105 protein-coding genes, 2 tRNA genes, 1 other RNA gene and 1 pseudogene (2 of these 109 only partly in view) are annotated in these 113,051 nt (G+C 67.8%); 44 read left to right on the top strand and 65 right to left on the bottom strand.

The features are described from left to right. Positions 1-4, top strand: partial view of a glutamine synthetase family protein gene (locus tag ACJASC_RS04095; protein ID WP_415143770.1) — the 3' portion only. Its footprint begins 1,349 nt before the window's first position; 4 of the gene's 1,353 nt are visible here — the last part of the coding sequence; the start codon falls outside the window, past its left edge; its stop codon occupies positions 2-4. Continuing rightward, on the top strand, positions 1-1,305 hold the full coding sequence (locus ACJASC_RS04090) for an NAD(P)/FAD-dependent oxidoreductase (RefSeq protein WP_415143768.1): 1,305 nt from the start codon (positions 1-3) through the stop codon (positions 1,303-1,305). The genes ACJASC_RS04095 and ACJASC_RS04090 overlap by 4 nt, the downstream gene beginning before the upstream one ends. On the opposite strand, the gene ACJASC_RS04085 is transcribed toward ACJASC_RS04090, so the two are convergent. Beyond that, complete coding sequence (locus tag ACJASC_RS04085) at positions 1,302-1,556, bottom strand: DUF6552 family protein (RefSeq protein WP_415143766.1); 255 nt, start codon at positions 1,554-1,556, stop codon at positions 1,302-1,304. The two genes, ACJASC_RS04090 and ACJASC_RS04085, sit on opposite strands and share 4 nt — an antisense overlap. A 146-nt stretch (positions 1,557-1,702) precedes the next feature. Here ACJASC_RS04085 and ACJASC_RS04080 point away from each other — a divergent pair, with 146 nt between their 5' ends. Further along, positions 1,703-2,587 (top strand): LysR substrate-binding domain-containing protein, encoded by an 885-nt coding sequence (locus tag ACJASC_RS04080; RefSeq protein ID WP_415143764.1) that lies wholly within the window; start codon positions 1,703-1,705, stop codon positions 2,585-2,587. Positions 2,588-2,644: 57 nt separating this feature from the next. On the opposite strand, the gene rpmG is transcribed toward ACJASC_RS04080, so the two are convergent. The 10 genes from rpmG to ACJASC_RS04030 all read right to left on the bottom strand — a co-directional run bounded on the left by rpmG (position 2,645) and on the right by ACJASC_RS04030 (position 10,545). After that, on the bottom strand, positions 2,645-2,812 hold the full coding sequence (rpmG, locus tag ACJASC_RS04075) for a 50S ribosomal protein L33 (protein ID WP_017928995.1): 168 nt from the start codon (positions 2,810-2,812) through the stop codon (positions 2,645-2,647). Positions 2,813-2,939: 127 nt separating this feature from the next. Next, positions 2,940-3,362: RNase P RNA component class A (rnpB, locus tag ACJASC_RS04070), an RNA gene on the bottom strand. 11 nt (positions 3,363-3,373) lie between these two features. After that, positions 3,374-4,051, bottom strand: coding sequence for an N-acetylmuramoyl-L-alanine amidase (locus ACJASC_RS04065; protein ID WP_415143761.1), 678 nt, complete (start codon positions 4,049-4,051; stop codon positions 3,374-3,376). 7 nt (positions 4,052-4,058) lie between these two features. Next, complete coding sequence (locus ACJASC_RS04060) at positions 4,059-4,739, bottom strand: hypothetical protein (protein WP_021693877.1); 681 nt, start codon at positions 4,737-4,739, stop codon at positions 4,059-4,061. Between the two features lie 37 nt (positions 4,740-4,776). Next, the gene (gatA, locus tag ACJASC_RS04055) at positions 4,777-6,261 is read right to left on the bottom strand and encodes an Asp-tRNA(Asn)/Glu-tRNA(Gln) amidotransferase subunit GatA (RefSeq protein ID WP_415143759.1); all 1,485 of its coding nucleotides are present in this window, start codon (positions 6,259-6,261) and stop codon (positions 4,777-4,779) included. A gap of 11 nt (positions 6,262-6,272) precedes the next feature. Then, a complete protein-coding gene (gene gatC / locus ACJASC_RS04050; protein WP_021693879.1) occupies positions 6,273-6,560 on the bottom strand; it encodes an Asp-tRNA(Asn)/Glu-tRNA(Gln) amidotransferase subunit GatC in 288 nt (95 codons plus the stop codon). 29 nt (positions 6,561-6,589) lie between these two features. Then, positions 6,590-7,246 (bottom strand): hypothetical protein, encoded by a 657-nt coding sequence (locus ACJASC_RS04045; RefSeq protein WP_415143757.1) that lies wholly within the window; start codon positions 7,244-7,246, stop codon positions 6,590-6,592. A 9-nt stretch (positions 7,247-7,255) separates the two neighbouring features. Beyond that, positions 7,256-8,578 (bottom strand): pilus assembly protein TadG-related protein, encoded by a 1,323-nt coding sequence (locus tag ACJASC_RS04040; RefSeq protein WP_415143755.1) that lies wholly within the window; start codon positions 8,576-8,578, stop codon positions 7,256-7,258. Between the two features lie 2 nt (positions 8,579-8,580). Further along, positions 8,581-8,928 (bottom strand): hypothetical protein, encoded by a 348-nt coding sequence (locus tag ACJASC_RS04035; protein ID WP_415143753.1) that lies wholly within the window; start codon positions 8,926-8,928, stop codon positions 8,581-8,583. A 174-nt stretch (positions 8,929-9,102) separates the two neighbouring features. Next, complete coding sequence (locus ACJASC_RS04030) at positions 9,103-10,545, bottom strand: Glu/Leu/Phe/Val family dehydrogenase (protein ID WP_415143751.1); 1,443 nt, start codon at positions 10,543-10,545, stop codon at positions 9,103-9,105. A 333-nt stretch (positions 10,546-10,878) separates the two neighbouring features. Here ACJASC_RS04030 and ACJASC_RS04025 point away from each other — a divergent pair, with 333 nt between their 5' ends. The 3 genes from ACJASC_RS04025 to ACJASC_RS04015 are packed head-to-tail and all read left to right on the top strand — an operon-like array spanning position 10,879 to position 13,552. Then, complete coding sequence (locus ACJASC_RS04025; RefSeq protein ID WP_415143749.1) at positions 10,879-12,435, top strand: pilus assembly protein TadG-related protein; 1,557 nt, start codon at positions 10,879-10,881, stop codon at positions 12,433-12,435. Further along, on the top strand, positions 12,432-12,962 hold the full coding sequence (locus tag ACJASC_RS04020) for a TadE/TadG family type IV pilus assembly protein (protein ID WP_415143747.1): 531 nt from the start codon (positions 12,432-12,434) through the stop codon (positions 12,960-12,962). Before ACJASC_RS04025 ends, ACJASC_RS04020 begins: the two co-directional genes overlap by 4 nt. Further along, positions 12,959-13,552, top strand: coding sequence for a TadE/TadG family type IV pilus assembly protein (locus tag ACJASC_RS04015; protein WP_415143745.1), 594 nt, complete (start codon positions 12,959-12,961; stop codon positions 13,550-13,552). The genes ACJASC_RS04020 and ACJASC_RS04015 overlap by 4 nt, the downstream gene beginning before the upstream one ends. Here the strand turns inward: ACJASC_RS04015 and ACJASC_RS04010 are convergent. Then, positions 13,549-14,019 carry a hypothetical protein gene (locus ACJASC_RS04010; RefSeq protein ID WP_415143743.1) on the bottom strand — a complete coding sequence of 157 codons (471 nt, stop codon included), beginning with the start codon at positions 14,017-14,019 and terminating at the stop codon, positions 13,549-13,551. The two genes, ACJASC_RS04015 and ACJASC_RS04010, sit on opposite strands and share 4 nt — an antisense overlap. Positions 14,020-14,183: 164 nt before the next feature. Between ACJASC_RS04010 and ACJASC_RS04005 the strand changes: the two genes are divergently transcribed. From ACJASC_RS04005 to gndA, 7 genes are all read left to right on the top strand, one after another. Next, a complete protein-coding gene (locus ACJASC_RS04005; RefSeq protein ID WP_415143741.1) occupies positions 14,184-14,567 on the top strand; it encodes a hypothetical protein in 384 nt (127 codons plus the stop codon). A 63-nt stretch (positions 14,568-14,630) separates the two neighbouring features. Then, complete coding sequence (locus ACJASC_RS04000; RefSeq protein WP_415143739.1) at positions 14,631-15,917, top strand: homoserine dehydrogenase; 1,287 nt, start codon at positions 14,631-14,633, stop codon at positions 15,915-15,917. Positions 15,918-16,086: 169 nt separating this feature from the next. Continuing rightward, complete coding sequence (glpX, locus tag ACJASC_RS03995) at positions 16,087-17,070, top strand: class II fructose-bisphosphatase (RefSeq protein WP_415143737.1); 984 nt, start codon at positions 16,087-16,089, stop codon at positions 17,068-17,070. Between the two features lie 154 nt (positions 17,071-17,224). Further along, positions 17,225-18,970, top strand: coding sequence for a single-stranded-DNA-specific exonuclease RecJ (gene recJ / locus ACJASC_RS03990; RefSeq protein WP_415143735.1), 1,746 nt, complete (start codon positions 17,225-17,227; stop codon positions 18,968-18,970). A 99-nt stretch (positions 18,971-19,069) separates the two neighbouring features. Continuing rightward, a tRNA-Glu gene (locus ACJASC_RS03985) sits at positions 19,070-19,144 on the top strand. A gap of 50 nt (positions 19,145-19,194) precedes the next feature. Beyond that, a tRNA-Glu gene (locus tag ACJASC_RS03980) sits at positions 19,195-19,269 on the top strand. Positions 19,270-19,401: 132 nt separating this feature from the next. Beyond that, complete coding sequence (gene gndA, locus ACJASC_RS03975) at positions 19,402-20,820, top strand: NADP-dependent phosphogluconate dehydrogenase (RefSeq protein WP_415143733.1); 1,419 nt, start codon at positions 19,402-19,404, stop codon at positions 20,818-20,820. Between the two features lie 99 nt (positions 20,821-20,919). Here the strand turns inward: gndA and ACJASC_RS03970 are convergent, their stop codons facing one another. The 5 genes from ACJASC_RS03970 to ACJASC_RS03950 form a co-directional block, all read right to left on the bottom strand. Continuing rightward, complete coding sequence (locus tag ACJASC_RS03970) at positions 20,920-21,078, bottom strand: hypothetical protein (protein WP_415143731.1); 159 nt, start codon at positions 21,076-21,078, stop codon at positions 20,920-20,922. Continuing rightward, a complete protein-coding gene (locus ACJASC_RS03965) occupies positions 21,075-22,454 on the bottom strand; it encodes an amidase (protein WP_415143729.1) in 1,380 nt (459 codons plus the stop codon). Before ACJASC_RS03965 ends, ACJASC_RS03970 begins: the two co-directional genes overlap by 4 nt. Further along, positions 22,444-23,865 carry a TRAP transporter large permease gene (locus ACJASC_RS03960; protein WP_021695112.1) on the bottom strand — a complete coding sequence of 474 codons (1,422 nt, stop codon included), beginning with the start codon at positions 23,863-23,865 and terminating at the stop codon, positions 22,444-22,446. Before ACJASC_RS03960 ends, ACJASC_RS03965 begins: the two co-directional genes overlap by 11 nt. 40 nt (positions 23,866-23,905) lie before the next feature. Beyond that, entirely contained in the window at positions 23,906-24,493 is a 588-nt protein-coding gene (locus ACJASC_RS03955) for a TRAP transporter small permease subunit (RefSeq protein ID WP_415143726.1), read from the bottom strand. A gap of 62 nt (positions 24,494-24,555) precedes the next feature. Then, on the bottom strand, positions 24,556-25,692 hold the full coding sequence (locus tag ACJASC_RS03950; protein ID WP_415143724.1) for a TRAP transporter substrate-binding protein: 1,137 nt from the start codon (positions 25,690-25,692) through the stop codon (positions 24,556-24,558). 184 nt (positions 25,693-25,876) lie between these two features. On the opposite strand from ACJASC_RS03950, the gene ACJASC_RS03945 reads away from it, so the two are divergent. Next, positions 25,877-28,822: a PAS domain-containing protein gene (locus tag ACJASC_RS03945; protein WP_415143722.1), complete on the top strand. Its 2,946-nt coding sequence runs from the start codon at positions 25,877-25,879 to the stop codon at positions 28,820-28,822. 54 nt (positions 28,823-28,876) lie between these two features. Here the strand turns inward: ACJASC_RS03945 and ACJASC_RS03940 are convergent, their stop codons facing one another. The 3 genes from ACJASC_RS03940 to ACJASC_RS03930 all read right to left on the bottom strand — a co-directional run bounded on the left by ACJASC_RS03940 (position 28,877) and on the right by ACJASC_RS03930 (position 31,916). Continuing rightward, positions 28,877-30,418, bottom strand: coding sequence for a tripartite tricarboxylate transporter permease (locus tag ACJASC_RS03940; RefSeq protein WP_415143720.1), 1,542 nt, complete (start codon positions 30,416-30,418; stop codon positions 28,877-28,879). 10 nt (positions 30,419-30,428) lie between these two features. Further along, the gene (locus ACJASC_RS03935; RefSeq protein ID WP_021695107.1) at positions 30,429-30,860 is read right to left on the bottom strand and encodes a tripartite tricarboxylate transporter TctB family protein; all 432 of its coding nucleotides are present in this window, start codon (positions 30,858-30,860) and stop codon (positions 30,429-30,431) included. Positions 30,861-30,926: 66 nt separating this feature from the next. Next, positions 30,927-31,916 (bottom strand): Bug family tripartite tricarboxylate transporter substrate binding protein, encoded by a 990-nt coding sequence (locus tag ACJASC_RS03930; RefSeq protein WP_415143718.1) that lies wholly within the window; start codon positions 31,914-31,916, stop codon positions 30,927-30,929. A 153-nt stretch (positions 31,917-32,069) separates the two neighbouring features. On the opposite strand from ACJASC_RS03930, the gene ACJASC_RS03925 reads away from it, so the two are divergent. The 3 genes from ACJASC_RS03925 to ACJASC_RS03915 are packed head-to-tail and all read left to right on the top strand — an operon-like array spanning position 32,070 to position 35,156. Next, positions 32,070-32,741 (top strand): response regulator, encoded by a 672-nt coding sequence (locus tag ACJASC_RS03925; protein WP_021695105.1) that lies wholly within the window; start codon positions 32,070-32,072, stop codon positions 32,739-32,741. Next, positions 32,734-34,092 (top strand): sensor histidine kinase, encoded by a 1,359-nt coding sequence (locus ACJASC_RS03920; RefSeq protein WP_415143715.1) that lies wholly within the window; start codon positions 32,734-32,736, stop codon positions 34,090-34,092. Before ACJASC_RS03925 ends, ACJASC_RS03920 begins: the two co-directional genes overlap by 8 nt. After that, on the top strand, positions 34,089-35,156 hold the full coding sequence (locus tag ACJASC_RS03915; RefSeq protein WP_415143713.1) for an ABC transporter substrate-binding protein: 1,068 nt from the start codon (positions 34,089-34,091) through the stop codon (positions 35,154-35,156). The genes ACJASC_RS03920 and ACJASC_RS03915 overlap by 4 nt, the downstream gene beginning before the upstream one ends. 3 nt (positions 35,157-35,159) lie before the next feature. Here ACJASC_RS03915 and ACJASC_RS03910 read toward each other — a convergent pair whose 3' ends face one another. The 9 genes from ACJASC_RS03910 to ACJASC_RS03870 form a co-directional block, all read right to left on the bottom strand. After that, positions 35,160-35,495: a c-type cytochrome gene (locus ACJASC_RS03910; protein WP_415143711.1), complete on the bottom strand. Its 336-nt coding sequence runs from the start codon at positions 35,493-35,495 to the stop codon at positions 35,160-35,162. A gap of 58 nt (positions 35,496-35,553) precedes the next feature. Next, positions 35,554-36,987: a PQQ-dependent sugar dehydrogenase gene (locus tag ACJASC_RS03905; protein ID WP_415143709.1), complete on the bottom strand. Its 1,434-nt coding sequence runs from the start codon at positions 36,985-36,987 to the stop codon at positions 35,554-35,556. A gap of 67 nt (positions 36,988-37,054) precedes the next feature. Further along, positions 37,055-38,047, bottom strand: a complete 993-nt coding sequence (locus ACJASC_RS03900; RefSeq protein WP_021695164.1) for a YeiH family protein — start codon at positions 38,045-38,047, stop codon at positions 37,055-37,057. Positions 38,048-38,198: 151 nt separating this feature from the next. After that, a complete protein-coding gene (locus ACJASC_RS03895) occupies positions 38,199-39,257 on the bottom strand; it encodes a TRAP transporter substrate-binding protein (RefSeq protein ID WP_415143909.1) in 1,059 nt (352 codons plus the stop codon). A 32-nt stretch (positions 39,258-39,289) separates the two neighbouring features. Further along, positions 39,290-40,579 (bottom strand): TRAP transporter large permease, encoded by a 1,290-nt coding sequence (locus ACJASC_RS03890; protein ID WP_415143707.1) that lies wholly within the window; start codon positions 40,577-40,579, stop codon positions 39,290-39,292. Further along, positions 40,579-41,169 carry a TRAP transporter small permease gene (locus tag ACJASC_RS03885; protein WP_045320293.1) on the bottom strand — a complete coding sequence of 197 codons (591 nt, stop codon included), beginning with the start codon at positions 41,167-41,169 and terminating at the stop codon, positions 40,579-40,581. The genes ACJASC_RS03890 and ACJASC_RS03885 overlap by 1 nt, the downstream gene beginning before the upstream one ends. Positions 41,170-41,222: 53 nt before the next feature. After that, positions 41,223-41,732, bottom strand: a complete 510-nt coding sequence (locus ACJASC_RS03880) for a flavin reductase family protein (protein ID WP_415143704.1) — start codon at positions 41,730-41,732, stop codon at positions 41,223-41,225. Further along, entirely contained in the window at positions 41,729-42,619 is an 891-nt protein-coding gene (locus ACJASC_RS03875; protein WP_415143702.1) for an aldo/keto reductase, read from the bottom strand. The genes ACJASC_RS03880 and ACJASC_RS03875 overlap by 4 nt, the downstream gene beginning before the upstream one ends. After that, complete coding sequence (locus ACJASC_RS03870) at positions 42,619-43,773, bottom strand: LLM class flavin-dependent oxidoreductase (protein ID WP_415143700.1); 1,155 nt, start codon at positions 43,771-43,773, stop codon at positions 42,619-42,621. Before ACJASC_RS03870 ends, ACJASC_RS03875 begins: the two co-directional genes overlap by 1 nt. A 95-nt stretch (positions 43,774-43,868) precedes the next feature. Between ACJASC_RS03870 and ACJASC_RS03865 the strand changes: the two genes are divergently transcribed. Continuing rightward, entirely contained in the window at positions 43,869-44,570 is a 702-nt protein-coding gene (locus ACJASC_RS03865; RefSeq protein ID WP_415143698.1) for a GntR family transcriptional regulator, read from the top strand. A gap of 10 nt (positions 44,571-44,580) precedes the next feature. Beyond that, positions 44,581-45,714 (top strand): Gfo/Idh/MocA family protein, encoded by a 1,134-nt coding sequence (locus tag ACJASC_RS03860; RefSeq protein WP_415143696.1) that lies wholly within the window; start codon positions 44,581-44,583, stop codon positions 45,712-45,714. A gap of 34 nt (positions 45,715-45,748) precedes the next feature. On the opposite strand, the gene ACJASC_RS03855 is transcribed toward ACJASC_RS03860, so the two are convergent. From ACJASC_RS03855 to ACJASC_RS03810, 10 genes are all read right to left on the bottom strand, one after another. Beyond that, on the bottom strand, positions 45,749-48,394 hold the full coding sequence (locus ACJASC_RS03855; protein WP_415143694.1) for a molybdopterin-dependent oxidoreductase: 2,646 nt from the start codon (positions 48,392-48,394) through the stop codon (positions 45,749-45,751). Further along, a complete protein-coding gene (gene nirD, locus ACJASC_RS03850; protein WP_415143692.1) occupies positions 48,391-48,723 on the bottom strand; it encodes a nitrite reductase small subunit NirD in 333 nt (110 codons plus the stop codon). The genes ACJASC_RS03855 and nirD overlap by 4 nt, the downstream gene beginning before the upstream one ends. Continuing rightward, positions 48,720-51,161, bottom strand: a complete 2,442-nt coding sequence (gene nirB / locus ACJASC_RS03845) for a nitrite reductase large subunit NirB (RefSeq protein ID WP_415143690.1) — start codon at positions 51,159-51,161, stop codon at positions 48,720-48,722. Before nirB ends, nirD begins: the two co-directional genes overlap by 4 nt. A gap of 5 nt (positions 51,162-51,166) precedes the next feature. Continuing rightward, positions 51,167-52,864, bottom strand: a complete 1,698-nt coding sequence (locus ACJASC_RS03840; RefSeq protein ID WP_415143688.1) for an ABC transporter ATP-binding protein — start codon at positions 52,862-52,864, stop codon at positions 51,167-51,169. 5 nt (positions 52,865-52,869) lie between these two features. Next, on the bottom strand, positions 52,870-53,952 hold the full coding sequence (locus tag ACJASC_RS03835) for an ABC transporter permease (RefSeq protein WP_021695177.1): 1,083 nt from the start codon (positions 53,950-53,952) through the stop codon (positions 52,870-52,872). Positions 53,953-54,024: 72 nt separating this feature from the next. Further along, positions 54,025-55,392 carry a CmpA/NrtA family ABC transporter substrate-binding protein gene (locus ACJASC_RS03830; protein WP_415143685.1) on the bottom strand — a complete coding sequence of 456 codons (1,368 nt, stop codon included), beginning with the start codon at positions 55,390-55,392 and terminating at the stop codon, positions 54,025-54,027. A 271-nt stretch (positions 55,393-55,663) separates the two neighbouring features. Then, entirely contained in the window at positions 55,664-56,830 is a 1,167-nt protein-coding gene (locus ACJASC_RS03825; protein ID WP_415143683.1) for an ABC transporter substrate-binding protein, read from the bottom strand. Next, a complete protein-coding gene (locus tag ACJASC_RS03820) occupies positions 56,827-57,387 on the bottom strand; it encodes an ANTAR domain-containing response regulator (RefSeq protein WP_021693361.1) in 561 nt (186 codons plus the stop codon). The genes ACJASC_RS03825 and ACJASC_RS03820 overlap by 4 nt, the downstream gene beginning before the upstream one ends. Positions 57,388-57,586: 199 nt before the next feature. Beyond that, positions 57,587-57,814 carry a WGR domain-containing protein gene (locus tag ACJASC_RS03815; protein WP_415143681.1) on the bottom strand — a complete coding sequence of 76 codons (228 nt, stop codon included), beginning with the start codon at positions 57,812-57,814 and terminating at the stop codon, positions 57,587-57,589. Between the two features lie 188 nt (positions 57,815-58,002). Then, positions 58,003-58,749, bottom strand: coding sequence for an esterase/lipase family protein (locus ACJASC_RS03810; RefSeq protein ID WP_415143679.1), 747 nt, complete (start codon positions 58,747-58,749; stop codon positions 58,003-58,005). 78 nt (positions 58,750-58,827) lie between these two features. On the opposite strand from ACJASC_RS03810, the gene ACJASC_RS03805 reads away from it, so the two are divergent. Continuing rightward, positions 58,828-59,274: an NUDIX domain-containing protein gene (locus ACJASC_RS03805; protein ID WP_415143677.1), complete on the top strand. Its 447-nt coding sequence runs from the start codon at positions 58,828-58,830 to the stop codon at positions 59,272-59,274. Here the strand turns inward: ACJASC_RS03805 and ACJASC_RS03800 are convergent. The 3 genes from ACJASC_RS03800 to groES form a co-directional block, all read right to left on the bottom strand. Continuing rightward, complete coding sequence (locus tag ACJASC_RS03800) at positions 59,271-60,017, bottom strand: sulfite exporter TauE/SafE family protein (protein WP_415143675.1); 747 nt, start codon at positions 60,015-60,017, stop codon at positions 59,271-59,273. The genes ACJASC_RS03805 and ACJASC_RS03800 overlap by 4 nt on opposite strands. A 156-nt stretch (positions 60,018-60,173) precedes the next feature. Further along, a complete protein-coding gene (gene groL / locus ACJASC_RS03795; protein WP_415143673.1) occupies positions 60,174-61,823 on the bottom strand; it encodes a chaperonin GroEL in 1,650 nt (549 codons plus the stop codon). A 48-nt stretch (positions 61,824-61,871) separates the two neighbouring features. Then, positions 61,872-62,159, bottom strand: a complete 288-nt coding sequence (gene groES, locus ACJASC_RS03790; protein ID WP_021693367.1) for a co-chaperone GroES — start codon at positions 62,157-62,159, stop codon at positions 61,872-61,874. 664 nt (positions 62,160-62,823) lie between these two features. On the opposite strand from groES, the gene ACJASC_RS03785 reads away from it, so the two are divergent. From ACJASC_RS03785 to ACJASC_RS03760, 6 genes are all read left to right on the top strand, one after another. Further along, a complete protein-coding gene (locus ACJASC_RS03785) occupies positions 62,824-63,075 on the top strand; it encodes a hypothetical protein (RefSeq protein WP_415143671.1) in 252 nt (83 codons plus the stop codon). Positions 63,076-63,212: 137 nt separating this feature from the next. Beyond that, entirely contained in the window at positions 63,213-64,130 is a 918-nt protein-coding gene (locus tag ACJASC_RS03780) for a manganese-dependent inorganic pyrophosphatase (protein WP_415143669.1), read from the top strand. Between the two features lie 5 nt (positions 64,131-64,135). Continuing rightward, positions 64,136-65,014 carry a TIGR01459 family HAD-type hydrolase gene (locus ACJASC_RS03775; RefSeq protein ID WP_415143667.1) on the top strand — a complete coding sequence of 293 codons (879 nt, stop codon included), beginning with the start codon at positions 64,136-64,138 and terminating at the stop codon, positions 65,012-65,014. A gap of 58 nt (positions 65,015-65,072) precedes the next feature. Continuing rightward, positions 65,073-66,011 carry a bifunctional riboflavin kinase/FAD synthetase gene (locus ACJASC_RS03770; protein ID WP_415143665.1) on the top strand — a complete coding sequence of 313 codons (939 nt, stop codon included), beginning with the start codon at positions 65,073-65,075 and terminating at the stop codon, positions 66,009-66,011. After that, positions 66,004-66,444, top strand: coding sequence for a YcgN family cysteine cluster protein (locus tag ACJASC_RS03765; protein ID WP_021693371.1), 441 nt, complete (start codon positions 66,004-66,006; stop codon positions 66,442-66,444). Before ACJASC_RS03770 ends, ACJASC_RS03765 begins: the two co-directional genes overlap by 8 nt. Beyond that, the gene (locus tag ACJASC_RS03760; RefSeq protein WP_415143663.1) at positions 66,444-67,490 is read left to right on the top strand and encodes a threonine aldolase family protein; all 1,047 of its coding nucleotides are present in this window, start codon (positions 66,444-66,446) and stop codon (positions 67,488-67,490) included. The genes ACJASC_RS03765 and ACJASC_RS03760 overlap by 1 nt, the downstream gene beginning before the upstream one ends. Positions 67,491-67,499: 9 nt before the next feature. Here ACJASC_RS03760 and ACJASC_RS03755 read toward each other — a convergent pair whose 3' ends face one another. Further along, positions 67,500-68,099 carry a 2-hydroxychromene-2-carboxylate isomerase gene (locus tag ACJASC_RS03755; RefSeq protein WP_415143661.1) on the bottom strand — a complete coding sequence of 200 codons (600 nt, stop codon included), beginning with the start codon at positions 68,097-68,099 and terminating at the stop codon, positions 67,500-67,502. Between the two features lie 124 nt (positions 68,100-68,223). On the opposite strand from ACJASC_RS03755, the gene ACJASC_RS03750 reads away from it, so the two are divergent. Continuing rightward, a complete protein-coding gene (locus tag ACJASC_RS03750; protein ID WP_415143659.1) occupies positions 68,224-69,243 on the top strand; it encodes a ribose-phosphate pyrophosphokinase in 1,020 nt (339 codons plus the stop codon). A 22-nt stretch (positions 69,244-69,265) separates the two neighbouring features. On the opposite strand, the gene ACJASC_RS03745 is transcribed toward ACJASC_RS03750, so the two are convergent. From ACJASC_RS03745 to ACJASC_RS03725, 5 genes and pseudogenes are all read right to left on the bottom strand, one after another. After that, positions 69,266-69,619, bottom strand: coding sequence for a hypothetical protein (locus ACJASC_RS03745; RefSeq protein WP_415143657.1), 354 nt, complete (start codon positions 69,617-69,619; stop codon positions 69,266-69,268). A gap of 139 nt (positions 69,620-69,758) precedes the next feature. Next, positions 69,759-70,631 (bottom strand): 50S ribosomal protein L11 methyltransferase, encoded by an 873-nt coding sequence (locus tag ACJASC_RS03740; protein ID WP_415143655.1) that lies wholly within the window; start codon positions 70,629-70,631, stop codon positions 69,759-69,761. A 99-nt stretch (positions 70,632-70,730) separates the two neighbouring features. Then, entirely contained in the window at positions 70,731-71,381 is a 651-nt protein-coding gene (msrA, locus tag ACJASC_RS03735) for a peptide-methionine (S)-S-oxide reductase MsrA (protein WP_415143653.1), read from the bottom strand. Positions 71,382-71,437: 56 nt separating this feature from the next. After that, positions 71,438-71,806, bottom strand: a pseudogene (locus ACJASC_RS03730) (MFS transporter); the annotation flags it as partial. Between the two features lie 179 nt (positions 71,807-71,985). Beyond that, on the bottom strand, positions 71,986-74,178 hold the full coding sequence (locus ACJASC_RS03725; protein WP_415143651.1) for a primosomal protein N': 2,193 nt from the start codon (positions 74,176-74,178) through the stop codon (positions 71,986-71,988). A gap of 306 nt (positions 74,179-74,484) precedes the next feature. Between ACJASC_RS03725 and fsa the strand changes: the two genes are divergently transcribed. The 4 genes from fsa (at position 74,485) to ACJASC_RS03705 (ending at position 77,637) form a co-directional block, all read left to right on the top strand. Continuing rightward, positions 74,485-75,138 (top strand): fructose-6-phosphate aldolase, encoded by a 654-nt coding sequence (gene fsa, locus ACJASC_RS03720; RefSeq protein ID WP_021693380.1) that lies wholly within the window; start codon positions 74,485-74,487, stop codon positions 75,136-75,138. Between the two features lie 121 nt (positions 75,139-75,259). Further along, entirely contained in the window at positions 75,260-75,973 is a 714-nt protein-coding gene (locus tag ACJASC_RS03715) for a DUF484 family protein (protein WP_415143649.1), read from the top strand. Beyond that, positions 75,970-76,884: a tyrosine recombinase XerC gene (locus tag ACJASC_RS03710; RefSeq protein WP_415143647.1), complete on the top strand. Its 915-nt coding sequence runs from the start codon at positions 75,970-75,972 to the stop codon at positions 76,882-76,884. Before ACJASC_RS03715 ends, ACJASC_RS03710 begins: the two co-directional genes overlap by 4 nt. 57 nt (positions 76,885-76,941) lie before the next feature. Beyond that, entirely contained in the window at positions 76,942-77,637 is a 696-nt protein-coding gene (locus ACJASC_RS03705; protein WP_415143645.1) for a CDP-alcohol phosphatidyltransferase family protein, read from the top strand. Here the strand turns inward: ACJASC_RS03705 and ACJASC_RS03700 are convergent. Both ACJASC_RS03700 and ileS read right to left on the bottom strand, forming a co-directional pair. Then, positions 77,634-78,470: an EamA family transporter gene (locus ACJASC_RS03700; protein ID WP_415143643.1), complete on the bottom strand. Its 837-nt coding sequence runs from the start codon at positions 78,468-78,470 to the stop codon at positions 77,634-77,636. The two genes, ACJASC_RS03705 and ACJASC_RS03700, sit on opposite strands and share 4 nt — an antisense overlap. 118 nt (positions 78,471-78,588) lie before the next feature. Further along, complete coding sequence (gene ileS / locus ACJASC_RS03695) at positions 78,589-81,498, bottom strand: isoleucine--tRNA ligase (protein WP_415143641.1); 2,910 nt, start codon at positions 81,496-81,498, stop codon at positions 78,589-78,591. Positions 81,499-81,742: 244 nt separating this feature from the next. Here ileS and ACJASC_RS03690 point away from each other — a divergent pair, with 244 nt between their 5' ends. Beyond that, the gene (locus ACJASC_RS03690; protein WP_415143639.1) at positions 81,743-82,144 is read left to right on the top strand and encodes a group III truncated hemoglobin; all 402 of its coding nucleotides are present in this window, start codon (positions 81,743-81,745) and stop codon (positions 82,142-82,144) included. Here the strand turns inward: ACJASC_RS03690 and ACJASC_RS03685 are convergent. Together ACJASC_RS03685 and ACJASC_RS03680 are read right to left on the bottom strand one after the other, a co-directional pair. Continuing rightward, complete coding sequence (locus tag ACJASC_RS03685) at positions 82,141-83,148, bottom strand: YcjF family protein (protein ID WP_415143637.1); 1,008 nt, start codon at positions 83,146-83,148, stop codon at positions 82,141-82,143. The two genes, ACJASC_RS03690 and ACJASC_RS03685, sit on opposite strands and share 4 nt — an antisense overlap. A gap of 10 nt (positions 83,149-83,158) precedes the next feature. Next, on the bottom strand, positions 83,159-84,577 hold the full coding sequence (locus tag ACJASC_RS03680; protein ID WP_415143635.1) for a YcjX family GTP-binding protein: 1,419 nt from the start codon (positions 84,575-84,577) through the stop codon (positions 83,159-83,161). A gap of 155 nt (positions 84,578-84,732) precedes the next feature. Here ACJASC_RS03680 and truA point away from each other — a divergent pair, with 155 nt between their 5' ends. The 5 genes from truA to ACJASC_RS03655 all read left to right on the top strand — a co-directional run bounded on the left by truA (position 84,733) and on the right by ACJASC_RS03655 (position 95,996). Continuing rightward, positions 84,733-85,506 (top strand): tRNA pseudouridine(38-40) synthase TruA, encoded by a 774-nt coding sequence (gene truA / locus ACJASC_RS03675; protein WP_415143633.1) that lies wholly within the window; start codon positions 84,733-84,735, stop codon positions 85,504-85,506. A gap of 114 nt (positions 85,507-85,620) precedes the next feature. Further along, the gene (locus ACJASC_RS03670) at positions 85,621-87,450 is read left to right on the top strand and encodes an autotransporter assembly complex protein TamA (protein ID WP_415143631.1); all 1,830 of its coding nucleotides are present in this window, start codon (positions 85,621-85,623) and stop codon (positions 87,448-87,450) included. Then, complete coding sequence (locus tag ACJASC_RS03665) at positions 87,447-93,335, top strand: translocation/assembly module TamB domain-containing protein (protein ID WP_415143629.1); 5,889 nt, start codon at positions 87,447-87,449, stop codon at positions 93,333-93,335. The genes ACJASC_RS03670 and ACJASC_RS03665 overlap by 4 nt, the downstream gene beginning before the upstream one ends. 86 nt (positions 93,336-93,421) lie before the next feature. Further along, positions 93,422-94,801: a DUF1800 domain-containing protein gene (locus ACJASC_RS03660; RefSeq protein ID WP_415143627.1), complete on the top strand. Its 1,380-nt coding sequence runs from the start codon at positions 93,422-93,424 to the stop codon at positions 94,799-94,801. A gap of 4 nt (positions 94,802-94,805) precedes the next feature. Next, complete coding sequence (locus ACJASC_RS03655; protein WP_415143625.1) at positions 94,806-95,996, top strand: DUF1501 domain-containing protein; 1,191 nt, start codon at positions 94,806-94,808, stop codon at positions 95,994-95,996. Here ACJASC_RS03655 and ACJASC_RS03650 read toward each other — a convergent pair. Then, positions 95,993-96,709, bottom strand: a complete 717-nt coding sequence (locus ACJASC_RS03650) for a response regulator (RefSeq protein ID WP_021693394.1) — start codon at positions 96,707-96,709, stop codon at positions 95,993-95,995. The two genes, ACJASC_RS03655 and ACJASC_RS03650, sit on opposite strands and share 4 nt — an antisense overlap. Positions 96,710-96,859: 150 nt before the next feature. On the opposite strand from ACJASC_RS03650, the gene mce reads away from it, so the two are divergent. Then, complete coding sequence (gene mce / locus ACJASC_RS03645) at positions 96,860-97,264, top strand: methylmalonyl-CoA epimerase (protein WP_021693395.1); 405 nt, start codon at positions 96,860-96,862, stop codon at positions 97,262-97,264. A 10-nt stretch (positions 97,265-97,274) separates the two neighbouring features. Then, the gene (locus ACJASC_RS03640) at positions 97,275-97,571 is read left to right on the top strand and encodes a DUF1467 family protein (RefSeq protein ID WP_021693396.1); all 297 of its coding nucleotides are present in this window, start codon (positions 97,275-97,277) and stop codon (positions 97,569-97,571) included. Here ACJASC_RS03640 and ACJASC_RS03635 read toward each other — a convergent pair. The 5 genes from ACJASC_RS03635 to ACJASC_RS03615 form a co-directional block, all read right to left on the bottom strand. Beyond that, positions 97,558-98,262, bottom strand: a complete 705-nt coding sequence (locus ACJASC_RS03635; protein WP_415143622.1) for an EI24 domain-containing protein — start codon at positions 98,260-98,262, stop codon at positions 97,558-97,560. The two genes, ACJASC_RS03640 and ACJASC_RS03635, sit on opposite strands and share 14 nt — an antisense overlap. Next, positions 98,259-98,837, bottom strand: coding sequence for a nitroreductase family protein (locus ACJASC_RS03630; RefSeq protein WP_415143620.1), 579 nt, complete (start codon positions 98,835-98,837; stop codon positions 98,259-98,261). Before ACJASC_RS03630 ends, ACJASC_RS03635 begins: the two co-directional genes overlap by 4 nt. Before the next feature lie 172 nt (positions 98,838-99,009). Beyond that, on the bottom strand, positions 99,010-99,465 hold the full coding sequence (locus tag ACJASC_RS03625) for an A24 family peptidase (RefSeq protein WP_415143618.1): 456 nt from the start codon (positions 99,463-99,465) through the stop codon (positions 99,010-99,012). 105 nt (positions 99,466-99,570) lie between these two features. Further along, positions 99,571-100,605, bottom strand: a complete 1,035-nt coding sequence (mgrA, locus tag ACJASC_RS03620) for an L-glyceraldehyde 3-phosphate reductase (RefSeq protein ID WP_415143616.1) — start codon at positions 100,603-100,605, stop codon at positions 99,571-99,573. Positions 100,606-100,730: 125 nt separating this feature from the next. Further along, positions 100,731-101,930 (bottom strand): AI-2E family transporter, encoded by a 1,200-nt coding sequence (locus ACJASC_RS03615; protein ID WP_415143614.1) that lies wholly within the window; start codon positions 101,928-101,930, stop codon positions 100,731-100,733. 127 nt (positions 101,931-102,057) lie between these two features. Here ACJASC_RS03615 and ettA point away from each other — a divergent pair, with 127 nt between their 5' ends. The 3 genes from ettA to ACJASC_RS03600 all read left to right on the top strand — a co-directional run bounded on the left by ettA (position 102,058) and on the right by ACJASC_RS03600 (position 104,669). Then, on the top strand, positions 102,058-103,713 hold the full coding sequence (gene ettA, locus ACJASC_RS03610) for an energy-dependent translational throttle protein EttA (RefSeq protein WP_415143612.1): 1,656 nt from the start codon (positions 102,058-102,060) through the stop codon (positions 103,711-103,713). A gap of 340 nt (positions 103,714-104,053) precedes the next feature. Continuing rightward, entirely contained in the window at positions 104,054-104,260 is a 207-nt protein-coding gene (locus tag ACJASC_RS03605; protein WP_021693403.1) for a cold-shock protein, read from the top strand. 208 nt (positions 104,261-104,468) lie between these two features. Beyond that, positions 104,469-104,669, top strand: a complete 201-nt coding sequence (locus tag ACJASC_RS03600; protein WP_021693404.1) for a hypothetical protein — start codon at positions 104,469-104,471, stop codon at positions 104,667-104,669. Between the two features lie 24 nt (positions 104,670-104,693). Here the strand turns inward: ACJASC_RS03600 and ACJASC_RS03595 are convergent, their stop codons facing one another. The 7 genes from ACJASC_RS03595 to ACJASC_RS03565 all read right to left on the bottom strand — a co-directional run bounded on the left by ACJASC_RS03595 (position 104,694) and on the right by ACJASC_RS03565 (position 111,019). Then, a complete protein-coding gene (locus ACJASC_RS03595) occupies positions 104,694-105,041 on the bottom strand; it encodes an H-type lectin domain-containing protein (RefSeq protein ID WP_415143609.1) in 348 nt (115 codons plus the stop codon). Positions 105,042-105,113: 72 nt separating this feature from the next. After that, positions 105,114-105,551: a F0F1 ATP synthase subunit epsilon gene (locus tag ACJASC_RS03590; RefSeq protein WP_021693406.1), complete on the bottom strand. Its 438-nt coding sequence runs from the start codon at positions 105,549-105,551 to the stop codon at positions 105,114-105,116. Between the two features lie 12 nt (positions 105,552-105,563). Next, entirely contained in the window at positions 105,564-106,988 is a 1,425-nt protein-coding gene (gene atpD / locus ACJASC_RS03585) for a F0F1 ATP synthase subunit beta (protein WP_021693407.1), read from the bottom strand. 22 nt (positions 106,989-107,010) lie between these two features. Continuing rightward, positions 107,011-107,883, bottom strand: a complete 873-nt coding sequence (locus tag ACJASC_RS03580) for a F0F1 ATP synthase subunit gamma (protein WP_021693408.1) — start codon at positions 107,881-107,883, stop codon at positions 107,011-107,013. Positions 107,884-107,913: 30 nt separating this feature from the next. Then, positions 107,914-109,452 carry a F0F1 ATP synthase subunit alpha gene (gene atpA / locus ACJASC_RS03575; RefSeq protein ID WP_021693409.1) on the bottom strand — a complete coding sequence of 513 codons (1,539 nt, stop codon included), beginning with the start codon at positions 109,450-109,452 and terminating at the stop codon, positions 107,914-107,916. After that, positions 109,452-110,018: a F0F1 ATP synthase subunit delta gene (locus ACJASC_RS03570; RefSeq protein ID WP_021693410.1), complete on the bottom strand. Its 567-nt coding sequence runs from the start codon at positions 110,016-110,018 to the stop codon at positions 109,452-109,454. Before ACJASC_RS03570 ends, atpA begins: the two co-directional genes overlap by 1 nt. A gap of 239 nt (positions 110,019-110,257) precedes the next feature. Beyond that, on the bottom strand, positions 110,258-111,019 hold the full coding sequence (locus ACJASC_RS03565; RefSeq protein WP_415143606.1) for a methyltransferase domain-containing protein: 762 nt from the start codon (positions 111,017-111,019) through the stop codon (positions 110,258-110,260). Positions 111,020-111,114: 95 nt separating this feature from the next. Between ACJASC_RS03565 and gloB the strand changes: the two genes are divergently transcribed. Both gloB and clpA read left to right on the top strand, forming a co-directional pair. Then, positions 111,115-111,876: a hydroxyacylglutathione hydrolase gene (gene gloB / locus ACJASC_RS03560; protein WP_415143604.1), complete on the top strand. Its 762-nt coding sequence runs from the start codon at positions 111,115-111,117 to the stop codon at positions 111,874-111,876. Between the two features lie 202 nt (positions 111,877-112,078). Then, on the top strand, positions 112,079-113,051 hold the start of the coding sequence (gene clpA / locus ACJASC_RS03555; RefSeq protein ID WP_415143602.1) for an ATP-dependent Clp protease ATP-binding subunit ClpA. 1,358 nt of this gene lie beyond the right edge of the window; only the first 973 of its 2,331 coding nucleotides appear in the window; the start codon lies at positions 112,079-112,081; its stop codon lies beyond the right edge, outside the window.

The following is a 113,051-nucleotide window of genomic DNA, read 5'->3' as shown; positions in this document are numbered from 1 at the left end:
ATGAACCCGCTTTATCGCAACGACCGCCCCGGCCAGATGCCGCGCAGCTGGTATGCCGCCACGGCCGAGCCGGTGGCCGACCGCGCGCCACTCAACCACGACCGCCGCTGCGACGTGGCCATTGTCGGCGCGGGCTTCACCGGTCTCTGGGCCGCGCTGACGGCGGCGCGCGCCGGGCTCGATGTCGTCGTGCTCGACGCGCATCGCGCGGGCTTCGGCGCCTCGGGGCGCAATGGCGGTCAGGTCGGGTCGGGCTTCAACAAGGGGCAGCTCTGGCTGGAGCAACGATTGGGCGAAAGCCCCGCCCGGCAGCTTTGGGACCTCGCCGAGGAGGCCAAACGCCAGCTGCGCGAGTTCTGCGAGACCCACGCGCCCGAGGCTCGCTACCTGCCCGGCGTGGTGCATGGGGCCTATTCCACGAAGGAGGCCGAGGCCGACCGAGCCGAGGCCGAGCACCTCTCGCACGCCTATGGCTATGACGCGATCCAACCATTGGGCCGAGACAAGATCCGCGGGATCGTGAAGACCGAGGCCTATCACGGCGGCCTCATAGACGAGGGCGCGGGGCATCTGCACCCGCTGCGCTATGCCCGCGCGCTGGCGCGCGAGGCCGAGGCCGCCGGGGCCACGATCCACGAGCTGACCGAGGTCACCCGCGTCGAGCGCGGCGAACCGGCAGTGCTGCACACGCCCCATGGCCGCGTGACGGCAGACCACGTGATCCTTGCCGGCAACGGCTACCTCCCCGGCATCATGCCCGAGGTCGCGGCGAAAGTGATGCCGATCAACAGCTTCATCGCCGCGACCGAACCGCTCGGGGATCGCTGGCGCGAGGTGCTGTCGCGCGACATCGCGGTGGCCGATTCGCGTTTCGTGGTGAACTACTACCGCATGACCGAGGATCGCCGTTTTCTCTTTGGCGGACGCGAAAGCTATTCTATCGGCTTTCCGACCGACATCACCACCAAGCTGCGCGCGCGGATGCAGAGCCTGTTCCCGCAACTCTCGGACATGCGCATCGACAATGTCTGGGGCGGCACGCTGGGCATCACCATGTCGCGCCTGCCCTCGTTGCAACGCATCAGTCCCAACATCCTTTCGGGCGCGGGGTTTTCGGGGCACGGCGTGGCGCTGTCGGGCATGGCGGGCCGCGTCATGGCCGAGGCGGTCGCGGGGCAAGCCGGGCAGTTCGACACCTTTTCGCGCCTGCCGGTGCCCGAGTTTCCGGGCGGCGCAGACTGGCGCGCGCCGCTGCTGACGCTGGCGATGACATGGTTTTCGCTGCGTGACAGGCTCGGGGTCTAGCCGCTCGCCATCCCGGCCAGCATCGCGCCGAGTGCTACGAAGTGGATCAGCATGATCGCCCGGTCGTTCCAGATGAACCCCATGGCGAGCCAGCCCACCACACCGCCAAGAAACAGGTAGAGATTAAGCGGTGTGACGTCGAAGGCGGTCGCGGCATAACCCGCGATCTGGATCACGCTGGCGATCCATTTCACCATGAAGGCGACCCGGGGATCGCGCCAGAAGGCACGCCGCGAAGGCCTGTCGGGCATGGTGCATTCGATATTTTCTACCGTCACGAAGCTCTCCCGAGTGGCGTGTCGAGGCCGCCCCGAGCGGCCCGTTGTCATATCAGGTAATCGCGTTAGGCTGTCGTGACGATTCAGAAGCACTACAGCCTGTCAGTAGAAAACCTATCATGTCGCGCCGCACCGCCCTGCCCCCGCTCAATGCCCTGCGCGCCTTCGAGGCGGCGGGCCGGCACTTGACCTTCCGCGCCGCTGCCGATGAACTGGGCGTCACCCAAGGGGCGGTGGCGCAGCATGTGCGCGGGCTCGAGGCGCAGATGGGACTGCGGATGTTCCTGCGCGAGGCGCGCGGGCTGTCGCTGACCGAAGAGGGCCGCGCCTACCATGCCGCCGTTTCGCAGGCCTTTGCACAACTGTCGGAGGCGACGGCGCGGCTCAGGCCCGCACCGGGGCATGTCACCATCTCGGTGACGCCGACTTTCGCTTCCAAATGGCTCATCCCTCGCCTGCCCGGTTTCGGTACCGCCCATCCCGAGATCGATCTCAGGGTCATGGCGACCGAGCGGGTGACCAGCTTTCATTCCGACGGGATCGACCTTGCCGTTCGGCAGGGCGAGCCGCCCTTCGGCGCCAGCATCCGCGCCGACCCGCTGTTCCGCCAGGAGATCCTTGCAGTCTGCGCGCCCGACATGACCCCCGGCATCGCCCCGCCCTTCGGTCCCGAGACCCTGTCCGCCCTTACGCTCCTGCATGATACGCACGACCTTTGGCCGCGCTACCTGCGCGAGGCTTTTCCCGGCATGCGCGCTGCCCACCCCCGCGGCATCCGCTTCAGCCAGACCACGCTCGGGCTCGACGCGGCGCTGGCGGGACAGGGCGTGGCGCTGGCGAGCCGGTTCCTCGTGGACCGCGACCTCACTGCCGGTCGGCTGGTACAGGCGATGGGTCATGTGCTCCGGGGGCGGCGCGATTTCTACCTGCTGGCCTCGCGAAGCCGTATGTTGCCTGCCACGGCGGCGGCGCGCGACTGGCTGTTGGTACAGGCCGATCCATAACGAAAAGGCCGCGCTCCTTGCGGAACGCGGCCCTGAATTCCGTCGGAACGGCTCAGATCATTTGATCTTGCCTTCCTTGTATTCGACATGCTCGCGCTTGACGGGGTCGTACTTCCGCACGACCATCTTCTCGGTCATGGTGCGGGCGTTCTTCTTGGTCACGTAGAAGTGGCCGGTCCCCGCGGTCGAGTTCAGGCGGATCTTGATCGTCGTCGGCTTCGCCATGGTCGTCTCTCCTGCTCGCGGGGCGTGCGCGTTGACGGCGCCCGCGTGAATACGTCTGAGACCCGGCTTTTAACCGCGCGCGAGGCGCTGTCAACCGGGAAACGGGCCGGGATGACCCATGGTCGATTTGCGCGGATGGCCTGTAAGCCGGATTCTGTCCCGGGGTCGCCCCCGGCGATGACCATTCATCTCGACACCCTGTTACCAGAGCGCCTGAAGCTGCCAACCCGGACCTCTCGGGGTCAGGCGTCCCTGCGGCGATATCCGGCATACCCGGATCAGCACCCGCGCGAGGTCCCTATTTGGCATTGCTCCCGGTGGGGCTTGCCGTGCCGGTCCGGTTGCCCGTCCCGCGGTGGGCTCTTACCCCACCGTTTCACCCTTACCCCGGTTCCGACGAAGGCGAACCTTCGACGCATTGACCGGGGCGGTCTGTTCTCTGTGGCGCTTTCCCTCGGGTTGCCCCGGCCGGGCGTTACCCGGCACCGTGCCTTGTGGAGTCCGGACTTTCCTCGAACCTGTGAAGGCCCGCGGCCATCCAGCCATCCGCGCCCTCGTGGCCTATGCCGCGGGCGCGTCCCGGTCAACGGGAAAGCGCGCGGCGAGATCGGCGATCAGCGCCATGTCGGCGGCCTCGACCGGCCCGTGGGCACGTGGGCGAAACCGCAGGCGAAAGGCCCTGAGCCGCAGCTCGTGAGACGCCTCGGCGGTATAGCCGAACCGCCGCGCCAGATCGTCGAAGCCGGAGGACGAGACGGGCGGCGCCTGCCCCCTCTCGGGCCAGACCGACAGCCCGTGCTGCGCGAGGCGGCGCCAGTCGAAGCGCGGTCCGGGATCGTCCTTGCGGCCCGGCGCCATGTCGGAATGGCCGATCACCCGTTCGGGACGGATCGACCAGCGCGCCATGATCTCTCCGAGCAACTCCTCGAGCGCCGCCATCTGCGGTCCGGCGAAGGGATGGTCGCCCCGGTTGTAGAGCTCGATGCCGATGGAGCGGGAGTTCACGTCGCTCACGCCGCCCCAGCGCCCCTCCCCGGCATGCCAGGCGCGCAGATCTTCGGGCACCAGCCCAGTGACCGCGCCGCTGCCGGAGATCAGCCAATGCGCCGAAACCTCGGCCTCGGGATCGCACAGCCGCGCCAGCGCCTCGTCATGGCTGGTCATGGCAGTATAGTGGATCACCACGAGATCGGGCCGCGCGCCAAGGCGTCGCGGCCCGTGATTCGGCGACAGCGGCATCTGTGCCCTAGCGGCCGACCGCCGCGAGGAACGGCGCCGGGTCCCAGCCACAGGCAAAGCCGTCGCCATCGGGGTCGATGCCCTTGGGATCGCGCTCGGGGCCGCCACGCGCCAGGAAGTCGCGCTGCGCCTCGTCGGGTGAGCGGTAGGCGGCGCAGTTGCGCTCGAACCGGTTGCCCATGGTCCCGAGCACGAAGCGCGAATACCACTCCTGCCCGCGCTTGTTGGGGGCGTTCAGCGCGTATTCGACGATGTTCGGCCCGGTGTCGCCCGCACGCTGCGGCAGCGCGGTGGGCTGGATCACCTGATAGGCGGCAGCCTGCTGGGCGCGGCGCTCGGCATCGGATTGGATCGTCTCGCGGCCCGCCACGGCGTCGAAGCTCTGCTCGTCGGAGATCGCGGCGCCGTTGGCGGTCGGCATCGCGTTGGTCGGGCTGGCCTGCACGCCGCCGCGCCGCTCGAGGTCCTGCCCCGAAGCCGCGCCGATGCCCGCCGCCGACAGCTCGGTGCTGGCGATGGCACCACCCGCCGGCGCGCCGAAGCTGGCGGGCTGATCGCCGAAGGTGCCGGTCAGCTGCGCCTCGCGCATCGCGGCGCCGCTGTCGGGCACGCGCGGCGCGCAGGCCGCCAAGGTCAGCCCGGCGCAGGCCAGAGCCAGGATTTTCGTTCGAGAGGCAAGCGGTTTCACGGCGACACTCCGGGCCCTGATCTGATCAACTGCGCCGTTACCACCATTTCGCGGGCTTGGAAACGAAACCTGCGGCCTGCTCGAGCGCATAGGCGGTGTTCAGGAGATCGCCCTCCTCCCACGGCCGCCCGATCAGCTGCAGGCCTAGCGGCAGGCCCTTGTGATCGAGACCTGCGGGCACCGAGATCCCCGGCAGACCGGCGAGGTTCACCGTCACGGTGAACACGTCGTTGAGATACATCTGCACCGGGTCGGCGTCCTTCATCGCGCCGATTCCGAAGGCCGAAGACGGCGTCGCGGGCGTCAGGATCGCGTCGACCCCTTCGGCGAAAACCTGATCGAAGTCGCGCTTGATCAGCGCGCGCACCTTGCGGGCCTGGTTGTAGTAGGCGTCGTAGAAGCCTGCAGACAGCACGTAGGTGCCGACCATGATGCGGCGCTGCACCTCCGGGCCAAAGCCCTCGGCCCGGGTTTTCTCGTACATTTCGGTGATGCCGTCGCCCTGCGCGAGCTTGGCGCGGTGGCCAAAGCGCACGCCGTCATAGCGCGCGAGGTTCGAGGATGCCTCAGCGGGGGCGATCACGTAATAGGCTGGCAGCGCGTATTTCGTGTGCGGCAGCGAGATGTCACGGATCAGGGCACCGGCATCTCGCAGCATCTCGGTGCCGCGGGTCCAGAGCGTCTCGATCTCGCCCGGCATTCCGTCGACATGATATTCGCGCGGGATGCCGATCACCTTGCCGCGGATGTCGCTGGTCAGCATCGCCTCGAAATCGGGCACAGGCAGATCGGCGGAGGTCGAATCGCGGGGGTCGTGACCCGACATGGCGCGCAGCATGATCGCCGCATCACGCACGTCGCGGGTCATCGGCCCGGCCTGATCGAGCGATGAGGCGAAGGCGATGATGCCGAAGCGCGAGCAGCGCCCATAGGTCGGCTTGATGCCGGTGATGCCGGTGAAGGCCGCCGGTTGCCGGATCGAACCGCCGGTGTCGGTGCCGGTGGCCCCGAGGCAGAGATCGGCGGCCACGGCGGCGGCTGAGCCGCCCGAGGAGCCGCCAGGCGTCAGATCGACGCCATCATCGGCCTTCCACGGGTTCACGGCGGCGCCATAGGCCGAGGTCTCGTTCGACGAGCCCATGGCGAACTCATCCATGTTGAGCTTGCCCAGCATCACCGCGCCGTCGCGGAACAGCTGACCGGTGACGGTCGATTCGTATTGCGGGCGAAAGCCTTCGAGGATGCGGCTCGCGGCCTGGCTTGCCACGCCTTCGGTGCAGAACAGATCCTTGATCCCGAGCGGGATGCCGCACAGGTCGGGTGCGTCTCCGGATTTCAGCCGCGCATCGGCGGCCTCGGCCTGCGCGCCCGCGAGCTCGGGCGTCTTGTGGGCATAGGCGTTGAGCTTGTCTCCGCCGTCGACGGCGGCGTTGAACGCGCCGGTCAGTTCGACTGAGGAAATCTCGCCCTTGCGGAGCGCGTCACGCGCCGAGGCGATGGTGAGCTTGGTCAGTTCGGTCATCAATCCGCCTCCTATTCCACGACCTTCGGCACCGCGAAGAAGCCTTCGCGCGCGTCGGGCGCGTTGGCGAGGACCTTATCTTGCTGGCTGCCGTCGGTGACCACGTCGTCGCGGCGCTTGAGATGCATCGGCGTGACGCCGGTCATCGGCTCGACGCCCGTCACATCGACCTCCTGCAGCTGTTCGATGAAGCCGAGGATGGTGTTGAACTCGGAAGCGAGCGCGGGCAGCGCCTCCTCCTCGACCCGGATGCGGGCCAGCTTGGCCACCCGCCGGGCGGTGTCGGTGTCGATCGACATGGGGCTCTCCTGTCTGGTCGATCCCGGCTTTAGCGGGCGCGGGGCGGTCCCGCAAGCAGCGCCCGGCGGATCAGCTCGATCATCCAGCCCAGCAGCACCCCGTTGAGCGTGTGCCATGCGAAATGCGTGCCGATGGGCCAGCCCGCGCAGAGCATTTCGTCGAGCGAGCGGAAGACCAGCGACAGGCATAACAGCGCCGCGCCCAGGGCCATCCCCCGCCCCACCATCGGCCAGCGCCGCCAGAGCCACGCGGCATAGACCGCGATCAGCAGCGGCACCGGCCAGTAGAAGGCAGAGACGGAGAGGAAGGGCAGCGCCGTGAAGACCGGCGTCAGCAACAGCGCCCAAGGCACGAAGCCCGCCGCCCCCAGCGCCGAGGCCCAGACCGGCCAGCCCAGATAGGCGCGGTTCGCGGCATAAACATAGGCGAGGATGAAGACCGCGATCGGGATGACGTCGGCCGCAGAGGCCCAGATCGTGGCGAAGGAATGGAACAGCGCGCTGCCGATGCCGATGACGAAAAGCAGCGCCGCCAGAGCTCGCGGCAGTACCAACCCGTCCGCGCGGCGCCAGCACCAGGTCGCGGCGATCAGGAATGCGGCGTTGGAGACAAGGTTCAGCGGCTCGGCCCACAGGCCGGGCGTCAGCCGTTCGCAATAGCCGTCGATGGCGGCGGTCCAGTCCATGCCCGCAGGCTAGAGCGCGAGGCGGTAGTGATCCACCCGGAAGTTGTCGTTCATGCCGCCCGAGCAGCGATACATCAGCATGTTGGAGGTACCGTCGATCTTGCCGCCAGCGATCAGCGACAGTCCGACCCCCATCGCTCCCGCGCTGAAGGTGATGTCTTTCTTCGCGATGATCTGACTGCCATGCAGATGCATGTTGGAGGGCAGGCTCGTCCCGCCCATGGTCAGCAGTTGCGCGCTGCCGCCCGGCAGGCAGGCATCCACACGTCCAAGCCGCACGCCGGAGCTGCCGGAGATCGATTTATCGCTGGTGCTGGTGGTAGCCAGCACCGCGTCCTCAAAGGCGAGACCCGAGCCGAGGCTGACCTCGCAATCGGTGACGATGACGGCCTCGCGGATCGTCGTGTAGAGGCCGCGTGTCCTGAGCTGGACCTTGCCGCCATTGCAGGAGATCCGATGGATTCGGCCGCGCTGGAAATCGGACGGGTCGAACTTTGCCCCTGAGAGTTGGATCACGCTGCCCGAGGTGACGTAATCCGGTGTGTGCCAGGCCCCGATGGTCTGGATCTGCGAAATGATGTCCGACAGGTCGCGAAGCTCGCGGATCTCGACCGTGGCGGTCCGCAGCGCCGCCTGCAGCCCGTCATTCTGCTTGAAGCCCGAGGACGGCATCGAGAACTGTGACAGGTCCGGCATCGACAGGACGGTGCCGGGGGCGAAGGTGTTGTTGTTGTTGATCGACACGGAAGTGTTCGAATGCATGCAAAAGCCGTTGAGATAGGCATTGTTCGACTGCACGTCGATCAGCCCCTCAGACAGGAACCCCTCCTCGGAGCAGCCCGGATTATAGGCCACGAAGACCGCTTCGCGCGAAATATCCCAGCTGTCGAACCCGATAAGTTGCGTCAGAAAGCTGATCACCGCGTTGTCGCGCGCGGCGAGACGGGCGGTCGACACCCGCACCGCCATGCCTTTGGAGGGGTCGGCGACGAATCCGCCCGTGGCATAGTCGAAGACCCCGAAGGAGATGTCGGAGGCCAGCAACTGGTCGCCGCGCTCGGCCGCGGGGTCCGAGGCGCGCACCATCGCCACCGCCTCCGCCTTGGCTGCCGAGGCCGACATCTTGCGACGGCTGACCAGCGCGGCATGGGCCGCCGCATCGGCCATCACCTGCAGGCGCACCCTCTCGGCATGGACGTGGCTCACGTCGATGGCGAGACCGCCGATCACGGCCATCGTCAAAAACACGAAAAGACCGAACAGCGTCATCGCCCCGGTGGCATCCTTCGCGAGCCGGAAGCAGAGGTCGTGAAGACGGCGGGGCGACCACATGATCAGTATTCCACCATGTGCCGCGCGTTCACCGTCATCACCGCGCCGCCCAGAAACGGCAGGCTGCTGCTCATTGTCATCGATCTGAGGGGCAGGCTCGCGGTGGTGATGATGGTATTTCCGGTGATCCCGGTGGTGACCGTCGCTCCGGGAACAGCGAGCGCCAGCTTCTGCGCGATGGCGGTTTGCGCCGCCAAGGGCGAGGTGAGGCGATTGATCGACAGCGCGCGATTGCCGTCCTGAATGATCCGCATCGCCTCACTCTGCTTGAGATAGACGTTGGACACATCCGCAACCAGCAGGATGAAAAAGGTGAACAGCGGGATCCACATCACGGCTTTGATCGACATGGAGCCGCGCGCGTCCTTCGCGAAGCTCTTGCGATGCGACCGGCACGATGTGGTCCCGCGCCGGTCCTTTTTCCTTGCTCGGTCCATGTTCCCCGTCTTTCGGCCTTCACGTCTCCTTCAGACTAGGGGCGGATTGCGGCCTTTTTTCGTTGACGAGGGGGAACCTATCGGGCGTCAGAGGCCCTTGGAGCGGTAGCTCATCGCCACCCGGCCGATCGCCACGAGATAGGCCGCGGTGCGCAGGTCGGGCACGTCGTCGCGCGAATGCCAGATCTCGCGCATCGACTGGTAGGCGGTACGCATCGTGTCATCGAGCCCCGAGCGGACCAGCTCCAGCTCGTCGTCGCCCTTGAGATAGCGCGCCTTGAAGTCCTTCGACAGGTTCCAGCCCAGCCCCTCATCGTCCGACAGGCGCTCCAGCTCGTCGACGATCGCCTGCGCGCGGGCCTCGTCGGCGCGCCGCTCCATCCGGCCAAAGCGGATATGGCTGAGGTTCTTGACCCATTCGAAATAGGACACGGTCACGCCGCCCGCATTGGCATACATGTCGGGGATGATGACGGTGCCCTTGCCGCGCAGGATGTCGTCGGCGCCCGCCGTGATCGGCCCGTTCGCGGCCTCGATGATCAAGGGCGCCTGAATCCGGTCGGCGTTGCCGAGGTTGATCGTGCTTTCCAAAGCGGCGGGGATGAGGATGTCGCACTCCGCCTCCAAAAGCCGCGCCCCGTCCTCGTGATGCGTGGCCCCCGCGAAGCCCGCGACGCCGCCATGCTTGCCGATCCACTGGTGCACCGCCTCCACGTCGAGGCCGTCCTCGTCGGCGATCGCGCCGTCGCGCTCGATGATCGCGGTGATCCTGGCCCCGTCCTCCTCCGAAAGGAACTTGGCGGCGTGGTAGCCCACATTGCCGAGACCCTGCACGATGACCCGCTTGCCGGCGAGCGTGCCCGACAGGTTGGCCTTGGCCACGTCCTCGGGATGGCGGAAGAACTCGCGCAGCGCGTATTGCACGCCGCGCCCCGTCGCCTCGACCCGGCCATGAATGCCGCCCGCGTTGAGAGGCTTGCCGGTGACGCAGGCGCGCGAGTTGATGTCGGTGGTGTTCATCCGCGCGTATTGGTCGGCGATCCAGGCCATCTCGCGCTCACCGGTGCCCATGTCGGGCGCGGGCACGTTCTGGCTCGGGCTGATCAGGTCGCGCTTGGCCAGCTCATAGGCGAATCGCCGGGTGATCTGTTCGAGCTCGTGCTCGTCCCAGTCGCGCGGATCGATCCTGAGGCCGCCCTTGGAGCCGCCATAGGGCACTTCCACCAGAGCACATTTATAGGTCATCAGCGCCGCCAGCGCCTCGACCTCTTCCTGATGCACCGACGATGCGTAGCGGATACCGCCCTTGACCGGCTCCATGTGCTCGGAATGCACCGAGCGGTAGCCGGTGAAGGTGTGGATCTGGCCGCGCAGCCGCACGCCGAAGCGCACGGTATAGGTGGCGTTGCAGACGCGGATCTTCTCCTCGAGCCCCGGCGACAGGTCCATCAGCGCCACGGCGCGGTTGAACATCATGTCGACGGAGTCGCGGAATCCGGGTTCTGCCATCTCAGGCTGGTGCTCGGTCATCTCGGGTCTTCTCCCTGTGCTGCCGGTGTCGGACCGGCGGTCCCTGACCGATCCTAGGCCCTTGCGCGCGAGAATCGACCTCCGTGTCGACCGATGGCGCGACGGAAGGCGCAATGGGTCCGAATCCGGTCCAAGTTTGGTCATCGTGTCATGGTTGCCTGTGTCTGAATTTCAGGAAACCCCGCCATGACCCCGCTCCGTCCTTTCAGTCGAGATAGCCAGCGTAGGACCGGCCTGCGCGCCTTTTGGCAAGTTCAGGTCCCGCGCGCCTTCCGGCAAGTGCATGCTCTGCGGGCCTTCCGGCAAGTGCATGCTCTGCGGGCCTTCCGGCGAGTGCATGTTCTGCGCGCCTTCCGGCGCGACGAAAACGGCTCGATCATCATCTTCTCGCTCTTCGTCTTCGTGATCATGATGGCTTTGGGCGGGCTCGGGGTCGACACGATGCGCACCGAAACGGCGCGGACGGAGCTGCAATCCACCCTCGACCGCGCCGTGCTCGCCGCCGCGGACCTGCAACAGACCCGCGACCCCGAGGCCGTGGTGCGCGACTATTTCGTCAAGGCGGGCTTTTCGGCGGACCTGCCGAACGTGCAGGTGGTGCAGGGCCTGAACTCCCGCACCGTGCGCGCCAGCGCCGCCCTGCCCGTCTCGACCACCTTCCTGCGGATCATCGGCATCGACAGCTTCAATGCCCCTGCCGTCGGCTCCGCCACGGAATCGGCATCGGATGTGGAGATCAGCCTTGTGCTGGACGTCTCCGGCTCGATGAACTCCAACAACCGCCTGCCCCGCCTCAAGACCGCGGGGCATGAATTCATCGACACGATGTTCGACAGCATCGCCACCGAAAATCTCGCGATCTCGCTAGTCCCCTATTCCACGCAGGTCAATATCGGCGCCGATCTCGCTTCGGCGGCCAATGTGGCGATCACGCATGGCTACAGCTACTGCGTCGACCTGCCGCCCACCGCCTATGACACGACCTGGCCCTCGCCTGTGGCGATGGTGCAGGCGGGGCATTTCGATATGTCCGGCTATAGCCCCCAAGCCTCGACCTCGTCGTACACCCCCTATGGCAGCATGAGTGCGACCACCCTGAACTGCCGCACCGGTAGCGGCTTCGAGGTGCTGCCTTGGTCGAATGCCCGCCAGACCCTCAAGACCCGCATCACCGGGCTGACCGCCGATGGCTGGACCTCGATCGAGATGGGGGTGAATTGGGGTCTGGCGCTGCTCGACCCGGTGGCGCGCGGCGCTCTGACGTCGATGATCTCGCGCGGAAAGGTCTCGCCGACATTGGCAAGCTGGCCACGCGGTTTCCTAGGCACCGAGGCCATGAAGGTGCTGGTGGTGATGACCGATGGCGCCAACACCTATGATTTCCGGCTCAAATCGCCCTACAGCAGGAACGATCTTTCGGATGTCTGGCTCTACGGCACCGACGAATATGTCGTGAAGGTCAGCAATTCCCGGTATTTCCGCGCCAAGAACCAAAGCTTTGCGAGCGCGCTGCCCAGCGGCGGCACGCGGCTTCGATGGTCCGAGCTGTTCGACCGGATGAGCATCCGCGAACACGCCTACCACTTGCGTGTCCAGCAGTATTCGAACTCGGCCGAGAGGCAGGCGGAATGGACCAAGTGGACCTCCATCGTCGAGCATTCGGACGCCGCCGAAAAGAACGCGAGGCTGAGCCGGATCTGCGCCGCCGCCCGCGCGCAGGGGGTGGTGATCTTCACCATCGGCTTCGAAGCGGATGAGCCCGGCGCGGTGACGGCCATGGCCGACTGCGCCTCGTCGCCCTCGCATTTCTACCGGGTCGAGGGGCTGCAGATCAGCTCCGCCTTCACCTCCATCGCGAGCCAGATCAAGGCGCTGAGGTTGGTCCAATGACACGTGTTCTGCATGCCCTGTCCCGCCTGATCCGTACCCGCGACGGATCGGTCGGGATCGAGTTCGTGATGATCGTGCCGGTGCTGCTGATGATGATCACCAGCAGCTTCGAACTGGGCATGGTGACGATGCGGCAGGTGATGCTCGACCGGGGCCTCGACCTGACGGTGCGCGACATTCGGCTCGGGGCGATCGTGCCGGTGACGCATGAGACCGTGGGCGCGTCGATTTGCGACCACGCGCTGATTCTGCCCGATTGCCTGAACAACCTGCGCCTCGAGATGATACCGCTCGACCCGCGCGCCTGGATCGCGCCGCCCGGCACGGCCGATTGCGTCGATCGGGCCGACGCGTCGGTGCCGCTGCGCCGTTTCACCGCCGGGGTCCAGAACGAGCTGATGCTGCTGCGCGCCTGCTCGCTCTTTGATCCGTATTTTCCCACCAGCGGCTTTGGCGCGCAGCTGTCGGATCAGGCGGGCGGCACCTATGCGCTGGTGTCGGCCTCGGCTTTCGTGATCGAACCATGAGCGCGCTTCGCAACCTGATGGCCCGGCTGCGCCGCCGCGAGGACGGGGCGATGATCGTCGAGCTCGTAATCATGCTGCCGCTGCTGCTGTGGTGCTTTGCCGGGTCATGGGTGTTCTTCGACGCCTACCGCACCAAGGCGGTCAACGAACGCGCGGCCTACATGATCGGCGACGCGCTCTCCCGCGAGACGGGTTATGTCACCCCGGTCTATCTCACCAGCTTCAAGGCGCTGCAGGATCTCCTCGTCGACGGCCGCCCGACCCGGCTTCGGGTCAGCGTGTTCAGCTATGACGCCGCGCGCGACAGCTACACCGTGCGTTGGTCGCTTCCCGTGGGCGGCGACCTGTCCGGCATCGATCTCGCGGTGCTCGATGATTTCAAGCTCGAGCAGATGCGCGACCAGCTGCCGGTGATGCCGGATGGCGAGGTCGCCACGATGGTCGAGAGCTGGATCGACTACACGCCGCTGTTCGACGTGGGCCTCGACCCCTTCACCTTCGAGGAGGTGGCCGTGACCCGGCCGCGCTTTGCCGGGCAGCTGTGCTTCAACGACAGCCTCGCCGGATTGCCGCTCGACGCGCTCTGCTAGGGGATCGGCGCGGCGCGGTCGCCAAGGCGCATCTCGATCGCCTCGGCCATCGCCTTGGCCGCCGCCGCGGAGGTGACACCGCCCACGCCGAGCCGGTGGCCGAACCGCCACCACATGCCCGGTTTCCAGGCCCGCGCCCCGGCGCGCGCCAGCCGCAGCGTGAAGCCATTCGAGGGCTTGAGCGAGAAACTGCCACGCTCGACGCCGATGATGTCCTCCCACCGCGCGAGCACGACGCCCGTGCTGTCGACAAGACCGGTCTCGTCGAGCCGCAGCGCGTGCCGGGTGGCGCGGCGCAGGGTCTCTCCCGCCGCCATGCCGCACAGCCCCAGCGTCAGCAGCGCCGCCGACCAGGCAAGGCCGGGCGTGTCGGACAGTGCCGAATAGAGCGCCACGCCGCCAAAGCCATAGAGCACCCCCACCGCCATCGCCCGGCGCGCAGGTGCCGCCTGCAATTCGATCTCCATCCGCCCCGTCTCCGCTGTCTTTCCGCGGGCATAGCCCGGCCCCGTTTCCCCGTCACCCCCCCCTGTCATGCCTCGGACGACCCTTTCGAAACGGGCAGGGTGAGGTGCGCTTGTTCCCCTCCCCCGGCGCGGACTAGACTGCGCCACCCAGACCCGGACCCCAGATGCCCCGCTTACTGCCATCCGTCGCCCTCGCCCTGCTCATGGCGGGATGCACGCAATTTCCCGAAATCGACGCCCGTGTCCCCGAGGCCGAGCGCAATGCGCCGCCGCCCCGCCTCATCCCGCTGGCGCCGCTTCTGGCCCGCGCCGACGCGGCCACGCTGCAAAGCCGGGTCTCGCCCGAAGCGGGGGCTGCGCTCGAGGCGCGCGCGGCCACGCTTTCCGAGCGTCCCGTCCCGACGGCGACGGCCCGGACGCCCGATGCCGCCGCCCGGCTGGCCGCGCTTTCGGCCCGGGCCGAGGCGCTGCGCGAGGGCGCGGTGATCGCGCAGGACACGCGCGCACGGATGGATGCGGGCGTGACCCTGCCTGCCGCGTTGCAGTGAGGCCCTTCACGGGCTAACAGTCGCGCGCATCAATTCGCACGCAAGACAGACCGGAGCCTTCCCATGACCTCTCCCCTTCGCCTCGGAATCGCCGGTCTCGGAACCGTCGGCGCAGGGGTCGTGCGCATCGTGCAGGAGCACCCCGAACTGCTCGCCGCCCGCGCCGGCCGCGCGGTGGAGATCACCGCCGTCTCGGCGCGAGACCGGACCCGCGACCGGGGCGTCGATCTTTCGGCCTATGCTTGGGAGGACGACGCGGCCACGCTCGCCGCGCGCGACGATGTCGACGTGGTGCTGGAGTTGATGGGCGGTCATGACGGCATCGCCAAGTCGGTCGTCGAGATCGCGCTCGATCACGGCAAGGACGTGGTCACCGCCAACAAGGCGCTGCTCGCCCATCACGGTCAGGCGCTGGCCGAACGGGCCGAGGCGCAGGGCCGGGTAATCCGTTTCGAGGCCGCGGTCGCGGGCGGCATCCCGGTGATCAAGGCGCTTACCGAATCGCTGGCGGGCAACGAGATGACCCGCGTGATGGGCGTGATGAACGGCACCTGCAATTACATCCTGACCCGGATGCAGAGCGCCGGCCTGCCCTATGACGCGGTGTTTCAGGAGGCCGCCGATCTGGGCTATCTCGAAGCTGATCCGCAGCTCGATGTGGGCGGCATCGATGCTGGTCACAAGCTGGCGCTGCTGGCCGCGATCGCCTTCGGCACGCGCGTCGATTTTTCGGGCGTCGAACTCGAAGGCATCGGCGCGATCACCATCGAGGACATCACTCACGCCGCCGACATGGGCTTCCGCATCAAGCTTTTGGGCGTGGCGCAGATGACCGGTCGCGGGCTGGAGCAGCGCATGTCGCCCTGCCTCGTGCCCGCCTCCTCGCCGTTGGGCCAGCTTGAGGGTGGCACCAACATGGTGGTGCTCGAAGGCGACGCGATCGGCCAGGTGGTGCTGCGCGGCCCCGGCGCAGGCGCGGGCCCGACCGCGAGCGCGGTGATGGGCGATGTCATGGACCTCGCCCGTGGGCTTCGGCTGCCGGTGTTCGGCCAGCCCGCCACCGGCCTGCGCGCCGCCCGCGCGGCGCAGGCCGCCGTGCCCGCGCCCTACTACCTGCGCATGCGCCTGCTCGACAAACCCGGCGCGCTCGCCAAGGTGGCCAAGGTGCTGGGCGAGGCCGGCATCTCGATCGACCGGATGCGCCAATACGACCACGAGGATGTCTCGGCTCCGGTGCTGATCGTGACCCACAAGACCACGCGCTCGGCGCTCGAAGAGGCGCTGTCGGGCTTCGAGGTCACCGGCGTGGTGCAGGGCGACCCGGTGGCGATCCGCATAGAGCAGGTCTGACGGCAGGGGCGCCTGCCCCATCCGATCTCGTGGCTTTCCGAGGCAATGGCCGGAGGCGCGCCATCCCTCTGCGCACCGTTTGCGCAAACATCGGCGCGCGCGCTTGTCAGCGCGATGGTGGCCCGGTTAGGTCGAGGCAACGCTTCACGATGACCCGAGGACACCCCCGATGCCCCAAGCCCCCGAATTTCATGATCGCATGCTGTCGCTCGGCCTCGCCCGGGTGTCGGAGGCCGCGGCCATCGCCTGCGCGCCGCTGATCGGGCGCGGCGACGAGAAGGCCGCCGATCAGGCCGCCGTCAACGCCATGCGCACCCAGCTCAACATGCTCGACATCGCGGGCACCGTGGTGATCGGGGAGGGCGAGCGTGACGAGGCGCCGATGCTCTATATCGGCGAGGAGGTCGGAACCGGCGAAGGCCCCGCCGTGGACATCGCCCTCGACCCGCTCGAGGGCACGACGCTGACCGCAAAGGACATGCCCAATGCGCTCACCGTGATCGCGATGGGGCCGCGCGGCTCTATGCTGCACGCGCCCGACGTCTACATGGACAAGCTTGCCATCGGGCCGGGCTTCGCGCCGGGCGTGGTGACGCTCGACATGACCCCCTCCGAGCGGGTCGCGGCGCTGGCAAAGGCCAAGGGTACGAGCGCGGGTGACATCACCGTCTGCGTGCTCGAGCGGCCGCGCCACGAGGAGATGATCGCCGAGTTGCGCGCCACCGGCGCGGCGATCCGGCTTATCACCGATGGCGACGTCGCGGGCGTCATGCACTGCGCCGAGCCGTCCAAGACCGGCATCGACATGTACATGGGCTCCGGCGGTGCGCCCGAGGGCGTGCTCGCGGCGGCGGCGCTCAAATGCATGGGCGGGCAGATCTTTGGCCGGCTGCTGTTTCGCAACGATGACGAGGTGGGCCGCGCTCGCAAAGCCGGAATCGAGGATCTCGACCGGATCTATGCGCGTGACGAGCTTGTCACCGGCGACGTGATCTTTGCCGCCACCGGCGTCACCGACGGCAACCTCGTGCCGGGCATCCGCCGCGACGGCGGTTACCTGACCGCCGAGACGGTGCTGATGCGCTCCAAGACCGGCTCGATGCGCCGCATGAGCTACCGCAACCCGATCGAGCGCAGCCAGCCGGGACGCTGAACCTGGCCCGAGGCAGGGGAGCGCGCTCCCCTGCCCCTTCGGAGTATTGCAAGAGCAACGTCGCCCGGGCCTCGCGCGCGCGTGACCGCGGATCACCAAGGCGGCGTCGCGTCCGGGCTTGCCTTGAGAGCCGGTTTCGCGCGACACCCTGCCCATGCCCGATTTTCTCAATGTCTCGACCTCGCTCACCGGCCGCCGCTGGGTGGGTCCCGCCGCAGAGGCCGACCGCCTCGCCCAAGCCATGGCCCAGGGCTGCGATCTGCCGCTGCCGCTGTGCCATGCCCTCGTGGGGCGCGGCGTCGCCGCCGGGGAGATGGCGAGCTTTCTTGCCCCCACATTGCGCGACCTGCTGCCCGATCCGCTGAGCCTGCGCGACATGGAGGTCGCGGCCGAGCGGGTGATGCGGGCGGTGGAGCGGCGCGAGCGCATCGCGATCTTCGCCGATTACGACGTGGATGGCGGCTCCTCTGCCGCGCTGCTGCTGGTCTGGCTGCGGCAGATGGGGCTGCGCGCGACGCTCTATATCCCCGACCGGATCGAGGAGGGCTACGGCCCCAACACCCCCGCGATGGAACGGCTCGCCCGCGATCACGACCTGATCCTCTGCGTCGACTGCGGCACCCTCAGCCACGAGCCGATCGCTGCCGCCAAGGGCGCGGATGTCGTCGTGCTCGACCACCATCTGGGCGGCGAGACGTTGCCGAATGCCGTGGCCGTGGTGAACCCCAACCGGCAGGACGAAAGCGGCGATCTGGCGCATCTGTGCGCCGCCGCGGTGGTGTTCCTGCTGCTGGTGGAGATGAACCGGCGGCTGCGCGAGGCGGGCAAGCGCGGGCCCGACCTGATGTCGATGCTCGATCTCGTGGCGCTGGCTACCGTGGCCGACGTGGCTCCGCTCATCGGCGTCAACCGGGCGCTGGTGCGCACCGGGCTTCAGGTCATGGCCAAGCGCCAGCGCGCGGGCGTCGTGGCGTTGGCCGATGTGGCGGGCCTCGACGTGCCGCCGACCGCCTATCATCTGGGCTACCTCTTGGGACCGCGCGTCAACGCGGGCGGACGCATCGGCAAATCCGACCTCGGGGCGCGGCTTCTGGCGACCGATGATCCACACGAGGCCGCGGCGCTCGCCGAAAAGCTCGACCATCTCAACCGCGAGCGCCGCGAGATCGAGGCGCGGGTGCGCGATGCTGCCATGGAGCAGGCCGAGGCGCGCGGTACCGAGGGCCCGCTCGCTTGGGCCGCGGGCGCGGGCTGGCACCCCGGCGTCGTCGGCATCGCGGCGGCCCGCATGAAGGAGGCCACCAACCGCCCCGCCGTGGTGATCGGCGTCGAGGACGGCATCGGCAAGGGCTCGGCCCGCTCGGTGCCCGGCATCGATCTGGGCGCGGCGATCCACCGGGTCGCCGCCGAAGGGCTCTTGCTGCGCGGCGGCGGCCACAAGATGGCGGCGGGTCTCACCGTTGAGGAAGGCAAGATCGAAGCCGCGATGACCCGGCTCTCGGAGCTTCTCGAAAAGCAGGGCGCCGGGGCGGGCGGACCGCGCGACCTGCGGCTCGATTCGGTGTTGATGCCGGGGGCGGCGACGGTCGATCTGATCGAGCGGATCGAGACGGCGGGCCCTTTCGGCGCCGCCGCGCCGGCACCGCGCTTCGCCTTTCCGGACGTGATGCTGCACGATGTGCGCGAGGTGGGTCAGGGCCATCTCAAGATTTCTTTCGGTGACGGCTTCGGTGCCCGGATCGACGGCATCGCCTTCGGCGCGATGGACGGACCGATGGGCTCGGCGCTGGCGCGTCATGGCGGCGCGCGGTTCCACCTGGCGGGCAAGCTCGATCTCAACATCTGGAAGGGCCGCCGTTCGGTTCAGCTCAGGCTCGACGACGCCGCACCGGCGGGCTGATTACAGGCGGGTTTTTGCCCCCACGGCAATTTCACGGATCGGCGATTTTCCCCTTGCGAGGCCGGAGCGCTTTGCCTAAACACCGCCTCACCGACGAGCGGCCCGTTCGTCTATCGGTTAGGACGCCAGGTTTTCAACCTGGAAAGAGGGGTTCGATTCCCCTACGGGCTGCCATCGGTGTACGGATCAAGGTCCCTTTGGGAAACCGGTTCCGTCGTCAGCGTGGCCCGTTCGTCTATCGGTTAGGACGCCAGGTTTTCAACCTGGAAAGAGGGGTTCGATTCCCCTACGGGCTGCCACGACGCCTCGCATCCTCCCTTCGATCCGCATCCTGCCCTTGCGCCAAGGCCCGCATTGATAGCGCGTGCTTGGTTGTTCCCATGAGCGGGCGAGGATAAAGCTGGCGCGGTATACCAGACAGGGAGGCCGCCGTGGCACAAGAGGACAAAGCGAAGATCGGCCTGATCGGCCTTGGCACAATGGGCAGCGCGCTGGCGCTCAACATCGCCGAAAAGGGCTTTCCCATCGCGGTCTGGAACCGCCGCGCCGACGTCACCCGCGCCTTCCACGCCGAAGCCGGAGAGCTGGCCGACCGGGTGATCCCGACCGAGAGCTACGAGGAACTCGTCGCTGCCATCGCCAAGCCGCGCGCGATCATCCTCATGGTGCCTGCGGGCGATCCGGTGGACGAGCAGATCGCGGCACTCAGGCCGCTGCTCGACGATGACGACATGATCATCGACGCGGGCAACGCCAATTTCCACGACACCAACCGCCGCGCGCACGAGGCGGATGGCAAGCCGTATCTCGGCATCGGCGTGTCGGGCGGCGAGGCCGGCGCGCGTCACGGGCCTGCGATCATGGGCGGTGGCGAAAAGGAGCATTGGGACCGGGTCGAGCCGATCCTCACCGCCATCGCTGCCAAGTTCAAGGGCGAGCCCTGCGCCGACTGGATGGGCCGCGAAGGCGCGGGCCACTTCGTCAAGGCGGTGCATAACGGCATCGAATACGCCGACATGCAGATGATCGCCGAAGTCTACGGCGTGATGCGCGACGGGCTCGGCATGGACGCCACCGCCATCGGCGACAGCTTTGCGCGCTTCAACGAGGGCGCGCTGCAATCCTATCTGATCGAGATTTCCTCGATCGTGGCCAAGGCCGCCGACAAGCACACCGGCCAGCCGATGATCGACCTCATCCTCGACAAGGCGGGCCAGAAGGGCACCGGTCGCTGGACCGCGATCGAGGCGCAGCATCTCGCCGCCCCGATCCCCGCGATCGAGGCCGCCGTGGTGGCGCGTAACCTGTCGAGCCGGGTCGCGGCGCGCCACGAGGGCGAGGATCTGTTCGGCGCGGCGCCCACGAAGATCCCCGAGGGCGCGGTTTCCGACGAAATGCTGGAGCGGGCGCTGATCGCGGGCAAGGTGCTGTGCTATGCGCAGGGATTCGACATGATCGCCGCCGCCTCGGAGCAGTTCGGCTGGACGCTGCCGCTTCCGGCCATCGCGCGGGTCTGGCGCGAAGGCTGCATCATCCGCTCGGCGATGCTCGACGACATGGCCGCCGCCCTCTCCGAGGACGAGGATCGCAACCTGATGCTGGCCCCGGTCTTCGCGCGGCATCTGCGCGAAGGACATGTGGCGCTGCGTGAACTGGTTGCCATTGGCGCGCGCTTCGGGCACCCGATGCCGGCGCTCTCCTCAGGGCTGAGCTATTTCGACACGATGCGCACCGCGCGCGGCACCGCCAACATGATCCAGGCGCAGCGCGACTATTTCGGCGAGCATGGCTTCGAGCGCACCGACGACGTGGATGACAGCCATGGACCGTGGCACGGTCACGGCGTCTGAGGCCCTGACACGGCGACGCCGCACGCCTGTAACGGCGGGCGGCGTCACATCGGGAACGCCGGGTCGCCCTATCAGGGACCCGGCGTTTTCATGCGCGGATCAGGTGTCGAACGAGGTGGAGAACACGTCCCACAGCACCAGCGCCACAGTCACTGCGAGCACGGCGCCCAGATCGAGACGCGGGATATGCCACAGCATGATCCCCAGAAAGCCCAAGAAAAAGGCCAGCGCCACGTAGGTCATGATACGCCTGATCATAGGTCGGTCTCCTCGGAGATGAGCCCTTCGAGCCAGCGCGCGGTGCGCAGGAGCCGGGCGTCGTCACTACGCCTGCCGATCAGCTGCGCGCCTATCGGCAGGCCGGTTTCGGATTGCAGGATCGGCACGGTCACGGCGGGGGTGCCGCACAGCGTCCAGAGCCCGTTGAAGATCGCATCACCGGTGCTGGCATGCCCCTCGGGGGCCGGGCCGAGTGCTGCGGGGGCGAGGATGGCGTCGCACCTCTCGAAGATTTCGTCGAGACCGGCATAGAGCACATCCGGCCAGTCAAGCGCCGAGATGTAGTCGCGCGCGGGAATGTCCTTGCCACGGTCGAGCGCGCCGCGCATCTCCTCCGAGAGCCGGTCCCTGCCCCGCTTTTCATAGCTGTAATAGGACTTGGCCATCTCTGCGAGGTTGATCCTCTCGCGGATCTCGGCGGCCTCATCGAAGATCCCCGGCAGCGCCGTCTCGAAGCACCGCTCTCCCAGCGCCTCGACCAGCTCTTCCAGCGCGGCCTTGGTGTCGGCATCGGCCCGGTCCCAGCCCGGCGGGCGCAGGAAGGCCAGCGTTGGGCGCACCGGCGGCGCGGTCATCGCGGTGGCATGCAGATGCGGCGGTGGCGCGAGGACGGTGGCGCGGTCGTTCGCGTCAAAGCCAAAGAGAACCTCGGCCAGAAGCGCCGCGTCCTCGATGCTGCGGGTGAAGACGCCGATGGTGTCGAGCGAGGGAGATTGGCTCAGAACCCCTGTGCGGGGGATCGCGCCGAAACTCGGCTTGAACCCGACCGTGCCACAGAAGGCGGCGGGTCGGATCACCGAGCCGCCGGTCTGGGTACCGACCGCGAGGGGCACCATGCCCGCCGCGACGGCTGCGGCCGACCCCGAGGAGGAGCCGCCCGGCGTGCGGGCGGCGTCATGCGGGTTGCGAGTCTTGCCGGGATGCAGGAACGCCAGCTCCGCGGTCACGGTCTTGCCGATGACAATGGCCCCCGCCGCGCGTAGCCGGGTGACGAGCGCGGCATCGGCCTCGGGCACGCGCCCCTCATCGAGAGGCGTGCCGTTCTGCGTCGGCATCCGGGCGGTGTCGATCACGTCCTTGAGCGCGACGGGCAGCCCGTGCAGCGGCCCGGTGGGCCGCCCCGAACGCCGCTGCGCGTCGAGCGCCTCGGCCTGCTTCAGCGCATGGCCGCCATCGAGCCAGGCCCAAGCCTGCACCTCGGGTTCGAGCGCCGCGATCCGCTCGAGGCAGGCCCTAACCAAGTCGGTGGCCTGAAGCGCGCCTGCCGCCATCCGGTCGCGCAGCTCGCGCGCCGAGAGGTCGAGCATGGGCACATGGCCCTTGGGCATCGCGGCCTTCTTCAGCTCACCGGCCATAGAACAGCTCCGGCAGGCCGAAGACCAGCTGCGGGAAGATGTAGACCAGCACCATCGACACCATCACCATGGCGAGGAACGGCAGGATCCCCTTGAAGATCTGCGTCAGCCGCACTTCCGGCGGGGCGATGCCCTTGAGGTAGTAGGCCGACATCGCCATCGGCGGCGTCAGGAACGAGGTCTGCAGGTTCAGCGCCACGAGGATGCCGAAGAACAGCGGATCGACCCCGAAGATCTCCAGCAGCGGCAGGAAGATCGGCACGAAGATGATGATGATCTCCGACCATTCCAGTGGCCAGCCGAGCAGGAAGATGATCAACTGCGCGAGGATCAGGAACTGGATCGGCGTCAAGTCGAGACCCGAAACCCATTCCGAGATCAGATGCTCGCCGCCTAGATAGGAAAAGACCGAACTGAAGATGTAGGAGCCGACGAAGAGCCAGCACACCATTGCCGTGGTCCGCACCGTGAGATAGACGCTTTCGCGCAGCCGCTCGAAGGTCATCGCGCGGTAGAGCACCGCCAGCACCATGCCACCCAGAGCGCCGATCGCGGCCGCTTCGGTAGGGGTGGCGAGGCCGAACAGGATCGAGCCCAGCACCGACAGGATCAGCACCGCCAGCGGGAAGAAGGAGGTGAAGAGCATCCACAGCAGCTTGCCGATGGGCACGTCCGGCACTTCTTCCTTGGTCGGGCGCGGTGCGACCGAAGGCTGCAGGATCGAACGGCCGATCACGTAGGTCAGGTAGAGACCCACGAGCACGAGGCCCGGCAGCAGCGCCCCTGCATAGAGCCGCACGATCGACACGCCAGAGGCCGCCGCATAGACGATCAGCATGATCGAGGGCGGGATCAGGATGCCCAACGTGCCGCCCGCGCAGATGATGCCGGTGGCGAAGGAGGTGTCGTAGCGCGCCTTGAGCATGGCGGGCAGCGCCAGAAGTCCCATCAGCGTCACCACCGCGCCGACGATGCCGGTGGCCGTGGCGAAGAGCGCGCAGGTGATGAGAGCAGCGACGCCCATCGAGCCGGGCACGTTCTTGGACGCGATGTTGAGCGTGGTGAACAGCCGGTCGACGATGTTGGCGCGCTCGACGATGTAGCCCATGAAGAGAAACAGCGGCACCGCCGTCAGCACCTCGTTCGACATCACCGTATAGGTCTGGTTGATGAAAAGGTCGAAGACGCGGTTGTTGAGAAAGCCGTCGATCCAGGTCGAGGTGCTCTCCCACCAACTCGCGATCTCGGGATCGAGCCGGTCGTAGTCGCGCCACATGCGGCCGGCGTCGAAATAGGCGAAATAGCCAAAGCCGATGCCGAGCGCCATCAACGTGAAGGCGATGGGAAAGCCCAGAAAGACGAGGCAGATGAAGACGCCCAGCATCATCAGGGCGATTTGCGGTTCGGTCACGTGCGTGCGCTCCGTATCGGGTTAACGCGGAAGCCGCGCGTCATTTCATGTCCGGGTGATCGGAGGCGGCGGTCATCTGCTTCATCAGCAGCGCCTCGGTCTCCTCGACGTCCTCGGCGGCCTCGAGCCAGACCCCGTCGCGCATCGCGAGGATGCAGCGGAACAGCTGGGCCAGCCCTTGGACAGCCAGCAGCACGCCCGCGACGACGATCACCGATTTGAACTGGTAGATCGGCACGCCCGCGGGGCTGTTCACCGAGACCTCGCCGAAGCGCCAGGACTTCTCGGCATACTTCCAGCCCGCGAAGATGAGGGCGAGCACGCCGGGGAAGAAGAAGATGATGTAGAGAAAGCCATCGACCGCCGCCTGCACCCTGACCGGCCAGAGCCGGTAGAGGAAGTCGCCGCGCACATGGCCGCCGCGCGACAGCGTGTAGGCGCCGCCGAGCATGAACAACGTGCCGTACATGATGAAGGAGACGTCGAGCGCCCAAGGCGTGGGCGAACCCAGCACGTAGCGCACGAAGACTTCGTAGCTGACCCCGAAGGTCATCAGCACGATGAGCCAGCCGAAAACCTTGCCGAAAGCGGCGGAAAGGGCATCGGCGAATTTGATATATCCGAGCATTCGCGTCCCGTATGGATGAGGGCCCGGCGACGCGCTCGCGTCGCCGGGCGGTCAGGTCAGGCTCAGAGCGCGAGCTTGCCGGGGTAGTAGTGCTCGTAGGCGAGCTGGTAGTCCGGCGAGTTCATCAGCGTGTAGTAGGTCACGCGCTCGACCCATTCGCGCTGGCTGTCGAGCACCCGCTTCATGAAGTCGTCCTGCTCGAGCTCGGGGATCAGCGCGTCCCAGGCGTCGATCTGTGCCGCGAGGATCTCCTGCGGAGTCCGGCGCACCGTGACGCCGCTCTCGGAGAGCTTCTGCAGATCGCGCGAATACTGGTCGAGCGCCTGGGCGCTGTTCGCGGTGGACGCCGCCTCGACCGAATGGCGCAGGATCGCCTGCAGATCCGGGTCGAGCCCTTCGAGGAAGCTCTTGGAGAACAGGAACTCGAAGCTCTCGGAAGCCTGGTGATAGGACGAGAGGTAGTAGTTCTTGGCCACGTCCTGCGCGCCGAAGCGGCTGTCGGAGGTCGGGTTGTTGAACTCGAAGGCGTCGATCACGCCGCGCTCCATGGCGGGGACGATCTCGCCACCCGGAAGCTGGGCGACCGACATGCCCATCGACTGCATCAGGTCGGCCGCGAGACCGACGGTGCGGTACTTCAGGCCCTTGATGTCGGAGACGCCGGTGACCTCATTCTTGAACCAGCCGAAGGGCTGCGCCGGCATCGGGAAGCCGAGCAGGCCCACCACGTCGAGGCCCATCGTTTCCATCAGCTCGGCGTAGAACTCCTCGCCGCCGCCGGCATAGAACCAGCCCAGCATGGTGTCGGCCGATCCGCCAAAGACGGGGCCGGTGCCGAACAGCGAAGCGGCCTTGTTCTTGCCGTACCAGTAGACCGGCACCGAATGCGCCATGTCGATCAGGCCGTCGCTCACCGCGTCCATCACCTGGAACGCCGCGACCACGGCGCCCGCGGGCAGCACGTCGACCTTGAGACGGCCGCCGGACATCGCCTCGACGCGGTCGGCATAGGCCTGCGCCATCTCCTGCCAGATATCCGAAGCCGGCCAGGAAGTCTGCAGCTTGACCACGATCGGGCTCTGCGCGAGCACGGCGGGGGCGGCGAGGCCACCGGCGGCGGTGACGCCCGCGCCGAGCGCACCCTTGCGCAGGAACGAACGCCGCGAGACCTGTGCCGTCTTCTTAGGGGTAACTGTCATGAACTCCTCCCAGATATTCTCACTGTGCCACGCACTCCCCCGCATGGCTGCCGCGATCATCTTGGTTTGGCCCCGCAAAGGCAACTGGTAATTTTTGTTGACCACTTTGCGATGTCGGCTACGGCTTGTTCCGCCGCCCCTCTCGGATATATCTGGCAGGCTTGCACCTCCGGAGGACAGCCGCATGGGCGTCGACATCAGCGCGGTCTTCGAATCGGCCTCCACGGCCTACATGCTGCTCGACCGGGAGTTGCGCTATATCTGGGCGAACCGCGCCTATTGCACGGTGACGGGGCGGTCGCCGGAAGATCTGATCGGGCGGCTCTACAGCGATGTCTTTCCTGCCGAGGGCGAGGCCGACGCCATGCTGCGCGGCTCCTTCGACCGCGTATTCGCTTCGGCGGAATTGGACCATCTGCCGCTGATCCCCTACCCGATCGCGAATGCGGAGGGCCGGGTCGAGAACCGCTACTGGAGCGCCACCCAGATCCCGATCCTCGACGCGTCCGGCGAGGTCGAGTTCCTGCTGCAGAACACGCATGACGTGACCGACCTTTACAATAAGGCCCACGCCGCCAAGGAGGACGGCTTCGCCGCCGATGCCGGGACACGTGGGACCGATCTGCTGCTGCGGGCCGAAATCGTCGCGCAGGAGAATTTCGAACTTGGTCTCGCGACGCGCTTCTTCGAGACGGTGTTCGATCAGGCCCCGAGCATCATCGCGATTCATTCCGAACCCGAACACGTCTACCGACTCGCCAACCGCGAGTACCGGCGGATCGTCGGCATGCATCGTGACCTGATCGGCCAACCCGCCGCGATGGCGATGCCGGAGATGCGCGAACAGGGCTTCATCGACCTTCTCGATCGGGTGTACCGAAGCGGCGAGGCGATCACCCGTCACGGGGTGCGGGCCTTCGTCGAGAGGGAGAACGCCCCCCCGAGCGAGGTCTTCGTCGATTTCGTCTACCAACCGCTGTCGAACCCCGCCGGCGAAACCGTCGGCATCCTGGTCCAGGGCCACGACGTGACCGCCCAGAAGCGCGCCGAGCGCGAATTGCGCGAGACCGAGGAGCGGTTTCGCCTGATGGCGCAGAACATGCCGTCGCATGTCTGGACCGCCCTGCCCGACGGGCGGCTCGACTGGGCCAGCGACCGGGTCTACGAGTTCACCGGGCGCGGTCCGGACGAAATCCTGGGCGATCGCTGGGCCGAGGTGATCCATCCCGACGACGTCGATCGCGTGGCCTCGATCTGGCAGGCCTCGCTCGCGTCCGGTGCGCCCTATGAGACCGAATTCCGGCTGCATGCCGCCGATGATCGGTATCGCTGGTTTCTGGTGCGGGCGGTACCGGTGCGTGATGCCGAAGACCGGATCACGCGCTGGATCGGCACCAACACCGACATCGAGGATCGCAAGATCACCGAAGCCGCGCTGGCCGATCTGAATGCCACGCTCGAACAGAGGGTGGCGCAGCGCAACCAGACGCTCGAACAGGTCAACGCTACTTTGCGGCAGAGCCAGAAGATGGAGGCCATCGGCAACCTCGCGGGCGGCATCGCGCATGACTTCAACAACCTGCTCCAGGCGATCACCGGCAGCCTGCAGCTGGCCCAGCGCGAGCTGTCGCAGGGGCGGCTGACGCCGACCCGTCTCGATCAGGCGATGGGGGCGGTTGAACGCGGCGCGACGCTCTCGGCGCAGCTGCTGGCCTTCGGACGGCGCCAGCCGCTCGAGCCGCGCGCCGTCGATCTGGGGCGGATGCTACGCGAGATCGGCCCGATCCTGCATTCGGCGGTGGGAGAAGGCGTGCGGATCGAGACCGTCACCGCGCGCGGGTTGTGGAACACGTTGGTCGACATCACCAATCTCGAAAACGCGCTGATCAATCTCGTAGTCAATGCCCGCGACGCGATGGAGGGCCGGGGCCGCCTGCGCATCGAACTCGACAATTGTGAGATCGACACCGAGACGGCGCGTGCGCTCACCGATGTGGTGCCGGGAGAATACGTGCGCCTCGCGATCACCGATGAGGGCAGCGGCATGGGCCCCGAGGTGATCGAAAAGATCTTCGAGCCGTTCTTCACCACCAAGCCCGAGGGCCGCGGCACCGGCCTTGGCATGGCGATGGTCTATGGCTTTGTGAAACAGTCGGGCGGCCATGTCGCCATTGAGAGCGCGCCGGGTGTCGGAACGACGGTGCGGCTCTATCTGCCGCGGTCGCTGCGCACCGAAAAGCCGGTGCCGCCCCGCGCCTCCGGGCCGGTGACGGGCGGAACCGAGACGGTGCTTCTGGTCGAGGACGACACGGATGTGCGCCGTGTCGGCGCCGAGATGCTGCGCGATCTGGGCTACGAGGTGATCGAGGCCGAGGACGCCGATGCCGGGCTTGAGATGATCGAGAGTGATCGGAGATTCGATCTGCTGCTCACCGACGTGGTGATGCCCGGGCGGATCAGCAGCCGCGCGATGGCCTCGCGCGCGCAGGACCTGCGACCGGGGCTGCCGGTGCTCTTCGCCTCGGGGTATTCGCGTGACGCCATCGTGCATGATGGCCGCCTCGACGAAGGCATCCAGCTTCTGCCCAAGCCCTACCGCCGAGAAACCCTCGCACGGCGGCTGCGCGAGTTGCTCGATCCCCTGTCCCTCGCCAAGGCTGGACCCGATGCGGCCGAGCCGGCTAGAACGGGGCTCGTGACCGATCCCGCCCCCAGCCCCATGGCCCCCGCCTCCGATCCTCCCTCCCCCGAGCTGGACAAGACCGCCGGGCTCCGGATCGTCGTGTGCGAGGACGACACCTTCATCCGGCTCGACTTGGTCGAGATGCTGCTGGCCGCCGGGGCCGAGGTGCGCGAGGCCGCGACCGGCGCGCAGGCGCTGGCGCTGATCGAGGAGGCCCCCGCCGACCGCCTGGTCATCGATGTGGGCTTGCCCGATCGCTCGGGCCTCGACGTGGCGCGCGACGCGGTGGCGCTGCGGCCGGATCTGCAGGTGATCTTCGCCACCGGGCGCGAACGCGTGCCCGGCTCGGAGGCGATCCCCGGGGCGCGGGTGCTGACCAAGCCTTTCGGTCAGGAGGCCCTGCTGCAGGCGGTGTTCCGAAACGGTGGCGGCACGACCTTGAGCTGAACGAGACGCGGGGACGGCTTTCGCCGCCCCCGCTCAAGGCAAATGGTGCGAGCCTCAGTCGGTGATCGAGGCCTCACGCTCGGCTGCGCCGCGCATCCGTGCCTTGACCACACCGCCCACGAAGATCGGCAGCACGAAGCCGATGATCGCCACGGCCCAGAGCGCCAGAGTCAGCCACGAGCCGAACAGCACCGAGTAGTCGCCATCGGCGATGGTCACGGCGCGGCGCATGTTCACCTCCATGGCGTTGCCCAGAAGCGTGCCGAGGATCACCGGCACCAAGGGTACGTCGAGCTTCCTGAGCAGCCAGCCCGCGACGCCGAAGGCCACCATCACCATCAGGTCGAAGCTGGAGCCGGAGATGCCGTAGATGCCGACGAAGGAGACCATCGCGACGACCGGCATCAGGATGCGCGGCGGCACCATCAGCACCCGCACGAACAGCCCCACCATCGGGATGTTCATCGCCAAAAGCATGAAGTTGCCGATGAACAGCGCCGCGATCAGGCCCCAGACCACGTCGGGGTTCTGGGTGAACAGGAGCGGGCCGGGCGTGATGTTGAGCGACAAGAGCACCGCCAGCAGCACCGCCGTGGTGCCCGATCCCGGAACGCCCAGCGCCAGCATCGGCACCAGCGCGCCACCGGCGGCTGCGTTGTTGCCCGCCTCGGGGGCGGCGACACCGCGCGGATCGCCGGTGCCGAAGGTGTTGTTCTTGTCGACCAGCTTCTTTTCCATCGAGTAGCTGATGAAGGAGCCGAGCGACGCGCCCGCCCCCGGCAGCACGCCCGCGACAAAGCCCAGCACGGTCGTGCGCAGCATCGTCGGCGTGCAGTATTTCAGCATGGCGAAGGAGGGGGTGATGCGGCCGATGTCCAGCTTGGGGGCGGTGGAGGCGTCCTTGTCGGTGCCGCGATGCTCGAGGAAGATGAACACCTCGGAGAGCGCGAACAGCCCGACGATGGCGACGAGGAAGTCGATGCCGTCATAAAGATGCACCTCGCCGAAGGTGAAGCGCGGCACGCCGGTCTGGGTGTCGACCCCGACCATGGCAAGGCCGAGGCCGAGGGCCGCGGCGAAGGCCGATTTCGCCTGATTGGTCGAGGAGACGCCGCCCAGCGTCATGAAGGCCAGCGCGAAGAGCGCGAAGTATTCCGCCGGGCCGAACAGCAGCGCCACCTTGACGAGCTGCGGCGCCAGCAGCACCAGACCCCACGTGGCGAAGAAGGCGCCCACGAAAGATGCGACGCCCGACAGCGCCAGCGCCTCGCCCGCCCGGCCCTGCCGGGCCATCGGATATCCGTCGAGACAGGTCATCATCGCCGGCTCGTCGCCGGGAATGTTCAAAAGGATCGATGAGATCCGCCCGCCATACATCGCGCCGTAATAGACGCTCGTGAGCAGGATCAGCGAGGGCGTGGCCCCCAGTCCCAGCGTGAAGGCGAGCGGGATCAGGATCGCGACGCCGTTCGACGGGCCAAGGCCCGGCAGCGCGCCCATGATGGTGCCCAGAAAACAGCCCATCAGCGCCAGCGCGATGTTCTGCCAGGTGAGAGCGACGGCAAAGCCGTCGGCAAGGGATGCGAGTGTGTCCATGGCGCGCTCCTCAGATGCCCAAGGGCCCGCGGGCAAGGCTGAGCCCGAGGACGAGGTGGAAGATGACATAGATGCCCAGCGAGGTGGACACGCCGATGATCGCGCTTTGCAGCAGGGTCGAGCCGAGCCGCCATGTGAGATAGGCCGCGGCAAAGGCGGTCGCGATGACGAAGCCGATCTCCGGCAGCAGCTGCGCGTAGGCGATCATGACGAGCGCGGCGAGGCCGATTTCAGCCAGACGCCCCGCGCGGGGCCATTCGGGCTCGGGATCGGGCTTGAACAGGAACCACAGCGAGCTCAGCGCCATGACGGCGGCGATCCCGTAGGGAAAGGCGCGCGGGCCGACGGCGTCGGACATGAAGCTGTCGGGGATGATCGTGGCGCGCCACACATAGAGCAGCGCGAGCATCAGACCGATGCCACCGAAGATGCGATCGCTCATGCGATCCTCCCTGAAATTGAAGGTGGGGCGCGCCTTGGCACGCCCCACCCGACCGCGTGGGGCCGTTTACTGGATGATGCCGATTTCTTTCGACAGATCGGTGATCTCGTTCACCGAGTCCTGCACGAAGCTCTGGAACTCCTCGCCCTGCAGGTCGAGCGGCGCGAGACCGTTGGACTCCATCACCGCCTGCCACTCGTCGGAGGCATAGAGTTGGTCGATCGCCGAAACCCAGTAGTCATAGGCCTCGTCCGACATCTCGCCCGGCCCGTAAAAGCCGCGCCAGTTGGCGCCGACCGCGTCGATGCCCTGCTCCTTGGCGGTCGGGATCTCCGAGAACTCGCCCTCGAGCCGCTCGGGCGCCAGCACCGCAAGCACGCGGATGTCGCCCGACTCGATGAAGCCGGTGGATTCGGACAGATCGCCGGTAAAGGCCTGCAGCGAACCGCCCAAGAGCTGCGTGACCGCCTCGCCGCCGCCGTCGAAGGCGATGTACTTGACCGCGCGGACCTCTTCGATGCCCGCTTCCTGCGCCGCAATCAGCACCTTGAGGTGATCCCAGCCACCCACGGCCGAACCGCCGCCGATCGACACCGAGGTCGGGTCGTTCTTGATCATCTCCATCAGGCCCGGCAGGTCCTGCACCTCGCTGTCGGCGGCCACGGCGATGACGCCGTAATCCGCACCCAGCGCCCCGATCCAGCGCACCTGGTCCATGGTGTTGCCCGGATAGGCGTTCTGGGCCAGCCGGGTCGCGGTCGCCGATGAGGCTGCGACGATCAGGTCGCCCTCGTCCGTGCGCTTGTTGACGACCTCGGCGAAGGCCACGCCGCCGCCGCCGCCGGCGAGGTTCACCACTTGCATGGTCGAGGGGATCAGGTCGAGATCCTGTAGCGTCTTTCCGGCCTGACGGCAGGTGAAGTCCCAGCCGCCGCCCGGGTTCGCGGGGGCGATGCATTCGGGGTTCTCGGGCGTGAAGCCCTGCGCCATGAGCGCGGCGGGTGCGGTGCCCAGAAGCGCGGCCGCGATCAGGCCGCGGCGGAACGTGATGGTCATGTCTGTCCTCCCAAAGGTCAGGGCCGTCCGGAACTCCCCCGGGGCGGCCTCGTCCGCCCTTGTGACCGGCAAAGCTGTCATCAAGCTGTCATCCGCGCCGATCGGGCTTCTTTCCGCGCCACCCTGCCCCTATGGTGGGCCGCCGGAGGATGGATGCGGATACTGATCGTCGAAGACACCACGGATGTCGCCGAAGCCGCGAGCGCGAGCCTCGGCCGTGCGGGCTTTGCCTGCGACATCGCGCCCACGCTGGCCGACGCGCGCGCCTGCGCCGATGTCACCGGCTATGCGGCCATCGTGCTCGACCTCAACCTGCCCGACGGCTCGGGCCGAGATTTTCTGCGCGACCGCCGCCGCGCGGGAGACCGGACCCCGGTGCTGGTGCTCACCGCGCAGTTCTCGGTCGAGGATCGGGTCGGCGCGCTCGACGAGGGGGCCGATGATTATCTTGTCAAACCCTTCGACCTGCGCGAGCTGGAGGCGCGGCTGCGCGCGCTCACCCGCCGCGAGGCGGGCCGCGCCGAGAACCGGGTGGTGCTGGCCGGTCTCGATTTCGACGCGAGCGCGCAGAGCCTGCGGGTCGGCGGCGCCGCCGTCACCGCGACGCGCCGCGAGCTGGCGCTCCTGAACCTGCTCATCGCCAACCGGGGCCGGATCATGTCCAAGGACCGGCTGTTCGACGGGCTGTTCGGCTTCGAGAACGCCGATGTCGGCACCAACACCATCGAGCTTTACGTGGCGCGGCTGCGCAAGAAGCTCATGGGATCGGGCGTCGCGATCGAAACCCATCGGGGCCTTGGCTACCGGCTCGATCTCGATGGCTGAGACGCGCACTTGGTCGCTGAAGTCGCGCGTGGCGCTGGCGGTGGGGGCGGTGCTGCTTCTGGGCGGCGTCGTGGTGCTGTCGGTGGCGCTCGCCTATGGCGGGCGGGCGGCGCGGGAGGCTTATGACCGGCTCCTTTTGGGCGCGGCCAGCGACATAGCCGCCTCGATCACAATCCGCGACGGTGCGGCGGTGGTCGACATGCCGGCCTCGGCCTTTCAGATGCTGGCGCTGGCCCCCGAGGACCGCATCCGCTACCGCGTCACCGGGCCGGACGGAGCGACGCTCACCGGCTCGGATGCGGCCCCTGCCCCGCCGCGCCGCGAAGCCTCGGGACCGGTGTTCTACGACGGCGATCTCGGGGGCGAGCCGGGCCGCTACGTGGCGCTTGTCCGTCGCTTTGCCGAACGCAGCTTCTCGGGGCCGGTGCGGATCACGGTGGGCCAGACGCTGCGCGCGCGCCGGGCGCTGGCGCGCGACATCGCGGGGGGGGCCTTGGCGGTGCTCGCCGCCGCCGGGCTCGTCATCGGCCTGTTCGCATGGCTCGCGACGCTCTCGGCGCTCAGGCCGCTGCAGCGGCTGGGCCGAGCGCTGGCGCGCCGCGATCCGACCGATCTCACGCCGATCACCCTGCCAATGCCCTCCGAGATCGCGCCCATGCTCGGCGCGCTCAACGGCTTCATGGGGCGGCTCGACCGGCAGGCGGCGGCAAGCCGCAACCTGATCGGCGACGCGGCGCACCAGCTGCGCACCCCAGTGGCTGCGATCCGCGCGCAGGCGCAGGACGCGCAGGAAGAGACCGACCCCGAGCGCCGCGCCCGGCTGCTCGCGCGGATCCACGATCGCAGCGTCGGGCTGTCACGGCTTCTGGACCGGATGCTCGACCGGGCGATGACGATCCACCGCACCGACACCGCGCCGCGCAGCGCGATCGACCTGCGCGACGTGGCTCTCGAGATCTACGAGGCGCTCGAGGATGCGCCGGGCGGGGCCGCCATCCGGCTCGACCTGCCGCCCGCCCCGGTGGTGGTGCGCGGCGACGCGCTGTCGCTGGTCGAGGCGGGCAAGAACCTCGCCGCCAACGCGCTGTCGCATGGCCGCGCGCCGATCCGCGTCGGCGTCGCGCGCGAAAACGGCATGGCCCGGCTCTTTGCCCATGACGCGGGACCGGGGCCCGCGCCCGCGATCCTCGCGGGGATGGGCGCGCGCTTCGCCGCCCATGCGCCGGGGGGGGCGGGGCTCGGCCTCGCCATCGCGCGAGAGGTCGCACAGAGCCATGGCGGCGCGCTCGTCCTCGGGCCGCGCGAGGGGGGGTTCGAAGCGGCCCTGCGCCTGCCACGGGCGGGCGCATGATCCGCGCGGCGCTCATGGCGCTCCTGCTGCTTGCCGCCCCCGCCCGCGCGCAGGAACTGACGCGCGATTTCGGGTCCGGCACCGCGACCGAAACGCTGCGGCTGCGCTCGACCACCGACATCGCGGTGCTGGGACCGGTGGTCGAGACGTTCCTCGAAACCCGCCCGAACATCGCGATCCGCTACGAGCAATGGGGCTCCAACGCGCTCTACCGGTTGCAGGGCGACGATTGTGCCCGGGGGCGGGCGGGCGCGGATCTGGTGATCTCCTCGGCGGTGCACCAGATGGTCGATCTGGTGAACGAGGGCTGCGCCAGACCGCACCGCTCGGCCTTCACCGCCGCCCTGCCCGATGCGCTGATCTGGCGCGACGAGCTGTGGGGCGTCACCCGCGAGCCTGCCGTCATGGTCTACAACCGCGACCTGGTGCCACCCGCGCAGGTCCCGCATTCGCGCTTCGACCTTCTGGACCTGCTGCGCCCGACCGAAAGCCCGTTTCGTGGCCGCGTCGCCACCTATGACATCGAGAGGTCGGGCCTCGGGTTTCTCTTCGCCTTCGCGGACTCGACCGAGGCCACGACCTTCGGCGGGCTGATGGAAAGCTTCGGGCGCTCGGGCTCGGTGGCCACCTGCTGTTCGGCCGAGATCATCGACGGGGTGGCCGAGGGGCGATACCGCGTGGCCTACAACGTGCTGGGCTCCTACGCGTTGGCGCGGGCGCGGCGCGACCCGCGCCTCGGCGTCGTCGCACCGCAGGACTACACCCTCGTGCTGTCGCGCGCCGCGATGATCCCGCGCGAGGCCGGGCAATCGCGCGGCGCGGCGCAGTTCGTGGATTTCCTGCTCTCGGCCGAAGGCCGCCGCGCGCTCGAAGCGGCCCTCCTGATCGTACGGATGGAGAGCGAGGACGGCACGGCATTGGAGCTTGGCGAGGCGACCGAGACGCTGCAACGCCCCATCGCGCTCACGCCCGCGCTTCTGATCGCGCTTGATGCACACAAGCGCGCGCTGTTCCAGGCCCGTTGGCGCGATGCCTTCCCCGAGACGGGCGGCACCGCGCCTTGAGGTTCACTTCAGCGCGTCCGGCACCGTCGCGGTGATTTCGATCGCTGCGAAATAGGCCGCGATATCCTCGATCTCGGCCTCGTCAACGCTCTGCGCGATCAGCGTCATCTGCTCGTGCGCGCGTTCCCCGGACCGATAGGCCAGGAACTGCTCGACGAGATAGCTCTCGGGCTGCCCCGCGAGATTGGGCGCGTCGGGCGCCATGGCGATGCCGTCGCGGCCATGGCAGGCGGCGCAGGCACCCGCCGCCTGCTTGCCGAGTTGCGGGTCGCCCGCATGCGCCATGGGCGCCGCGAGCAGAGACGCGGCGAGGATCGCCGCGCATTGGATCGGTCTCATTCGGATCTCCGGGATGAAGGACCCCCACAGCCGCGGCGCGCCCGCGGGGGATCGGGTCTCAGTTCGAGGTTTCGGTCTCCTCGCTCTCGGTCTCCATGTGCTCCATGCCCATCTCGTCCGGTGAGCCCTCCATGCCCATGTCTTCCATGTTCTCTTCCATGGTCTCCATGTCCATGTTTTCCATGCCGGCCTCTTCGGGTTCCATGCCGCTGTCCTCGGGCTGCCCGCCCTCGGATCCGCTATAGGAAATCCGGTAGATCGCGCCCGCGAAGTCGTCGGACACGAGCAGCGAGCCGTCCTTCATGATGGCGACGTCGACGGGCCGCCCCAAGTATTCACCGTTCTCGGTCAGCCAGCCCTCGGCAAAGACCTCGGGCTCGCCCGCGCTGCCATCCTCGCCCACGGGGGTGAACATCACCCGCGCGCCCACGGGGGTGGTGCGGTTCCACGAGCCGTGTTGCGCCGAGAAGATGCCGCCATGGTACTTGGCCGGGAAGGCGTCGGCACCGTAGAACGCCATGCCCAGATCGGCGGCATGGGCGGTGTACTCGGCCTCGGGGTTCACCACGTCCGCGGGGATCTCCGCGTCCATGTATTCATTGGTGCGTGTCGTGCCGCCGCCATACCATGGAAAGCCGAAATTCTGGCCGGACGCGGTGATCCGGTTCATTTCGCCCGGCGGGATGTCATCACCCATGCCGTCGACCTGGTTGTCGGTGAACCACAACTCGTCATTGGCGGGGTTGAAGTCCATGCCGACCGAATTTCGGATCCCGCGTGCATAAACCTCGCGGCCCGAGCCGTCGGTGTTGAGCCGGATGATGCCGCCCATGCCGACCTCGTTGTAGAGATCCATCTTCTCGGCAGGCGGCACGTTGTGGGGCTGGCCCATCGAGATGTAGAGCATGCCGTCGGGGCCGATGTCGCAGACGCGCGCGCCGTGGTTGAAGCTCTCCTCCTCGACCGGGATCAGCTCGCCCTGCGGCACCACCTCGGCCACCGCCACGTCCGGCGATTCATAGAAGAACTCGGCCGCCGGGAACATCAGCACGCGGTTGTGCTCCGCCAGCACGAGAAAGCCGTCAGGCGTCATGCAGGGGCCGTTCGGCACGGCGAGGTCGAGCGCGGGCGCGAATTCCTTGACCTCGTCCGCAACGCGGTCGCCGTCGCGATCGGTCACCGCCCAGAACTTGTCCTTGCGGGTGCCGACGAAGACCACCGGCACCGAGTTGCCCAGCGCCATGTGGCGCGCGTCGGGCACCACCGCGAAGAGGTCGATCTCGAAGCCCTCGGGCATCTCGATGTCCTCGAGTATCCCGCGCAGGCGATCGGCGGTCTCTCCCTTCTGGTCGATCTGAGGTATGTCGAGCGAGGTGCCGGTGGTCCGGAACTCCCGCATCTTGGCCAAGCTGTCATCGCTCTGGGCCAGAGCCGTCATCGGCAGGGCCGTCGCCATCAAAAGCGCGGCCATCATTCTGGAAATACGCATCATGTCCTCCCTCACTTTACGCAAGGGAAACCTTAACGTCGCCTAAAAACTGGTCAACAAGTATTACCGCCTAGCCGATCAGCGCCATGCCGAGACCGAGGAACAGCGCGAGGAATGCGGTTTGCGCGGTAAGGAGCGCGATGGCGCGACCGCCGACATCGAGCAGCTTCTTCAAAGAGGTCTTCATGCCGACGGCGGCGATGGCGGTCAGCAGCGCCCAGCGCGACACAGCACTCAGCGCCTCGATGCTCCAGCCGGGCAGAAGCTGCATCGAGTTGAGCGCGGCCAGCGTCAGAAAGCCCAGCACGAAGCCCGGCACCAGCGGCGGTCGGGCCGCCCCGACGGGCGCGCGGCGACGCATCACGAGGGCGGCCACCAGCACGATCGGGGCCAGCATGGTCACACGGATCAGCTTGACCAGCGTCGCGATGTCGCCCGTCTCCTCGGAGACCGAGTAGCCCGCCCCCACCACCTGCGCCACGTCGTGGATCGTGCCGCCCAGGAATACGCCGGTCTGGCGCGCGTCATATCCGAGTTTTGCCGCGAGGATCGGATAGGCGATCATCGCCAGCGTCGAGAGCATCGTCACCGAGACCACGGTGAAGATGAGATCGCGCTCGCCCTCCTCGCGTCGGGGCAGGACGCTGGCGATCGCCATGGCCGCCGACGCGCCGCAGATCGCCACCGCGCCACCCGACAGGAAGGCGAAGAGCCGGTCGCGCCCGGTGGCCCAGGCAAAGGCAAGCGATGCGCCGATGGTGGCGAAGACGCCGCCGACGATGAGCGCGAAGAGCCCCAGCCCCAACTCCTGCACCATGCCGACGCTGATCCGCACGCCCAACAGCGCCACACCGATGCGCAAGAGCGTGCGCGAGGCGAAGCCGATGCCGGGGGCCGAACGCGGCTCTTCCGACAGGAACTGCAACGCGATGCCCAAGAGGATCGCCATCAGCATCGCGGGCGCGCCGTAATGCTCGGACAGGAACTGCGCCGCCATCGCCACCAGCACCGCGAGGGCAAGACCCGGAAACAGGGTCCGGGTCTGCTCGGCAAGACGGGTCATGGCGGCTCCTGACGACAAAGGGAGGTGCCCGGGCGGCGGCCCGGTTGGGGAAGGCATCGGATTGTTCGGAAGGACGCCCGCCCCCGGAGCGATCCGGGGCGCGGGCGCGATGGCCGGGGGAGGCCCCCCCGGCCGTGGTCTCAGCGCCGCGTCACTCCATGTCGGCGGCGCGGGCGGTCTCGAGATCGGTCTCGGCCTCGGCCACGGCGGAGGTCAGCGCGTCGTAGATCTCCTGTCCGCCTTCGACATTGGCGGTGAACCACTCATAGACCGGCTGGGCGGCCTCGGCGAAGGCGGCCTTCTCGTCAGGGGTCGGCACGTAGAGATCGCCGCCGCCGGCCACGAAATCCTCATAGGCCTGGATCGACTTGCGCTTGGGCGAGGCGAAGGTCGCCTGCTGCAGCTGGTAGAAGCCATCGACCACGACGCGTTTCATGTCGTCGGGCAGCTCTTGGAACCGCTGGTTGGACATCCACCACAGCGCGCCCATGTAGGCGTGGCCGTCGAGCGTGACGTATTGCAGGCCCGCATCGGGGAACTTCATCGACATGATGTCGGTGATGCCGTTCTTGGTGCCCTCGACCACGCCGGTCTGCAGTGAGGTGAAGAGTTCCGGCCACGGGATCGGCGTCGGCGAGGCGCCCAGCGCGCGCACCAGCTCCTGCGGCAGGTCGGCGACCACGGTGCGGATCTTCAGCCCTTCGATGTCCGAGGGCTGGGCAATGCGGCGCTGGGTGTTGGCGAAGTTGCGCCAGCCGCCGGTGTTGCCGATGGTCATCAGCCGGATCGCGTCGCCCGAATCCGACAGTGCCATGTCGCGCATGGTGCGGGTGAAGTCGCCCGACAGCACGGCCTCGGCCACGCGGTCATCGGCCATCACGTAAGGCAGATCGAGCACCTGCACGTAGGGAAACAGCCCCGAGGCACCGCCAGAGGTCGAGATGTAGACGTCGATCGAGCCGTCGGCCACGCCCTGCAGGCATTCCGCGCCGTTCGAGCACAGCTGCGTGCCCATGAAGATCTCGACCTCGATGGCGCCGTTCGACGCCGCCTCGACATAGTTCTTGAAGACCACGAGGCCGTCGTAATCCTCGTCGTTCTCGTTCGAATTGGCGGTGGCGCGCAGGGTAATGTCCTGGGCCATGACCGGCAGCGCGGTGCCGGCCATGAGTGCGGCCAGACCGGCAGCCTTGAAGGTGTTCGCGAGCATGGTGTCCTCCCTGTTGCTCATCTTCTTGTCGTTCAGTCGGCGAAACCCGTCAGGCGCGGGATCGTCATGGAAATCTCGGGCACGAATGTGATCAGCATGATCACGAATATCTCGACCGCGAGGAAGGGCAGGATCGCCTTCGAGATCGTCTCGACCTTTTCGCCCGAGACCGAGGCCGCGACAAAGAGCACGAGGCCCATCGGCGGTGTCGCCAGCCCCACGGTCAGGTTCACGCACATGATGATCGCGAAATGCACCGAGTCGACGCCCAGAGAAGTGAAGACCGGCCCGAGGATCGGCCCGAGGATGATGATCGCCGGGCCCGCGTCGAGGAACATCCCCACCGCGAACAGCAGCAGGTTGATTAGAAACAGCAGCAAGAGCGGGTTCTCGGTCAGGGTCAGGATGAAGTCGGCCAGAAGCTCCGGCGCGTGGGAGAGCGACACCACCGTCTTGAACGACATCGCGGCACCCACCAGCAACAGCACCACGGCGGAGGTGATGCCCGCCTTGGAAAGCACGTCGCCCAGTTCCGAGATCTTGAGCGTGCGCAGCACGAAGATCCCGATGATCAGCGCATAGGCCACGGCGACGGCGGCGGCCTCGGTCGGGGTGAAGACGCCGGTGAGGATGCCGCCGAGGATGATGACAGGGGTCATCAGCGGGAAGAACGCCTTGAGCGAGGCCTGCCCGCGCTCGGCCCATGTGTGGCGGCGCGAGGCGACGGGAAAGTTGTAGCGGTCGGCCATCAACTTCACCAGCACCATCAGCCCGAGCCCCACGAGGATGCCCGGCACAATGCCCGCGAGGAACAGCGCGGCCACGCTCTCGCCCATGACATAGGCATAGATGATCATGATGCCCGAAGGCGGGATGATCGGGCCGATGACCGACGACGCCGCGGTGATCGCGGCGGCGAAGCGGCGGGTGTAGCCCTGCTTTTCCATCGCCGGGATCAGCATCGAGCCCAGCGCCGAGGTGTCGGCCACGGCCGAGCCCGAGAGCCCCGCGAAGAGCATGGACGACAGGATGTTCACATGCGCGAGGCCGCCGCGGAAATGCCCCATCAGGGCTTGGCTGAACTCCACGAGGCGCAGCGTGATGCCGCCGCGGTTCATCAGCTCGCCCGCGAGCATGAAGAACGGGATCGCCATCAGCGGAAAGCTGTCCATGCCGTTGTAGAGGTTGCGGTAGAGCAGCGTGATGTCGCGCTCCTGCCCGTTGAGCCACAAGAGGATGCCCGGCGCGAACAGCAGCCCGAAGAAGACCGGCAGGCCGACCATCAAGAAGAACAGGAAGACCGGAAGGAACAGGACCAGCATTATTCGGCGCTCCCCAGAACGGGATTGCGGACCATGGGCAGCCGGTCGGCGGCGCCGATCAGGCCCATGAAGGCGCGGATCATCAGCTCGAGATTGACGAGGATCAGCATTGCGAAGCCCACCACCAGAGACAGCATCATCCAGCTGCGCGGAATGCGGTACCAGCTGTCGAGCCCCCACGAGGTCGGCAGATACAGTGACGCGGTGTCGAAGCGCCCGCCGAGCCCGTTCACCTCGGCCCAGCCGATGGTCAGCCCCATCACCAGCACCAGCATGGCGATGGAAAGCAGGATCAGCGACAGGAAGGCCGAGAGCCGCACCGGCAGTGCCATCAGCAGGCTGTCGATGGCGACGAAGCCGCCATGGCGCAGCGCGGTCGGTGCCATCAGCCCGGTCATCCACAGCATGCAAAAGCGCGCCGCCTCGTCGGGCCAGGGCAGCGCGTTGTTGAACACGTAGCGCATGACGACCTGCAGCAGCGTCACCGCCACCATCACGGCGATGGCCACGACGCCGATTGCGCGGCCCGCGGTGCAGAGCGCCGCATTGAGCCGCCCGAGCGGCCCCAGCACGGCCAGAACTCCTCCCATTCCTCTCCCCTTCCCTTTCGGGTGGCCGCTCCTCCCCAGGATGCGGCGATGTCTCAGTCCTGCGCGATCCGCACGGTCTTGCCTGCATAGAAGACGAGCGGCGTGCCGTCGCGCATCTCGCAACGATCGACCCGGCCCACGACGATCACGTGGTCGCCGCCGTCATGCGTGACCTCTCGCGTGCAGTCGAAGCGGGCCAGCGCGCCGGGGATCACCGGCACGCCTTCGGCGTTGAGCTCCAGATCGTGCTCGCCCAGCTTCCACGCGTCCTTGGACACGCCGAAGCACAGGTCCGCCTGCTCGGCGGCCAGCACGTGGATCACGTAATGCGTCGCATGGGCAAAATGCCCGAAGCGGCGCGACTTGCGGTCGGGCGACCACAGCACCAGCGGCGGATCGAGCGACAGGCTCGAAAAGCTGTTGGCGGTGATCGCAACGGGGCCGTCCTCGCCCGCCACCGTGACGATGGTGACGCCGGTGGCAAAGCGGCCGAAGGCATCACGCAGGAGCCGCGTGTTCTCCGCATCCGGCACGAAGCCGGTGATCTCGGCCGCCGCGCTCATGGCACTTCGGTGCCGAGCCCGGCCTCGTAGAGCGTGTACCAGTCCTGCCGGTCGAGAGAGACCTTCAACGCGTCGGAGATCTTCGCGATCCGCTCGACGTTGTTGGTGCCCAGCACCGGCAGGATGCCCGCCGGATGCGCCAGCAGAAAGGCCACCGCCACGGCGGCGCGGTCGACGCCCTGCGCGTCGGCGATAGCATCAAGCCGCTCGGCCACCGGTCCCTGCCCGGTCATCAGGTCACCGCCGCCCAGGGGCGACCACGCCATCAGCGGGATGCCCCGACGCTGGTGATAGGCGAGATCGCCATTGGTGAAGGGCGACAGTTCCTTGAGCGAGATCTCGATCTGGTTGGTGGAGAGCGGCGTCTCCATCGCGGATTCCAGAAGCTCCACGTCCCAGGGACGGAAGTTCGACACGCCCACCGACCGGACCTTGCCGGAGGCCACCAGCGCGTCGAGCGCGGCGCCGGTCTCGCGGTGATCCATCATCGGGTCGGGGCGGTGGATCAGCAGAAGGTCGAGATACTCGGTGCCCATGTCGCGCAGGCTCGTTTCGACCGCCTGTTCGATATAGGCGCGCGAGGTGTCGTAATGCTTGACCCTCTTGTCCGAGTGCCGGCCCATGGGCGCGACGATGCCGCATTTGCTGACGATCTCGATCCGCTCGCGCAGCGAGGGGTCTTCCTTGAGGGCCACCCCCAGCACCGCCTCGGCGCCGTAACCGCCATAGATGTCGGCCTGATCCATCGTGGTGATGCCCTGTTCGAGACAGGCATCGATCTTGGCGCGCACATGGGCGGGCGAGGTGTCGGTGTCGTCGGCGATGCGCCACATGCCATAGACCAGGCGGCTCAGCGCGACATCCTTGGAAATCTCGATCCGGTTCATCAGCGGCGTTCTCCTGCGCCCAGCGGCGTCTTCGGTGTCTGGCTCGGCACCCGGCCATAGGCCTCGGGCAGCGAGCAGGTCTTCATCATCGGCAGCACGCGGGCGCCGAAATGCTTGGCCTCGTCGATATGCGGATATCCCGAAAGGATGAAGGCCCGCATGCCCATCTTCCGGTATTCCTCGAGCTTCGAATAGACTTGGTCGGTTGATCCCACCAGCGCCGCACCGCAGCCCGAGCGCGCCCGGCCGACGCCGGTCCATAGGTTCGGCTCGATGAAACCCTCCATGTCCGCCAGTTCGCGGTTGCGTGCCTGATGCGACACACCGAGCGAGGTGGCGTCGAGCGCGCGCTCGCGGATCGTACGGCCCTGCTCGTCATCGAGCTCGGAGACGAGGTGCTGCGCGTATTCGCGCGCCTCGGCTTCGGTGTCGCGGACGATCACATGGACCCGCAGGCCGTAATCGAGCGTGCGGTCGTACTTCTCGGCCACGGAATGCACCGCCCGCATCCGCTCGGCGAGGTCTTCCTTCTTTTCGGGCCACATCAGGTAGACGTCGCAATGTTGGCCGCAGAGATCCAGCGCATCGGGCGAGTAGCCGCCGAAATAGAGGAGCGGGCCGCCCTCTTGATACGGCTTGGCCGGGTCGGTGGTCAGGCCCACGAAATCATAGACCTCGCCCTTGTAGTTGATCTCGTCGCAGGTCCAAGCCTGCTTGAGGATCTCGACCACCTCGCGCGAGCGCTGGTAACGGAACTTGCTCTCGGCCTTCTCGCCCGGAAAATCCGAGGAGATGACATTCAGCGTCAGGCGGCCTTCCAGCATGTGATCGAGCGTGGCGACGGTGCGCGCCAGCATGATCGGCTGCATCTCGCCGCAGCGGATCGCAGCCAGCAGGTTGATCTTCGAGGTGATCGGCGCGCAGCCCGCAACGAAGCTCAGCGTGTCCTGCCCGACCTGGTAGGAGGAGGGGCACAGGATGTTGCGAAAGCCTTGGGCTTCGGCGGTTTTCACGATGTCCGAGCAATGCGCCCAGGACGAACGCAGGTCGCCTTCGGGTTTGCCCAAGAGCCGGTAATCATCCGAGCAGAGCGCTGCGAACCATGACACCTCAACCGCATCGAGATCGGACGAGGTGATAGGGACGACGGTCATGCGGGGGCTCCTCCAAGCGTGCGATTTCCACTTGCGTAACAGCCCGTCAAATGCAAATCAATGGTGCATCAATTTGACCTCGAGATTTTTGCCAGATGCCCGAAGCGCCCGCCGCCCTGCCGTTGCACCAGCAGATCAGCGAACTTCTCGTGCGCGAGATCGCCTCCGGTCGGCTGGTCGAAGGCGAGCGACTGCCGCCCGAACGCGACTTCGCGCAGCGTCTGGGCACCTCGGTGCGCACGCTCAGGAAAGCGCTTTCCGAGCTGTCGGAAAAAGGCATGTTGGAGCGGGTGCAGGGGTCGGGCAATTACGTGCGGCGCAACGCGCAGGCCGAGAGCGTCTACTCGATGTTCCGGCTCGAGTTGCCCGAGGGCGGCGGCCTGCCCCGCGCCGAGGTGCTCGATCTCGCACGCATCGAAAAGCCCGCCGACCTGCCCGGCTTCGGCGCCGCGCCCGACGCCACCCGGATCCGCCGCCTGCGCCGCCTCAACGACACGATCATCGCGGTCGAGGAGATCTGGCTCGACGGCGCGGCGGGGGCGATCGATCCCGGCAAGCTCGCGGATTCGCTCTACCTCTACTACAAGACCCATCTCGGCTTCTGGATCACCCGCGCCGAGGATCGGGTCACCATCGGGGAGGTGCCGCATTGGGCGCCCGCGGCCTTCACGCTGCGCCCCGGCACCGTCACCGGATACATCGAGCGGCTGAGCTGGGCGCAGGGCCCGGCGCCGGTCGAGTTCTCGCGCACATGGTTCGACACGGCGCGCGCCCATTACGTGCAGCGCCTGATCTGAGGGAGGTCACATGACCACGGTCACCAATTACGGCATCATCGGCTGCGGCATGATGGGACAGGAGCATCTGCGCAACATCGCGCTGCTGCCGGGCACGCGCGTCGCCGCGATTTTCGAGCCCGACGCCGAGATGGCGATGCAGGCGCAGGCGCTGGCCCCCGGGGCGCGGCTTTGCTCTTCCGTTGCCGACCTCATGGCGACCGAGGGGCTCGACTGCCTGCTGATCGCCAGCCCCAATTTCCGCCACCTCGAGCAGATGGAGGAGATCGCCCGCACGCGACCGCTGCCGGTCCTCGTGGAGAAGCCGCTTTTCACCGACCCGGCCGAAACGGCACGGCTCGCGGCCTTCCGCGACAGCTATCCCGCACCGGTGTGGGTGGCGATGGAATACCGCTACATGCCGCCCATCGCAGCCTTCCTCAAGGAGGCGCAGGCGGCGACGGGGGGCATCCGCATGCTCACCATCCGCGAGCATCGATTTCCCTTCCTGCACAAGGTCGGCGGCTGGAACCGCTTCAACCGCTACACGGGCGGCACCTTCGTCGAAAAATGCTGCCACTTCTTCGACCTGATGCGGCTGACGCTGGGCGACGAGCCGGTGCGCGTCATGGCCTCCGGCAGCCAGGCGGTGAACCATCAAGACGAGAATTACGAGGGCGTGGCGCCCGACGTGCTCGACAACGGCTATGTCATCGTCGATTTCGCGCGCGGCGGCCGGGCGATGCTGGAACTGTGCATGTTCGCCGAAGGCGCGCGCTACCAAGAGGAGGTGACGGCGGTCGGCCCGCAGGCGCGGATCGAGGCGCTGGTGCCGGGGCCGGGCCGGTTCTGGCCCGAACACTTGGGCGCGCCGCCGGTGCCGCAACTCATCGTCAGCCCGCGCGCGCCCAAGGGCCCAGAGATCCGCGAGATCCCGGTCGATCCGGCGCTTCTGGAGGCGGGCGATCACAACGGCTCGACCTTTTATCAGCATGCGCGGTTTCTTGAGCTGGTGCGCGGCCAGCGCGCCCGGGCCGAGGTAACGCTCGAGGATGGTTGGGCCGCCGTGGCCATGGGGATCGCCGCGCAGATGTCGATCCGCGAGGGCCGCGCCGTGTCGATGGATGAAACCGGGCTGATGCCCGCGCGGCTGCGCGCCGCCTGAACCGAGACGGGGCCGCGCGGCGGCCCCGTCCGTTTTACTCCGCCGCCTCGCGCATCCGCGCATTGGCCAGAAGGGCCGCGATTTCGGGTCGGCAGGAGCCGCAATTCGTCCCCGCCCCAAGTGCCGCGCCGATCGCCTCGACGCTGAGCGCCGCGCCGCTCTCGATCGCGGTCAGGATCGTGTTCACCCCGACGCCCAGACAGGCGCAGAGCACCGGGCCGGGATCGGGCATGTCGGCACCGGGCCGACCGCTGAGCGCCTGCGCGCCCTCGCCCCCCAGAAGCGACGCCAGATGCTCGCGCGAGACCGCGACGGGGCGCGGCGACACGAAGAGCGCCGCGACCAGCCGCCCGTCCTCGTGGAACGCCAACCGCTCGATCCCGCGGGCGGAATCGCTCACCCGCGTCAGCCGCGCCTCTGGCAGTCCGAACAGCGCGCGCGCCTCGGCCTCCCAGTCTTCGGGGGTTTCTGCCCCGGCCAGCTCCAACCGCCAGCCCTGCTCGGAGCGCGCGCGCGCCCAGTAATCGGCCTTGGGCGCGGGCAGCGCCGTCGAGACGGCAAATCCGAACCACGCCGCCGCAAACGGCGCGACCGAAACCGCCGCCGCCTTGGCCTCGGGCTGGCCCGAATGCGGATCGACATGAGGCCCTACCACCGCGTCGATGCGCCCCGTGGGCGCGGTCTCCCCGCTCCAATGGATCGGAGCGAAAACCTCGCCGCGTCTCGCCCGTTCGCTTACCAGCACGCGCAGCACGGCCCTTGCCCCCTGCCCGCGCAGCTCGGCGAGGCTCGCAGGGGCGAGGTCGAGCGCGCGCGCATCCTCGGGGTGGATCTCCAGAAACGGCTCGCCCATGTGCCGGTTGAGCCGGGCCGAGCGGCCCGAGCGGGTCATGGTGTGCCACTGATCACGGATGCGCCCGGTGTTGAGCCTGAACGGATGCTCGGGCGTGAGCTTCGCCTTGGGTGGCGCGGCGTGAACGGCGATCATCCGGCCCCGCCCGGTCGGGGTGAAAAACCGCCCGTCACCGAAAAAGCGCCCGCCTTGCTGCGCCGCCGCGATCGGCCAGCGCTGCGGGGCGAGCGCGTCATAGGCGGCGGCGTCGAGATCGGCGAGGCCTGAGATGTCGAAGTCGCGCCCGAAGCGCCCGGCGATGCCCGACAGCGCCGCGTACTCGCGCAGCACTTCGGCCGGGGTCTCCCAATCGAAGGCGGCGGCCCATCCCATGCGCCGCCCCACTTCGGCGAGGATCGCCCAGTCGGGCCGCGCCTCGCCCGGCGCATCGAGAAGCTTGCGCTGTCGGCTGATGGTGCGGTCGGAATTGGTCACCGTTCCGTCGCGCTCGCCCCAGCCTGCGGCGGGCAGGAGCACATGCGCCAGCCGCGCGGTATCGGTGCTGGCGGTGATGTCGCTCACCGCCACGAAGTCGCAGCCCGCGATGGCATCGCGCACCCGGTCGGCCTCGGGCATGGAAACGGCGGGGTTGGTGCAGATGATCCAGATCGCCTTGATGTCGCCGCGCTCCACCGCGCGGAACATGTCGACGGCCTTGAGACCGGGCCTGTCGGGCATCGCGGGCGCGGCCCAGAAGCCCTGCACCGCGGCGCGGTGCGCGGGGTTCTCGATGTCGAGATGGCAGGCCAGCGTGTTGGCCAGCCCACCGACCTCGCGGCCGCCCATGGCGTTGGGCTGCCCGGTGACCGAAAACGGCCCCATGCCGGGCCGTCCGATGCGCCCCGTGGCGAGGTGGCAATTGATGATGGCGCCCACCTTGTCGGTGCCCGCGCTCGACTGGTTCACGCCCTGGCTGAACACGGTGACGACCTTCTCGGTGCCGATCCACATGTCGCAAAAGGCGTCGATCTGCGCCGCACTCAGCCCGGTAACCAAGACGTCCTCGGCATGGGCGGCGGCCAGCGCCTCCTCCATCCCGTCAAGGTGGCGCGCGAAGCGGGTATCGCGCGCGCCGCGCGCGTCGATCCTTGCCAACAGCGCATTGAACAGCGCCACGTCCGAGCCCGCCGCCAGCGGCAGGTGCAGATCGGCGATGTCGCAGGTCGCGGTGCGGCGCGGGTCGATGACGACCACCCGCATCCCGGGCCGCGCCGCCTTGGCCGCCGCGATGCGCTGATGGAGCACCGGGTGGCACCATGCGAGGTTCGATCCGGTCAGCACCACGAGATCGGCAAGCTCCAGATCCTCGTAGGTGCCGGGCACGGTGTCGGTGCCAAAGGCCCGCTTGTGGCCCGCCACGGTCGAGGCCATGCAGAGCCGCGAATTTGTATCGATGTTGGCCGAACCGATGAAGCCCTTCATCAGCTTGTTAGCGACGTAGTAATCCTCGGTCGTCATCTGCCCCGAGACGTAGAAGGCGACGCTGTCGGGGCCGTGTTCGGCGACAGTCTCGCGAAACCGGTCGGCGACATGGCCCAGCGCCGTGCCCCAATCGGTCCGCGCCCCGCCGATCATCGGATGCAAAAGCCGGTCCTCACGGCCCATCGTCTCGCCCAGCGCCGTGCCCTTGGAGCAGAGCCGCCCGCGATTGGCCGGGTGATCCGGGTCGCCGCGGACCGTCAGACCGCCCTGTCCGTCCGGCTTGGCAAGCACCCCACAGCCCACGCCGCAATAGGCGCAGGTAGTGCGGATTTCGCCCGGCTCTGCGGCGGGCTGCGCCGCGCTCATGCCGCCGCCCTGCGGCCCACTGCGTCACCGTCGAGCAGCAGCCGCCCGTTCTCGACCCTGAGCGGATAGGTCGGGATCGCACCCTCGTCCGCGCCCTGCGCCTCGCCGGTCTCGAGGCTGAACACCCAGTTGTGCAGCGGGCAGGTCACGGCGCGGCCATGCACGATGCCTTCCGACAGCGGCCCGCCCTTGTGCGGGCAGCGGTCGGAGGCGGCGAAGACCTCCCGATCGCCCGTGCGAAACAGCGCCACGCAGCCCACGGGCGTCTTCACCAGCCGCGAGCCGCGCAGCGGGATGTCGTCGAGAGCGCCCACATCGATCCAGTTCATTCCGCAGCCTCCAGCGTGAGATCGGCCAGCGGCTGGAAGCGGCGCGCCTGCGCCGGTTCGGCCCGCTCGGCCCATGGGTCCTTTTGATAGATCGTCTGGCTCAGGTCGAAGCGCGCCACGAGGGCCGCGCGCTCGGCATCGTCCAGAAGCGCCTCGCGCACCCAGTCCATTCCAACCTTGGCGATCCACTTGTAGGGCCGGTCGAGATACTTGGCGTGCTCGCGGTAGAGCTGCACGAAAGCGACCGACCATTCCTCGGCCTCTGCCTCGGTGGCGACCTTCACCAGCGGCTGGATCTCCTTGAGGTCCATGCCCGCGGCCCCGCCGACGCCGATCTCGAAGCCGCTGTCCACGCAGATGATCCCGAGATCCTTGCAGGTCGCCTCGGCGCAGTTGCGCGGGCAGCCAGAGACGCCGAGCTTGACCTTGTGCGGCGTCCACGACCCCCAGAGGCGCTTTTCAAGCTTCACGCCGAGCCCGGTGCTGTCCTGTGTGCCAAAGCGGCAATGCTCGCGGCCCACGCAAGTCTTCACAGTGCGCAGCCCCTTGGAATAGGCGTGTCCCGACACGAGCCCCGCCTCGTTCAGATCGGCCCACATCGCGGGCAGATCCTCCTTCTTCACGCCCAGAAGGTCGATGCGCTGGCCCCCCGTCACCTTGACGGTCGGCACGCCGTATTTGTCGGCGGCGTCGGCGATGGCGCGAAGTTCGCGCGGATTGGTCAGCCCGCCCCACATGCGCGGCACCACGCTATAGGTGCCGTCCTTCTGGATGTTGGCGTGGTTGCGCTCGTTGACGAAACGCGACTGCGGATCGTCCTGATATTCGAGCGGCCAGTCGGCCAGCAGGTAGTAGTTCACTGCCGGGCGGCAGACATGGCAGCCATTCGGCGTACTCCAGCCCAGCTCCTGCCAGACGGCGGGTTGGGATTTCAGTTCCTGCGCCTTGATCAGGCGGCGGACGTCCTCGTGGGTGAGGTCGGTGCAGCCGCAGATCGGCTTGGCCGTGGGCATGACGAAATCGTCGCCCAAGGAGAGCGCCATGACCTGCTCGACCAGCCCGGTGCAGGTGCCGCAGGAGCCCGATGCCTTGGTGACGGCGCGGACGCCTTCGATGGTCGTGGCACCGCCCTCGACGGCCTCCACGATCCGGCCCTTGCACACGCCGTTGCAGCCGCAGATCTCTGCGTCAGCCGGTAAGGCTGCAACGGCCGCCATAGGGTCCGCCGAGGCGCCCCCCTGGAAGGCAGGCCCGAAGATCAGCGTCTCGCGCATTTCCGAGACGTCCTCGCGGTCCTTGATCAGCCCGTGGAACCACGCGCCGTCAGCGGTGTCGCCGTACATTACAGCGCCGATCAGCCGCTCGCCTTCGAGCACGAGGCGCTTGTAAACGCCGCGCGCCGGGTCGCGGAACACGATGTCCTCGCGGTCCTCCCCTTCGGCGAAATCGCCCGCCGAGAACAGGTCGCAGCCCGTGACCTTGAGCTTGGTCGCCACTTCCTTGGGCCGGAAGGCGGCCTCACGGTTCAGAAGCGTCTCGGCCAGCACCTTGGCCTGATCGTAGAGAGGTGCCACGAGGCCGAACACCGCGCCATCATGCTCGACGCATTCGCCAAGGGCGAGCACGTCCGGATCGGAGGTGATCATCCGGTCATCGACATGCACGCCGCGCCCGACCGCGAGCCCGGCGGATTTGGCGAGCGCCACGCTGGGACGAATGCCCACGGCCATGACCAGCAGATCGCAGATCAGCTCGGTGCCGTCATCGAGCATGAGCGCCTTCACATGGCCGTTCTTGCCCAGGATCTCCTTGGAGTTGGCCGAGCACATCACCTTGATGCCCTTGTCGGTCAGTGCGCGGCGCAGGAGATACCCCGCCGCCTCGTCGAGCTGGCGCTCCATCAGGTGCCCCATGATGTGCACCACGGTCACGTCGACGCCGCGCGCGGCCATGCCCGCCGCCGCCTCAAGCCCCAGCAGGCCACCGCCGATGACCACCGCTTTCGCGTCCGGCTTGGCCGAAAGGCCCATCATCCGCTCGGTGTCTTCGAGATCGCGGTAGGGGATCACGCCTTCGAGGTCGTGGCCCGGCAGCGGGATCATGAACGGGTCGGAGCCGGTCGCGACGACGAGCTTGTCGTAAGGCACCGCGCCCTTCTCGCCGACGACGATCTTGCGCGCCCGGTCGATCTCGACCACCCGTTCGCCGAAGCGGCAGGTGATGCCGTGGGCCTCATACCAATGGTCGTCATGGGTGACGATCTCGGCATAGGTCTTTTCGCCCGACAGCACCGGCGACAGCATCAGCCGGTTATAGTTGCCGCGCGGCTCGGCGTTGAAGAGGGTGATGTCGTAGGCTGCGGGATCGCTTTCGATCAGGCTTTCCAGCATCCGGCCCGAGGCCATGCCGGCGCCGATGACGACGAGTTTCTGGGTCATGGCGGTCACTCCGCTGCGATGGCGCTGGGCGCCGATTTCTTGCGAGGGTCGCGGCCGTGCTCGTATTCCTCGAGGAAATCGAGCACCTCCTGCCGGTAGTGGTAGTAGTCCGCGTGCTCCAGAAGCGCCTTGCGGGTGCGCGGGCGCGGCAGGTTCACGTCGACGATCTTGCCGATGGTGGCGCGCGGGCCGTTGGTCATCATCACCACCCGGTCGGCCAGAAGGATCGCCTCGTCGACGTCATGGGTGACGCAGACCGCCGTGGTCTTGGTGCGGTCCCATACATCCATGAGGACCTCCTGAAGCTCCCAGCGGGTGAGCGAGTCGAGCATCCCGAAAGGCTCGTCGAGCAGCAGCAGCTTGGGGCTCAGCGCGAAGGCACGGGCGATGCCGACACGCTGGCGCATGCCGTTCGACATCTCGGAGGCCATCCGGTCCATCGCGTTCCCGAGACCCACGCGTTCGAGGTAATGCTCGACCACCTCCTGCCGCTCGGATTGCGAGGCGCGGGGATAGACCCGGTCGACCCCCACGGCGACGTTCTCGCGCGCGGTGAGCCAGGGGAACAAAGACGGGCTCTGGAACACCACAGCGCGTTCGGGATCGGCCCCCTCGACATGGCGGCCGTCGAGCTTGATCGCGCCCTTCGAGATCTCGTTGAGACCGGCGGCCATCGTCAGCACGGTGGACTTGCCGCAGCCCGAATGGCCGATCAGCGAGATGAACTCGCCCCGGTTCATCTTGAGATTGAAGTCCTCGACCACCGTGAGCGGCCCCTTGGGGGTCGGATAGACCTTGTGCAGCTGCGAAAAGTCGAGGAAACGCTCCTCGATCAGCCCCTCTTGCGCCGCCTTCTGCGCGGCGGGAAGGTCGCGGGTCCGGTCGTGAACGGGGCGGATGTCCGGCAGGCGGCGCGTGCCCTCGACGCGGGCCTTGATGCCGACATCCATGAGATAGCCCGTGACCTGCGCGCGCAGCGCCTTGAAGGCAGGGTCCGAGTTCATCGCGCCGCGGTCGCGCGGACGCGGCAGCGTGACATTCACGGCCGCGCCCAAGGTGCCATCGGGATTGAGCGGCACGATCCGGTCGGCGAGCAGGATCGCTTCGTCCACGTCGTTGGTGATCAGCACGCAGGTGGTGCGCTCGCGCTCCCATATCTCGAGGATCTCGTCGGCGAGGTTGGCCCGCGTCAGCGCGTCGAGCGCCGAGAGTGGCTCATCGAGGAGCAACACTTCGGGCTCCATGGCAAGCGCGCGGGCGACCGAGACGCGCTGGCGCATGCCGCCAGACAGCTCGGCCGGGCGACGTGTCGTGGCGTGCCCCAGCCCCACCATCTCGATGTAGCGCTGCGCCTTGGCGGCCTTGTCGGATTTCGACAGTTCGGGATGCACCGCCTCGACCGCGAGCATGACGTTGCCCGCCACCGTGAGCCACGGCATCAGCGAGTAGCTCTGGAACACCAGCCCGCGCTCGGGGCCGGGGCCGGTGACGGGCTTGCCCTTGAAGGTGACGGTGCCTTGGTCGGGCGTCACCAGACCGGCCATCAGGTTCATCAGCGTCGACTTGCCGCTGCCCGAGAAGCCGAGGATCGCCACGAACTCGCCCTCGGCCACGTCGAGATCGATGGCCCGAAGCACGTCCTTGCGCGACTTGCCCTCGCCGAAACCCTTGGAGACGTTTTCGAATGAAAGGATGCTGGTCATGGCGATCACCGGTTCGGAGCGTAGGTGAAGAGCGATTGCAGCGCGAACATCACCCGGTCGAGCAGGAAGCCGATGATGCCGATGGTCAGCACCGCGACGATGATCCGCGCCAGCGACGACGACGAGCCGTTCTGGAATTCGTCCCAGACGAACTTTCCAAGGCCGGGATTCTGCGCCAGCATCTCCGCGGCGATCAGCACCATCCAGCCCACGCCCAAGCTCAGGCGAAGCCCGGTGAAGATCAGCGGCAGCGCCGAGGGCAGCACCAGCTTGGTGATCTTGGCGCGCGGGCTCATCTTGAGCACCTTGGAGACGTTGACGAGATCGCGGTCGACCTGCGCGACGCCGAGCGCGGTGTTGATCAGCGTCGGCCAGAGCGAGCACAGCGTCACGGTGATGGCCGAGACGAGGAACGACTTGGCGAAAAGCCCGCCTTCGGTGGCGGTGACGGCCGAGACGACCATGGTGACGATCGGCAGCCAGGCCAGCGGCGAGACCGGTTTGAAGATCTGGATCAGCGGATTGAGGGCAGCGTTGGCGGTGGCCGAGAGGCCCGCGAGGATGCCCAGCGGGATCGCCACGGCGCTCGCCACCAGAAACCCGAAGAACACGGTCACGATGGAGGTGCCGATCTGGTCGTAATAGGAGGGCGAGCCGGTGAAGGCGATGTCCTTGACCTCATCGGCGCGCCCCTGCTCCACCAAGCGCTCGTTGCGCATGGCCACCTGCTCCTCGAAGCGGGCCTTCTTCTCGGAGGTGCGGACGGCGTCCTCGTGCAGCCCGACCGCCTCCTGCCAGACCTGCCCCGGTCCGGGGATCGCGCCGAGCGAAGTCTGCACTTGCGGCGCCAGAGCCGCCCAGAGCGCGAGGAAGCCCGCGATGGCAAGGAGCGGCACGCCCAAGAGACGCCAGACGTCGCGCATCTGGGCGCGCGGGTTGTCGCCGGCGGCGGCCTTGATCAGCGGGGTGAGCCAAGCCAGGCCGAGGACCTGGAACCAGCGGTCGGCGACGCCGAGGCGGGCGAACCAGCGGGCGCGCCTTGCCTCCTTGTGGCCGGCCTCGATGGCGGTGGGATCGACTGCGGTCATGGGGGTGCTCCGGGGGTTTGGATCTGCGGAGGGAATGGAAGTGGCGGAGCCCCGCGCCGGGGCCCCGGCGGGTCAACCCTGAATCTCGGAGCCGACGACCGTCTGGTCGCCCTTCAGCCCGATGGGCAGGGTGTCGAGATAGGCGTTGGGGGCGCGGCCGTCATAGCCGATGCCATCGATGATGTCGGCGGCGGGCGTCGGTGCCTTGTAGCCGTCGCTGTCCCAAGGGAAATCGGCCTCATTCGCCAACCCCTCATCGACCAGCATCCGCGCGGCTTCGAGATAGATCTCGGGCTTGTAGACCGATTTCACGACCTCGTCGTACCAAGCGTCGTCCTTCGCCTCGGCGATCTGGCCCCAACGGCGCATCTGGGTGAGGTACCACACCGCGTCCGAGTAGAAAGGATAGGTGGCGTGGTGACGGAAGAAGGTGTTGAAATCGGGCACCTCGCGCACATCGCCCTTCTCGTACTCGAAGGTGCCGGTCATCGAAGCCGCGATCACCTCCGGGTCCGCGCCGACGTAATCGGGGCGCGACAGGATCTCGACCGCCTCCTCGCGGTTGGCGTTGTCGTTCTCGTCGAGCCAGATCGCGGCGCGGATCAGCGCCTTGGTCAAAGCGATGGTGGTGTTGGGGTTTTCCTCGACGAAGGCGGCAGTGAGGCCGAAGACCTTCTCGGGGTTGTTTTTCCACAGCTCGTAATCGGTGATGACCGGCACGCCGATGCCCATGGCGACGGCCTGCTGGTTCCACGGCTCACCCACGGCGTAGCCATAGATCGTCCCCGCTTCGAGTGTGGCGGGCATCTGCGGCGGCGGCGTCACCGACAACAGCGCCTCGGCGCCGATCTGGCCGGTGGTGTTCTGCTCGGAATAATAGCCGGGCTCGATGCCGCCGGCGGCGAGCCAGTAGCGCAGTTCGTAATTATGGGTCGAGACCGGGAAGACCATGCCCATATTGAAGGGTTTGCCCTCGGCCCGGTAGCTTTCGATCACCGGTTTGAGGGCCTCCGCGGAAATTGGATGCTGGGGTCGGCCTTCGGCGTCGGTCGGGATGTTCGGCTTCATCTCGTCCCAGACGGCGTTCGACACGGTGATACCGTTGCCGTTGAGATCCATGGAAAACGGCGTGACGATATGCGCCTCGGTGCCATAGCCGATGGTCGCGGCGAGAGGCTGACCGGCGAGCATGTGCGCCCCATCGAGCTGGCCGTCGATGACGCCGTCGAGCAGCACCTTCCAGTTGGCTTGCGCCTCGAGCGTGACGAACAGCCCCTCATCCATGAAGTAGCCCTGCTCATAAGCAATCGCGAGCGGCGCCATGTCGGTGAGCTTGATGAAGCCGAAGGTCAGCTCGTCCTTCTCGAGCGGCAGCATCTCGGCCATGGCGGGGCTCGCCAGAAGGGTCGTGGTGGCAAGGATGGCGGAAAGCCTGTTCATGCGCGTCGTTCCCGTTTCAGGGCCCGGGGGGAAGTACCGGGCAAACATCAAAAAAGCCGCCGACTCCGTTCGCGGGACCGTCCCCGAGGGAGGTCGCGAGGAGTCGAGCGGCTTTGCTCGGATCACCCAGCTTGGTGGGAGATGACTGTCGACCGTGCCCCGTTGCCCGGCCTGTGTTTCGATCTGGCCGCTTTTGCCGCGGTGCTGCAAGGGCGATGCCGCACGGCAGCGAAGTCTCGGGTCGCGCCTTTGCGATCTGCCGCTTTTTCGATCAGTCGGGAACCGAAAGATCGAAAACCCGGCCATCGAAGAACCGATCGCGCCGCAGCACCAGCCGCCCCGATTCCGATGCGGCCGGGGTGTCGGCCTCGATCGTGCCTTCGAGCTTTTCCGACGCGCCGGGCATCTCGGCCCCCGTTCCTGCGAGAAGGCGGCGGTAGAGATCGGTGCGGAACACGCCGCGCGCCCGTGCCGTCGCGGCCTGCGGGTCCTGCCCGGCCCGCTTCGCGAGCCGCCGCGCGATCCATGCGGCCTGACTGCGCCATGGAAAGCTCGCGGCGCCTGCGTGAAACTCAACGAATCCCTCGACCCGCCGCGCATCGCCGCGAGACGAGATGGTGAGCCGCCCCGAAAGTGCGCGGTCGATCACCTCGGCGGGCAGGTTAAGATGCTCGCGCCGCGCCAGAATCTCGGCCGCCGTGGTGCGGCTGCCGGGCCGGTCGAGCCAGCGGCCCGCGCGCCAGACCGCGCGCATCAGCCGCCCCAGCGTCTCTTCCTCGCGCGCGGCCCAGTCGCTGCGCACCGCGAGCACCTTGCCCGGCGCAAACGCCCAGATCGCGGCACCGGGCAAGAGCAACTCGCCCACCCCGGTCTCCACCGCAATCGAACCCCACGGTTCGCCCACGCAAAAGGCGTCGATCTCTCCGGCGGCGATGGCCTCGGCCATCAAGGGTGGCGGCACGGTGCGGATGTCGATCGCGGGCGCGCCCGGCTCGGAGAGCCAGTAGTGCAGAAGCTCGGCATGCATGGAGAAGGGAAACGGCACGCCGATGCGCAGCCCCGCCCCCGCCGCCGCGCGCAGCGCCGCCCGCGCGGCCACCGCATCCGAAAAATCGAAGCCGAACCCTTGGGCGCGCATCCTCTCGGCCAATGCCCGGCTGACCCCGATCACGTCGCCATTGACCGCCAGCACCGACACCGCCGAAAGCGGGACCGACACGCCGCCCAAGCCCAGCGCCATGGCGACCGGCACCGGTGACAGCATATGTGCCGCCTCGACGCCGCCAAAGGCCAGCATGTCGCGCAGCGTCGACCACGAAGGCGCGCGCTCGAGCCGCAGGTCCAGCCCCTCCTCGCGCGCGAAGCCCATCTCGGACGCGGCGATCAGCGGCGCGGCGTCGACAAGCGGCATGAAACCGATCGAGAGGGCGATGCTCATGACAAGAGCCCCGCTGCCGTGACCAGCGCCTCGGCCACGTCGGCCACGCGGCGCCCCTGATCCATCGCGGTACGGCGCAAAAGCGCATAGGCCTCGCCCTCGTCGATGCCGCGCGCCTTCATCAACAGGCCCTTGGCGCGGTCGATCACCTTGCGCTCTTCGAGCGCGCGGCGCGTCGCGGCCAGTTCGGTGCGCATCTGACGGAACACGTGAAACCGGGTCACGGCGGCGTCGATCACCGGCTTGAGCCGTTCGGCCCGCAACCCGTCGACCACATAGGCCGACACGCCCGCCTCGATCGCGGCCTTGGTGAGCCCGGCTTCGCTGCGATCGACGAACATCGCCACGGGCCGGTCGAGCGGGCTCGAGGCCAGCGTCAGCTCTTCGAGCGTGTCGCGCGAGGGGTTGGCGATGTCGATCAACACGATGTCGGGGTCACGCTCGGAGATGCGCCGGGCGAGACCGGTCTGCTCGCCGATGACATGGATGTCGTAATCGCCCGCCTCGCGCAGGCTGTCGACGATCAGCAGCGCCCGATCGCGGTCCTGTTCGACCACGACGATGGAAAGCCTGTCCTTGACCTGTCGTGCCAGAGCCCCGCCTCCCCGATGAGATCGGCTCTCATCTGCCCGATCCTCGGGCAAAGACCCATGCGCGCGCCCGGGTGGGAGGCGGTCAGGCGCGGCGTCGCTCGATTAATGGGCAGGCAGGCGGGCGCTTGCCCATTTCGCGGGACGCTTCGGGACCGCTGCGGGGTCAGCGCAGCGCGTAACCATGCCTGAGCCGCAGCCGCAGAATCCGCGTCGCGAGATCCTGCGCCTCGCGCATCGTGCCCGAGCCCGCGATGCGGATCCGCCCCCGCCCGCCGATCCGGCCCCAGCGCACCACAAGCGCGGTCTGCGCGAAGAGATCGGGCTCGAGGCTGATCTCGTAGAAGCGGTAGCAATTGCGCGCCGCGTCGATCTTTTCGAGATGGATCTCCATAAAGGCGCCCTGCCCTGCGAGGTTCTTTCCATAAGAAGCGCTCGCCCCCTGTCTGGCAAGGGGCGGGCCGGTCACGTTCATGCAACGTGCCGAGCGGTCGCCCTGCCGGCGGGCGGCACCGCCAATCATGGCAAAATTGCGCAATGGCGCGGCTGGGTCGTAGTCCCATGCGACGCGCCGGACCGGCCCTAGTTCAGCCCAAACAGCACGCCGCCGAGGCTCAGCGATCGGTCGAAGCGCCCTTCGCGCAGGAAGGTCAGCGCCTGCGCCATCACCAGCGGGTTGTTCATCATAAAAGTGTGGCTGACCGGCAGGACGATATGATCCCGCGCGCCCTGAAGCCGGGTCGAGGCGACCGAGACCTTGCCGTCATCCGGCCCTTCGATCAGCCCTGAGAACACAGGGTTGAGCGAGGCGTCCCCGGCGATGATGCCGACCTCGTAGGAGGGCAGCGGCTCGAGCCGGTTGGGCAGGCTCCCCGGCTCGGTGCCAAGTTGCAGCCCGGCGGGACCGTTGAGCCACTCGAACGGCTCGAACTCGCCGAAGACATCGACCAGCTCGGAGCCCTTGTTCGGCGGGGCCAGCATCACCACACGGCCCATCTTGGCGGGGCGATGATCGGTAAGCCAGAGCCGCGCGAGGATGCCGCCCATCGAATGGGTCACGAAATGCACGGTGCGGTCGCCGCAGGCCCGCACGTCGTCGGGCAGCGCATCGACCAGATCCTCGATCCGCGCCTCGGTCGAGGGGTAGCCGCGATTGACCACCTTGTAGCCATTGGCTTCGACCACCTCGGCCATCGGCGCAAAGCTGAGGTCGGTGCGCGCGAGGCCGTGCAGGAACACGACGCAGTCCGACGCCGCCTCGGGCGCGGCGCGCACGCACCCCGCGAGCAGCGCGAGACAGGTGGTCAAAAGGATCAGCGGACGTGTCATGATGCATATCTAGGCGTTCGGCACGCGCCGGACAGGCCACACTTGCGTGTGATCGCGGCCTTGGGCCATGGTCGCGTCATGAGCACCCCCGTCCGCCTCGCCGTGCGCGCGATCCTGATGCACGAGAATCATTTGCTTTTGGTTAATGCCTACAAGGGCCGCGACGATTTATGGTGCGCGCCGGGCGGTGGGGTCGAACCGCATGCCTCGCTGCCCGACAACCTCGCGCGCGAGCTGCACGAGGAATGCGGGCTGAAGGTCGAAGTGGGTGCGCCCTGCCTCGTCAACGAGTTCCACCACCAGCGGCGCGGCTTTCACCAGGTCGATCTTTATTTCCGCTGCGAGATACGTTCGGGCGACCCCTTCGGCGATTGGATCGATCCAGAGGGTATCGTCAGTCACCGGCGATGGGTCACGCGGGACGAGATGGCGAAACTGCGGGTCAAACCCGACAGTCTCGCCGCCGTGGCGTGGCAGGATGCGGATGCACCGGGCTATGACCCGTTGGAGCCGATCGTGCTCTAGAGCGCGAAGAACAGCACCGTCATCACCAGCCCAACGCCGGTGATGCCGAGGCGCAGGAGCGGCATCGGCACGCGCCGCGCCCCGCGCGCCCCGAGATAGCCGCCGATGGTCGTCGCCACCGCCATGATCAGCGCCGCGTCCCACTCGATCAGCCCGGCGGCGGCATAAGCGGCCGCCGAAACCAGCGACAGCACCGCCGAGAGCAGCACCTTGAGCCCGTTCATGCCGTGCAGGTTCACGAAGCCGATGAGACCCAACATGGCCAGAAGCAGGATGCCCAGCCCACCGTTGAAATAGCCGCCATAGATCGACACCGCGAGCACCGCAGCCCCCGACAGCACCGGCCCCGCCGGGCCGAAACCGCGCGCCCGCACGAAGGCGAGCACGCGCGGGCCCGCGGCGAAAAGCAGCGTGGCGACCAGCAGCAGCCACGGCACCAGCCCCTCGAACACCGCGCCAGGCGTCACCAGCAGCAGCCCCGCGCCGAGCAGACCGCCCAAGGCTCCAAGCCCGATGATCGCGCGCAGCCCCAGCGTGCCCTCGGCCGCCACGTCCGATCGGTAGCCCCAGGCCGAACTGGCATAGCCCGGCAGCGCGCCGATGGTGGCGGTGGCATTGGCCGCGATCGGCGGCACGCCGAGCCAGACCAGCGCCGGAAAGGTCAGGAAGGTGCCGCCGCCCGCGACGGCGTTGAGCGCACCCGCGAGAACGCCCGCGACGGTGAGCGTGACGAAGAACAGCATGGAGACTCCCCTTGGAACCGGCGCGAACCGGCACAGACCGAAACGGACCGCCCGATCCATGCCGTGCGCATGCACCGGGAGCAAGGGGGGTTGCGCAAACGGAAAAAGGGGGCCTTTCGGCCCCCTTCCCCTTTGGATCGGTGAGATCGCGGCAGATTACATCATGCCGCCCATGCCACCCATGCCACCCATGCCGCCCATGTCCGGGGCACCGCCCTCGTCCTTCTTGGGCTTGTCGGCGATCATGGCTTCGGTGGTGATCAGCAGACCGGCAACCGAGGCTGCGTCCTCGAGCGCGGTGCGGGTCACCTTGGCGGGGTCGATCACGCCGAACTTGAACATGTCGCCATATTCTTCGGTCTGCGCGTTGAAGCCGAAGGTCAGGTCGGTCGACTCGCGGACCTTGCCTGCCACCACGGCACCGTCGACGCCGGCGTTCTCGGCGATCTGGCGCAGCGGCGCTTCGAGAGCGCGGCGCACGATGGTGATGCCGGCGTTCTGGTCGGAGTTGTCACCGGTCAGACCTTCGAGCGACTTGCCGGCCTGCACGAGGGCGACACCGCCGCCGACGATCACGCCTTCCTGAACCGCGGCGCGGGTTGCGTTGAGCGCGTCATCGACGCGGTCCTTGCGTTCCTTGACCTCGATCTCGGTCATGCCGCCAACGCGGATGACGGCGACGCCACCGGCGAGCTTGGCCACACGCTCCTGCAGCTTCTCTTTGTCGTAATCCGAGGTGGTCTCTTCGATCTGGGTGCGGATCTGGGAAACGCGAGCCTCGATCTCGGCCTTTTCGCCATGGCCGTCGACGATGGTGGTCTCGTCCTTGGTGATCGTCACCTTCTTGGCGGTGCCGAGCATGTCCATGGTGACATTCTCGAGCTTCATGCCGAGATCTTCCGAGATCACCTGGCCACCGGTGAGGATCGCGAGATCCTGCAGCATGGCCTTGCGACGATCACCGAAGCCCGGCGCCTTGACGGCGGCGATCTTCAGGCCGCCACGCAGCTTGTTGACGACGAGCGTGGCCAGAGCCTCGCCCTCGACATCCTCGGCGATGATCAGCAGCGGCTTTTGCGACTGGATCACCTGCTCGAGCAGCGGCACCATCGGCTGCAGCGACGAGAGCTTCTTCTCGTGCAGCAGGATCATGCAGTCTTCGAGATCGGCGATCATCTTGTCGGGGTTGGTTACGAAGTAGGGCGACAGGTAGCCGCGATCGAACTGCATGCCCTCGACGACTTCGGTCTCGGTCTCGAGGCCCTTGTTCTCCTCGACGGTGATGACACCCTCGTTGCCGACCTTCTGCATCGCATCGGCGATCTGGCGGCCGATCGAGGCTTCGCCGTTGGCCGAGATGGTGCCGACCTGGGCGACTTCGTCGCTGTCGTTCACCGGACGGGCGGCGGCGCGGATCGCCTCGACGACCTTGGCGGTGGCGAGATCGATGCCGCGCTTGAGGTCCATCGGGTTCATGCCGGCGGCGACCGACTTCAGGCCTTCCTTGATGATGGCCTGGGCCAGCACGGTGGCGGTGGTGGTGCCGTCACCCGCTTCGTCGTTGGTGCGGGAAGCGACTTCCTTCACCATCTGCGCGCCCATGTTCTCGAACTTGTCCTCGAGTTCGATCTCCTTGGCGACGGTGACGCCGTCCTTGGTGATGCGGGGCGCACCGAAGGATTTCTCGATGACCACGTTGCGGCCCTTGGGGCCGAGGGTCACCTTCACCGCGTTCGCGAGCGTGTTGACGCCCTTGAGCATGCGGTTGCGGGCATCGGTGTCGAACTTGACGTCCTTGGAAGCCATGTGAGTGCTCCTTGATCTGAATTCAGGTGGAAAAGGTCAGCGAGGGTCTCAGGCGATGACGCCGAGGATGTCGCTTTCCTTCATGATCAGCAGCTCTTCGCCGTTGACGGTGACCTCGGTGCCGGACCACTTGCCGAACAGGACGCGATCGCCTTCCTTGACGGCCATCGCGATCAGTTCGCCATTGTCCTTGCGGGCGCCGTCGCCACAGGCGATCACTTCGCCCTCGGCCGGCTTTTCCTTGGCGTTGTCGGGGATGATCAGACCGCCCTTGGTCTTTTCTTCGCCCTCGACGCGACGCACCAGGACCCGGTCGTGAAGCGGTTTGAATGCCATCTCTGCAGCTCCTCAGCAGTATATGTGTTCTCATGCCTCCAGGCTTGGAGGCATTAGCACTCCCATCTGGTGAGTGCCAACACCGGGAGAGGTAAGCAGGGCTCACAGAGCTGTCAAGCGGCATGGCACGCGCAAATGTCACGCCTCGCGCGCGCGTATGAGAATTTTGAAAAAAGGGGTTCTCACGGGGACGTGTCCGTGCATTATGCACCTAGGACAACCCCGGATCGGGAGGGCGGCTTATGACTAGAGGATATTCTCTCATCGGCTAGAGGCCGTGCCACCGTCTGTCGCGGAGGGCCGGTTCGCCCCCGCTTCCGCATTTCGATCCCCCCCCTTCAGGTCCTGCTTCATGACACCCCGTATTGACGTGGCCGATCCTTCGGTCGCCGCCTGCCGTCGTCCCGTGCGACGCGCTTCGCCCGCCGCGTGCCGCACCGCCCTTCGGGCCTCGTGGCGCGCATGGTGGGGCCGAACCGGCAGCGCCTTGATCTGCCATTACCCGCGCGCCTCTCCGCTCTAGGGCCGAGACCGCCAGCGACCATTTTCCGCCCCCGGTGACGCCGACCGCGCCACCGGACGGATGAGACGTGGCCGCCGTTCCGACCGGGCATGGGTTCTCCATGCCCAAGAACTCAACCCATGGATGAAAAGGAATTATCCAATGCATCCCCCATTCTACATCGTCGATCACCGTGCCGAGCCCGATGCCCCCGCCCCTTGGGAGGAGCGGCCCCGCATGCGGCGCGGCGGGCCCCGACGGCTCGATCTGAGCGCACCGCATACGGGCACCGGCCTCGCCGTGCAGCGCACCGCAAGCGACGATCCCCCCACACCCCGCACCGGAGCCGGGGGCGTCTGGCCGCGCCTGCGGGCGCTGCTGGATCGCAGGCCCAAGACGGAGCCTGCGCGGTGACACGGGGGGCGGCGTGGAGATCCGCACCGCCCCTCCCCACCCTTTCTCGCGAGATCCGTCGGGCGGGTGACAAGCCCCGCGCCCCTGCCTATAAGGCGCGCGACCCGTTCACCCGTATTTCTGCGAAGGATCTCCCCATGACCACGCTCGTCTTCGGCCACAAGGCGCCCGACACCGATTCGACCGGCTCGCCGCTCATCTGGGCCTGGTATCTCGGTCAGCGCGGCGAAACCGCCGAAGCCCGCCTTCTCGGCACGCCCAACACCGAAGCCAGCTTCGTGGCCGAGCGCTGGGGCTTCGAGCTGCCGCAGATCATCGACGACGTGGAAGAGGGTCAGAAGGTCGTCCTCGTCGACACCAACAACCCCGCCGAGCTGCCCGCCTCGATCAACAAGGCCGACATCCTCGCGATCATCGACCACCACAAGCTGTTCGGCGGCCTCGAGACCAAGGGCCCGATCGACATCACCATCAAGCCCGTGGCCTGCACCGCCACCATCATGCACGAGCTGATGGGCCACGTCGCCACCGAGATGCCCGAAGGCATCAAGGGGCTGATGCTGTCGTGCATCCTCAGCGACACACTGGAATTCCGCTCGCCCACCACCACCCCGGCCGACAAGGCGCTGGCCGAGCGTCTGGCCGCCGATCTCGGCGTCGACATCTCCGACTATGCGAGCGAGATGTTCGCCGCCAAGTCCGACGTCTCCGCCTTCTCCGAAGCCGAGCTGCTGCGCATGGACAGCAAGGAGACCACCGTTGAGGGCAAGAAGCTACGCGTGAGCGTGCTCGAGACCACCTCGCCCGATCAGGTGCTGTCGCGCAAGGCGGCGCTGCTCGAGGCGATGCCCAAGGTCGCGGCCGAGGACGGCGCCGACGAGGTGCTGCTGTTCGTCGTCGACATCCTCAAGGAAGAGGCGACGATGCTCATCCCCAACGACGCGGTGAAGGCGATCGCCGAGAAAAGCTTCGGCGCGACCGTATCGGGCGACAGCGTCGTGCTGCCCGGCGTGATGAGCCGCAAGAAGCAGATCATCCCCGTGCTGAAGGTCTGAGGCGCATGACCAGGATCATCGAGAGCTTCACCGACATTTCGGGCGGCTATGACGCGGCCTTCGTCGATCTGTGGGGCTGCATGCATGACGGCTTGCGCGCGCATGACGCCGCGGTCGCCGCGATGCGCGGCTTTCGCGCGGGCGGGGGCAAGGTGATCCTGGTCACCAACTCGCCGCGTCCGCGCGCCTCGGTCGAGGACCAGATCGAAGGACTCGGCGTGCCGCGCGACTGCTGGAATTCGATCGCGAGTTCCGGCGATTCGGCCCGCGCCGCGATGTATGAGGGCGTGGTCGGCGAACAGGTCTGGTTCATCGGCGACGACCGGGACGAGGCCTTCTTCGAACCCCTGAAGATCGTCAAGGACCCGGTCGCGGTCACCCGCACCGATCTCATCGAGGCCGAAGGCATCGTCTGCTGCGGCCCGGAGGATGAACACGCCGATCCCGACATCTACCGCCCGCAATTCGAGAAGGCGGTCGCGCGTGGGCTCAAGCTGCTTTGCGCCAACCCCGACATCATCGTCGATCGCGGCGATGAGCGGGTCTGGTGCGCCGGCGCTCTGGCGCGGCTCTACACCGAGATGGGCGGCACGAGCCTCTATTTCGGCAAGCCGCACGCACCGATCTACGATCTGGCGCGGCGTCGCCTCGCCGAGATCGATCCGAGCGTCACCGACGACCGCATCATCTGCATCGGCGACGGGCCGCAGACCGACGTGGCGGGCGCGGCGAATGCCGGTCTGGACGGGCTGTTCATCACCGGCGGGCTGTCGGCCGAGGAAACCGGCACCGCGCCGGGCGGTCAGCCCGACGCAGGCAAGCTCGAGGCGCATCTGAAGGACGAGCGGCAGGCCCCGGCCTATGCCATGGGCTTCCTGCGCTGAGACGATGGGGGCGCGCGCCCGCTTGCGCGCGCCCCGCCTCGCGGCTACCCAAGGCGCCATGCGCATCCTGAGCGACTTTTCCGGCCTCACCCCCACCGACCGCGGCGCCGCCGCGGCCATCGGCAATTTCGACGGCGTCCATCTCGGTCACCGCGCCGTCATCGATCTCGCCCGCGACGAGGCCGCGCGCCTGAACGCTCCCTTGGGCGTGATGACCTTCGAGCCGCATCCGCGCGAGTATTTCGCGCCCGACGCCCCGCCCTTCCGGCTGATGAACCGCACCGCCCGCGCCCACCGGCTCGAGAAGATCGGCGTCGAACGGCTGTTCGAGCTGCCCTTCGATGCTGAGCTTGCGGCGCTGACGCCGGACGCTTTCGCGCGCGAGGTGATCGCCCGCGGCCTCGGGCTGCGCCATGTGGTGATCGGCGCCGATTTCCGCTTTGGCAAGGGCCGCGCAGGCGACGCCGCGATGCTGCAGGCGCTCGGGGCCGAGCACGGCTTCGGCGTCACCGTCTCGCCGCTCATCGCGCTCGAGGCGGGCGAGGTCAGCTCCACCGCGATCCGTCACGCCCTGAGCGAGGGGCGTCCCCGCGACGCCGCCGCGATGTTGGGCCATTGGCACCGGCTGGAGGGCGAGGTGATCCACGGGGAAAAGCGGGGCCGCGAGCTGGGTTATCCGACCGCCAACATGGGGGTAGCCGGCCTGCACATGCCGCGCTTTGGTGTCTATGCCGTCAAGATCGACGTCCTGAACGGCCCGCATGCGGGCAGCTATGACGGCGCCGCCTCGATCGGCGTGCGGCCGATGTTCGGGGAAAACCAGCCCAACTGCGAGACATTCCTCTTCGACTTTTCCGGCGATCTCTACGGCGCCGAAATCTCGGTGGCGCTGGTCGATTACCTGCGCGGCGAAGAAAGGTTCGACGGGCTGGACGCCCTGATCGCCCAGATGGACGCCGACTGCGTCCGCGCGCGCGAGGTGCTGGCCGATGCGTGAGAAGTTCTGGGAGCTGCCGATCGAGTCGCTCGACAACCAGGAATGGGAGGCCCTCTGCGACGGCTGCGGCAAGTGCTGCCTCAACAAGATCGAGGACGAGGACACCGGCGAGGTCGCGCTGACGCGGGTGTCGTGCCGCCTGCTCGATGGATCCACCTGTCTGTGCTCGAAATACGAGACACGGCACAAATACGTGCCCGAATGCATCGTGCTGACGCCTGAAAAGATCGCCGAGACGATGTATTGGCTGCCGCAGACCTGCGCCTACCGGCTGCGCGCCGAGGGCCGCCCGCTTCATGGCTGGCATCACCTGGTCTCGGGCGACCGGCAGGCGGTGCACCGCGCGGGCGTGTCGATGATCCACCGCACCGTGCCCGAGACCCAGGTCGATGACGACGACTGGGAGGACCACATCATCGAGGAGCCCGTCTGATGCAATTCGCCTCCGACAATGCCGGTCCCGCCCATCCCGCAATTCTCGATGCCCTGGCGTGGGCCAATGACGGCCACCAGCGCGCCTATGGCTCGGAGAGCGCGATGGAGCGGGTGCGGGACCGCATCCGCGAAATCTTCGAGGCTCCGTCCGCCGAGGTGCATCTCGTCGCGACCGGCACGGCGGCCAATTCGCTGATACTGGGCTGCATGGCACGGCCCTGGGATGCGATCTTCTGTTCGGAGCACGCGCATATCGAGCATGACGAGGGCAACGCCCCCGAATTCTATACCGGCGGCGCCAAGCTCAGCCTCGTCCCCGCCCCCGACGGGCGCATGTCGGCGACGGATCTGGAGCGGGTGATCGGCGCGCCGGGTGCGCGCTCGTTCCACAACGCCCAGCCCGGCCCGGTCTCGGTCACCCAAGTGACCGAGACCGGCAGCGTCTATGCGCTCGACCAGGTCCGCGCCATCGGCGACCTCGCTCGCGCGCGGGGTCAGAAGGTCCACATGGATGGCGCGCGATTCGCCAACGCCATGGCGGCGCTGAGCTGCACGCCTGCCGAGATGACGTGGAAGGCGGGTGTGGACGCGCTGAGCTTCGGCGGCACCAAGAACGGCTGCCTCGGGGTCGAAGCGGCGGTGTTCTTCGACCCTGCGCTGGCGCAGGACTTTGCACTGCGACGCAAGCGCGGCGGGCACCTGTTCTCCAAGCACCGGTTTCTCTCGGCGCAGATGGAGGCCTATCTAGCGGACGATCTCTGGCGCGATCTCGCCGCCCGCGCCAACGCCGCCTGCGCACAGTTGGTCGCGGGGCTGGAGCGACACGCCGAGGTCGAAATCGTCTGGCCCACCGAGGCCAACCTCGTCTTCGTCACCTTGCCTCGCGCCACCTGTCGGCGGTTGATCGAGGGGGGGGCCGATTTCTACGTAATGGACGGCGATCCGATGCAGGGCGACCCGAAGGCACGCCTCACCGCGCGCCTCGTCTGCGACTGGTCGCTGGGCGAGGCACGGGTGGCGCAGTTCCTGTCGCTGCTGGGATAGGGCCTGCTCTCAGAGCTGCCCCGACAGGTGCAGGTCCAGATCCCCGAGCCGGTCCTGCCCCCAGAACCGCTCATCGGTGTCGGTAATGTAGAAAGGCGAGCCGAACACGCCGCGCCGCACCGCCTCCTCGAGGTTCTGGCCGTATTCGTCGGCCGCCATCATCAGGTTGCTCTCGGCGAGGCCGGGATCGAAGCCCGCCTCCTCGAGCGCCGCGCAGATCACGTGTTCGAGCGCGATGTCCTTTTCCTCGGCCCAGCAGGCGCGGGTGATCGCGTGCACCAGCACCCCCATGTCGCCGCCGCCCGCCTTCTGGGCGTTGATGATCGCATAGGAGGACGGCGCGCCGTTGGTGGGCCAGTTGGCCGGACGCATCACCAGCGGCAGCCCCGCCTTCTTGGCCTGACGCCGCATCTCCTGCGCGCGGTATTCGAGCCGGCTCGGGTGCCGGTCCTTGGGCAGTTGCCCGCCCGATCGCGGGAACAGCGCCATCACGTCCATCGGGCGATAGGTGATCTCGGCGCCATGCTTGGCGGCGATCTCCTCGAGCCTGCGCCCGGCGATGTAGACATAAGGCGACAAGGTCGCAAAAAAGTAATCGATCTTCGGCACGTGCGCCCTCCGCGGCCTCCACCCCCATCGGGCAGGTTTGCGCCATGCTAGGGCTGTGCTAGGCGGTGTCAATCTCCCGCCGCCCCGCCCCGGGGCCGCCCAAGCCTGCCAAGGATGCCGCTTGATGCCCACCCTGAACGAGCCGAAGCTGATCGCCGGTAACGCCAACCAGCCCCTCGCCCAAGCCGTCGCGCGCCGCATGTCGATGCATCGCGGCATGAATGTCGGCCTCGTCGATGCCCGGATCGAGCGGTTCAATGATCAGGAGATTTTCGTCGAGGTCTATGAGAACGTCCGCGGCGAGGACATGTTCATCATCCAGCCGACCTCGAACCCGGCCAACGACAACCTGATGGAGCTTTTGATCATGGCCGACGCGCTGCGGCGCTCCTCGGCGGCGCGGATCACCGCCGTGATCCCCTATTTCGGCTACGCCCGTCAGGATCGTCGCGCCAAGGCGCGCACACCGATCTCGGCCAAGCTCGTGGCCAACCTGATCGCCGAGGCGGGGATCGAACGGGTACTGACCATGGATCTACACGCGGCCCAGATCCAGGGCTTCTTCGACATTCCCGTCGACAACCTCTACGCCGCGCCGATCTTTGCCCTCGACGTGGCGCATCACTTCAAGGGCCGCCGCGACGAGGTCATGGTGGTCTCGCCCGATGTCGGCGGCGTCGCCCGCGCGCGCGAGCTGGCCAAGCGCATCGGCGCGCCGCTCGCCATCGTCGACAAGCGTCGCGAAAAGGCCGGCGAAGTGGCCGAGATGACGGTGATCGGCGATGTGTCGGGCAAGGCCTGCATCATCGTCGACGACATCTGCGACACCGCCGGCACGCTGTGCAAGGCGGCCGAGACGCTGATGGAGGCCGGTGCCACCGAGGTGCACAGCTACATCACCCACGGGGTGCTGTCGGGCCCGGCGGTGAGCCGGATCGAGAAATCGGTGATGAAATCGCTGGTGATCACTGATTCGATCGAGCCGACCGAGGCCGTGAAGAACGCCCCCAACATCCGCATCGTGCCGACCGCGCCGATGTTCGCGCAGGCGATCCTCAACATCTGGCACGGCACCTCGGTCAGCTCGCTCTTCGAGCACGAGACGCTGACGCCGATCTATGAAGGCATGTACGCGGCCAACTGAGACGGACCTTCGGGCGGGGGTCTTAGCCGAAAACCCCCGCTAGCGCCTGCGACAACGCTACGCTCGCGGCCTCGGGCTGCAACAGCCAAGCCAGCGCGCGGCCCATCGCGCCCATGCCTTCCAACCGCGCAAGCATCTCGGCCAGCGCTGTCGGATCGAGCCGCGCCAGCAGCAGGCTCTTGGCGCCGAGCGCCGCGAAGATCGGAAACATCGCCAGCGTCAGCAGCACGAGGCCGACACCGCGTTCGCGCGGCAGCGGGGCGAGGACCACGAGATCGCCGTCATGGACACGGCTCATCGCGGTGCCGTCGGGATGACGGAGTCTCGCTGTGGGGTGCGGAAAACGGGTTTCGACGCTGTACGACACGCTGGACATGGCAATCGGCCTTGGCAAGGTGCCCCCACCTCACGGTGTCATGACTATTGCCGGATCATGGCGCAAATGTGGCAAAGGGGTCCGTTTCCGGCGGAAAAGTGTTCCCCGCCTTGCCCCCGCCTTACCACCGACACGCTTGTCAGCCGCGCTTCATGTCGAGCGTGGTCCATTCGCCGTGACTTTCACGGCCTGCGCGGGCAAAACCGTTGGCGACATAGACGGTCTCCACGGCATCGGCCTGTTCGTTGAGGATGCCCGACAGGATCACCCGCCCGCCCGGCGCCACCTTGGCCGCCATCTCGGGCGCAAGGGCCACCAGCGGGCCCTTGAGGATGTTGGCGAAGACCAGGTCGAAGGGCGCCGCCGCCTCGAGGGCCTCGTGCTCGAAACCCGCCGCCTCGAGGCACTCCACCTGTCCGGCCATGCCATTGGCCGCGAGGTTGGCCTCGGCCACCTCGACCGCCACCGCGTCGATGTCGGAGGCCATCACCCGCGCCTCGGGCCAGACCTTCGCCGCCGCCATGGCCAGAACGGCGGTGCCGCAGCCGATATCGGCGATGCGCGCGGGCATCGCGCCTCCCACCGCCTGCGCGTCGAGGGCCTTGAGACAGCCCAGCGTCGTGCCGTGATGCCCGGTGCCGAAGGCCATCGCCGCCTCGATCAGCAGCGGAACGCGGCCCTCGGGAACCTTGTCGGCGTCATGGCTGCCATAGACGAAGAAGCGTCCCGCCTCGACCGGGGCCAGCTCACGGCGCACCTTGGCGACCCAATCCTCGTCGGGCACCTCGGAGACGACGAACCGCCCGGCCCCGTAGCTCGCCGCCAACAGGTCGAGCGCCACGGCGTCGGGCGTCTCCTCGAAATAGGCGGTGACCTCGTAGAGCCCCGAACCGTCCTCGATCTCGAACACGCCGGTGCCGTAGGGCGCGGGATCGAGATCTTCGAGCGCCTCGGACAGCACTTCGCCGCGGCGCTGGTCATCAAGCTTGGTGATCGCGGTATAGACGGGCATCGAAGGTCTCCGGGCAAAGGGGCTGGGATGCGGCATAGGCGCAAGCGAAGGGGGCGGTCAATCGCCGCCCCCCTCGTTACCGTGTCATGGGTCGATCGCTCAGACGCCGACGCCGATCGGGCAGGTCACGCCGGTGCCGCCGATGCCGCAATAGCCGTTCGGGTTCTTGTCGAGATACTGCTGGTGGTAATCCTCGGCCATGTAGAAAGCGGGCGCGTCGACGATCTCGGTGGTGATGGCGCCGTAGCCCGCGCCGGTCAGGCGCGGCGAGAACGCCTCGCGCGAGGCTTCGGCGGCGCGTTTCTGACCTTCGTCGAAGGCGTAGATGCCCGAGCGGTACTGCGTGCCACGGTCGTTGCCCTGCCGCATGCCCTGCGTCGGGTCGTGGTTCTCCCAGAACACGCGCAGCAGTTCCTCGTAGGAGGTCTTGGACGGATCATAGACCACGCGGACCACCTCGTTGTGGCCGGTGCGCCCGGAGCAAACCTCTTCATAGGTCGGGTTCGGCGTGTAGCCGCCCGCATAGCCCACCATGGTCGAATGCACGCCCGGCAGCTTCCAGAAGATCCGCTCCACGCCCCAGAAACAGCCCATGCCGAACATCGCGACCTCGAAGCCCTCGGGCGCCTCGGGGTCGAGCTTGGTGCCCAGCACGCTATGAGTGGTGGCGGTGGGGATCGGCTGCGGGCGGCCCGGCAGCGCGTTCTCGGGGGTGACCATCTCGGTCTTGGTCGAACTCAGGCCGAACATCGGGCTCTCCTCGTCTTGTGGCTTGCCCGTCATATAGGCATCGCTGCCCCCGAGTTCTACTCGGCCGCGAGGGGAAGCCCCTGCCCCGCGAACACGGTCTCGTGGCCCGGTGCCGGATGGCGCGGGATCATCAGCGCCAGCGACACGCCCGCCATCGCGGCGGCAAGGAGGAACACCGCGTCGGGGGCGGCCAGCCAGAGGTAGCCGAGGCTCGCAGGCAGAACCACGGCGGCAATGTGGTTGATGGTGAAGGCGACGGCGGCGGTGGGGGCGATGTCACCGGGATCGGCGATCTTCTGGAAGTAGGTCTTGAGCGCCAGCGCCAGCGCGAAGAACACGTTGTCGATCACGTAGAGGATCGCCGCCACCATCACGCCCCAGCCGAACCAGTAAAGCCCGCAATAGGCGAGGAACACCGCCATCAGGAACAGGAGTGTAGTCGGCCTGCGCCAGAGCGGCAGGGTCCGGGCCCCGGCGAGGGGCATCGGAATACGTGTCATGCGCAAGCATTAGACCCTCCCGCACCGCTTGGCGAGACGTAGCGTTACCCGGCATGCGAAATTCTTGGCCGCTTGGACAAGTCTCCTCCCCGGCTCCTTCGCGCCTAGAGGAAGCTCTGCGGATCGATGTCGATGGCCAGCCGCAAATTCGCGGGCAGCCGCAGTTGGGCCGCCCATTCCGCCAGCGCCGATTGCAGCGGCGCGGTCTTCTCGGCCTTGACCAGAAGCCGCACCCGGTGCCGCCCGCGCACCCGCGCGATGGGCGCGGGTGCCGGGCCGAAGAGCTGCGCACCGATCCGGCGCAACGGCGCGTCGAGCCGCGCCAGCCGATTGCCCAGATCGAAGGCGGCCTGCATGTCGGGCGAGGAGATCACGATCCCCGCCATACGGCCATAGGGCGGCACACCGGCGGCGCGGCGCGCGGCGGCTTCGGCGGCCCAGAACCCCTCCTCGTCGCCCGACAGGATCGCGCCGATCACCGGATGTTCGGGCTGGAACGTCTGCAACAGCGCGGTGCCGCGCGCCTCCGCGCGCCCGGCCCGGCCCGCGACCTGCCGCATCAACTGGAACGTCCGCTCGGCGGCGCGCAGGTCCGAGCCCTGCAGCCCGAGATCGCTGTCGATCACGCCGACCAGCGTCAGCTTGGGAAAATTGTGACCCTTGGCGACGAGCTGCGTGCCTACGACGATATCCGCCGCGCCCTCGGCGATCTCGAGAATGCGCGCCTTCAGCGCGCGGGCCGAGCCGAACAGGTCCGACGACAGCACCGTCACGCGGGCGTCGGGAAACAGCGCCTGCGCCTCTTCGGTGATCCGCTCCACTCCTGGGCCCACGGCGGCGAGCTTGCCCGCCACCTCACAATTCGGACAGGTCTCGGGCATCGGCGCCGTCTCGCCGCATTGGTGGCACATCAGCCGCTTGAGGAACCGGTGCTCGACCATCCGCGCGTCGCAATGCTTGCAGCCGATCTGGTGGCCGCAGGCGCGGCACAGCGTCAGCGGCGCGTAGCCCCGGCGATTCAGGAACAGGAGCGACTGCTCGCCGCGCTCAAGCCGCTGCATCACCGCGCCCTTCAAACTGGGCGAGATCCAGCTACCCGAAGGCATTTCTTCGATGCGCATGTCGATGGCGCGCATCTCGGGCATCACGGCGGGGCCATAGCGGCTTTCGAGGTCGAGACGGGCGTATTTGCCCTGCTGCACGTTGACCCAGCTTTCCAAGGACGGCGTGGCCGAGGCCAGCACTACTTGCGCCCTTTCCAATGACGCCCGCAGCACCGCCATGTCGCGCGCGTTGTAGAGGACGCCATCCTCCTGCTTGTAGGAGGTGTCGTGCTCCTCATCGACGACGATCAAACCAAGATCGTGGAACGGCAGGAACAGCGCCGAGCGCGCACCGACCACCAGCTGCGCGCCGTTCTCGGCGACCATCTTCCAGCAGCGCCGGCGCTCGGTGGTGGTGACGCCGGAATGCCATTCGGCGGGCTTCGCACCAAAGCGCGCCTCGACGCGGGTCAGGAACTCCGCTGTCAGCGCGATCTCCGGCAGCAGCACCAACGCCTGACGACCACGGGCGAGGCACGCCGCGACGGCTTCGAGATAGACCTCGGTCTTGCCCGAACCGGTGACGCCTTTGAGCAGCGTGGTGCCGTAGCGTCCGGCCTTGATCCCCTCGCGCAGCCTTGCTGCCGCCGTGGCCTGATCGCCGGTCAGCGCCTTGCCGGGCATGTGCGGGTCGAGGCTTGGATACGGCACGTCGCGCGGCGCCTCTTCCTCGGCCACGGCGCCCGAGGCCACCAGCCCCTTGACCACCGAGGAACCGACACCCGCCAGTTCGGCCAACTCGCCCAGCATGAAGCCCATGCCGTCATGCTCTTCGAGCAGATCGAGCACCCGGGCGCGCGCCGGTGTCATCCGCCCCGGTTGGCCATGGCCGCGCCGGTAGATCTTGCGCATCCCCGGCGGGTCGGTGAGGCCCGGCGCGCGGGTCGCCAGACGCAGCATCGCGGGCATCGGCGTCAGCGTGTAATCCGCGACACGGCCCAGAAACTCGCGCATTGCCGGGCGCATCGCGGAGATGTCGAGCACCCGGATCGCGGACTTCACCTTTGCGGGATCGTAATCGCCCGCCCCCGGCCCCCAGACCACGCCGGTGACCTTGCGTGGCCCGAACGGCACCTCGACATGGTCTCCGGCGGCGCAGCCACCCGGCGGCGCGCGGTAATCAAGCACCCGGTCGAGCGGCTGTATCGTCAGCACGCCGATCAGCGCGCCTTGCTCGAAGCGGGGGGATGTCATGGGCGGATCGGTATCCTCGGGTCGGCGGGAAAGAGCCGCCAACATGCGCCGCGCCCCGCGCGGCTTCAAGGGATCGGGCTGTCGCAGCCTTCACGCCGCCAGTTGTGCTTCCCATATGGAAAAGGTGCTGTTCCGGGAAAGGTGCTGTTCCACCGCTTCGCCAGTTGCTAGACCGAGTGCGAAGCCGCCCCGCGAAGGCGCGTGCACCAACTGGAGCACGCATGGGCACGAATATTGATCCAGCGCGCGAGGGCGCAAGTTCATCAAACGCGCGAAAGCGCGCGTCACCAGACAGGGAGAAACCAAATGAAATTCTTCGTTGATACCGCCGAGATCGACCAGATTCGCGAACTCAGCGACCTCGGTATGGTCGATGGCGTGACCACCAACCCGTCGCTGATCATGAAGTCGGGCCGCGACATCAAGGAAGTCACCGCCGAGATCTGCTCGATCGTCTCCGGCCCCGTCTCGGCCGAGACCGTGGCGCTCGACGCCGAAGGCATGATCGCCGAAGGCCGCGAGCTGGCCAAGATCGCCGATAATATCGCGATCAAGGTGCCGCTGACCTGGGACGGCCTCAAGGCTTGCAAGGTGCTCTCCGACGAAGGCCGCATGGTCAACGTGACGCTGTGCTTCTCGGCCAACCAGGCGCTTCTGGCCGCCAAGGCGGGGGCCACCTTCATCTCGCCGTTCATCGGTCGTCTCGACGACCTGAACATGGACGGGCTCGAGCTGATCGCCGACATCCGCACGATCTATGACAATTACGGCTTCGAGACCAACATCCTCGCCGCCTCGATCCGCTCGGCCAACCACATGAGCGAATGCGCCAAGATCGGTGCCGACGTGGCGACGGCCCCCGCCGCCGTCATCAAGGCGATGGCGAACCACGTGCTGACCGACAAGGGCCTCGACGCCTTCACGAAGGATTGGGCCAAGACCGGTCAGAAGATCCTCTGATCCCCTTGGCGGGGCGCTGTGCCTTCCGGGCCGCGCCCCGCCGCATTCTTGCCACACCGGGGCGCATCATGCCCCGGCGGCTGCTATCTTGGTCGGGATGCGACAGCCCGGACCCGCCCAGATGACCGATGATACCTTGCCCGATGACGATGACGGGCTGCGCGGCCGGATCCTTGCCGACCCCGCCCGATTGCTGGACGATCCCGAGATCATGCGCGCCCTCGTCGAGGCCGACGCCGAGGCCAAGGGCGCGAATGTCGTCGATCTGCGCGGCCTCGCCATGGAGCGGCTGCAATCGCGGCTCGATAGGCTCGAAGACACGCACCGTTCGGTGATCGCGGCGGCCTATGAGAACCTTGCCGGAACCAACCAGATCCACCGCGCCGTGCTGCGCATGATGGACGCGACCCGTTTCGAGACCTTCCTTCAGGATCTCTCGGGCGAGGTGGCCGACATGCTGCGCGTCGACGTGGTGCGTCTCGTGCTCGAAACCGCCAGCCCGGAGGACGACCCCGCCATCGCGCGGCTGTCGGACGTGCTGTCGGTGGCCGAGCCGGGCTTCGTCGCCGATTACGCGACCCAAGGGCGCAACGTGCCGGTGCGGCAGGTGTCGCTGCGCCCGGTCGAGCCGCAGGAGGCCGGGCCATATGGCGCCCGCGCGCCCGACATCCTGTCAGAGGCCTGCCTCAAGCTCGATTTCGGGCCGGGCCGCCTGCCGGGCATGCTTCTGCTCGGCGCCTCGGACGCGGCGCGCTTCGCGCCGTCACAGGCGACCGATCTCATGGGCTTTTTCGCCGGCGTGTTCGAGCGGCAGATGCGGCGCTGGCTGTCGTGATCTCACCCGCACTCACCGATGCGATGGGCCGCTGGCTCGACCATGAGCGGGCCTTGAACGACGCCGCCCGGAATACCCTTACCGCCTACCAGGGCGACGTTCTGGGGTTTCTCGCCTTCATGCAGGGCCATCACGCCGAGGCGCAGGGCCTCGGGGCCATCGCACGGGTCACGGTGTCGGACATGCGCGCATGGATGGCGCACGAGCGCGCGCGCGGCCTCTCGGCGCGCAGCCTCGCGCGCGCGCTTTCGGCGGTGAAGTCCTTCTATCGCTGGCTCTCGGTCCGCGAGGGGTTCGAACCCACCGCCGTGCTCTCGACCCGCGCGCCGCGCATGAAGGCACGGCTGCCGCGCCCGCTCGACGAGGAGGCGGCGGTCCGCATGCTGGAGACGGTGGAGTTGCAATCGCGCGAGCCATGGGTCGCGGCGCGCGACACGGCGGTGGTGACGCTGCTGTGGGGCTGCGGCCTGCGCATCTCCGAGGCGCTGTCGCTCAGCGGCGCGCAGGTGCCATTGCCCGAGACACTGCGCATCACCGGCAAGGGCAGCAAGGAGCGGCTGGTGCCGGTGCTGCCGGTCGCGCAAAAGGCGGTCTCGGACTACGTGAAGCTCTGCCCGCACCCGATGGATGCGGGCCTACCGCTGTTTCGCGGCGTGCGCGGCGGGGCCTTGGGCCCGCGTCCGATCCAGAAGGCGATGGAGATGGCGCGGCTGCAGCTCGGCCTGCCCTCGACCGCGACGCCGCATGCGCTGCGTCACAGCTTTGCCACGCATCTGCTGAGCGCGGGCGGTGACCTGCGCGCGATTCAGGAACTTCTGGGCCACGCATCGCTTTCGACGACTCAGACCTATACGGCGGTCGACGCGGCCCGGCTGATGGAGATCTATGATCGCGCCCATCCACGGGCCTGAGATCCACGCGCCTGAGCCGCGTTGCACCCGCCGCCGCTTTCGGCCAAGAGGGACGGCATGACTGACGCACGCAAGGCCCTCGGGGTCCATCTCTTCACCGCCACAGGCGCGGTCTTCGCCATGCTCGCCATGCTGGAGGCGGTGCAGGACGATTGGAGCATGATGTTCCTGTGGCTGGTCGTGGCCTTCGCGGTGGACGGCGTAGACGGGCCGCTGGCGCGCAAATACGACGTGAAGCGCAACGCGCCGATCTTCGACGGCGTGCTGCTCGACCTGATCATCGACTATCTCACCTATGTCTTCGTGCCCGCCTTCGCATTGTTCGAATCAGGGCTACTGCCGGGCTGGACCGGCTGGATGGCGATCATCGTCATCACCTTCGCCTCGGCGCTCTACTTCGCCGACAGCCGCATGAAGACCAAGGACTATTCCTTCCAAGGGTTTCCGGGCTGCTGGAACATGCTGATTCTGGTGCTCTTCGCGCTCTCGCCCAACTTCTGGATCATCCTCGCGCTGGTGGTGGTGCTGGCGATCACGATGTTCCTGCCGGTGAAATTCATCCACCCCGTGCGCACCAAGCGCTGGCGCGCAGTGTCGCTGCCGATGGCGCTGGCGTGGATCTTCTTCGCGGGTTGGGCGGCCTGGGTCGATTTCGACCCGGCGAGCTGGGCGCATTGGGGCCTTGTCGTCACTTCGGTCTACCTGCTGGCCGCAGGTGCCGCGCAACAGCTGGTGCATGGCAAGGACGGCTAAAGCCGGGTCAGTGCCACGCCGGAGACGATGAGCGCCGCCGAAACCGCCTTGGTGCGGTCCATCCGGTCGCCGAAGGCGGCCCAGCCGATGAGCACCGCAAAGAGGATCGATGTCTCGCGCAGCGCGCTCACCAACGCGATCGGCGCCAGCGTCATCGCCCAGACCGCGATGGCATAGGCTCCGTAGGAGGCGAGCGCAGCCAGCGTGCCCTGCCCCCAGACCGGCGCCGACACCCGAAGAAGACCCCGGCCCTGCATCGCGAAGCCCACCGGTACGAACAGGACCGTCGAGGCCACGAAGAGCCAGCCGACATAGGCCACCGGATCGCCCGACACCCGCGCGCCCAGACCATCGACCAGCGTGTAACCGGCGGTCCCCGCCGCAGCACCCAGCGCATAGGGAATAAGCCGCCGGCTTTCGCCGGAGCCCAGCGCGCCGCGCGCCATGCCAAGAATGCCGAGCCCCAGCACCAGCACGCCCATGACCGACAGCGGTTCGATCGCGTCGGACAGGAACAGCCCACTCGCCACCAGCACCGCCATTGGCGCGGCCCCGCGCGCGATCGGATAGACCCGGCTCAGGTCGCCATGGTCATATGCCATGGCGAGAAACGTGTTGTAGGTCGCATGGCACAGCGCCGACCCGGCGATCCACGGCCAGACCTCGGCCGCGGGCCAAGGCCGCGTCAGCGCCACGGCAAGGCCCAGGCCCCCCTGCACCAGCGTCAGGATCACCATGCCCGCGAGCTTGGAAGCCCCGAGCTTGATCATCGCATTCCAGCTGGCATGCAGGAGGGCCGCGAGCATCACGGCGAGAAAGACCGGCAAGCTCATCGCGGGCGGCACCGGCATATGAATATTTGCGACGTAAAGTCACAAGGCGCGCGCCCTGCGACTTCATCCTCCAGATACTCGAAACCGACGCCGCGGCAGGCGCGGCGCCGGTCGATCGTCACGCCAGCGCCGCGTCGCAGCGGGCGCAGACTCCGGGATGCGCATGCGTGCCGACATCGGGCAGGATCTTCCAGCAACGCTGGCATTTCTCGCCATCGGCCGCCTCGAACACCACGCCCACGCCATCGATCTCCGGCAGGCGGAACGCCTCGGCCGGGGACGGATCATTGGTGAGGTAGATCGCCGAAGTGATGCACAGATCCTCGAAGTTCACGCTCTTGAGCGCAGCCAGCGTCTCGGGATCGCGCACATGCACCACCGGCGCCGCCTCGAGCGAGGCACCGATCACCTTGTCGCGCCGCACCACTTCGAGCGCCGCCGTCACCACGCGACGCACCCGCCGGATCGCCGACCACTTCGCGGCCAGATCCTCGTCGCGCCACGCCTGCGGCGTCTCGGGGATGTCGGTAAGATGCACCGAAGCCGCGTCGCCAGGATTCCGTTCGAGCCAGACCTCCTCCATCGTAAAGACGAGGATCGGCGCGAGCCATGTCGTCAGCCGGTGGAACAACAGGTCGAGCACGGTACGCGCGGCGCGGCGGCGGGCGGTGTCGCCGTCGCAGTAGAGCGCGTCCTTGCGGATATCGAAGTAGAAGGCCGACAGCTCCACCGTCGCGAAGGTGAAGACCGACTGGAACACGCCTTGGAAGTCATAGGCGTCGTAGCCCTCGCGCACGGCCTGATCCAGCTCGGCCAGACGGTGCAGTACCCAACGCTCCAGCTCGGGCATGTCGGCCGCCTCGACCCGGTCCGCCTCGGAGAAGTCCGCCAGCGAGCCCAACAGGAAGCGCATGGTGTTGCGCAGCCGGCGATAGCCGTCGGCGGTACCCTTGAGGATCTCGGGCCCGATCCGCAGATCGGCGGTGTAGTCCGACTGCGCCACCCAAAGCCGCAGGATGTCGGCGCCGTACTGTTTGGTCACGTCGGCGGGGCTGACGGTGTTGCCCAAGGACTTGGACATCTTCATGCCCTTCTCGTCGAGCGTGAAGCCATGCGTCAGCACGCCGCGATAGGGCGCGCGCCCCTTGGTGCCGCAGGATTGCAGCATCGAGGAGTGGAACCAGCCGCGATGCTGGTCGGTGCCCTCGAGGTAGAGATCGGCCAGGCCATCCTCCGATCCGTCCTCGCGGTCGCGCAGCACGAAGGCATGGGTGGAGCCGCTATCGAACCACACGTCGAGAATGTCGAAGACCTGAACATAATCGTCCGGGTTCACGGCATCGCCCAAGAAACGCGCCTTGGCGCCGTCCTTGTACCACGCATCCGCGCCCTCGGCCTCGAAGGCCTCGAGGATGCTGGCGTTTACGGCTTCGTCGCGCAGCAGGAAGTCCGGATCGGTGGGCTTGGCGCCCTTCTTCACGAAGCAGGTCAGCGGCACGCCCCAGGCGCGCTGGCGCGACAGCACCCAGTCCGGACGCTGCTCGATCATCGCATGCAGCCGGTTGCGCCCGGTCTTGGGCGTCCATGTCACCAGCTCGTCGATCGAAGTCAGCGCGCGCTCGCGGATGGTCTTGCCATACTGGTCCTGCCCGTCGCCGACCTCACGATCGATCGCGGCGAACCATTGCGGCGTGTTGCGGAAGATCAGCGGCGCCTTGGAGCGCCAGCTATGCGGGTAGGAATGCTTGATCTTGCCGCGGGCAAAGAGCTTGCCCGACTGCGCCAGCGCATCGATGACGGCCGTGTTGGCGTCGCCCTCCTTGCCATTGGGCTTGAGGATGCGCTTGCCCCCGAAAAGCGGCAGGTCGGCGCGGAAGGAGCCATCCTCCTCGACGTTGTAGGTGATGACCTCGGCCAGCATCCCCGCATCGCGGTACAGCTCGAACTCGTCCATGCCGTGGCTCGGTGCGCAATGCACGAAGCCGGTGCCGTCCTCGTCGGTGACGAAGGGCGCGGGTCGGAAGTCGCGCGGCTGGTCCCACTCGCCTTCGCTGCCCTCAATCCCGGCAAAGGGATGCGCAACCGACAGGCCTTCCAGCGATGGCGCGTCGCCGATCCGCTCCCAGCCATCGACGCGGGCCTTGCCAAGGCAGCCCTCGGCCAGCTTGTCGGCGAGCAGCAGCTTGTCGCCCGTCTTGACCCAGTTGTCCTCCGGCGCGCCAGTGATCTGATAGACGCCGTAGGAGATGTCGGGGTGATAGACCACGCCCTTGTTGGAGGGGATGGTCCAAGGCGTGGTGGTCCAGATCACGACATCCGCACCCTGCAAGAGCGGATCGTCCGAGCCCAGCACCGGGAATCGCACCCAGATCGTGAAGCTTTCCTTGTCGTGATACTCGACCTCGGCCTCGGCCAGCGCGGTTTTCTCGACCGGCGACCACATCACGGGCTTCGAGCCTTGGTAGAGCACGCCGTTCATCAGGAATTTCTGGAATTCCTCGGCGATCACCCGCTCGGCATGGAAGTCCATCGTCAGATAGGGCTTTTCCCACTTGCCGGTGATGCCGAGACGCTTGAACTCGTCGCGCTGAACATCGACCCAGCCTTCGGCGAACTTCCGGCATTCCTGACGGAAGTCGATCACGTCGACCTTGTCCTTGTCCTGCCCCTTCTTGCGGTACTGCTCTTCGATCTTCCACTCGATCGGCAGGCCATGGCAGTCCCAGCCGGGGATATAGCGCGCGTCGCGGCCCATCATCTGCTGGGAGCGCACCACCATATCCTTGAGGATCTTGTTGAGCGCGTGGCCGATATGCAGGTTGCCGTTGGCGTAGGGCGGGCCGTCATGCAGCGTGAAGGGTCGACGCCCCTCGGCGCGCTCGCGCAGGCGATCATAGACCCCGATCCGTTCCCAGCGGTCGAGCCAGCCCGGCTCGCGGTTGGGCAGGCCTGCGCGCATCGGAAACTCCGTGCGCGGCAGGTTCAGGGTGTCCTTGTAATCGGGGGTCTCGGGCGTATCGGCGCACATCGCTGTTCGGTCCTGTCGAAGTCCGGTCGTGTCGGAATGTCTGGTGAAGGGCGGCGCGGCGTCAGCTCATGCGCCTTGTCCCGGCGGCCCTGATCCTCAGAGCGCCGGGCCGGTAATTCGCGTGAACGGGACACGAAAAGCCATCATGGGGCCGCTTATAGGCGCAGGCTCGGGGCGGGTAAAGCGCGGCACGGTTTCCCCCGCGCGGCATTCGGGATTATGAGAGGATTCAAGGAGCCGCCCCATGCCAGAGCCACGCATCGACGTTACCCCCGAGCAGATCGCCCGCGTCGTGGCGCGGTTCTACGAACAGGTGCGCGCCCACCCCGGCCTCGGGCCGGTCTTTGCCCGCCATGTCGCCGACTGGCCCGAACACGAGGCGCGCATCGTCTCGTTCTGGGAGAGCGCGATCCTCGGCAGGCCGGGCTATCGCGGCAGCCCGGTCACGGCGCATCGCGACGCGCGTGATGTGCGGCCGGGCATGTTCGCACCTTGGCTGGCGCTGTTCGACATGACGCTGCGCGAGGAGCTGCCGCCCGAGACCGCAGCGGCGTGGTCGGACCTGGCGCACCGGATCGGGCGGACCCTGCGCGCGGGCGTGACCGAGCGCGACACCCATCCCGGCGGCGTGCCCAAGCTGTTCTAGCCGCGCGCGCCGAACAGCCCCGTGAGCGCGCGCGCCACGAGGCCCGAGACCGATGGCCGCTCGACCGTGCGGAACGGCAGCGGACGACAGACCTCGATCACGGCGACGCCGACCCGCGCGGTCAGCGCGCCGTTGACCACCCCTTCGCCAAAGCGGCGCGAGATGCGAGACAGAACGCCGCCGCCGGCGACCGAGCCCACGAGGTCGTCGCCCACCGCCACGGCCCCCGTCGCCACCAGATGGGTCAGCACCGAGCGAGTGAGACGCCACGCGCCCAAAGTGCCAGACCGCCCGCCATAGATCTCGGCCACGCGCCGGATCATCCGCAGGTTCGAGGTCAGCGCCGCCGTCACGTCCGCGAGCGCCAGCGGCACCACCGCCGTCACCGTCGCCACCTGCCGCGCCGCCATCTCGACCTCGCGCGCGGCCATGGCGTCGAGCGGCGCCAGAAGCTCGCGCTCGGCCAGCCCCAACACGCCATCGGCGTCGAACACGTCGCCCTCGCGCGCCTTCACCTTGGCGAGCCCCGGCAACAGTTCGCCCCGGCCCGCATAGAGCGCCACCATTTGCGCCGAGACCGATTTCGCGAGGCCGAGATCCTGCGCGCCCAGCGCCGCCGCCGCGTCTCTCTGGATATGATCGAGCCGCGCCAGTCGCCGAAAGGCCCAAGCCTCCTTGGCCGCGATCGCCAGAAGCAGGCCCAGCACCAGCCCCACCAGCACCGTGGCGATCATCCCCAGCACCGGGTTCGCCGCCAGAAGCCCCGTCACCCAGGACCACGCCGCCACCGAGAGCATGAAGCCCACCAGCGCGGCCAGCGCCGCAAAGAACCAGCGCGCCAGCCTGGAACGCGGCCGCGCTGCCATGACGGCGACGCGCTGCATCGCCGCCCCCTGCGGCAGGCCCGGTTCGGGCACCGGGGGCGCGGTGGCGGGGGTCACATGCGGCGTCGCCTCCTCTTCGAGGTCGATCACCACCGGGCCGCGCCGCTTGTCGTCGCTCATGCCTGTCTCCTCACAGCCGGTCGCCGAGCAGGAACTCCGCCGCCCGGTCGAGACGGATATGCGGCGGCCCCTCGCCGGGCTTGAGCGTCAGCCGCGCCGGCGCGAAATTCATGATCGAATAGTCCCCATCGAGCCATGCCTCGGCCCCCGCCCGCGCCGGGGCCAGAAGATGCGACGGGTCTTCGGGAAGCGCGCCCGCATGCAGCGCCGCCTGACGCCCCGTCTCCAGCAGCTTGCCGCGCACCACGTCGATCATCTCGCCGCCATGGCTCACCCGGTCCTCCACGGTCGTGCGCAGCGCCGCGATCGACATGGCCTGGGTCTTGGCCCCGGCGAAATCGGCCCGGTCGCGCGCGTCGCGCAACAACGCCTCGGTGATCGCGGCGAGCTTGGCGTGCTCGGTGTGGTGGAGGTGGTCCGCCTTGGTGGCTGCGAACAGAATGCGGTCGATCCGGCGGCCTTGGAAGATCCGGCTCAGAAAGGCGTTCCGACCGGGGCGGAAGGCGCGCAGGATGTCGGCCATCGCCGCGCGCAGATCCTCGACCGCCTGCGGCCCGGCATGGATCGCCGAAAGCACGTCGACCAGCACCACCTGCCGGTCGATGCGCGAGAAATGATCGCGGAAGAAGGGCTTTACCACCTCGCGCTTGTAAGCCTCGTATCGCCGCTCCACCTCGCGCCCGAGGCTGCCTTTCGGGGTATCGCCGCCCGGCAGCGGCGCGAAGGTCAGCACCGGCGAGCCTTCGAGATCGCCCGGCAACAAAAACCGCCCCGGCGTGCAGTCCGAATAGCCCGCCTCTCGCGCGGCATTGAGATAGTCGGTGAAGGCCCGCGCCAGCGCCTTGGCACGCGGCTCGTCGAAGGGCGCGACCGGCTCGACGGCCCCGACCGCCTTCAGGAAGGCCGCTGCCTGCGGCATCGTCGCCGCCCGACGCTCGGCCCGTGCCAGCGCCTCGCGCGCCCAAGTGGCATAGTCCTTCTCCAGAAGGCCCAGATCGAGCAGCCATTCGCCGGGATAATCCACGATGTCGAGATGCACGGTGCGCGGGCCCTGCACCCCCGCCAGCATCCCGCCCTGCTGCACCCGCAGCGACAGCCGCAGCTCGCTCACCCGGCGCGTGCCCTCGGGCCATTCGGGTTCTGGCGCCAGCAGATGCGCCAGATGCCCCTCGTAGTCGAACCGCGCCACCGTATCGTCGGGCTGCGGCCTGAGCACCGCGCCGAGGATGCGCGGCGCGGCGGCGAATTGCGGCATCCGCCCGCGATCCATCAGATTCGCCACCAGCGAGGTGATGAACACCGTCTTGCCCGCCCGCGACAGCCCCGTGACGCCCAGCCGGATCACCGGATCGGTGAAGGGCGCGACCAGCCGGTCCGTGACCCCCTCGACGCCGCGCGTGATGCTGTCCGTGATCGCCCCGATGACCAATGCACCGCTCCCTGCCCGCTTCCGTCCGGCAAGATAGGCATGCGCGCCCGGGATGCACAGGGGGGCGCGCCCGGGTGGCGGATTTGCATATCCGCAAAATCGTGAAAGGAACCACGCGCTTGCCAAGTGATGCGCCCAAGGCTACCCCCAGCGCCATGCCCCGCTATGCTCTCAAGGTCGAATATCACGGCACGCCCTTCTCCGGCTGGCAGCGCCAGTCCGAGCACCCTTCGGTGCAGGGCGCGATCGAGGCCGCGCTCGGGCGGTTGGAAAAGCGCGAGCACACCATCGCCGCCGCCGGACGCACCGATGCCGGGGTACACGGCCTCGGACAGGTCGCGCATTGCGACATGGACAAGGAATGGGACCCGTTCCGTCTTTCCGAGGCGCTGAACTTCCACCTGAAGCCCGCGCCGGTGGCCATCACCGCCTGTGCCCGCGTGGCAGATGATTTTCACGCCCGGTTCTCGGCGACATGGCGGCAGTACCTGTTCCGCCTCGTGATGCGCCGCGCGCCGCTCACGCATGACAAGGGCCTCGCTTGGCAGGTGCCGCATCTGCTCGAGGCCGGCGCGATGCAGGCGGCGGCGGACCGGCTCATCGGGCGGCACGACTTCACCACCTTCCGCTCCTCGATCTGTCAGGCGAACTCGCCGCTGCGCACGCTCGACCGGCTCGACGTGGAACGCATCGAGGGGACCAGCGGCCCCGAGATCCGGTTTCACGTGAAAGCCCGCGCCTTCCTGCACAATCAGGTGCGCAGCTTCGTCGGCACACTGGAGCGGGTCGGCGCCGGGGCATGGACACCCGACGACGTGACCGCCGCGCTCGAAGCGCGCGACCGGGCCGCATGCGGGCCGGTCTGCCCGCCCCACGGCCTCTATCTCGCCGCTGTCGGATACGTACCGGACCCCTTCGATCACAATTGATCATGGGGTCGGAACAGGCTGTTGCCTCCCGGTGCCGATAGGATAGCAATGGGGTCAAGGCCCGGCCCAGACCGTGCCATGAACAAAGAGCGGTTCGCCGGGAGGACATCGAAGTTGCGCCATATTGCCGTGCTGACCGGCCTGTCGGTCCTTGCCCTCTCCACATCCGCAGCCTTCGGTCAGGACGTCCGCTTCGAGATCGACGTTGCCGATGACGACCTCGAAAGCGTGCTTGAGAACTCGTCCCTGCTCGTGGCGCTCAAGGATGAAGATGACCCGACCCCGCAGGACTATGTCGCCGCCGCCCGCGCCGATTACCGCCGCCTGCTGACCGGGCTTTATTCCGAAGGCTATTACGGCGGCACCATCTCGATCCTCGTCAACGGACAGGAGGCCGCGGCGCTGGCCCCGCTCGACGCGCCCGCGCGCATCGACGACATCGCGATCCGGGTGAGCCAGGGCCCGCGCTTCGAATTCGGCCGCGCCGAAATCGCGCCCCTGGCCCCGGACACCGAGTTGCCCGAGGGCTTTGCCACGGGCGAGACCGCGCGCGCCGAATCGGTGCGCGCCGCCGCGCGCGCGGGCGTCGAGGCATGGGAGGCGGTGGGCTTTGCCAAGGCCGAGGTGGCGGGACAGGAGATCGTGGCCGATCACCTGACCGAACGGCTCGACGCCGCCGTCACCCTCGCCCCCGGCCCGCAGCTGCGTTTCGGCGCGCTTACCGTCACCGGCAACGAGGATGTGCGCGAGGAGCGCATCCGCGCCATCGCCGACCTGCCGGTGGGACGCACCTACGACCCCGAAGCACTCGACTTCGCCGCCACCCGGCTGCGCCGCACCGGCGCCTTCGACGCGGTGGCCTTCATCGAGAGCGAGGAGATCGGGCCGAACGACACCCTGCCCTTCGAGTTGACGATCACCGAATCCAAGCCGCGCCGCATCGGCTTCGGCGCCGAGATCTCGACGGTGGAGGGCCTTGGCCTCTCGGCCTTCTGGCTGCATCGCAACCTGCTCGGCGGGGCCGAGCGGCTGCGGATCGAGGGCGAGATCTCGGGCATCGAGGGCGAAGTGCCCGGCGTCACCGGTTCGGGCGGTGCCGATTACCGGCTCGGCACCAGCTTCAACCGCCCCGCCACCTTCCGCGCCGATGTCGATCTCTTTGCCGAGGCCGAGTTGAAGCACGAGAACGAGATCGACTACACGCTCGATCAGTTCAGCGCCGAGATCGGCCTGTCGCGCTATGTGAACGACACGCTGACCTATTCGGCCGCGATCGGCATCCTGACGGCCCGCGAGGAGACAGACGCGCGGGTGCGCGACTACACGCTGCTGACGCTGCCGCTCGACGCCACGCTCGATCGGCGCGACGTGCCGCTAGACGCCAAGAACGGCTATTTCATCGACGCCGAGGTGACGCCATTCCTCGGCGTGACCGGCACCGATGACGGGTTGCGCCTCTATGTCGACAACCGCGCCTATCGCAGCTTTGGCGGATCGGAGCGCCTGACCCTGGCCGTGCGCGGTCAGATCGGCTCGGTTCTGGGCTCGAGCCTCACCGAGACGCCCGCCGACTTCCTGTTCTATTCGGGCGGCGGCGGCACGGTGCGCGGGCATGACTACCAGTCGCTCGGCGTCACCTACACGCGCGACTTCGGCGAGGGACCGGTCGAGATCCGCTCGGGCGGCAAGAGCTTTGCTGCGGCCCAGATCGAAGCGCGGTTCGGCGTCACCGAAAAGATCGGCGCCGTCGGCTTCTATGACATCGGCTATGTCGAGGCCGACGGCATCCCTGACGGCTCGGGCGATTATCAGGCCGGCGCCGGCGCGGGCATCCGCTATACCACGCCGATCGGCCCGATCCGGCTCGATGTGGCCACCCCTGTCACCGGCAACGACGCCTATGAAAGCGTCCAGGTCTATATCGGAATAGGACAGTCGTTTTGAAGCAGCTCTCCCGCGCCGCCGCCATTTCCATCGCCACCGTCGCGCCCACCATGCTGCCTGCGCAGGAGCAGGCCGAGCGGGACCGCGGCTTTCTCGCCGGGCTGATCGAGGACAACCTCTCGGGCGCGGGGCGTGAGGTGATCATCACCGGATTTCAAGGCGCGCTCAGCTCCACCGCGAGCATCGAAGTCATGACCATCGCCGATGAGGACGGCGTCTGGCTCAGGGCCGAGAACCTCGTGCTCGACTGGAATCGCTCGGCGCTGCTGCGCGGACGGCTTGAGGTCGAGGAGCTGTCGGCTGAGCTGATCGAGCTCACCCGGCCGCCGATGGCCGACCCCGAGGCCCCCGCCGCCGAGGCCAGCCCCTTCTCGCTCCCCGAACTTCCGGTGTCGATCCGGCTCGACGATCTGGCGATCGACCGGCTGGTGCTGGGCGAAGCCTTTCTCGACGAGGAGATCGCGCTCACGCTACAGGGCTCGGCCCAGCTTGCGGATGGCGAGGGCGAGGCGCAGCTCGTGGCCGAGCGTCTGGGCGAGCGCGCCGGGCGGTTCGAACTCTCGGGCAGCTACTCCAACGACGACCGCCTGCTCGATCTCACGCTGGCGCTGAACGAGGCCGAGAACGGGCTCGTCGCGCGCATCCTCGACCTGCCCGGGCGCCCCTCGGTGGCGCTGAATGTCGAGGGCACCGGTCCGATCGACAATTTCGACGCGGACATCACGCTCGACACCAACAATCAACGCCGCATCGCCGGCAGCTTCGCGCTTGATCGCGGCGAGGCGCCCGAGGGCGGCACCGCGCCGCTGGCCTTCTCGCTCGACGTAAGCGGCGATGTGACACCGCTCATCGCGCCTGACTACAACGAATTTTTCGGCCCCGACGTCTCGCTGGTGATCAGCGGTTCGCGCGAGGCCGATGGCGCGCTGGCGCTCACGGCGCTCGACATCGACGCCCGTGCGCTCAGCCTCGAGGGCTCGGCCCGCATCGGTGCCGATGGCTGGCCCGAGCGGTTCGACCTGACGGGCGAGATCGCCAATACCGATGACAGCGCCGTCACCCTGCCCGTCGCGGGCGGCGAGACCCGGCTCCAGCGCGCGGCCCTCGCGCTGCAGTTCGACGCCAGCACCGGCGACCAGTGGGTGATCGACCTCACCGCGCAGGAGTTCGTCCGCCCCGGCCTGACGATCCCCCAGCTCACCGTTCAGGGCGGCGGCGTCATCGTGCGCAAAAGCGACGCCGCGCCGAGCCTGTTCACCGCCGATGTCGACTACACCGCGCGCGGGCTGCAGTTCGACGACGAGAACCTCGCGGAAGCGCTTGGCGAGCAGATCGGCGGCGACATCGTGCTTGAGCGTGACGGCGACGGCCCGGTCACCATCGACCGCATCACCCTCGACGGCCCCGGCATCGCCCTGAACGCCGAAGGCACCGTCGCGGGCTCCGAGAACGGCTTCGAGACCACCTCGACCCTGCGGCTCGCCGCAGACCGGCTCGAGCGGTTCTCGGGCCTCACCGGGCTCGACATCGCCGGGGCCGCCGATCTCGATATCGACAGCACGATCCGGCCGCTCGACGGCATCTTCGATCTGACCCTGTCGGGCACGACGCAGGATCTCGCGCTCGGAATCGAGCCGCTCGACCCCTATATCGGCGGCACCGGCGAGATCGCTCTCGCCGCCGCGCGCGACGAAACCGGCACAAGAGTCGAAACCCTGCGCATCGCCACGCCCGAAATGACCGCGACGGCGCAGGCCGACATCACCTCCGGCGCAAGCTCGGCCACCTTCGACGTAGAGGTCGCCGATGCGGGGCTCGCGCTCGACGGGGTCACCGGCCCGGCCAGCCTCAGGGGAACCGCCATGCGCGACGCGGCGGGTGTCACCACCGCCGATGTCGTGGCCACGCTGCCCAATGGCCGCGCCGAGATCGACGCCACGCAGGCTTCCGAAGAGGATGGCGGGCAGGTCACGCTCGACGTGACCGCCGATCTGCGCGACGTGGCGCCCTTTTCGACCATCGCCGGGCGCGATCTTTCCGGCGCTGCCGCCTTCAAGGCCCAAGGCACGCTCGCCTCCGACGCCTCGACCTTCGATCTGGTGGTCGACGCGGACACCACCGACCTCGTTACCGGCGTGCCGCAGGCCGACCCGCTGCTGCGCGGTCAGGTGGCGCTGTCGGGCCGCGCCGCGCGCTCCGGCCCCGAGAGCTTCCGCGTCGAGAACCTCGACCTGACCTCGCAGACCCTCGCCGCCACGGGCCGGGCCGAGTTGAACGGCGACCGCGCGGTGTTCGACGTCACCGCCCGCGCCAGCGACCTTGCCCCCGTGGGCGAGGCGATCGACAGGCCGCTTTCGGGCGCGGTCGAGCTTTCGGCCTCGGGCACGATGAAGACCGACCTAACCGAAGCCGACATCACGCTCGACGCAACCGCCACCGATGTCACCACCGGCATCGCGCAGGCGGACCCGCTGCTTGCGGGCCGGGTCGAGATCGCGGGCCATGCCGTGCGCAGCGGCGAGATGGCTTTCTCGGTCGAGGATCTCGTCCTCTCGGCCCCGTGGGTGCGTGCCTCCGGCGACGCCGCGCTCGACGGCAGCACCGCCACCTTCGACATCGAGGCTGACGCTTCGAACCTCGCGCCTCTGGGCGCGGCGCTCGATCGGCCGATCTCGGGCGCGCTGCGCCTCGACGCCTCCGGCACGGCGCAGACCGACGGCTCGACGGCGGACATCACGCTCGACGCCACCGCCATCGACGTCACCACCGGCATCGCGCAGGCCGACCCCCTGCTTATAGGCCGGGTCGAAATCGCGGGCCACGCGGTACGCAGCGGCGAAATGGCCTTCTCGGTCGAGGACCTCGTCCTCTCGACTCCGTGGATCGAGGCCACCGGCGACGCTGCGCTCGACGGCACCACCGCCACCTTCGACATCGAAGCCGAGGCCTCCGACCTGACCCCCTTGGGCGCGGCCCTCGACCGGCCGATCTCGGGCGCCGCGCGGCTCTACGCCTCGGGCACCGCCCAGACCGACGGCTCCGGCGCTGACGTGACGCTCGACGCGGTCACCACCGATCTCGTCACCGGTATCGCGCAGGCCGACCCGCTGCTGGCGGGCCGCGTCACCCTCTCGGGTCACGCCACCCGCACCGGGCCGCAGAGCTTCTCGGTCGAGGACCTCAAGCTCGACGGTCCCGCCGTCGCCGCCACCGGCCGCGCCGAAGTGGTCGACGGGCAGGCCAGCTTCGACCTTGATCTCGACGCGCGCGATCTGGGCGCCGTGGGCGAGGCCGTCGACCGTCCGCTCGCGGGCGAGGCGCGGCTCTCGGCCAACGGCACGGCGGCGCTCGACGCCTCTACCTTCGACGTCAGCCTCGATGGGCGCGCCACCAACCTCGCCACCGGCACGGCGCAGGCCGACGCGCTGTTCGGCGGCGAACTCACGCTTTCGGGACATGCCCGGCGCACCGGCCCCGAGGACCTGCTGGTCGAGGATCTGGCGATCGCCTCCGACGGACTCAACGTCTCTGGCTCGGCCACCATCGCCGACGGCGCGGGCGATTTCGACCTCGACATCGACATCGACGACCTCGCGCCCATCGGCACGCTGGCGGGCCGTCCGCTGTCGGGCGCGGTGGATCTCACCGCCACCGGCACGGCGAGCGCGGACCTGTCGCGCTTCGACGTCACGCTCGACGGCACTGCCTCGGATGTGACCACCGGCATCACGCAGCTCGACCCGCTGCTCGCGGGCGAGACCGTGCTCGACGCGCAGGCGATCCGCACCGGGCCGCAGGACTTCGCGCTGCCCCGCTTCACCCTCGTGAACCCGCAGATCCGCGCCATGGGCGAGGCCACCGTGACCGACGGCCTGCCCACGGGGGATTTCGACATCGAACTGGCGCAGATCGCGCCTTTCGCACCGGGGCTGTCCGGCCCCGCCACCGTTTCGGCACAGGCCTCCGGCGACGCCTCTGGCGGCATCGATTTCGAGGTGACGGGCCGCGCGCAGGGCACCGACATCGCCGCCACCGGCCGCGTCGCGCCCGAGGCGCAGGGCCGCGAGATCACCGCCCGCGTCTCGGCCGACGTGGCTTCGCTCGCGCCCTTCTCGCAGCTTGCGGGCCGCCCTCTGGGTGGCAGCGTCGATCTCGACGCGGCGGGCACCGTGATGCCCGACCTGTCGCGCTTCGACGTGACCATCGACGGTCAGGCGTCCAACCTCGATATCGGCGTCGAGGCCGCTTCGCGGCTGCTCGACGGCACCGGCTCGATCGACGCCCGGCTCAGTCGCGACGCGCCGAGCGAAATCGCGGTGCGCGATCTCGACATCCGCTTCCCGGCATTCGCCGTGCAGGCCGACGCCACCGGCTCGGGCGCCAATCAAAGCGCCACCTTCGAAGCCCGTCTCAACGACATCGGCCTGTTCACCCCGGACTTCTCCGGCCCGGTCACCGCCTCGGGCACCGCCGCGCGCAGCGCCTCAGGCGATTTCGATCTCGACGTCTCGGCCACCGGCCCCGGCGGCACCTCCGCCGACGTCTCGGGCCGCTACCTGCAGAACGGCACGCTCGATCTCGACGTGACCGGTCAGGCGCAACTCGGCCTCGTCAACGACCTGATCGCGCCGCGCCGCCTCGACGGCACCGCGCGGTTCGACCTCTCGGTCGAGGGACCGCCCGCGCTCTCCTCGGTGCGCGGCACGATCTCGACCGCCGATGCCGAACTGGCGGTGCCGACCGTCGGGCTCACCGTGCAGGACATCGACACCACGATCCAACTCTCGGGCGACCGCGCCGACCTCTCGCTGTCGGCGGCTCTCGAAAAGGGCGGACGGATCGGCATCACCGGCCCTGTCGCGCTCACGGGGGGGTACGACGCCAACCTCGTCATCACCCTCGACGGGCTCGAACTGCGCGACCCGGAACTTTACGAGACTACCGCCGACGGGCGGCTGACGGTCACCGGCCCCCTCACCGGCGGGGCGCAGATCGCCGGGCTGGTCGAGCTCGGGCCGACCGAGATCCAGGTGCCATCATCCGGCATCGGCGCGCTGGGCAGCCTGCCCGAAGTGCGCCATGTCAACGCCCCCGAGGCGGTGCGCCGGACGCTGAACCGCGCCGGGCTGACCATCGCCGGGGTCGAGATCGGCGAAACGGCGGGGGCCACCGAAGGCCCCGCAGGGCCCGGCTACGGCCTCGACGTGACGATCCGCGCGCCCTCGCGCATCTTCATTCGCGGCCGCGGCCTCGACGCCGAATTGGGCGGTGAGTTGGAGATCGGCGGTAACACCAACCAGGTGATCCCGGTGGGTCAGTTCGAGCTGATCCGCGGCCGTCTCGACATCCTGCAGCAGCGGTTCGAACTCGACGAAGGCGGCGCCTTTCTGCAAGGCGATTTCCGTCCCTTCATCCGTCTAGTGGCCACCACGGAAACGGCGACGGGCACCGTCGTGCGGATCATCGTCGAAGGCCCGGCCAACGAACCCGAGGTGCGCTTCGAATCGACGCCCGACCTGCCGCAGGACGAGGTTCTGGCGCAGCTCATCTTCGGGCGCGACCTGTCGTCGATCACCCCGCTTCAAGCGGTGCAGCTCGCTGCCGCCGTGGGCACGCTGGCGGGCACCGGCGGCGGCGGGCTGATCGATGATTTCCGCGCCGATACCGGGCTCGACGATCTCGACATCACCACTGACGAGACCGGCAATCCCGCCGTGCGGGCGGGCAAATACCTCTCGGACAACGTCTATACCGACGTCACCGTCGGCACCGACCAGACCTCGATCAACCTCAACCTCGACGTGACCGACGACATCAAGGCGCAAGGCAGCGTGACCAGCGACGGCGAGACCAGTCTCGGGATCTTCTTCGAGCGCGACTACTGAGGCGGTTTCCCGCCACGGTGCCGCGGCGGGGCTCACGAGGCGCTTTGCCGCGGCTTATATGACCGAGGTAGCCAGGAGGATTCGCCGTGCCCTTCGACCCCGATCGCGCCGCCATCCGGTTCGGAACCGGCCTGTCGCCCCTGCTGCCCCCGCCCGACAGCGTCGCCGCAATGCTGCGCCCCCTCGGCGGCGTGGACGAAATCGGGCGCCAACTGCCGATCGCCCCCTATGGCGAGGCGCGCCCCACCCTCGCGGAATGGCGGGCCACGGCCACGGCCTGGCGCAAGGCGCGGGGCACGGCGCAGGAAAAGCCGACCCGCGACGCCTATGACGCAATGCGCGTCACCGCGCGCGAGGTGGCGCTGCGCAACTTCGCCACCACCCTCGCGCGTGGCGTGGCGGCCCCCGAGGGGGGCTTGCGCGAACGTCTGGTCCGGTTCTGGGCCGACCATTTCACCGTGGTGGCCCAAGGCCAGCGCGGCCAGCATCTCGTCACCCCCTTCGTCGAGGAGACGATCCGGCCCCATGTCGCAGCCCGGTTCGAGGACATGCTCATCGCCGTCACGACCCATCCGATGATGCTGGCCTATCTCGACCAGAGCCGCTCGATCGGTCCCAACAGCCCGGCGGGACGACGCCGCGGCGGCGGCCTCAACGAAAACCTCGCGCGCGAGCTGCTGGAGCTGCACACCGTGGGGGTCAATGGGCCCTATGACCAGAAGGATGTGCGCGAGCTGGCCGAGCTGCTCACCGGGCTGGGCTGGACCATCGAGCGCGGCATGGAATACCGGCCCGAGCGCGCCGAGCCGGGGGCCGAGACCCTTCTCGGCACCAGCTTTTCCGACCGCGCCAGCTTCGACACGATCCGCGAGGCGCTGCGCATGCTCGCCCGTCATCCGGCCACGGCGCGCCATATCGCGCACAAGCTCGCCGTCCATTTCGTGGCCGACGATCCCGACCCGGCCCTCGTCACGGGCCTCGAGACCGCGTGGCGCGACAGAGGCGGCGATCTCTTCGTCGTCACGACCGTGTTGCTCGAACATCCGCGGGCATGGGATGCGGAGGCGCGCAAGGTCAAGCCGCCCTTCGATTTCATCCAGACGGCGCTGCGCGCGCTCGCCGTGCCGCCCGAGACGATCCTGACCCCCGGCAAACCCGGAGCGCGAGGGCTGTTTCGCAGGCCGCTCGCGGCGATGGGCCAGAACTGGGAGCACCCCTTGGGCCCCGACGGCTGGCCCGAGCGCGCCGAGGCCTGGATCACCCCGCCCAACATGGCCGCCCGGATCGACTGGGCGATGACCGTGCCTGAACGGGTGCTGGACGACTTGCCGGACCCCCGCGCCTTTGCCCGTGCGGCGATCGGCCCCTCGCTGCCCGAGACGGTGGCCTTTGCCGCGCGCGCCGCCGAAAGCCGTGGCGAGGCGATCGGCGTGGTGCTGACCAGCCCCGCCTTCCAAAGGAGATGACCGCATGACCCGGATCGACAGGCGCGAGCTGTTGCGCGGCGGACTCGCGCTGGGCTGCTCGGCGGCGGCGAGCCCGCTGCTGACGCCCATGGCCTTCGCCAGCGCCCCTTGGGACAACAGGCTGGTGGTGATCGTGCTGCGCGGCGCGATGGACGGGCTCGACGTGGTGCGCGCGGTGGGCGATCCGGCGCTGGCGGCGCTGCGCCCGACCCTCATGGGCAAGGCCGCGCCGGGCGCGATCGACGCAAGCTTCTTCGCCTTTCACCAAGGCCTCGACCGGCTGGCCCCGATGTGGGCCAGAGGCGAGTTCGGCGCGGTGCATGCCGTCTCCACCCCTTACCGCGACAAGCGCAGCCATTTCGATGGGCAGGACATGCTCGAAGCCGGCACCCCCGGCGCCGCGGGCACCGAGGGCTGGCTCAATCGCATGCTGCAGACCGTGCCGGGCCTGTCGGCCGAGACCGCCTATGCGATCGGCCGGGAGGAAATGCTGATCCTGTCGGGTCGCGCCGCAGCGGCGCGATGGGCCCCTGAGACGCGGCTGCGCCTGACGCCGCAAGGGCGGCGGCTGCTCGAACTCGTCCACCACGAGGATCCGCTGTTTCGCGACACCACGGCGCAGGCGATGGACATCGTCGATTCGCTCGCCGCCGAGGACGAGGCGGGCGATGGCGGGATGGCTGGCGGCGGCGGGCTGCGTGGTGATCACGTCCGTCTGGCCGAGTTCGCGGCCTCGCGGCTGTGCGGCGACAGCCGCATCGCCAGCTTTTCGATCAATGGCTGGGACACGCATGAGGGTCAGTCGGCGGGGCTTGGCCGGGCGCTGGAGCGGCTGAGCGACACGCTGCTGACGCTAGAGGCGGGACTCGGGACCGCTTGGGACAGGACGGCGGTGCTTTGCGTGACCGAGTTCGGTCGCACCGCGCGCGAGAACGGCACCGGCGGCACCGATCATGGCACCGGCGGTGCGATGCTCTACGCGGGCGGCGCGCTGCGGGGCGGCCGGGTGCTGGGCGACTGGCCGGGCCTGACCGAGGCCGATCTCTACGACCGGCGCGACCTCATGCCGACGCGTGATCTGCGTGCCCATGCGGGATGGGTCATGCGCGGGCTGTTCGGGCTCGACCGGGCGGCGATCGAGGGCGGGGTTTTTCCCGGGCTGGATCTCGGGGCCGATCCGGGCCTGCTGGGCTAGAGCGGCGCAGGCTCGGCCAGCCGCCCCTCGACCAGCGCGGCCAGCCGGTCGACCGCCGGACCGGCGCCCCCCTGCCCGCGGGCCGTCATCACGGCCTCGGCCGCCTCGAACAGCGCCGTGTCGCCGGCGCTTTGCGCCACGCCACCGAGAAACTGCGCCACATAGGCGATCTCACGCTCCGCGGGCCAGCCGCTGCGCAGCAGTTGCGCCGCCAATGAAAGGTCGTCGCGCAACGCCACCCGGTCAGGCGCGATCTCCTCCTGCGGGAGAAGGCGCGGCCCATCGGGCTGCCGCTCAGCGGGGACATGCGCCAGAAGCGCCTCCTGAAACTCGCCCAGCCGGGCGATCGGCTTGGCGATGAAGCCGTCCGCTCCGGCCTCCAGCGCGGGCCCCTCCCCGTCGGGGTCGCCCGAGGTGGCGAGCAATATGTCGATGCGCGGGTTCGCCTGCGCCAATTCGATGATCAGCTCGATCCCCGAACCGTCGGGCAGGCCCAGATCGGCGATCACCGCATCGGGGCGGTAAACCCGCAGATGGCGCCGCGCGTTGTGCAGGCTGTCGGCGCGGCGGATGCGCGCCCCCGAGCGCAGACATAAAAGCCGCATTGCCTCGCAGGCGAAGCGGCTGTCCTCGACCAGCAGCACGGTCAGCCCCAGCAGGGGGCGGTCCATGGTGGGCGCGCGGGTGCCGGGAAAGGCGACATTGATGGGCATCGAAGCCTCCTGCCAGTTCGGGGGCCAAGTCGACCCTCGCCCCGATACTGGACCGCAGTGGTAAATCAGGTCTTAAGCCGCGACGATCCGCGCGGTTGCACCCCGCGGTCCGAGCCGCCATATCAGCGCCATGACCTATGGAGTCCTCCGATGATCGGCCGCCTTAACCACGTCGCCATCGCCGTGCCGGACCTCGCCGCCGCCGCCGCGCGCTATGCCGGGCCGCTGGGCGCGCGGGTCAGCGCGCCGCAGGACCTGCCCGATCACGGCGTCCGCGTCGTCTTCGTGGAACTGCCCAACACCAAGATCGAACTTCTGGAACCCTTGGGCGACGCCTCGTCCATCGCGGCATTTCTGGCCAAATCCCCCTCGGGCGGCATGCATCATGTCTGCTACGAGGTGGAGGACATCCATGCCGCCCGCGACCGGCTGGTACAGACAGGCGCGCGGGTGCTGGGCGATGGCGCGCCCAAGATCGGCGCGCATGGCAAGCCGGTGCTGTTCCTGCACCCCAAGGATTTCGACGGCTGCCTGATCGAGATCGAACAGGTCTGAGGAGACGCCCATGACCATCACCGCCGCCTTCGTGCTCTTTGCCGTGACATGGTTCATGGTGTTCTTCATCGTGCTGCCGCTGCGCCTCGTGACCCAAGGCGACGCGGGCGAGACCGTGCCCGGCACCCATGCCTCGGCCCCTGCCGACTTCCGGCTTGGCCGCAAGGTCAGGCTCACCTCTCTCTGGGCGGTGCCGATCTGGGCCGCGCTCACGGCCTTCATCCTGTGGGGCGGCGTCACGGTGCGCGACATCGACGTGTTCGACCGCATGGCCCCCGCCAGTGGCCCGCTCCTCAGCGGCGAGTAGGCCGCCGCCCCGCCAGCCGGTGGTAGAGATGGGTGAAGGTGGCAGCACCAAGCACCGGCACCAGCAGGTTCACCACCGGCACCGTCAAAGGCACCGCCATCAGGCAGCCCGCACCCCAGATCCGCAGCGGATGACGCTTTCGCATGGTGCGCGCCCCGGCCCGCCCCTCGCGCCGCATCGCCGCGACCTGAAAATATTCACGTCCGAGTAGCCAGCCATTCACACCGTAGAACAGGAACGGCGCGGCGGGCGGAAAGGCGAGGCTCGCGGCGAAAGCCGCGATATTCACGAGCACCAGCACCGCCAAAAAGGCTAGTGTGTCGCGGATCTGATCGGCGATGGGAACCGCGCGGGCGGGCGGCAGGCCGGGATAATGCCGCGCCTCGACCGCACCCGCCACCTCTTCGAGGAAGAAACCGCTCATCATCGACGCCACGGGCAGCATCAGGAACACCGACAGCCCGAGCATCAGCAGAAGCGAGCCCCAGCCCAGCGCGTCGTCGATCCACGCGACCTCGCCGATCAGCGGCAGCGTCACATGCTCGGGCGCAAAGACCCCGACCAGCGCCAGAAGCCCCGCATAGAGGCCCACGAGAAGCGCCGCCGACAGACCGATGCCGAGCCAGAGCACCCGGCGAAAGCGCGGGTCGAACATCTGCGCCAAGGCGCGCATGAAATCCGACAGGATCATGCCTCGCGCCACTCTGTCAGCGCGTCCAGATCGGGACGCGGCCGCTCGGGCGCGGCCGTGGTCTCGGTGCCGATATGGATGAGACCTGCGATGCTTTCGCCGCTCCGCAATCCCAGCCCCTCGCGGCAGAAAGCCTCGTCATGGCTGGCCCAGCCCGAAAGCCAGTTCGCCCCCCAGCCCGCCGCCAGAGCGGCGTTCAGGAGCGACAGACAGACGCAGGCGGCGGATTGGACCTGCTCGATCTCGGGCACCTTGTCGCTCGTTTTGGGGGCGCAGATCACCGCCACCACGAGGTCGGCGTCGCGGAACTGTGCCACCGCTTTCTCGCGCTTGCTCTCATCTATGCCGAGCGCCTCGGCCCGCGCGGGCACCAGCGCCGCCAGCCGCGTCAGGGCAGGCTTTTCCAACACGATGAGCCGCCACGGCTCCAGCTTGCCGTGATCGGGCACGCGCAGCGCCGCAGTGAGCAGCGGGCGCAACTCCTCGCGGCTCGGCGCGGGCGTGGTCAGCGTCTTGGCCGGGCGGGAGCGGCGCGTCAGCAGGAAGTCGAGCGCCTCTGGCTTGGGATCGGGCATGTCGTCTCCGGAATGGCGTGTTCGGGGTGGTCACGCCATTCCTGCCGCAGATCGCGCGCGGGGAAAAGGTGGTCCCGCCCGACGCCCGTGGCGGCCGATACCGCAAGAGAGATACGAGGCGCCGGCCGCCCGATCGTCATGCCATGACACGTCGCAGGACGGTCCGGTCCGCTCAGATCCCGAGCGGCAGGATCATCGCCGCGGCGGCGATCGACACGCCGAGCGGGTAGCGGCCACGCATACGCAAACTGACCCAAGCCGAATCGGGTCCGCCCACGGCACGGCGCACCCCCGCGAGCAGCAGTGCGCCCGAGAGCATCGTTGCGGCGAGCAGCATCGTGAAGACCGGAAGATCCTGCGGCGGCACCAGCGGCACCAGCACGGCGAGCATCTTCACGTCGCCCCCCCCCATCATGCCGAGCGTGAACAGGGCGATCCCGATCGCGAAGACGACGCCGCCCGCGATCAGGCGCGCCCCGAGATCGGGCATCAGCCCTGCAACGGCGCAGCCGATGCCAAGGGCGGCCACCGCACCGACGAGCCTGTTGGAAATCCGCATATGGCGCAAATCGGTCCAGAGCATCACCGCCATCAAAGGCGCGGCGAGGATCAGTGGCAGGTCATCCATGGCGGGGCCCCCGGGATTCGGTCGTGGTCCAGCCATTCTGACCGCTCCGGGTGCCACAAAGGAGGCATGGACGGGGCACGATCATGGCACCGTGCCCCGCCAGTCTCAGCCTTCGATCTCGGCAGAGCTGGCCCAGAGGTTGATCTGTTCCTCGTCGGCGTATTCATCGATCAGGGTCAGCTCCTCGGCGCTGAAATCGAGGTTGCCTACCGCCCCGGCGCAGTCGATCACCTGGCTCGGCTTGGAGGCGCCGATCAGTGCCGTCGTGATGCCGCCCTCGCGCAGCACCCACGCGATGGCCATCTGCGCCAGCGTCTGGCCGCGCGCCTCGGCGATCTCGTTGAGCTTGCGGATGTTGCCGATCGCCTTCTCGGTGAGCATCGACGGAAACAGCGATTTGTCCTGCGCGGCGCGGCTGTCCTCGGGGATGCCGCCGAGATACTTGCGGGTCAGCATGCCTTGGGCCAGCGGCGTGAAGGCGATGGAGCCGATGCCCAGATCCCTCAGCGTGTCCTTCAGGCCGTCGCGCTCGACCCAACGGTTGAGCATGTTGTAGCTCGGCTGGTGGATCACGCAGGGCGTGCCGAGATCCTTGAGGATCGCCGCCGCCTCGCGGGTGCGCTCGGAGTTGTAGCTGCTGATACCGACATAGAGCGCCCGGCCCGAGCGCACGATGTGGTCGAGCGCGCCCATCGTCTCCTCGAGCGGCGTTTCGGGATCGAAGCGGTGCGAATAGAAGATGTCGACGTAATCGAGGCCCATCCGCTTGAGCGACTGGTCGCAGGACGCGATCAGGTATTTGCGGCTGCCCATCTCGCCATAGGGGCCGTCCCACATCCGGTAACCCGCCTTGGAGGAGATGATCAGCTCGTCGCGGTAGCCCGCGAAATCCGTGCGCAGGATCTCTCCGAAGGCGGTCTCGGCGGCACCGGCCTCGGGGCCGTAATTGTTGGCGAGGTCGAAATGCGTGATGCCGTGATCGAAGGCGGTCTGGCAGATCTCACGCTTGGTCTGGTGCGGCGTGTCGTCGCCGAAATTGTGCCACAGCCCGAGGCTCACGGCAGGCAGCTTGAGGCCGGAGCGGCCACAGCGGCGATAAGCCATCCGCTCGTAGCGGTCGGGGCTCGGGGTATAGGTCATGTCGATGGTCTCCCTGGGCCGATGGCCTGTTCGACCGGCCCCGGCATCGGCGCAGAGCCTAGGCCGGGGCCCGCGCCGATGTCAAACCGGGGCCGGGCGGGAAACGCATGGGCTCCGCGCGCCTCTCAGGCCGCGCGCGTCGCGTGTTTTTCGCCACGGTCCGGATCGGTACCTTCGGTTTTCATCGCCGGGTCGCCGGAGAGGAATCCGCCAAAGGCGCGGAGCGAGGGGACGTTGTCGCAGACCGCCTTGACCACCACGAGGAACGGTACCGCCAGAACCGCCCCCGGCACGCCCCAGAGCCAGATCCAGAACGCCACCGTCACGAAGACCGACACGATGTTCAGCTCAAGCCTGCGGCCCACCAGCATCGGCGTGACGAAGTTGCCCTCGATCGCCGTCAGCGTGAAATAGGCCAAGGGTGCCAGCAGCGCGTAAGGCACCGTGTCGAACGACACCAATGCAAAGGCCCCGACCGCGACGGTGCCGATGATCGCGCCGATGAAGGGCATGAAGTTGAGAAGGAACGCCAGCGTGCCCCAGACATGCGGCATCGGCAGCCCGAGGATCCACAGCGCGATGCCGATCGCGAAGCCGAGACCCGCATTGATGATTGTGATCGCGCCAAGGTAGCGTGAGATCTGCTTTTCCACGTCGCGCACGATGGTCAGGGCGCGCTTCTTGTCATGCAGCTTGGGCGACGCTTCGACGATGCGGCGATGATAGAAGTCGCCCGAGGCCAGCAGGAACAGCGTCAGGATCATCGCCGCCACCAGCGAGGAGCCGATCGAGGCGACGCTGCCCACCGCCGAGGGGATCGGGCCTGACTGGTCGACCACCACCTCCATCTTTTCCTCGGTGGCGCCGGCCGCGTCGGCCATCTCCGTCACCTGTGCGCCGACCTCGCGGATCGAGGCCAGCCGATCCATCAGCCCGGCGAGCTTGAACTGAACCTCAGCGCCGATTTGCGGTGCGCGCGCCGCCATCTGACCGATCGGCCCCGACAGGAAATACCCCGCCACGGCAAAGCCAAGCCCGATGGCCAGCATCAGGAGCACCGCGCTGATCCCCGGCGGGATGCCGATCCGCTGCAGCCCGCGCACGGCGGGGCGCAAGGTCAGCGTCAGCAGGATCGCCAGCACGATCGGCAAGAGCACGTCGCGGGCGAAATAGGTCGCGGTGAACATCGCCAGCAGGAAGGTACACAGCATCAGGCGGCGGATCTTGCGCAGTTCCGACACCCCCTGCTCGGTATGATCGAGATACGGATCCCGAGGAGTGTCGTCGTCCTTCGCAGCCGCGCCGCGCATTTCGCCATTCGCCACCGCAGAAGTCCCCCATGTGCAATGCCGCCCAACGTCATCGCGCTTGGGGCGGTTCCGCGCGGGTCTTGATTGCTACGCGGCGTCGCCGGGCGTATGAGGGGGGCCGATCGCAGACAGGAGAGCCCCGATGGCCAGCTACCAGTACGTCTATCACATGGATGGTGTCTCCAAGACCTATCCCGGCGGCAAGAAGACATTCGAGAACATCCGGCTGAACTTCCTGCCCGGCGTGAAGATCGGCGTGGTCGGCGTCAACGGCGCGGGTAAGTCCACCCTGCTCAAGATCATGGCCGGGATCGACAAGGATTTTCAGGGCGAGGCCTGGGCCGCCGAGGGTGCGCGCGTCGGCTACTTGCCGCAGGAGCCCAAGCTCGACGAGACCAAGACCGTCCGCGAGAACGTGATGGAAGGCGTCGCCGCCAAGAAGGCGGTGCTCGATCGCTACAATGATCTGGCCATGAACTACTCGGACGAGACCGCCGAAGAGATGGCGCAGCTTCAGGACGATATCGACGCGCAGAACCTGTGGGATCTCGACGCGCAGATCGATGTCGCCATGGAAGCGCTGCGCTGTCCGCCCGACGACGCCGACGTCACCACCCTTTCGGGTGGCGAGGCGCGCCGCGTGGCGCTGTGCAAGCTGCTGCTCGAAGCGCCCGAGATGCTGCTCCTCGACGAGCCGACCAACCACCTCGACGCCGAGACGATCGCCTGGCTGCAGAACCACCTGATCGAATACAAGGGCACGATCCTCGTCGTGACCCACGACCGCTACTTCCTCGACGACATCACCTCGTGGATCCTCGAGCTCGATCGCGGCCGGGGCATCCCCTACGAGGGCAACTATTCGTCCTGGCTCGAGCAGAAGGCCAAGCGGCTGGAGCAGGAGGCGCGCGAGGACAAGTCCAAGCAGAACACGCTGCAGCGCGAACTCGAATGGATGCGCCAGGGCCAGAAGGCCCGTCAGGCCAAGTCCAAGGCCCGCATCACCGCCTATAACGAGCTGGCGAGCCAGTCCGAGCGCGAGCGCGTCGGCAAGGCGCAGATCGTGATCCCCAACGGCCCGCGTCTGGGCGGCAAGGTGATCGAGGTCGAAGGCCTCAAGAAGGCGATGGGCGACAAGCTTCTGATCGAAGATCTGGAATTCTCGCTGCCGCCGGGCGGCATCGTCGGCGTGATCGGCCCCAACGGTGCCGGCAAATCGACCCTGTTCAAGATGCTGACCGGGCAGGAACAGCCCGACGAGGGCAGCATCGAGTATGGCGACACGGTCAAGCTTTCCTATGTCGACCAGAGCCGCGACGATCTGGAGCCCAACGCCACCGTCTGGGAGGCGATCTCGGGCGGCGCCGAGGTGATCGAGCTTGGCGACGCTTCGATGAACTCCCGCGCCTATTGTGGGGCCTTCAACTTCAAGGGCGGCGACCAGCAGAAGAAGGTGAGCCTGCTCTCGGGCGGCGAGCGTAACCGCGTGCACATGGCGCGGCTTTTGAAGGATGGCGGCAACGTGCTGCTCCTCGACGAGCCGACCAACGACCTCGACGTCGAGACGCTGCGTGCACTCGAGGACGCGCTCGTGGATTTCGCGGGCTGCGCCGTGGTGATCAGCCACGACCGCTTCTTCCTCGACCGGATCTGCACCCACATCCTCGCCTTCGAGGGCGAGGCGCATGTCGAATGGTTCCAAGGCAACTTCGCCGATTACGAGGAGGACAAGAAGCGCCGCCTCGGGGCCGACGCGCTGGAACCCAAGCGGGTCAAGTTCAAGAAGTTCACCCGCTGAGATAACGGGTCGGGGCAAGCCCCCCGCCCTCCCCGGTCGGGCTGCGCGCTCGGCGCCCCGACCGGCCTCGCGGCGGCGACCGATTCGGCCCTGGCCTCTCATTTTGGGTTGCGGGCGGTCGTCATGGCCGGGCCACGATCGCCGTTCGGCGGTGATCCGCCAGTCGCATCGGGCATGGCGAAATATCTTGCCATCGCGACCGCGCGGCCCCATACGGCCCCTTGCGAACGTTATTCCCTCGACCACTGTTCTCCGTCACTGGCTGCAGTTCTCTCGATGCGACACTGACCAAGCCGGGCTGCCGCAGTTTCGTGGGCAGCGCATGACAGGAGATCACACGATGGCCACTGGCACCGTGAAATGGTTCAACACCACCAAAGGCTTCGGCTTCATTGCTCCCGATGGCGGCAGCAAGGACGTTTTCGTCCACATCTCGGCCGTCGAGCGTTCGGGCCTCACCGGCCTGCGTGACGACCAGAAAGTCAGCTTCGACATCGAATCCGGCCGCGACGGCCGCGAATCGGCGATCAACCTGAAGCTCGCCTGATCCCTTCGCGCTCCGGCGCAGAGGATTTACGCCCCGGATGCAGCCGCATCCGGGGCGTTTTCGTCACGCTGTGCTCTCCAGTTGTCTAGACCTGTCTATTTATTCCCGTGCAAGCTTAGCCACGCTATGATCACCGACACAGCGTTTCTCGGCCACATTGCTGCCGGAATCAGCCGCGAAGGTCGAGGAACAGCGCAGGAGGAAGCACATGGGCACGATCTTCATTCTTCTCGGGAGCCTTGTCGGGTTTGCCGTCGCCGTGATTTCGGTCGCGACAGGGGCCTTGCCGCTTCTCAGCGGGTTGGCCCTGTGGATTGCCTCGGGCCCCATCTCGGCTCTGGCCTTCGTGTTCCTCGTGCCGGCGCTCAGGGCACTGCATCGCATGGGTCCGCACCGGAACCTCGCCTGATCCAGGTTTGGCGCGACGCTTCGGTCAGCCGATCTCCCACATATCGTCGTCCCGGCAGGCGCCGAAGGCTAGCCACGACACGCGCAACCGAGCGATCCGGCTGTCGCTCCATGTTCCGGCCCTGAGCGTAAACCCTTCCTGATCGATCTTCTGCGATCGGATATCGAGCCGCGCCGCCACTTCCGCCGCCAGATCCCACATGGTGACGCTGACATGCACGACGGGCGGCCGCGCGAAGGGCACGGCGAAAGTGACCCTGTGACAAACCTCGCGCTCTCCCGTGCCTGACCACATCGGCCCGTCATTCTCGAAATGCGAAAACGGCATCACCTCGCCTTGGTCGATGCCGAAATTTCCTTGGATATGCTGCATCATCGCACCCTTCCCCCATAACGCCAAAGGCCCCGCGAATGCGGGGCCTTTGTGTCGAAGCGCTCCAATTTCTCAGAAATTGGACTGTTTCGGATCGAGCCCGATATGCGTGCCAACGGCGACCATGTCGGCGAGAAGCTTCGCCGTATCGTCCACCGGACCCGGCTCGTTCTCGAACCTGGTCTGCGCGTCGCGATGCGCCGAGGCGAACTCCTCGACCATCCCCTCATAGACCTCCTGCGTGACCTCTCCGCGCGGATGCGCGCGCTCGGCCAGCACGGAGACGCTATCGGGGCCGATCTCGGCAAAACCACCGGAGATCACATAGTCATCGGTACCGCCCTGATGCACGACCTGCAACAGGCCGGGCCGCAGGGTGGTGATGGTGGGCGTGTGGCCCGCCATCGCCGTCAGGTCACCATCGGTGCCCGGAATGCGCACCTCGGTCGCCGTCACGGAAGCGAGCTTCCGTTCCGGGCTGACCAGGTCGAATTGCAGCGTGTCGGCCATGAAGCCCTCCTATCAGGCCGCCGCGGCGGCCATTTTCTCGGCCTTGGCCTTCACGTCCTCGATGCCACCGACCATGTAGAAGGCCGATTCGGGCAGGTGGTCGTACTCACCGGCAACCACCGCCTTGAACGAGGAGATGGTCTCCTCGAGCGGCACCTGAACGCCGTCCGAACCCGTGAACACCTTGGCCACGTCGAAGGGCTGCGACAGGAAGCGCTGGATCTTCCGGGCGCGGGCCACGGTCAGCTTGTCCTCTTCCGACAGTTCGTCCATCCCGAGGATGGCGATGATGTCCTGAAGCGACTTGTAGCGCTGCAGGATGCCCTGCACGTCACGTGCCACCTGGTAGTGCTCTTCGCCCACGACGGAGGGGTCCATCAGGCGCGAGGTCGAGTCGAGCGGGTCCACGGCGGGGTAGATGCCGAGTTCGGAGATCGCGCGGTTGAGAACCGTGGTCGCGTCGAGGTGCGCGAACGAGGTCGCCGGCGCCGGGTCGGTCAGGTCGTCGGCGGGCACGTAGATCGCCTGCACGGACGTGATCGAGCCGTTCTTGGTCGAGGTGATCCGCTCCTGCAGCGCGCCCATGTCGGTGGCCAGCGTCGGCTGGTAGCCCACGGCCGAGGGGATGCGGCCCAGAAGCGCCGACACCTCGGAACCCGCCTGGGTGAAGCGGAAGATGTTGTCGACGAAGAACAGCACGTCGGTGCCGGACTGGTCGCGGAACTGCTCGGCCAAAGTCAGGCCGGTCAGGGCGACGCGGGCACGCGCACCCGGCGGCTCGTTCATCTGGCCGTAGACGAGGGCCACCTGGCTCTCGCCAAGCGCGTCGGGCTTGATGACGTTGGATTCGATCATCTCGTGGTAGAGGTCGTTGCCCTCACGGGTCCGCTCGCCCACCCCGGCGAACACGGAATAGCCCGAGTGCACCTTGGCGATGTTGTTGATCAGCTCCATGATGAGCACGGTCTTGCCCACCCCGGCGCCGCCGAACAGGCCGATCTTGCCGCCCTTGGCGTAGGGGGCGAGCAGGTCGATCACCTTGATGCCGGTGACGAGGATCTCCGAGGAGGTCGACTGCTCGGCGAAAGTCGGCGCGTCGGCATGGATCGGACGGGTCTCGGTCGCCTCGACCGGGCCCTTCTCGTCGATCGGCTCGCCGATGACGTTGAGGATGCGCCCCAGCGTCGCGTTGCCCACGGGCACCGAGATCGGCTTGCCGGTGTCGAGCACGGCCGCACCGCGGACGAGACCCTCGGTCGCGTCCATCGCGATGGTGCGGACGGTGTTTTCGCCAAGGTGCTGGGCCACTTCGAGAACCAGCTTCTTGCCGTTGTTTTCCGTGGTCAGGGCGTTGAGGATCTCCGGAAGGTGATCCCCGAACTGCACGTCCACGACGGCGCCGATGACCTGGGTCACTTTGCCTTGTGCTGCTGCCATGTGTTGTACTCCGGTTCTCTCTTTAGAGCGCTTCGGCGCCCGAAATGATTTCGATCAGCTCGTTGGTGATGACCGCCTGACGGGATCGGTTGTACTCGATCGTCAGCTTGTCGATCATCTCGCCCGCGTTGCGGGTCGCGTTGTCCATCGCGCTCATCCGGGCGCCCTGTTCGGAGGCCGCGTTCTCGAGCAGCGCCGCGAAGATCTGCGTCGCCACGCCGCGCGGCAGCAGATCCGCGAGGATCTCCTCCTCGCCGGGTTCGTAGTCGTAAAGCGCCGTGTCGGCCTCCTCCCCGCCCTCGAAATGGGCCGGGATGATCTGCTGCGCGGTCGGGATCTGGGTGATCACGTTCTGGAACCGCGCGTAGAAGATCGTCGCCACGTCGAACTCGTCCGCGTCGAAGCGTCCGAGCACGTCGCGCGCGATGTCCTGCGCATTGGCATAGCCCACGCGCTTGACGTCCGTGAGGTCGACGTGACCCACGAAGTACTGGCCGTAATCGCGGCGCAGCATCTCGCGGCCCTTCTTGCCGACGGTGAGGATCTTCACCGTCTTTCCCTGCGCCAGCAGCTCGCTGGCCCGGATCCGCGCCTTGCGCGCGATCGAGCCGTTGAAGCCGCCGCAGAGCCCGCGCTCGGCGGTCATGACGACGAGCAGATGCACGTCCTGCTTGCCGGTTCCGGCAAGCAGGCGGGGCGCACCGTCGGAGCCGCCCACGGACGAGGCGAGCCCGGCCATCACGGCGTCGAACCGCTCGGCATAGGGCCGCGCCGCTTCGGCGGCGTCCTGGGCGCGACGGAGCTTTGCCGCCGCGACCATCTGCATCGCCTTGGTGATCTTGCGGGTCGATTTGACCGACGCGATCCGGTTCTTGAGGTCCTTCAGACTAGGCATCGGCCAGCCTCCCTAAGTCCGTGGCTGGTTTCAGGCGAAGTCCTTGGCGAACGCATCGATCGACTTGCGGATACGCGCCTCGGCATCGCCCTTGATCTTCGGGTCCTCGTTGGTGATCCAGTCGAGCAGCTCGCGATCATTGGTGCGCAGGTGCTTCAGGAGACCTTGCTCGAAGCGACCGACATTCTTGACGGCGATCTTGTCGAGATAGCCCTGGGTGCCCGCGAAGATCACGCAGACGATCTCGGCGTTGGTCAGCGGCGAGTACTGCGGCTGCTTCATCAGTTCGGTCAGCCGCGCGCCACGGTTCAGCAGCTGCTGGGTCGAGGCGTCGAGGTCGGAGCCGAACTGCGCGAAAGCGGCCATCTCGCGATACTGGGCGAGCTCGAGCTTCACCGGGCCGGCGACCGACTTCATCGAGTTGGTCTGGGCCGAGGAGCCGACGCGCGACACCGAGAGGCCGGTGTTCACCGCGGGACGGATGCCCTGGTAGAACAGTTCGGTCTCGAGGAAGATCTGGCCGTCGGTGATCGAGATCACGTTGGTCGGGATGAAGGCCGACACGTCGCCGCCTTGCGTTTCGATGATCGGCAGCGCGGTCAGCGAACCGGCGCCGTGATCCTCGTTGAGCTTGGCCGAACGCTCGAGCAGGCGCGAGTGGAGGTAGAACACGTCGCCCGGATAGGCTTCGCGGCCCGGCGGGCGGCGCAGCAGCAGCGACATCTGGCGGTACGACACGGCCTGCTTGGACAGGTCATCATAGATGATGAGCGCGTGCTTGCCGTTGTCACGGAAATACTCGGCCATGGCGGTCGCGGCATAGGGAGCCAGGAACTGCATCGGGGCCGGGTCGGAGGCAGTGGCCGCCACGACGATCGAATATTCGATCGCGCCGGTTTCTTCGAGCTTCTTCACCAGCTGCGCCACGGTCGAACGCTTCTGGCCGATCGCGACGTAGATGCAGTAGAGCTTCTTGCTCTCGTCGGAGCCTGCGGCGTCGTTGTAGCTCTTCTGGTTGAGCACGGTGTCGAGCGCCACGGCGGTCTTGCCGGTCTGGCGGTCGCCGATGATCAGCTCGCGCTGGCCACGGCCGATCGGGATCATGGCGTCGATCGACTTGAGGCCGGTCGGCATCGGCTCGTGCACGGATTTGCGCGGGATGATTCCCGGCGCCTTGACGTCGGCGACGCGGCGCTCGGTCGAGTCGATCGGACCCTTGCCGTCGAGCGGGTTGCCAAGGCCGTCCACGACGCGGCCCAGAAGGCCCATGCCGGCGGGCACGTCCACGATCGAGTTGGTGCGCTTGACGACGTCACCTTCCTTGATGTCGCGGTCGGAGCCGAAGATCACGCAGCCGACGTTGTCGGTCTCGAGGTTCAGCGCCATGCCCTGGATGCCGCCGGGAAACTCGACCATCTCGCCGGCTTGGACGTTGTCGAGGCCGTGGACACGGGCGATGCCGTCACCGACGGAGAGCACGCGACCGACCTCGGCGACCTCGGCCTCCTGGCCGAAATTCTTGATCTGGTCCTTCAGGATCGCGGAGATTTCCGCAGCTTGGATCGCCATTATCCGACCTCTTTCATGGTGTTCTGGAGTGCCTGGAGCTTCGAGCGGATCGAGGTGTCGATCATCTTCGAGCCCAGCTTGACGACGAGACCGCCGATGAGGCTTTCATCCACGGTCTGATTGATCTTCACCTCGCGGCCCGCGCTCTGCTTGAGAGCGGCGGCCAGCGCGGTCTTCTGCTTGTCGCTGAGCGCCTTGGCGGTGGTCACGTCGGCGGTCACCTCGCCGCGCGCCTCGGCCAGCTTCTCATCGAGCGCGCGCAGCATCTGCGGCAGCACGAAGAGGCGGCGCTTGGAGGCCATGAGCCCCAGCACGTTGGTGGTGGTCCCGGTCAGCCCCATCTTCTGGGCGATCGCGGCAATGGCCCGGCCCTGGTCGTCGCGGCTATAGACCGGCGAGGAGATCAGGTCGCGGAACTCCGCGCTTTCGGACAGCGCGGCCCGCAGCGCGTCGACATCCGACGTCAGGGCGGCGAGATCATCGCCTTCCCGCGCCAGGTCGAACACGGCCGTGGCATAGCGCTGGGCAATGCCGGTTGAGATCGATGCTGGTTCGGACACGTCCACCCTTCCGCAGTCTTGGGCCCGGCGATCCCGCGCCTTGAGAAGACAGGCGGCGGTCGGGCAGCTTGCAAGGCCCTCGCGCGGGCGAAGGCCGTCAAAATCAGGGGCGATGTAGCAGAGCGGTTCGGGTGTCGCAACCGCCTTGAGACCCGCGATGCCCCCCTCCCGGCTCATGGTCGCAGGGAGGCGGGGGGTGTGACAATTTGCCCATGCGCCAAAGGGCTTGGCGCGCGCAGTCCGGCTCAGCGTCGGCGCGACGGCTCGGGCACCGGCGCGCCGATCCCCTCGAGCACGCGCAAGGGGCGCTTGACCGCCGAGGTCAGCCCCGGACGACTGGGCGCCGTCACCTGCTTGGAGGCCTCGATCATCAGCACGCCGCCCGCGTTGAGGATCGGCATGTGGCGACCCGCTCTTTCGAGAAACGCCGCCGAGCGTCGCCAGCCGCGCCGCAGGCTCGGCGGTCGGTACAGCGCCGAGATTGCCCGCTCGGTGACGAAGCGGTGCCGGCGCAGCTGCGCTTCGAGCTGGCCCAGAGAATAAGGGCGGCCATAGCCAAAGGGCGTGGCGTCCGAGCGCGACCACAGGCCCGCGCGGTTTGGGACTACGAACACCGCCCGCCCCCCCGGACCGAGGCTGCGCCAACACTCCTCCAGAAGCGCGCCCGCATGCTCGGAGGTCTCGAGCCCGTGCATCAGCACCAGCCGGTCCGCCTGCCCGGTGCGCAACGGCCAGAGCGTCTCCTCGCACAGGACCGAGACGTTGGGCTGCCCCGCGGGCCAGGGCATCACGCCCTGGGGCCCCGGCATCAGCCCGATCACCCGCCGCGCATCGGGCAGATAGGGGCGCAGAAGCGGCACGGCAAAGCCATAGCCCACCACCGTCTGCCCCTGCACATGCGAAACCGGCCACCATTCGACCAGCTGGTCGCGGATCACCTTCTGGGCCGCGCGGCCCAGCGCGCTGCGATAATAGAAGTTGCGCAGGTCGAGCACGTCCAGATGCATTGAAGGCCTGCGGTCCTTGGGTCAGAAATCACGGGCCGGTGACGGCCATAGGTCTAGCTTCGTGTTACCATAGCAACCAAACCACGGGTGCCGCCATGCCTCTCGAACTTCTCACCGTCGCGTGCCTCTCGGACAACTATGCCTATCTGCTGCATGATGCGCAGAGCGGACGCACCGCTCTCGTCGACGCGCCAGAGGCCGCGCCCATTCGCGCCGCGCTCGACGCGCATGGCTGGACGCTCTCGGACATTTTGATCACGCATCACCACAACGACCATGTCGCGGGACTGGCCGAACTGCGCGGTGAGGCACGGGTGATCGGCGCGCGCGCCGACGCGCATCGCCTGCCGCCGCTCGACCTCGCGGTCGCGCCGGGCGAGGTGATCGAGGTGTTGAACGAGCCGGTCGAGGTGATCGACGTGCCGGGCCACACGCTGGGCCATGTCGCATTCCACCTGCCGCGAAGCGAGATGGCCTTCACCGCCGACAGCCTGATGGCGATGGGCTGCGGGCGGCTTTTCGAGGGCAGCGCCGAGCAGATGTGGGATTCGCTGCGCCGCCTGCGTGACCTGCCAGGTCACACGCTGATCTGCTCGGGGCACGAATACACCCAGACCAACGCCCGCTTCGCCCTGACCATCGAGCCGGACAACGCCGCACTGCGCGACCGCGCCCATGCGATCGACAAGGCGCGCGCCGAAGGCCATGCGACGGTGCCTTCGCAGCTCTCGGAGGAACGCGCGACGAACCCCTTCCTGCGCGCCGACCTGCCCGAGCTGCAACGGGCGATGAGCCTCGAAGGTGAGCCCGCGGCAGAGGTCTTTGCGGAAATACGGCGCAGGAAGGATCGCTTCTGATCCATTTCGCGGCAGGGGTGTCACGGAACCGAAGCCGGAGACATGCAAAGAACACAGCTCCGTGACGTAGCGGCCCTTCGGGGGGTGTTTTTGCATGTTTTAACTTGAAGCGCGGCCGATAAACCCGATCTTTAACTACAGAGGCCACGGTCATGGCGGGGCTACCTACCGCCCGGACCCCCGATCAGAGGAGCACATCATCGTGCCGTCTTTTTCGACCACTCTCGAGCAGTCCATCCATGCGGCGCTGGCTCTGGCCAATGCCCGCCGCCACGAACTCGCGACCCTCGAGCACCTGCTGCTGGCCTTGATCGAGGAGCCCGACGCCGCGCGCGTAATGCGTGCCTGCGCCGTCGATCTCGAAGAGCTGCGCAAGTCGCTCGAGGATTTCATCGAGGATGATCTCTCCACCCTCGTCACCGACGTGGACGGCTCCGAAGCCGTGCCCACCGCCGCATTCCAGCGCGTGATCCAGCGCGCCGCGATCCATGTTCAATCCTCGGGCCGCACCGAGGTTACCGGCGCCAACGTGCTCGTCGCGATCTTTGCCGAGCGCGAGAGCAATGCCGCCTATTTCCTGCAAGAGCAGGACATGACCCGCTACGATGCGGTCAACTTCATCGCGCATGGGCAGGCCAAGGACCCGGCCTTCGGCGAAAGCCGTCCCATCACCGGCGCCACCGAAAAGGACGACGAGGGCGAGACCGCTTCGGCCGGTGGGTCGAGCGAGGAAAAGGACAGCGCGCTGGCGAAATACTGCGTCGATCTCAATGCCAAATCGCGCAAGGGCGACGTCGATCCGCTGATCGGTCGCGAGCATGAGGTCGAGCGCTGTATCCAGGTGCTGTGCCGCCGTCGCAAGAACAACCCGCTGCTGGTGGGCGATCCCGGTGTCGGCAAGACCGCCATCGCCGAGGGCCTCGCCTGGAAGATCGTTGAGGGCGCGGTGCCCGAGGTGCTCTCCGAGGCCACGATCTATAGCCTCGACATGGGCGCGCTTCTGGCCGGTACCCGCTATCGCGGCGATTTCGAAGAGCGGCTCAAGGCGGTGATGACCGAGATGGAGAACCACCCCGACGCGGTGCTCTTCATCGACGAGATTCACACCGTGATCGGTGCGGGCGCCACCTCTGGCGGCGCGATGGACGCCTCCAACCTGCTGAAGCCCGCGCTTC

Origin of the sequence: Limimaricola cinnabarinus (assembly GCF_047631075.1) — a bacterium.
GTDB classification, from domain to species: Bacteria; Pseudomonadota; Alphaproteobacteria; order Rhodobacterales; family Rhodobacteraceae; genus Limimaricola; species Limimaricola cinnabarinus.
Note: the sequence above shows the minus strand (reverse complement) of the source record. Positions and strands in the feature narration are given on the sequence as shown.

Bases quoted from the DNA above. Each gene is read 5' to 3' on its own strand.
- ACJASC_RS04090 (WP_415143768.1), top strand. From the start codon at position 1: ATGAACCCGCTTTATCGCAACGACCGCCCCGGCCAGATGCCGCGCAGC.
- ACJASC_RS04085 (WP_415143766.1), bottom strand. From the start codon at position 1,556: ATGCCCGACAGGCCTTCGCGGCGTGCCTTCTGGCGCGATCCCCGGGTC.
- ACJASC_RS04080 (WP_415143764.1), top strand. From the start codon at position 1,703: ATGTCGCGCCGCACCGCCCTGCCCCCGCTCAATGCCCTGCGCGCCTTC.
- rpmG (WP_017928995.1), bottom strand. From the start codon at position 2,812: ATGGCGAAGCCGACGACGATCAAGATCCGCCTGAACTCGACCGCGGGG.
- ACJASC_RS04065 (WP_415143761.1), bottom strand. From the start codon at position 4,051: ATGCCGCTGTCGCCGAATCACGGGCCGCGACGCCTTGGCGCGCGGCCC.
- gatA (WP_415143759.1), bottom strand. From the start codon at position 6,261: ATGACCGAACTGACCAAGCTCACCATCGCCTCGGCGCGTGACGCGCTC.
- gatC (WP_021693879.1), bottom strand. From the start codon at position 6,560: ATGTCGATCGACACCGACACCGCCCGGCGGGTGGCCAAGCTGGCCCGC.
- ACJASC_RS04045 (WP_415143757.1), bottom strand. From the start codon at position 7,246: ATGGACTGGACCGCCGCCATCGACGGCTATTGCGAACGGCTGACGCCC.
- ACJASC_RS04040 (WP_415143755.1), bottom strand. From the start codon at position 8,578: ATGTGGTCGCCCCGCCGTCTTCACGACCTCTGCTTCCGGCTCGCGAAG.
- ACJASC_RS04035 (WP_415143753.1), bottom strand. From the start codon at position 8,928: ATGTCGATCAAAGCCGTGATGTGGATCCCGCTGTTCACCTTTTTCATC.
- ACJASC_RS04030 (WP_415143751.1), bottom strand. From the start codon at position 10,545: ATGACCGAGCACCAGCCTGAGATGGCAGAACCCGGATTCCGCGACTCC.
- ACJASC_RS04020 (WP_415143747.1), top strand. From the start codon at position 12,432: ATGACACGTGTTCTGCATGCCCTGTCCCGCCTGATCCGTACCCGCGAC.
- ACJASC_RS04015 (WP_415143745.1), top strand. From the start codon at position 12,959: ATGAGCGCGCTTCGCAACCTGATGGCCCGGCTGCGCCGCCGCGAGGAC.
- ACJASC_RS04010 (WP_415143743.1), bottom strand. From the start codon at position 14,019: ATGGAGATCGAATTGCAGGCGGCACCTGCGCGCCGGGCGATGGCGGTG.
- ACJASC_RS04005 (WP_415143741.1), top strand. From the start codon at position 14,184: ATGCCCCGCTTACTGCCATCCGTCGCCCTCGCCCTGCTCATGGCGGGA.
- ACJASC_RS04000 (WP_415143739.1), top strand. From the start codon at position 14,631: ATGACCTCTCCCCTTCGCCTCGGAATCGCCGGTCTCGGAACCGTCGGC.
- glpX (WP_415143737.1), top strand. From the start codon at position 16,087: ATGCCCCAAGCCCCCGAATTTCATGATCGCATGCTGTCGCTCGGCCTC.
- recJ (WP_415143735.1), top strand. From the start codon at position 17,225: ATGCCCGATTTTCTCAATGTCTCGACCTCGCTCACCGGCCGCCGCTGG.
- ACJASC_RS03970 (WP_415143731.1), bottom strand. From the start codon at position 21,078: ATGATCAGGCGTATCATGACCTACGTGGCGCTGGCCTTTTTCTTGGGC.
- ACJASC_RS03965 (WP_415143729.1), bottom strand. From the start codon at position 22,454: ATGGCCGGTGAGCTGAAGAAGGCCGCGATGCCCAAGGGCCATGTGCCC.
- ACJASC_RS03955 (WP_415143726.1), bottom strand. From the start codon at position 24,493: ATGCTCGGATATATCAAATTCGCCGATGCCCTTTCCGCCGCTTTCGGC.
- ACJASC_RS03950 (WP_415143724.1), bottom strand. From the start codon at position 25,692: ATGACAGTTACCCCTAAGAAGACGGCACAGGTCTCGCGGCGTTCGTTC.
- ACJASC_RS03945 (WP_415143722.1), top strand. From the start codon at position 25,877: ATGGGCGTCGACATCAGCGCGGTCTTCGAATCGGCCTCCACGGCCTAC.
- ACJASC_RS03940 (WP_415143720.1), bottom strand. From the start codon at position 30,418: ATGGACACACTCGCATCCCTTGCCGACGGCTTTGCCGTCGCTCTCACC.
- ACJASC_RS03935 (WP_021695107.1), bottom strand. From the start codon at position 30,860: ATGAGCGATCGCATCTTCGGTGGCATCGGTCTGATGCTCGCGCTGCTC.
- ACJASC_RS03930 (WP_415143718.1), bottom strand. From the start codon at position 31,916: ATGACCATCACGTTCCGCCGCGGCCTGATCGCGGCCGCGCTTCTGGGC.
- ACJASC_RS03925 (WP_021695105.1), top strand. From the start codon at position 32,070: ATGCGGATACTGATCGTCGAAGACACCACGGATGTCGCCGAAGCCGCG.
- ACJASC_RS03920 (WP_415143715.1), top strand. From the start codon at position 32,734: ATGGCTGAGACGCGCACTTGGTCGCTGAAGTCGCGCGTGGCGCTGGCG.
- ACJASC_RS03915 (WP_415143713.1), top strand. From the start codon at position 34,089: ATGATCCGCGCGGCGCTCATGGCGCTCCTGCTGCTTGCCGCCCCCGCC.
- ACJASC_RS03910 (WP_415143711.1), bottom strand. From the start codon at position 35,495: ATGAGACCGATCCAATGCGCGGCGATCCTCGCCGCGTCTCTGCTCGCG.
- ACJASC_RS03905 (WP_415143709.1), bottom strand. From the start codon at position 36,987: ATGATGCGTATTTCCAGAATGATGGCCGCGCTTTTGATGGCGACGGCC.
- ACJASC_RS03900 (WP_021695164.1), bottom strand. From the start codon at position 38,047: ATGACCCGTCTTGCCGAGCAGACCCGGACCCTGTTTCCGGGTCTTGCC.
- ACJASC_RS03895 (WP_415143909.1), bottom strand. From the start codon at position 39,257: ATGCTCGCGAACACCTTCAAGGCTGCCGGTCTGGCCGCACTCATGGCC.
- ACJASC_RS03890 (WP_415143707.1), bottom strand. From the start codon at position 40,579: ATGCTGGTCCTGTTCCTTCCGGTCTTCCTGTTCTTCTTGATGGTCGGC.
- ACJASC_RS03885 (WP_045320293.1), bottom strand. From the start codon at position 41,169: ATGGGAGGAGTTCTGGCCGTGCTGGGGCCGCTCGGGCGGCTCAATGCG.
- ACJASC_RS03880 (WP_415143704.1), bottom strand. From the start codon at position 41,732: ATGAGCGCGGCGGCCGAGATCACCGGCTTCGTGCCGGATGCGGAGAAC.
- ACJASC_RS03875 (WP_415143702.1), bottom strand. From the start codon at position 42,619: ATGAACCGGATCGAGATTTCCAAGGATGTCGCGCTGAGCCGCCTGGTC.
- ACJASC_RS03870 (WP_415143700.1), bottom strand. From the start codon at position 43,773: ATGACCGTCGTCCCTATCACCTCGTCCGATCTCGATGCGGTTGAGGTG.
- ACJASC_RS03865 (WP_415143698.1), top strand. From the start codon at position 43,869: ATGCCCGAAGCGCCCGCCGCCCTGCCGTTGCACCAGCAGATCAGCGAA.
- ACJASC_RS03860 (WP_415143696.1), top strand. From the start codon at position 44,581: ATGACCACGGTCACCAATTACGGCATCATCGGCTGCGGCATGATGGGA.
- ACJASC_RS03855 (WP_415143694.1), bottom strand. From the start codon at position 48,394: ATGAGCGCGGCGCAGCCCGCCGCAGAGCCGGGCGAAATCCGCACTACC.
- nirD (WP_415143692.1), bottom strand. From the start codon at position 48,723: ATGAACTGGATCGATGTGGGCGCTCTCGACGACATCCCGCTGCGCGGC.
- nirB (WP_415143690.1), bottom strand. From the start codon at position 51,161: ATGACCCAGAAACTCGTCGTCATCGGCGCCGGCATGGCCTCGGGCCGG.
- ACJASC_RS03840 (WP_415143688.1), bottom strand. From the start codon at position 52,864: ATGACCAGCATCCTTTCATTCGAAAACGTCTCCAAGGGTTTCGGCGAG.
- ACJASC_RS03835 (WP_021695177.1), bottom strand. From the start codon at position 53,952: ATGACCGCAGTCGATCCCACCGCCATCGAGGCCGGCCACAAGGAGGCA.
- ACJASC_RS03830 (WP_415143685.1), bottom strand. From the start codon at position 55,392: ATGAACAGGCTTTCCGCCATCCTTGCCACCACGACCCTTCTGGCGAGC.
- ACJASC_RS03825 (WP_415143683.1), bottom strand. From the start codon at position 56,830: ATGAGCATCGCCCTCTCGATCGGTTTCATGCCGCTTGTCGACGCCGCG.
- ACJASC_RS03815 (WP_415143681.1), bottom strand. From the start codon at position 57,814: ATGGAGATCCATCTCGAAAAGATCGACGCGGCGCGCAATTGCTACCGC.
- ACJASC_RS03810 (WP_415143679.1), bottom strand. From the start codon at position 58,749: ATGACACGTCCGCTGATCCTTTTGACCACCTGTCTCGCGCTGCTCGCG.
- ACJASC_RS03805 (WP_415143677.1), top strand. From the start codon at position 58,828: ATGAGCACCCCCGTCCGCCTCGCCGTGCGCGCGATCCTGATGCACGAG.
- ACJASC_RS03800 (WP_415143675.1), bottom strand. From the start codon at position 60,017: ATGCTGTTCTTCGTCACGCTCACCGTCGCGGGCGTTCTCGCGGGTGCG.
- groL (WP_415143673.1), bottom strand. From the start codon at position 61,823: ATGGCTTCCAAGGACGTCAAGTTCGACACCGATGCCCGCAACCGCATG.
- groES (WP_021693367.1), bottom strand. From the start codon at position 62,159: ATGGCATTCAAACCGCTTCACGACCGGGTCCTGGTGCGTCGCGTCGAG.
- ACJASC_RS03785 (WP_415143671.1), top strand. From the start codon at position 62,824: ATGCATCCCCCATTCTACATCGTCGATCACCGTGCCGAGCCCGATGCC.
- ACJASC_RS03780 (WP_415143669.1), top strand. From the start codon at position 63,213: ATGACCACGCTCGTCTTCGGCCACAAGGCGCCCGACACCGATTCGACC.
- ACJASC_RS03775 (WP_415143667.1), top strand. From the start codon at position 64,136: ATGACCAGGATCATCGAGAGCTTCACCGACATTTCGGGCGGCTATGAC.
- ACJASC_RS03770 (WP_415143665.1), top strand. From the start codon at position 65,073: ATGCGCATCCTGAGCGACTTTTCCGGCCTCACCCCCACCGACCGCGGC.
- ACJASC_RS03765 (WP_021693371.1), top strand. From the start codon at position 66,004: ATGCGTGAGAAGTTCTGGGAGCTGCCGATCGAGTCGCTCGACAACCAG.
- ACJASC_RS03760 (WP_415143663.1), top strand. From the start codon at position 66,444: ATGCAATTCGCCTCCGACAATGCCGGTCCCGCCCATCCCGCAATTCTC.
- ACJASC_RS03750 (WP_415143659.1), top strand. From the start codon at position 68,224: ATGCCCACCCTGAACGAGCCGAAGCTGATCGCCGGTAACGCCAACCAG.
- ACJASC_RS03745 (WP_415143657.1), bottom strand. From the start codon at position 69,619: ATGTCCAGCGTGTCGTACAGCGTCGAAACCCGTTTTCCGCACCCCACA.
- ACJASC_RS03740 (WP_415143655.1), bottom strand. From the start codon at position 70,631: ATGCCCGTCTATACCGCGATCACCAAGCTTGATGACCAGCGCCGCGGC.
- msrA (WP_415143653.1), bottom strand. From the start codon at position 71,381: ATGTTCGGCCTGAGTTCGACCAAGACCGAGATGGTCACCCCCGAGAAC.
- ACJASC_RS03725 (WP_415143651.1), bottom strand. From the start codon at position 74,178: ATGACATCCCCCCGCTTCGAGCAAGGCGCGCTGATCGGCGTGCTGACG.
- fsa (WP_021693380.1), top strand. From the start codon at position 74,485: ATGAAATTCTTCGTTGATACCGCCGAGATCGACCAGATTCGCGAACTC.
- ACJASC_RS03715 (WP_415143649.1), top strand. From the start codon at position 75,260: ATGACCGATGATACCTTGCCCGATGACGATGACGGGCTGCGCGGCCGG.
- ACJASC_RS03705 (WP_415143645.1), top strand. From the start codon at position 76,942: ATGACTGACGCACGCAAGGCCCTCGGGGTCCATCTCTTCACCGCCACA.
- ACJASC_RS03700 (WP_415143643.1), bottom strand. From the start codon at position 78,470: ATGAGCTTGCCGGTCTTTCTCGCCGTGATGCTCGCGGCCCTCCTGCAT.
- ileS (WP_415143641.1), bottom strand. From the start codon at position 81,498: ATGTGCGCCGATACGCCCGAGACCCCCGATTACAAGGACACCCTGAAC.
- ACJASC_RS03690 (WP_415143639.1), top strand. From the start codon at position 81,743: ATGCCAGAGCCACGCATCGACGTTACCCCCGAGCAGATCGCCCGCGTC.
- ACJASC_RS03685 (WP_415143637.1), bottom strand. From the start codon at position 83,148: ATGAGCGACGACAAGCGGCGCGGCCCGGTGGTGATCGACCTCGAAGAG.
- truA (WP_415143633.1), top strand. From the start codon at position 84,733: ATGCCCCGCTATGCTCTCAAGGTCGAATATCACGGCACGCCCTTCTCC.
- ACJASC_RS03655 (WP_415143625.1), top strand. From the start codon at position 94,806: ATGACCCGGATCGACAGGCGCGAGCTGTTGCGCGGCGGACTCGCGCTG.
- ACJASC_RS03650 (WP_021693394.1), bottom strand. From the start codon at position 96,709: ATGCCCATCAATGTCGCCTTTCCCGGCACCCGCGCGCCCACCATGGAC.
- mce (WP_021693395.1), top strand. From the start codon at position 96,860: ATGATCGGCCGCCTTAACCACGTCGCCATCGCCGTGCCGGACCTCGCC.
- ACJASC_RS03640 (WP_021693396.1), top strand. From the start codon at position 97,275: ATGACCATCACCGCCGCCTTCGTGCTCTTTGCCGTGACATGGTTCATG.
- ACJASC_RS03635 (WP_415143622.1), bottom strand. From the start codon at position 98,262: ATGATCCTGTCGGATTTCATGCGCGCCTTGGCGCAGATGTTCGACCCG.
- ACJASC_RS03630 (WP_415143620.1), bottom strand. From the start codon at position 98,837: ATGCCCGATCCCAAGCCAGAGGCGCTCGACTTCCTGCTGACGCGCCGC.
- ACJASC_RS03625 (WP_415143618.1), bottom strand. From the start codon at position 99,465: ATGGATGACCTGCCACTGATCCTCGCCGCGCCTTTGATGGCGGTGATG.
- mgrA (WP_415143616.1), bottom strand. From the start codon at position 100,605: ATGACCTATACCCCGAGCCCCGACCGCTACGAGCGGATGGCTTATCGC.
- ettA (WP_415143612.1), top strand. From the start codon at position 102,058: ATGGCCAGCTACCAGTACGTCTATCACATGGATGGTGTCTCCAAGACC.
- ACJASC_RS03605 (WP_021693403.1), top strand. From the start codon at position 104,054: ATGGCCACTGGCACCGTGAAATGGTTCAACACCACCAAAGGCTTCGGC.
- ACJASC_RS03600 (WP_021693404.1), top strand. From the start codon at position 104,469: ATGGGCACGATCTTCATTCTTCTCGGGAGCCTTGTCGGGTTTGCCGTC.
- ACJASC_RS03595 (WP_415143609.1), bottom strand. From the start codon at position 105,041: ATGCAGCATATCCAAGGAAATTTCGGCATCGACCAAGGCGAGGTGATG.
- ACJASC_RS03590 (WP_021693406.1), bottom strand. From the start codon at position 105,551: ATGGCCGACACGCTGCAATTCGACCTGGTCAGCCCGGAACGGAAGCTC.
- atpD (WP_021693407.1), bottom strand. From the start codon at position 106,988: ATGGCAGCAGCACAAGGCAAAGTGACCCAGGTCATCGGCGCCGTCGTG.
- ACJASC_RS03580 (WP_021693408.1), bottom strand. From the start codon at position 107,883: ATGCCTAGTCTGAAGGACCTCAAGAACCGGATCGCGTCGGTCAAATCG.
- atpA (WP_021693409.1), bottom strand. From the start codon at position 109,452: ATGGCGATCCAAGCTGCGGAAATCTCCGCGATCCTGAAGGACCAGATC.
- ACJASC_RS03565 (WP_415143606.1), bottom strand. From the start codon at position 111,019: ATGCATCTGGACGTGCTCGACCTGCGCAACTTCTATTATCGCAGCGCG.
- gloB (WP_415143604.1), top strand. From the start codon at position 111,115: ATGCCTCTCGAACTTCTCACCGTCGCGTGCCTCTCGGACAACTATGCC.